Origin of the sequence: Terrimonas ferruginea DSM 30193 (genome assembly GCF_000425585.1) — a bacterium.
Classification (GTDB): Bacteria; Bacteroidota; Bacteroidia; order Chitinophagales; family Chitinophagaceae; genus Terrimonas; species Terrimonas ferruginea.
In genome coordinates this window covers 1-115,343 of sequence record NZ_KE384399.1, presented here as the reverse complement: position 1 = coordinate 115,343, position 115,343 = coordinate 1, and the positions used below count along the sequence as shown (strand labels likewise).

General features: G+C 48.8%; 97 protein-coding genes (1 of these 97 running past the window's edge). 48 read left to right on the top strand and 49 right to left on the bottom strand.

Annotated features, from left to right (window positions below):
• The 6 genes in view from tssO to H608_RS0114965 are tightly spaced (at most 35 nt apart) and all read right to left on the bottom strand, a layout consistent with a single transcriptional unit that may run on beyond the window.
• Positions 1–505: the 5' portion of a type VI secretion system TssO gene (tssO, locus tag H608_RS0114990; RefSeq protein ID WP_028788392.1), read on the bottom strand. Its footprint begins 20 nt before the window's first position; the window shows 505 of its 525 coding nt (coding positions 1–505); it begins with the start codon at positions 503–505; its stop codon lies beyond the left edge, outside the window.
• Between the two features lie 26 nt (positions 506–531).
• Entirely contained in the window at positions 532–1,704 is a 1,173-nt protein-coding gene (locus H608_RS0114985) for a hypothetical protein (protein ID WP_028788391.1), read from the bottom strand.
• A 17-nt stretch (positions 1,705–1,721) separates the two neighbouring features.
• The gene (locus tag H608_RS0114980) at positions 1,722–2,591 is read right to left on the bottom strand and encodes a TssN family type VI secretion system protein (protein WP_028788390.1); all 870 of its coding nucleotides are present in this window, start codon (positions 2,589–2,591) and stop codon (positions 1,722–1,724) included.
• Positions 2,592–2,626: 35 nt separating this feature from the next.
• Positions 2,627–3,550 (bottom strand): hypothetical protein, encoded by a 924-nt coding sequence (locus H608_RS0114975; RefSeq protein ID WP_038008651.1) that lies wholly within the window; start codon positions 3,548–3,550, stop codon positions 2,627–2,629.
• A 4-nt stretch (positions 3,551–3,554) separates the two neighbouring features.
• On the bottom strand, positions 3,555–5,414 hold the full coding sequence (locus H608_RS0114970) for a type VI secretion system baseplate subunit TssF (protein ID WP_028788388.1): 1,860 nt from the start codon (positions 5,412–5,414) through the stop codon (positions 3,555–3,557).
• Between the two features lie 5 nt (positions 5,415–5,419).
• Positions 5,420–5,857: a GPW/gp25 family protein gene (locus tag H608_RS0114965; protein WP_028788387.1), complete on the bottom strand. Its 438-nt coding sequence runs from the start codon at positions 5,855–5,857 to the stop codon at positions 5,420–5,422.
• A 225-nt stretch (positions 5,858–6,082) separates the two neighbouring features.
• Here H608_RS0114965 and H608_RS0114960 point away from each other — a divergent pair, with 225 nt between their 5' ends.
• Entirely contained in the window at positions 6,083–7,024 is a 942-nt protein-coding gene (locus H608_RS0114960; protein ID WP_155990193.1) for a hypothetical protein, read from the top strand.
• Between the two features lie 152 nt (positions 7,025–7,176).
• Here H608_RS0114960 and H608_RS0114955 read toward each other — a convergent pair whose 3' ends face one another.
• The 11 genes from H608_RS0114955 to surE form a co-directional block, all read right to left on the bottom strand.
• The gene (locus tag H608_RS0114955; protein ID WP_028788385.1) at positions 7,177–7,638 is read right to left on the bottom strand and encodes a hypothetical protein; all 462 of its coding nucleotides are present in this window, start codon (positions 7,636–7,638) and stop codon (positions 7,177–7,179) included.
• Positions 7,631–7,972: a phage holin family protein gene (locus H608_RS0114950; RefSeq protein ID WP_028788384.1), complete on the bottom strand. Its 342-nt coding sequence runs from the start codon at positions 7,970–7,972 to the stop codon at positions 7,631–7,633. Before H608_RS0114950 ends, H608_RS0114955 begins: the two co-directional genes overlap by 8 nt.
• Positions 7,973–8,111: 139 nt before the next feature.
• Positions 8,112–8,369, bottom strand: coding sequence for a YtxH domain-containing protein (locus H608_RS22540; protein WP_051268361.1), 258 nt, complete (start codon positions 8,367–8,369; stop codon positions 8,112–8,114).
• A gap of 154 nt (positions 8,370–8,523) precedes the next feature.
• Entirely contained in the window at positions 8,524–9,849 is a 1,326-nt protein-coding gene (locus H608_RS0114940; protein WP_028788383.1) for a citrate (Si)-synthase, eukaryotic, read from the bottom strand.
• Positions 9,850–10,080: 231 nt separating this feature from the next.
• On the bottom strand, positions 10,081–10,989 hold the full coding sequence (locus tag H608_RS0114935; protein WP_028788382.1) for a bestrophin family protein: 909 nt from the start codon (positions 10,987–10,989) through the stop codon (positions 10,081–10,083).
• Positions 10,990–11,101: 112 nt separating this feature from the next.
• Positions 11,102–11,590 carry a universal stress protein gene (locus H608_RS0114930; RefSeq protein ID WP_155990192.1) on the bottom strand — a complete coding sequence of 163 codons (489 nt, stop codon included), beginning with the start codon at positions 11,588–11,590 and terminating at the stop codon, positions 11,102–11,104.
• A 133-nt stretch (positions 11,591–11,723) separates the two neighbouring features.
• On the bottom strand, positions 11,724–13,100 hold the full coding sequence (locus H608_RS0114925; protein ID WP_028788380.1) for a HAMP domain-containing sensor histidine kinase: 1,377 nt from the start codon (positions 13,098–13,100) through the stop codon (positions 11,724–11,726).
• Entirely contained in the window at positions 13,097–13,777 is a 681-nt protein-coding gene (locus tag H608_RS0114920) for a response regulator transcription factor (protein ID WP_028788379.1), read from the bottom strand. Before H608_RS0114920 ends, H608_RS0114925 begins: the two co-directional genes overlap by 4 nt.
• Positions 13,778–14,350: 573 nt before the next feature.
• Positions 14,351–14,899 (bottom strand): AAA family ATPase, encoded by a 549-nt coding sequence (locus H608_RS0114915; RefSeq protein WP_038008648.1) that lies wholly within the window; start codon positions 14,897–14,899, stop codon positions 14,351–14,353.
• Between the two features lie 248 nt (positions 14,900–15,147).
• Positions 15,148–15,444: a hypothetical protein gene (locus H608_RS0114910; protein WP_028788377.1), complete on the bottom strand. Its 297-nt coding sequence runs from the start codon at positions 15,442–15,444 to the stop codon at positions 15,148–15,150.
• On the bottom strand, positions 15,441–16,259 hold the full coding sequence (gene surE, locus H608_RS22535) for a 5'/3'-nucleotidase SurE (protein WP_051268360.1): 819 nt from the start codon (positions 16,257–16,259) through the stop codon (positions 15,441–15,443). Before surE ends, H608_RS0114910 begins: the two co-directional genes overlap by 4 nt.
• A 297-nt stretch (positions 16,260–16,556) precedes the next feature.
• Here surE and H608_RS0114900 point away from each other — a divergent pair, with 297 nt between their 5' ends.
• The 6 genes from H608_RS0114900 (at position 16,557) to H608_RS0114875 (ending at position 21,371) form a co-directional block, all read left to right on the top strand.
• On the top strand, positions 16,557–17,312 hold the full coding sequence (locus tag H608_RS0114900; protein WP_028788376.1) for an XRE family transcriptional regulator: 756 nt from the start codon (positions 16,557–16,559) through the stop codon (positions 17,310–17,312).
• Between the two features lie 442 nt (positions 17,313–17,754).
• On the top strand, positions 17,755–18,507 hold the full coding sequence (locus H608_RS0114895; RefSeq protein WP_028788375.1) for a hypothetical protein: 753 nt from the start codon (positions 17,755–17,757) through the stop codon (positions 18,505–18,507).
• Positions 18,508–18,526: 19 nt separating this feature from the next.
• Positions 18,527–19,198: a response regulator transcription factor gene (locus tag H608_RS0114890; RefSeq protein ID WP_038008645.1), complete on the top strand. Its 672-nt coding sequence runs from the start codon at positions 18,527–18,529 to the stop codon at positions 19,196–19,198.
• Between the two features lie 104 nt (positions 19,199–19,302).
• Positions 19,303–20,103, top strand: coding sequence for a helix-turn-helix domain-containing protein (locus tag H608_RS0114885; protein WP_028788373.1), 801 nt, complete (start codon positions 19,303–19,305; stop codon positions 20,101–20,103).
• 101 nt (positions 20,104–20,204) lie between these two features.
• Positions 20,205–20,579 (top strand): VOC family protein, encoded by a 375-nt coding sequence (locus H608_RS0114880; RefSeq protein ID WP_028788372.1) that lies wholly within the window; start codon positions 20,205–20,207, stop codon positions 20,577–20,579.
• Between the two features lie 192 nt (positions 20,580–20,771).
• Positions 20,772–21,371: a hypothetical protein gene (locus tag H608_RS0114875; protein ID WP_028788371.1), complete on the top strand. Its 600-nt coding sequence runs from the start codon at positions 20,772–20,774 to the stop codon at positions 21,369–21,371.
• 55 nt (positions 21,372–21,426) lie between these two features.
• Here the strand turns inward: H608_RS0114875 and H608_RS0114870 are convergent, their stop codons facing one another.
• The gene (locus tag H608_RS0114870) at positions 21,427–22,605 is read right to left on the bottom strand and encodes an acetyl-CoA C-acyltransferase (protein WP_028788370.1); all 1,179 of its coding nucleotides are present in this window, start codon (positions 22,603–22,605) and stop codon (positions 21,427–21,429) included.
• Between the two features lie 150 nt (positions 22,606–22,755).
• Between H608_RS0114870 and H608_RS0114865 the strand changes: the two genes are divergently transcribed.
• The 5 genes from H608_RS0114865 to H608_RS0114845 all read left to right on the top strand — a co-directional run bounded on the left by H608_RS0114865 (position 22,756) and on the right by H608_RS0114845 (position 26,322).
• Positions 22,756–23,316, top strand: coding sequence for a hypothetical protein (locus H608_RS0114865; RefSeq protein ID WP_028788369.1), 561 nt, complete (start codon positions 22,756–22,758; stop codon positions 23,314–23,316).
• Positions 23,295–24,377, top strand: a complete 1,083-nt coding sequence (locus tag H608_RS0114860; RefSeq protein WP_342664852.1) for a quinone-dependent dihydroorotate dehydrogenase — start codon at positions 23,295–23,297, stop codon at positions 24,375–24,377. Before H608_RS0114865 ends, H608_RS0114860 begins: the two co-directional genes overlap by 22 nt.
• Before the next feature lie 36 nt (positions 24,378–24,413).
• Complete coding sequence (locus H608_RS0114855) at positions 24,414–25,226, top strand: TerC family protein (protein WP_028788367.1); 813 nt, start codon at positions 24,414–24,416, stop codon at positions 25,224–25,226.
• 2 nt (positions 25,227–25,228) lie between these two features.
• A complete protein-coding gene (locus H608_RS0114850) occupies positions 25,229–25,768 on the top strand; it encodes a prolyl-tRNA synthetase associated domain-containing protein (protein ID WP_028788366.1) in 540 nt (179 codons plus the stop codon).
• Between the two features lie 242 nt (positions 25,769–26,010).
• Positions 26,011–26,322, top strand: coding sequence for a hypothetical protein (locus H608_RS0114845; RefSeq protein ID WP_028788365.1), 312 nt, complete (start codon positions 26,011–26,013; stop codon positions 26,320–26,322).
• Here H608_RS0114845 and H608_RS23775 read toward each other — a convergent pair.
• Positions 26,319–27,857, bottom strand: a complete 1,539-nt coding sequence (locus H608_RS23775) for a patatin-like phospholipase family protein (RefSeq protein ID WP_051268359.1) — start codon at positions 27,855–27,857, stop codon at positions 26,319–26,321. The two genes, H608_RS0114845 and H608_RS23775, sit on opposite strands and share 4 nt — an antisense overlap.
• A 130-nt stretch (positions 27,858–27,987) precedes the next feature.
• Here H608_RS23775 and H608_RS0114835 point away from each other — a divergent pair, with 130 nt between their 5' ends.
• Positions 27,988–28,395 carry a hypothetical protein gene (locus H608_RS0114835; protein ID WP_155990191.1) on the top strand — a complete coding sequence of 136 codons (408 nt, stop codon included), beginning with the start codon at positions 27,988–27,990 and terminating at the stop codon, positions 28,393–28,395.
• 9 nt (positions 28,396–28,404) lie between these two features.
• On the opposite strand, the gene H608_RS0114830 is transcribed toward H608_RS0114835, so the two are convergent.
• A complete protein-coding gene (locus H608_RS0114830; protein ID WP_155990190.1) occupies positions 28,405–28,914 on the bottom strand; it encodes a hypothetical protein in 510 nt (169 codons plus the stop codon).
• 372 nt (positions 28,915–29,286) lie between these two features.
• On the opposite strand from H608_RS0114830, the gene dnaB reads away from it, so the two are divergent.
• The 4 genes from dnaB to H608_RS0114805 all read left to right on the top strand — a co-directional run bounded on the left by dnaB (position 29,287) and on the right by H608_RS0114805 (position 32,483).
• Entirely contained in the window at positions 29,287–30,855 is a 1,569-nt protein-coding gene (gene dnaB, locus H608_RS0114820; RefSeq protein ID WP_028788362.1) for a replicative DNA helicase, read from the top strand.
• Between the two features lie 150 nt (positions 30,856–31,005).
• A complete protein-coding gene (locus H608_RS0114815) occupies positions 31,006–31,707 on the top strand; it encodes an RsmE family RNA methyltransferase (protein WP_038008642.1) in 702 nt (233 codons plus the stop codon).
• Between the two features lie 115 nt (positions 31,708–31,822).
• Complete coding sequence (locus tag H608_RS0114810) at positions 31,823–32,029, top strand: hypothetical protein (RefSeq protein ID WP_028788360.1); 207 nt, start codon at positions 31,823–31,825, stop codon at positions 32,027–32,029.
• Positions 32,030–32,060: 31 nt separating this feature from the next.
• Positions 32,061–32,483, top strand: coding sequence for a VOC family protein (locus H608_RS0114805; protein WP_028788359.1), 423 nt, complete (start codon positions 32,061–32,063; stop codon positions 32,481–32,483).
• Between the two features lie 640 nt (positions 32,484–33,123).
• Here the strand turns inward: H608_RS0114805 and H608_RS24435 are convergent.
• Positions 33,124–33,327, bottom strand: coding sequence for a hypothetical protein (locus H608_RS24435; protein ID WP_155990189.1), 204 nt, complete (start codon positions 33,325–33,327; stop codon positions 33,124–33,126).
• Here H608_RS24435 and H608_RS0114795 point away from each other — a divergent pair.
• The 3 genes from H608_RS0114795 to H608_RS0114785 are packed head-to-tail and all read left to right on the top strand — an operon-like array spanning position 33,319 to position 35,411.
• Positions 33,319–33,846, top strand: coding sequence for a hypothetical protein (locus H608_RS0114795; RefSeq protein WP_028788358.1), 528 nt, complete (start codon positions 33,319–33,321; stop codon positions 33,844–33,846). The two genes, H608_RS24435 and H608_RS0114795, sit on opposite strands and share 9 nt — an antisense overlap.
• Before the next feature lie 24 nt (positions 33,847–33,870).
• A complete protein-coding gene (locus H608_RS0114790) occupies positions 33,871–34,701 on the top strand; it encodes a sensor histidine kinase (protein ID WP_028788357.1) in 831 nt (276 codons plus the stop codon).
• 59 nt (positions 34,702–34,760) lie between these two features.
• The gene (locus tag H608_RS0114785) at positions 34,761–35,411 is read left to right on the top strand and encodes a response regulator transcription factor (protein ID WP_028788356.1); all 651 of its coding nucleotides are present in this window, start codon (positions 34,761–34,763) and stop codon (positions 35,409–35,411) included.
• A 108-nt stretch (positions 35,412–35,519) separates the two neighbouring features.
• Here the strand turns inward: H608_RS0114785 and H608_RS0114780 are convergent, their stop codons facing one another.
• From H608_RS0114780 to H608_RS0114745, 8 genes are all read right to left on the bottom strand, one after another.
• Positions 35,520–36,176, bottom strand: coding sequence for a CoA transferase subunit B (locus tag H608_RS0114780; RefSeq protein ID WP_028788355.1), 657 nt, complete (start codon positions 36,174–36,176; stop codon positions 35,520–35,522).
• Between the two features lie 33 nt (positions 36,177–36,209).
• The gene (locus H608_RS0114775) at positions 36,210–36,908 is read right to left on the bottom strand and encodes a CoA transferase subunit A (RefSeq protein WP_028788354.1); all 699 of its coding nucleotides are present in this window, start codon (positions 36,906–36,908) and stop codon (positions 36,210–36,212) included.
• 10 nt (positions 36,909–36,918) lie between these two features.
• Complete coding sequence (locus tag H608_RS0114770; protein WP_028788353.1) at positions 36,919–37,386, bottom strand: DUF4296 domain-containing protein; 468 nt, start codon at positions 37,384–37,386, stop codon at positions 36,919–36,921.
• On the bottom strand, positions 37,383–38,306 hold the full coding sequence (gene porD / locus H608_RS0114765) for a type IX secretion system protein PorD (protein ID WP_028788352.1): 924 nt from the start codon (positions 38,304–38,306) through the stop codon (positions 37,383–37,385). The genes H608_RS0114770 and porD overlap by 4 nt, the downstream gene beginning before the upstream one ends.
• A 1-nt stretch (position 38,307) precedes the next feature.
• Complete coding sequence (gene coaBC, locus H608_RS0114760) at positions 38,308–39,504, bottom strand: bifunctional phosphopantothenoylcysteine decarboxylase/phosphopantothenate--cysteine ligase CoaBC (RefSeq protein WP_028788351.1); 1,197 nt, start codon at positions 39,502–39,504, stop codon at positions 38,308–38,310.
• Positions 39,505–39,626: 122 nt separating this feature from the next.
• Positions 39,627–39,968: a DNA-directed RNA polymerase subunit omega gene (locus H608_RS0114755; protein WP_028788350.1), complete on the bottom strand. Its 342-nt coding sequence runs from the start codon at positions 39,966–39,968 to the stop codon at positions 39,627–39,629.
• Complete coding sequence (locus H608_RS0114750) at positions 39,943–40,758, bottom strand: outer membrane protein assembly factor BamD (RefSeq protein WP_028788349.1); 816 nt, start codon at positions 40,756–40,758, stop codon at positions 39,943–39,945. The genes H608_RS0114755 and H608_RS0114750 overlap by 26 nt, the downstream gene beginning before the upstream one ends.
• Before the next feature lie 183 nt (positions 40,759–40,941).
• Entirely contained in the window at positions 40,942–42,567 is a 1,626-nt protein-coding gene (locus H608_RS0114745) for an OmpA family protein (protein ID WP_028788348.1), read from the bottom strand.
• A 197-nt stretch (positions 42,568–42,764) separates the two neighbouring features.
• Here H608_RS0114745 and H608_RS0114740 point away from each other — a divergent pair, with 197 nt between their 5' ends.
• The gene (locus tag H608_RS0114740; RefSeq protein ID WP_028788347.1) at positions 42,765–43,727 is read left to right on the top strand and encodes a polyprenyl synthetase family protein; all 963 of its coding nucleotides are present in this window, start codon (positions 42,765–42,767) and stop codon (positions 43,725–43,727) included.
• A 225-nt stretch (positions 43,728–43,952) separates the two neighbouring features.
• A complete protein-coding gene (gene recJ, locus H608_RS0114735; protein ID WP_051268391.1) occupies positions 43,953–45,614 on the top strand; it encodes a single-stranded-DNA-specific exonuclease RecJ in 1,662 nt (553 codons plus the stop codon).
• Between the two features lie 69 nt (positions 45,615–45,683).
• Here the strand turns inward: recJ and H608_RS0114730 are convergent, their stop codons facing one another.
• Complete coding sequence (locus H608_RS0114730; protein ID WP_155990188.1) at positions 45,684–47,804, bottom strand: DUF5689 domain-containing protein; 2,121 nt, start codon at positions 47,802–47,804, stop codon at positions 45,684–45,686.
• A gap of 37 nt (positions 47,805–47,841) precedes the next feature.
• Complete coding sequence (locus H608_RS0114725; protein WP_051268358.1) at positions 47,842–50,421, bottom strand: TonB-dependent receptor; 2,580 nt, start codon at positions 50,419–50,421, stop codon at positions 47,842–47,844.
• 160 nt (positions 50,422–50,581) lie between these two features.
• Between H608_RS0114725 and H608_RS0114720 the strand changes: the two genes are divergently transcribed.
• On the top strand, positions 50,582–51,652 hold the full coding sequence (locus tag H608_RS0114720; RefSeq protein ID WP_028788343.1) for an endonuclease/exonuclease/phosphatase family protein: 1,071 nt from the start codon (positions 50,582–50,584) through the stop codon (positions 51,650–51,652).
• A gap of 369 nt (positions 51,653–52,021) precedes the next feature.
• Here H608_RS0114720 and H608_RS0114715 read toward each other — a convergent pair whose 3' ends face one another.
• From H608_RS0114715 to H608_RS0114705, 3 genes are read right to left on the bottom strand one after another with little or no spacing between them, the layout of a single operon-like run.
• Positions 52,022–54,007: an OmpA family protein gene (locus H608_RS0114715; RefSeq protein ID WP_081658909.1), complete on the bottom strand. Its 1,986-nt coding sequence runs from the start codon at positions 54,005–54,007 to the stop codon at positions 52,022–52,024.
• Positions 54,008–54,028: 21 nt separating this feature from the next.
• The gene (locus tag H608_RS0114710) at positions 54,029–55,036 is read right to left on the bottom strand and encodes a PorP/SprF family type IX secretion system membrane protein (RefSeq protein WP_028788341.1); all 1,008 of its coding nucleotides are present in this window, start codon (positions 55,034–55,036) and stop codon (positions 54,029–54,031) included.
• Between the two features lie 3 nt (positions 55,037–55,039).
• The gene (locus tag H608_RS0114705; protein WP_028788340.1) at positions 55,040–57,076 is read right to left on the bottom strand and encodes a T9SS type B sorting domain-containing protein; all 2,037 of its coding nucleotides are present in this window, start codon (positions 57,074–57,076) and stop codon (positions 55,040–55,042) included.
• A gap of 323 nt (positions 57,077–57,399) precedes the next feature.
• Between H608_RS0114705 and H608_RS0114700 the strand changes: the two genes are divergently transcribed.
• The 7 genes from H608_RS0114700 to H608_RS0114665 all read left to right on the top strand — a co-directional run bounded on the left by H608_RS0114700 (position 57,400) and on the right by H608_RS0114665 (position 63,853).
• The gene (locus H608_RS0114700; RefSeq protein ID WP_028788339.1) at positions 57,400–59,127 is read left to right on the top strand and encodes a fibronectin type III domain-containing protein; all 1,728 of its coding nucleotides are present in this window, start codon (positions 57,400–57,402) and stop codon (positions 59,125–59,127) included.
• A 277-nt stretch (positions 59,128–59,404) separates the two neighbouring features.
• Complete coding sequence (rpsF, locus tag H608_RS0114690) at positions 59,405–59,761, top strand: 30S ribosomal protein S6 (protein ID WP_028788337.1); 357 nt, start codon at positions 59,405–59,407, stop codon at positions 59,759–59,761.
• A 4-nt stretch (positions 59,762–59,765) separates the two neighbouring features.
• Positions 59,766–60,029 carry a 30S ribosomal protein S18 gene (rpsR, locus tag H608_RS0114685; protein ID WP_028788336.1) on the top strand — a complete coding sequence of 88 codons (264 nt, stop codon included), beginning with the start codon at positions 59,766–59,768 and terminating at the stop codon, positions 60,027–60,029.
• A 110-nt stretch (positions 60,030–60,139) separates the two neighbouring features.
• On the top strand, positions 60,140–60,586 hold the full coding sequence (rplI, locus tag H608_RS0114680; protein ID WP_028788335.1) for a 50S ribosomal protein L9: 447 nt from the start codon (positions 60,140–60,142) through the stop codon (positions 60,584–60,586).
• A gap of 283 nt (positions 60,587–60,869) precedes the next feature.
• On the top strand, positions 60,870–61,259 hold the full coding sequence (locus H608_RS0114675) for an RNA recognition motif domain-containing protein (RefSeq protein ID WP_028788334.1): 390 nt from the start codon (positions 60,870–60,872) through the stop codon (positions 61,257–61,259).
• 361 nt (positions 61,260–61,620) lie between these two features.
• Positions 61,621–62,997 (top strand): glycosyltransferase, encoded by a 1,377-nt coding sequence (locus H608_RS22525; RefSeq protein WP_038008636.1) that lies wholly within the window; start codon positions 61,621–61,623, stop codon positions 62,995–62,997.
• Between the two features lie 40 nt (positions 62,998–63,037).
• Entirely contained in the window at positions 63,038–63,853 is an 816-nt protein-coding gene (locus H608_RS0114665; RefSeq protein WP_028788333.1) for a universal stress protein, read from the top strand.
• 193 nt (positions 63,854–64,046) lie between these two features.
• Here H608_RS0114665 and H608_RS0114660 read toward each other — a convergent pair whose 3' ends face one another.
• A complete protein-coding gene (locus tag H608_RS0114660; RefSeq protein WP_028788332.1) occupies positions 64,047–69,452 on the bottom strand; it encodes an alpha-2-macroglobulin family protein in 5,406 nt (1,801 codons plus the stop codon).
• A 189-nt stretch (positions 69,453–69,641) separates the two neighbouring features.
• On the opposite strand from H608_RS0114660, the gene pbpC reads away from it, so the two are divergent.
• The 4 genes from pbpC to H608_RS0114640 all read left to right on the top strand — a co-directional run bounded on the left by pbpC (position 69,642) and on the right by H608_RS0114640 (position 76,782).
• Complete coding sequence (pbpC, locus tag H608_RS22520; RefSeq protein ID WP_038008634.1) at positions 69,642–71,963, top strand: penicillin-binding protein 1C; 2,322 nt, start codon at positions 69,642–69,644, stop codon at positions 71,961–71,963.
• 72 nt (positions 71,964–72,035) lie between these two features.
• Complete coding sequence (locus H608_RS0114650) at positions 72,036–72,431, top strand: BlaI/MecI/CopY family transcriptional regulator (protein WP_028788331.1); 396 nt, start codon at positions 72,036–72,038, stop codon at positions 72,429–72,431.
• 11 nt (positions 72,432–72,442) lie between these two features.
• Complete coding sequence (locus H608_RS0114645; RefSeq protein ID WP_028788330.1) at positions 72,443–74,239, top strand: M56 family metallopeptidase; 1,797 nt, start codon at positions 72,443–72,445, stop codon at positions 74,237–74,239.
• Between the two features lie 110 nt (positions 74,240–74,349).
• On the top strand, positions 74,350–76,782 hold the full coding sequence (locus H608_RS0114640; protein ID WP_051268356.1) for a TonB dependent receptor: 2,433 nt from the start codon (positions 74,350–74,352) through the stop codon (positions 76,780–76,782).
• Between the two features lie 198 nt (positions 76,783–76,980).
• Here H608_RS0114640 and H608_RS0114635 read toward each other — a convergent pair whose 3' ends face one another.
• Positions 76,981–78,345 (bottom strand): flavin monoamine oxidase family protein, encoded by a 1,365-nt coding sequence (locus H608_RS0114635; protein WP_028788328.1) that lies wholly within the window; start codon positions 78,343–78,345, stop codon positions 76,981–76,983.
• Positions 78,346–78,389: 44 nt separating this feature from the next.
• Positions 78,390–79,109: a head GIN domain-containing protein gene (locus H608_RS0114630; protein ID WP_028788327.1), complete on the bottom strand. Its 720-nt coding sequence runs from the start codon at positions 79,107–79,109 to the stop codon at positions 78,390–78,392.
• 135 nt (positions 79,110–79,244) lie between these two features.
• Here H608_RS0114630 and guaA point away from each other — a divergent pair, with 135 nt between their 5' ends.
• From guaA to H608_RS0114595, 7 genes are all read left to right on the top strand, one after another.
• Positions 79,245–80,783 carry a glutamine-hydrolyzing GMP synthase gene (guaA, locus tag H608_RS0114625; RefSeq protein WP_028788326.1) on the top strand — a complete coding sequence of 513 codons (1,539 nt, stop codon included), beginning with the start codon at positions 79,245–79,247 and terminating at the stop codon, positions 80,781–80,783.
• 26 nt (positions 80,784–80,809) lie between these two features.
• The gene (locus H608_RS0114620; protein WP_028788325.1) at positions 80,810–81,982 is read left to right on the top strand and encodes an ABC transporter substrate-binding protein; all 1,173 of its coding nucleotides are present in this window, start codon (positions 80,810–80,812) and stop codon (positions 81,980–81,982) included.
• Between the two features lie 48 nt (positions 81,983–82,030).
• Positions 82,031–83,053 carry a ligase-associated DNA damage response exonuclease gene (locus H608_RS0114615; protein ID WP_028788324.1) on the top strand — a complete coding sequence of 341 codons (1,023 nt, stop codon included), beginning with the start codon at positions 82,031–82,033 and terminating at the stop codon, positions 83,051–83,053.
• Positions 83,050–84,645: an ATP-dependent DNA ligase gene (locus H608_RS0114610; protein WP_028788323.1), complete on the top strand. Its 1,596-nt coding sequence runs from the start codon at positions 83,050–83,052 to the stop codon at positions 84,643–84,645. The genes H608_RS0114615 and H608_RS0114610 overlap by 4 nt, the downstream gene beginning before the upstream one ends.
• Positions 84,642–87,134 carry a ligase-associated DNA damage response DEXH box helicase gene (locus H608_RS0114605; protein WP_028788322.1) on the top strand — a complete coding sequence of 831 codons (2,493 nt, stop codon included), beginning with the start codon at positions 84,642–84,644 and terminating at the stop codon, positions 87,132–87,134. Before H608_RS0114610 ends, H608_RS0114605 begins: the two co-directional genes overlap by 4 nt.
• 62 nt (positions 87,135–87,196) lie before the next feature.
• Entirely contained in the window at positions 87,197–89,623 is a 2,427-nt protein-coding gene (gene pheT / locus H608_RS0114600; RefSeq protein ID WP_028788321.1) for a phenylalanine--tRNA ligase subunit beta, read from the top strand.
• Positions 89,624–89,633: 10 nt separating this feature from the next.
• Positions 89,634–89,921: a hypothetical protein gene (locus H608_RS0114595; protein ID WP_028788320.1), complete on the top strand. Its 288-nt coding sequence runs from the start codon at positions 89,634–89,636 to the stop codon at positions 89,919–89,921.
• Positions 89,922–89,923: 2 nt separating this feature from the next.
• Here the strand turns inward: H608_RS0114595 and H608_RS0114590 are convergent, their stop codons facing one another.
• Positions 89,924–90,178, bottom strand: coding sequence for a hypothetical protein (locus H608_RS0114590; protein ID WP_028788319.1), 255 nt, complete (start codon positions 90,176–90,178; stop codon positions 89,924–89,926).
• Positions 90,179–90,346: 168 nt separating this feature from the next.
• Between H608_RS0114590 and H608_RS0114580 the strand changes: the two genes are divergently transcribed.
• Positions 90,347–90,640, top strand: coding sequence for a cell division protein ZapA (locus H608_RS0114580; RefSeq protein ID WP_028788318.1), 294 nt, complete (start codon positions 90,347–90,349; stop codon positions 90,638–90,640).
• Positions 90,641–90,799: 159 nt separating this feature from the next.
• On the opposite strand, the gene H608_RS0114575 is transcribed toward H608_RS0114580, so the two are convergent.
• Positions 90,800–92,131 (bottom strand): DUF2339 domain-containing protein, encoded by a 1,332-nt coding sequence (locus tag H608_RS0114575; protein ID WP_028788317.1) that lies wholly within the window; start codon positions 92,129–92,131, stop codon positions 90,800–90,802.
• 117 nt (positions 92,132–92,248) lie between these two features.
• Between H608_RS0114575 and lnt the strand changes: the two genes are divergently transcribed.
• From lnt to H608_RS0114550, 5 genes are all read left to right on the top strand, one after another.
• The gene (gene lnt, locus H608_RS0114570; protein WP_051268355.1) at positions 92,249–93,850 is read left to right on the top strand and encodes an apolipoprotein N-acyltransferase; all 1,602 of its coding nucleotides are present in this window, start codon (positions 92,249–92,251) and stop codon (positions 93,848–93,850) included.
• 10 nt (positions 93,851–93,860) lie between these two features.
• Positions 93,861–94,658: an alpha/beta fold hydrolase gene (locus H608_RS0114565; RefSeq protein ID WP_028788315.1), complete on the top strand. Its 798-nt coding sequence runs from the start codon at positions 93,861–93,863 to the stop codon at positions 94,656–94,658.
• A gap of 23 nt (positions 94,659–94,681) precedes the next feature.
• Positions 94,682–97,342, top strand: coding sequence for a PKD domain-containing protein (locus H608_RS0114560; RefSeq protein ID WP_155990187.1), 2,661 nt, complete (start codon positions 94,682–94,684; stop codon positions 97,340–97,342).
• Between the two features lie 100 nt (positions 97,343–97,442).
• Entirely contained in the window at positions 97,443–98,198 is a 756-nt protein-coding gene (locus H608_RS0114555; RefSeq protein WP_051268354.1) for an SDR family NAD(P)-dependent oxidoreductase, read from the top strand.
• 180 nt (positions 98,199–98,378) lie between these two features.
• Positions 98,379–98,882 carry a hypothetical protein gene (locus H608_RS0114550; protein ID WP_028788312.1) on the top strand — a complete coding sequence of 168 codons (504 nt, stop codon included), beginning with the start codon at positions 98,379–98,381 and terminating at the stop codon, positions 98,880–98,882.
• A 4-nt stretch (positions 98,883–98,886) separates the two neighbouring features.
• On the opposite strand, the gene H608_RS0114545 is transcribed toward H608_RS0114550, so the two are convergent.
• From H608_RS0114545 to ruvA, 9 genes are all read right to left on the bottom strand, one after another.
• Positions 98,887–100,020: a DegT/DnrJ/EryC1/StrS family aminotransferase gene (locus tag H608_RS0114545; RefSeq protein WP_028788311.1), complete on the bottom strand. Its 1,134-nt coding sequence runs from the start codon at positions 100,018–100,020 to the stop codon at positions 98,887–98,889.
• 163 nt (positions 100,021–100,183) lie between these two features.
• Complete coding sequence (locus H608_RS0114540) at positions 100,184–101,158, bottom strand: NAD-dependent epimerase/dehydratase family protein (RefSeq protein ID WP_211227069.1); 975 nt, start codon at positions 101,156–101,158, stop codon at positions 100,184–100,186.
• Between the two features lie 161 nt (positions 101,159–101,319).
• Positions 101,320–102,297, bottom strand: coding sequence for a glycosyltransferase family 2 protein (locus H608_RS0114535; RefSeq protein WP_028788309.1), 978 nt, complete (start codon positions 102,295–102,297; stop codon positions 101,320–101,322).
• Between the two features lies 1 nt (position 102,298).
• Positions 102,299–102,928: an acetyltransferase gene (locus H608_RS0114530; RefSeq protein ID WP_028788308.1), complete on the bottom strand. Its 630-nt coding sequence runs from the start codon at positions 102,926–102,928 to the stop codon at positions 102,299–102,301.
• The gene (locus H608_RS0114525) at positions 102,925–104,031 is read right to left on the bottom strand and encodes a DegT/DnrJ/EryC1/StrS family aminotransferase (protein WP_028788307.1); all 1,107 of its coding nucleotides are present in this window, start codon (positions 104,029–104,031) and stop codon (positions 102,925–102,927) included. Before H608_RS0114525 ends, H608_RS0114530 begins: the two co-directional genes overlap by 4 nt.
• A complete protein-coding gene (locus H608_RS0114520; RefSeq protein WP_028788306.1) occupies positions 104,031–104,528 on the bottom strand; it encodes an acyltransferase in 498 nt (165 codons plus the stop codon). Before H608_RS0114520 ends, H608_RS0114525 begins: the two co-directional genes overlap by 1 nt.
• Positions 104,529–104,541: 13 nt before the next feature.
• Complete coding sequence (locus H608_RS0114515) at positions 104,542–105,561, bottom strand: Gfo/Idh/MocA family protein (protein WP_038008626.1); 1,020 nt, start codon at positions 105,559–105,561, stop codon at positions 104,542–104,544.
• A 299-nt stretch (positions 105,562–105,860) separates the two neighbouring features.
• Positions 105,861–113,162, bottom strand: a complete 7,302-nt coding sequence (sov, locus tag H608_RS22515; protein WP_051268353.1) for a T9SS outer membrane translocon Sov/SprA — start codon at positions 113,160–113,162, stop codon at positions 105,861–105,863.
• 44 nt (positions 113,163–113,206) lie between these two features.
• The gene (ruvA, locus tag H608_RS0114505) at positions 113,207–113,788 is read right to left on the bottom strand and encodes a Holliday junction branch migration protein RuvA (RefSeq protein WP_028788304.1); all 582 of its coding nucleotides are present in this window, start codon (positions 113,786–113,788) and stop codon (positions 113,207–113,209) included.
• 156 nt (positions 113,789–113,944) lie between these two features.
• Here ruvA and H608_RS0114500 point away from each other — a divergent pair, with 156 nt between their 5' ends.
• Positions 113,945–114,937, top strand: coding sequence for a beta-ketoacyl-ACP synthase III (locus H608_RS0114500; RefSeq protein ID WP_028788303.1), 993 nt, complete (start codon positions 113,945–113,947; stop codon positions 114,935–114,937).
• A gap of 188 nt (positions 114,938–115,125) precedes the next feature.
• On the opposite strand, the gene H608_RS24670 is transcribed toward H608_RS0114500, so the two are convergent.
• The coding region (locus H608_RS24670; RefSeq protein WP_038008624.1) for a hypothetical protein at positions 115,126–115,343 on the bottom strand (218 nt) is incomplete at its 5' end.

Sequence of the window (115,343 nt, the reverse complement as noted above, 5' to 3'; positions counted from 1 at the left end):
TATTCGCTCTGCGGCACATATCCAGGTCTCTTAATGCATTCTGCAGGTCACGCTGCGTTTCGGCATACTTCGTTTTGTACTCGTTCAGCTCCTGCGGCACGTTGCCCATCGACACGGTTTGATTCACCGCCTCCTGGTAACGAAGAAATACATCGATCACATCTTTATTCAACCGGGCATACATACTGCTGTCTTTGTATTGAAGATCGGACAGCTCGCGTATTTTGGCCGCTATCTGCTGGTTGAGGTACACCAGGTTGGTGCCGGGCTTCTTCAACGAATCGATCATCACTTTGGCATCGTCCATGTTCTTGACAAATTTTTCCTGTGCCTGCGCCTGCGTACGGTAGCGGCCTACTTCTTCGCGAAGCATTTCATTATCCTTATGCGGAATGCGTGTATCAAAATATACCGCACCGACAATCATCAGCACAGCCAGTAAAAAGAAGGCGAGGAATTTCCAGAAGGCGTGATTTCTTTCTCGTGCATTCAGTACTTGAGCCATTGGTTCGTTGTTTAGGTTAAACAGATTTACTCAGCCAGGAAACTGTTGCGTCTTTTTTCCTGGAAATCGGCATCGGGCAGAATGGCCTGCTCTTTAACGAAGATGCCGGTTTCGCGTTTCTTACCGATATAATCAAGACCTGCCAGGCTGGAGAATACGAGCGACATGGTACGCGTAAAATCTTCGAGCCGGTCGATCGAGGTTTTGATATCGAGGTGATGATAATTATTGTTACACAGTTCGGTAATACTGCTTTCCACTTCTCCCTGCGACACACCACACCATTCGGTGAGGTAGTTGATGAGTTCCTCCTTGATCGTTCCCAGGAAAATGTCCAGTGAATTCTTGATCAGCCTCGCCAAACCGCTTACACTGCCGATGAGGTGAACCGGCGGCTGATGAAGAAATGCCGGGCGTAAGGAAGGTGTTTGTGCTGCGAGATATACCAGTACGTTTTCACAAATTTTCTGTACGGAAATAGCCAGGTCGTTGTCTTGTTTTTTCTGCAGGATTTTTTGAACGATCTGCAAGGACCAGCGTTCCATTTTTCCTAAAAACAGTTCCGTGGCAGCGTGTACTTCCAGCAGGCTCTGGTGTGCGTTAACGGCGGCCACCGGCGGAATGTATTCTTCGTCAAGACTCACGCGTTGTTCTTCCACGATCAAACGTCCTACAGGCACCTGGTATCCGCCGAGGCTGTGCGGGTTGGTTTCATCCACCGGCATCAGGTGCAGGGAGTATTGGGAAATGACATGCGGCAGACGCGGAGGCGTTTCGCGTGTAGCCTGCCCTACTGCTACGCGAGCGTAGGGATCAACGGCCAATACGATATAATAAAATATCTTCTGGCCGCCGGAAGCCTCGAGTCTTGTTTTCAGTCCCGGAATTTCAGCCTGCAGTTCTACGGAGGAAAGCGCGGTGTCCTGTTGCAGCACGATCACATGTCCGCCGCGGGTAACCATGCGGCAATCCATTACGCGCAACGTAACGTTATGCTGGTTATCGGCATTGAGCCAGAGTTTGATGCCCTCCGACAAGGCAGGCAAGGGAAGCAAACCATAGTTATGGTCGTTCAGGAGGATCGTATTACCCTGCGCTTCGCGGTAGACCGCAGCCTGCTGATCACCGATAAAATGCGTCTTGTTGATCTTCATGCCGTCAACCCAGTTGACGTAGAGAAATTCCTTCGGATCGGTCATGTGTCTTGATTTTCGGTTTATGATATGCGACTACAGATGATGATATCGTTTTCTTTTATCTTATTGACAAAAATGGTCCGGTCTGCATCGATGTATCGGGTGATGAGATGATACCATTTGGGTTTTTTATAAAAAATCCATCCCGATGGTGCGCCGCTTTCACTCACATAGCGGATGGTGTCGTTGGCGTGACGGTCGTTGTAGTCATTGATGAAATAATAAAACAACTGACCAAACTCCATGTCCACCGGTGCTTTCGCGCGGAAATTGGTAAAATATTTATCGGTAGGTTTTTTCTGAAATTCAAAACTGATCACCAGCAGGTTCCGTAGTTTGCCCAAGTCGGGTTCTGCCACCGATTCATGCACGGGATAATGCCACTGGCGCAAAATTTTCGGACGGATATCGAGGGCGGTAAGATAGGTCTGGTAAACAATACGCGGCAGCAGGAAACAAATGCCGGCCGTAGCCATGGCGAATTCCAGCCCTTCCCTGTTCACCACCCGGAAGGTCATGATGAAGAAGATACAGCCAAGCAAAGTGACGGCCAGTGACAACAACATCTCGGCCCAGAATGAATCTGCATCCACCCATTTCAGAAAGCGGCGCATACTCCATACGTTGATGATACCAAAAGCAAGAAACAATCCCTGCATCAATATAAAATATTGCAGGTAACTATTGAACCAGGAGAGAGCCATTACAAAACCGGTAAGCCCGATAATTGCAGCCGCAACTACTACATATATCAGCGTGTTGCGTGCAAAAGGTTTGAATGCGCCACGGATTTTGTTGACCACAAAACCCATGACCACAGCCAGGCTGATGAAGCCGATGCCCAGTATTGAAAACAAGCGTCCGATATCAGGTGTTAACCATTTTTCCATCATTGTTGCGCTATTCTTGGGTGGTGGTAATGATTTTATAAAACAGATGAATATCCCAACACTATTTCACTTTCTTCACTCAATGTCATATCCGCTTCGCTGCGGTTGATCTCTACGGTAAATATAATATCGGCTTCCACCGGTGCAAAGAATCTGTTGAATGTTTCCAGGATCAATGCATGGCTGCCTCCTTCGGTATATTGTGTCACCCTGCTGTTGCGCAAGGGACCTATCACATATTCCAGCACCGGGTAATCTTCGCGGAACGTGGTGCCGCAAATCATATCACGGCCCAACTCCAATCCTCCGAGTCCGGCGGGAACAGGTTCTTCTTCACTGTAACGGCGTACCACCTTTACTTCTTCCAGCAGCAGGAAGCGCAGGCAATCCTGCATCAGTTCCATATCGCCGGCAATTTTATGTGCGTAAGGAATCAGCACAAGCAAGGAAGCCACCGTCGCGGACGGCAAACCATCCGGTATATTCCAGAAGGTACGGAAAAACTCCTGCAACGCACCTTCCTGCCAGCCGCCTAATAAAGCAGCTTCATTTTTTTCCAACTGTACCTGCTGGTAAAAGAACTCATTTTCAAACGGACGAAAGAACTTGCGGATCTCTTTTTCACGAATGGCTCCATTGCGTGAAGATTGCGCCATGTTCAATACTTCTTCGCCGCTTTGTCCGGGTTGAAAAAACATCCCTTCGGGCAACATATCATAGAAACCCGGGCGGGATAATTCGAGTTGCAGATAAGAGCGGTAAGGCTGCGAACCTTCCAATGTTATATCCAGCAGATCCGGCGCATATTCGCGCAGGAAAAAACCGCTGTTGGAAGCCAGCACATCACGGAGCCGCAAACCTTGCTGCAGGGCCTGTGCCACCAGGGTTTCGGTACGGATATCCGCCCGTCCGTTGCGGCATTCTTCCATCCATTGTATCAATATTGCTTCGTTGTCCATATTGTTACGCTGCTTCTTCAATAAATATTCTGTAAGGCATCAAAGCGAGTGAGCGGTCGGCCAGGCGGAAAGCGAGGTCTTTTTCCCAGGCAACGATTTCATTGCGTTCTCTTGCTTCACGATAATCTTTGCGGTGCAGGCGGATCGTTACATCAATCGTTTTCACAAACCCTTCTGCTTCGTTGAGCGAAACCATTACGCCTTTTTGTACATCGACACTGCTTACGCGTTGTCCGAGTTCGCGCATGCAGAACAGGCGTACATCTTCGAGGCTCATCACGCGGTCGCGGGAAAGCACGGCACTTTTATAAGCCGTAATAGCATCGGCGGTCATCAGGCGGTCGCGGCCACCGCGCGTGGCGGTAAGTAATACGATGCGGTTGTGATCGAGCGCACCGGAACGATAAGGCATCAGCGGAGTACCGGCTTTTATATCATTGGCAGCCCTTCCATTGACGGACCAGTATTTTACAAATAAATGTCTTACTTCTTCCTGCTTGCGGCTGCGGATCAGCAGGTAAGGCGTACGTTCGGTGAGCCAGTTTTTTTGCCGCATCTGTTGTTCGAGCCGGTTCACGATCTGCTGCAATTGTTTTACTTCACCTGCAACAAAATCACGTCCCAGCCTGGAGAATGCCGCGCTTTCATCGCGGAGTAATTGCAGTACCTGTCCGATCATGGAAGCGGCGTCACGTTCATCAAAACGGCCAACGCCGCCGGAACGGAGTAAAATATGCAGGCCCGAAGGATTGTTGCCATCGAGTTCGCGCACATGCAGGGGATGTGCATCCTGGTCTGTTACTTCTTCCAGGTCAAAATAAAGATCGTCGGTAAGTAAAGGAATGATGTTGACCAGTTCCTGCATGCGGTAAGTGATCTCCTGCAGGCGGCGGTTGACCACCGGAAAACAATTCATATAACAACTGACATCTTCGAGCATTTCGGCTGTTACGTTTTCGGGAAATACAATACGGATCCAGCGTAAGCCGTCTGTTTCTATCAGGTTTTTGCTTTGAATGGAAAATGCCTGTTCGAGTTGCGTGGGTATGCCAGACAAGCCGGCTGTGTATTGTTGCTCATCACGGATGGTGACGAAAGAAGATTTATATAATTCGTTGATGTCGCGCAATACGCTGTGGCGGATGCTGCCGGGTTGCTGCAGCAGTTCTTCCACATTCAGTTTTGTATGGGCTGTACGCGGATCGTTGAATCCGGAATGGGTATGCAAAGATTGGGCATCGGCATACCAGGTAGCGGCAGGCAACTGTGCATAGAAATAATCACGCAACACTTCGTTGCGTATCTGGAAATAAAACTGTGCATTATCGAGTGAAACGCCGGCCTGATCGATACCCAGCCAGAACTCTGTAGCGCCCAGTCCCTCACCGGAATTATAGGCCAGTAATTCTTTGCCGGCACCGGGATGCAATTGAAAAAACTTACCCGCGGTAGCCACATAACGGATGTTGCTGCGGTTGACGGCGAAATGACCTGTTGGTGTAAAGAAGAGATCGCGTGTGCGGGGCTGGCCGCCATTTTCTGCAGGTAACTTTTGTGTCAATACAAATTGTTCCTGTGGTGATACGCTCACATTATCCTGCAAGGTGCCTGCGGCCAGTACGGCGTGCGAAGGCAAAGGACCGGTAAGTGTTTCGGGAGAAAGTAATTCCACCATGCGTTCGAGTACGCGTGCGCGGGACTGATGAATCTCTGCGGACACGCGTTCGAACTCGGCTGCCTGCACGGAAAGCAACAGGCCTACGAGCGGGTCGAAGCTGGTTTCGGCTTCCGTTTCAGGATAACCCCAGCTACGGGCTGCCATCTGCAGCATACGGTTGCGGATATGTTCTCTGCTTTCAGACATAAGGTTTATAAATCGTAAGATAATGGACTGACAAAAAAGTGATCGCGGTAAACGATCGGTTCGTTGGTCAGTTGTATATGTGCGGTAATAACAATGGAAAGTTTTTTCTTTACGCGTGTGCCGGCCTGGCGGGGCTCAGCTTCTTCCTGCTGCAATCTCAATTCGACGCGTGTTTGTGTAAGGCGGCGCTCGTAACGGGCGATCACCTGTTGTATGCTATGGATGATTTCTTCCTTCTGTTTATTCTGATTGCTGATGTTATCGAAATCGGCGTCCCATATGCGGCAACCGAACTGATCATCGGAGGAAAGACTATTAAAGGTAGACGTGAGAATCAGGTGCAGGTTATGTGCAATGGATTGCTTCAGCGAACACCGCGTAAGTGTTTTGCCTGAAGGCACAGAATGTAAGGCAATGGGTAAAGCGTAAAACTCAATATTCATGACCGTGGATTACAGGAAAAGAATGAGATCGCTAAACGCATCTGCCACGGTCAAAAGAGATTGTCTTGATTCGGCAATGCTGGGGCTTTGTCACCTGCTTCTATACAAATTCAACGCCAGTTTTTTTGAAATCGGTAAAAATTAATCCCGGAACCGCAGATTTTTTAATCTGAAACCTATGGCCATGGCTTGGTCTTTGCTGCTGTGCGGCTGAAATCGATGCTTATGAACCCTCCCGGCTCTCCTCACTTCATCGTGGTAGGAATAGATGGTACCGGTTCGTCTGAATGGCGCAAACCGGATGGTAGTAACAGCCATGTATTTCAATTCGTACGCGACTTTCAATTTGGCGCAATGGGCGTAGACCGCAAGTTCTACGATGGTCCGCGCAGTAAGGTTTGGGGTACCGATTCCGTTCCCATTCTCCAGGAAGCACTTGATTTTATCCGGCAGCGATTGCAGGTTTTATTTCCCCGGATGATGAATGGCCACAAGCCGCTGGATATGTTCGATGTAAACAGTTGCATGCAGCAACAACAACAGCAGGCATATAGTCACGGCTTTTATACCAGTACATATACGCAGGAATTTCGCGTACCTGTAAGAGTTACTCCTCAGATGTTGTCGAGCCAGCCGCTGAATAATCAACAGGTTCGCGTAATATTGGTAGGGCATAGCCGCGGTGGTCTCATCGCTACAGTGCTGGCACGCATGCTGAGCCCGCTGATCCAGGTTTATTTTTTAGGATTGTATGATTCGGTAGACCGGCAGCCTTGCCTTGACGGAGAGACAGTGGAAAATGTCAAATATGTTTTTCATGCCCGTCGTCATCCCGAGGTCGGATCGCGGACTTATTTCAGCAACACGTCCACGCAATACAAAGCGGAATATTATGAAGAGAAATACTTTTATACCTCACATGGAGGTGTAGGGGGATCTTTTGTGACCGATCGTACACAGGTAGGTATGTTTGACGATGGCGCGTGTGTGGTGCAGCCACCGCAACGGCCGGTTGCTACGCGCGGCGGCGTGGTGTGGGTAGACAATACCAATCCTGTTACAAAAAAATTAGGAAAGCCGATCGATGTGATTTGTGCGGATGGCAGTGCGGAGGCAGACCGCTTTATAAGAGAAGGAGCCCGTAAATTCGGGCTGCCCGTCCGGTGAAGTATTAAGTATTAAGTATTAAGTATTAAGTATTAAGTATTAAGTATTAAGTAGTAAGTAGTAAGTAGTAAGTAATAAGTTCAAGTTAAATACTCCTATTCACTTACTGCCTATCCAACAAGTCTTTTGACTTTTTATTTTTGAATTTTGACTTACAAAGTCGGTCGTGTATCTGAAGCAGCTTCGCCTTTTTCCAGATCGTCGATTTCCTCCTCATCCGTTTCCTCTTCGTGCTGCCCGTTTTTATCTTTCTTTTTGCTGAAAAGCGAAGTAACCCAACTGAACAATTTGCCTTTATTTTCTTCCACGAAGTGCGAAGAATAATTTTTCATGATAAAAGGAACAGCGAGTTTGGCAAACCACCCGGTTTTGGAGAGCAATACACGCTTCATTACAAAATCGATCACACGGTTGATTCCGAGATTCACCAAAGGATTACTGGCATCGCGTGAAAAGAATTTTCCTGCAACATTGATAGCGCTGCGGATGGGTTCCAGTTCAGCTTTGATATCCTGCACGTCCTGGTGGATGAGTTCCTTCTGTGCTTTGAGCAAATCTTTCAACCGTTGCTTTTCGGCTACGAGGTCGTCGTATGTTTGTATAGGTCTAGTCATACACTTTTCTTACGATAAAGTTTCTGATGAAGGGATAAATAATTGACTTGCGCATGGCAAGGATGATGAGCAGACCGAGCAGGTACACGCCCGCGGCCAATAAGAAGCCCAGGCTTCTGCTTTGTACAAGATCACCGAGCCAGACACCGAGTGCCACGCCGAGGAACATTAATACAAACATGGCCAGTCCGCATAACATTACAGCCACTACTACGGTGGAGGCAATATTCGTCGCTTTCTGGGTAACATTGATGATAGTTAGCCGATAGTAGGTATCGGCGATATCTTCTAGATGATCAACCAGGTCGGCGGTTTTTTCTTTCAGTTCTTCCATGAGAGAGGTTGTAAGTTTTAAGTTAAATAGTCATATTAACTATTCACCATTCACTTATTGACTTATTCACTATTTGCACATTTCAAATTAAAAAAAGGCGCCTGCATATTTACAGGCACCTTCTTTAGTATGATGTGCATTAACTAAGGCTTTCTTTGATGCGATTCACTTTGTCTTCAGCGGCGCTCTTTGCACTACGTGCTTTGTCTTTTACGTTTTCGAGCTCGCGTTCGCCGCGGTGAAACAGATGGCTTACGGTATCAGCCCAATCGCCGGCTGTTTGCTTGATTTTCTTACGGATGTCTTTTCCTTTTTCAGGAGCAATCAACAATCCTATAGCAACACCTGCTGCAGCAGCACCCAGGATGCCCAGCAATACTTTGTTTTTGTTAGTCATAACCTATTATTTTTAAAGTTAAGGAATCAGTGCGTTCTTCTCCTACTCCTCAAAAAACCGTACCAAAAAGGTTCTGCTGCCACACACGCTTATCTCCTCCTGCAAATAAAAAACCCTGTTAAGAAACAGGGTTTTATGCTTATCATAGTGGGGCTTAATCTCCCCATATCTGGTCTTCTCCTTTGATCCACTTCTTCACAAGGTCGGTTGTAATGGACTTCGGACGCTCGATTGCAAATCCTAATCCGCGATCCCAGCAAAGACTGGCCAATACACCGAGTGCACGGCTTACACCAAACATCACCGTGTAATAATCATATTCTTTCATACCGAAATGCACGAGCAGCGCACCGCTGTGTGCATCAACGTTGGGCCATGGATTTTTCACCTTGCCGAGTGACTGCAGGATCGGTGGAACTGTTTCATATACATTCCAAACGGTTTGTACGAGCTTGTCATCCGGCATGTGCTTTTTCCCGAACTCCATTTGTGCGGTAAAGCGCGGATCTGTTTTACGCAGTACGGCGTGGCCGTAACCAGGTACCACTTTTCCTTCGCTCAATGTTTTACGTACATACTCTTCGATCTGCTGGGGAGTGGGACTATCGGTTTTCAATTGTTCCTGCATCTCGAAGATCCACTTGATCACTTCCTGGTTGGCCAGTCCGTGCAAAGGACCAGCAAGACCGTTGAGACCGGCAGCAAAAGAGAGATAGGGATCGCTGAGTGCGGAACCTACCAGGTGGGTCGTATGTGCAGACACGTTGCCACCTTCGTGGTCGGCGTGAATGGTCATATACAAACGCATCAGTTCTTTAAACCCATCGTCTTCAAAGCCGAGCATATGGGCAAAGTTGCCGGCCCAGTCGAGCAGGCCATTCGGTTCGATGTGGCTGCCGAATTTGTATTTGCGGCGATAGATATAAGCGGCTACGCGGGGCAGGCGTGCAATGAGGTCCATCGAATCATCAAACACGGCTTCCCAATAATCTTTTTTGCTCATGCCCGCTGCATAGCGGCGTGCAAACTGGCTTTCGGTTTGCAGTGCCATTACTGCCACGGTCAGTTGTGTCATGGGATGGGCAGTAAGCGGCATTGCTTCGATCGCCTGGAACACATGCAAAGGCACCTGGCTGCGGCGTTGCAGCACAGCCGTAACATGTTGCACATCTTCTTCTGTCGGCAATTCGCCGATCAGCATCAGGTAGAAAAGACCTTCGGGTAAGGGCTCGGATCCTCCGGGAGCTTTTGGCAGCTTTTCACGGAGTTCGGGGATTGAATAACCGCGGAAACGGATACCATCCTGTGCATCCAGCAGAGAAGTTTCGGTTACCAGGCCGGTGATACCGCGCATGCCCTGGTAAACCTGGGCCAATTGCACCTCCCCGATCACCCTGGAACCATGTTCTTTCAAGATATCCTTGATCTCGGCCGACATCTGATCTGCCTTGGCCTTAAACCTGTCTTTGAGTATTCCCATGACAATGTATTTCGTAAAAAATGAATAATTCCTAAAGGGCTAAAGGTACTTAAAGCCCACTGGTACAACAAATAATGGGTTAGAAAGTTTGAGGTTTATCTGCCGAAAAACCGGCTTTCGCAAGTGTTATAAAAAAACCGGCAGAAGGGTCTCCTGCCGGCAGCTTTCCTGGACCCCGGAGTAGAGAACTACCCGGGGATGGGTCTTCATCAATGACCCGGGGATGAAGGGTCAAAGCACATAAAACTTATTGGTCTCTTTCACCTCGAGAATCTCCTGGTCCCTGAGCATCTGTGCCAGGTTCCGTTCGATATTCCGGGAAATAGTGGTCATTGGTGTGTCTGTCGGTTTGTTTTCAAAAGGCTCCTGCAGATGGATCGCCATTTTTTCGATCAGCAGGAACGAGGTAGCAATGGCTACCACTACCGGTACTTCCAGCAAACCGAAATACTGGATCACCGCAAAAGGCAACAGTGCGATGAACAGCAGCATGGAGAAATGGATATACATACTGTAGGTCACCGGGAATACAGTGTTTTTGATCCGTTCGCACTTACCCATGGCGTCACAAAGACGGCTGAGCGTGCGGTCAATCTCTACCTGCTGAAAGCGGTTGATCCAACCCTCGTTGAGGGCTGTACGCAAATCGCGTGCATGCAATTCCAGCAAAGCACCCGGCACGTGATCGTAATGACGGATAAAGTCCATTTCCTGGCGGGTCAGGTATTTATCCAGACCGCGGGTAGCATTCTGCCCGCGTAACATTTGCCCCAGCGCATAACACCAGGCCATCTGACGACGGATCATCTTATCACGGAAAGCATGTACCTCGTCACCCTCGTATATCACTTCGGTAAAAGACAACACCTGCCGGGCCAGTGTACGCGAGTCGTTTACGATGGCCCCCCAAATGTGCCGGGCTTCCCACCAGCGGTCGTAAGCCTGGTTGCTCCTGAAACCGAGCAGCAGGGAGATCACCGTACCCAGGATCGCCGGAATGGCAATGGGAATGGAAATACGGGTGAAATGAAAATTCTCGTACAGGATCGCAATGAGGATCGTATACAGGGTAATAAAAAGCAACTCATGCTTGATCTTACCCATGATATAAGAAAACGGTATGTTCTTTTTTAACAGCATAAAATTTACAGGTTCGTTCTACACGCATCAGTGGTCATCGGCCCCGGTCAGTCCGGAGCCGCTCCACCTTTGTTTCCATAAAGCAAAAAAATAGTTTGTCAATGCAACCTGATCAGTTGATCAGTACCGCTACGGCTTCTGCTAACGGCGCAGCGCTTTGAATAACGGTACGGCGTTTTGCCAGTGTGGTGAGTACGGGTATACCACTTTTACGGAATAACGATTCCGGATTCACACTCTGATCGGAAACCGCTCTGAACACAAACGGTTCCGGACAAATGATCATGTCGATATCATGCGCATCGATATAATTACGGAACACGGCAACGGTATTACCGTAAAAATGCCGGATATGAATATTCTGTACCGTGCGCGCATTGGCAGTTTTGATGCGGCGGCAGGCATTGCGGAATTCATCCGTCAGCAGATGCGCATAAGGCACACGACGGCTGGAACCCAGCATATCAGGCGCATGTGAAGGAATATCGAATGCATGAAACAAAATAATATTCATGGATTGATCGTCCAGTGCAGCAACGGCACGTTCTACCAATTGGAGAGATTCAATACTGAAATCTGTAGGGATTAAGACGTTTCTCATAACCTCTTTTTCTTTTTTAAATGACAACTAACTCAATCAGGTTAACAATACAAATTTGCGTTGCTGATCTTACAACCGATTAAAGGTTGCATTAGCTTACATTAAAAAAGAAATAAGAATTACCTAAGAACGATCACGCGTTTGTCATAACAGGCAACTGTACTGTCACAATCGTGCCTTTGCCTTCTTCAGAGGCAACATGTATCTGCCCGTTGTGCTGCCGTATAATATTAAGTGCAAGAGGAAGTCCTACTCCATAACCTTTGAACGAACCCGTGTTTGATGCCCGGAAAAAGGGTACGAACACATGTTGTAATTCCGCATCAGGAATGCCGATACCAATGTCGGTAACAACGAGCACCACGAAGCCACTTTGGTAGCTCAGCCGCACAACCACATCCTGGTTATTGGAATATTTGCAGGCGTTGAGAATGATATTGCTGATGGCAAGTTTTAATAATTGTGCATTGCCGGTTACCGTCATTTTTGACTCGTCCAATGGAATATCCTGCAGGTGAAGACGCACCTGGTTGTCGGGATCGATGCGACTGATGGTGGCATGGATATCGAATAACAATTCATCGAGACGTATGGGTGCCAGGTTTTCTTTTTTCTTATTGAAGCCGGATTGCGCAAGGCTCAATAAAGCCGTAGTAAGCGCCTCCAGTTTTTCCGCTTCTTTGAGAATGGCCTGCAAGGCGGCCTGATACGTTTCAGGCGTGCGTGCGCGGGACAGGGTGATCTCTGCTTCACCGATGATGGTGGTAAGCGGTGTACGCAGTTCATGCGAAGCATTGCTCACGAAATTGTTCTGAATATCGAAGGCGGTTTCCAGGCGATCGAGCATACCGTTAAACGTGCGGGTAAGTTCGGCGGTTTCGTCTTTTCCTTTTTTCTCCTGCAAACGCAGCGAAAGGTTTTCCACGCCGATACTTTTTACGCGTGCAATGATATCACGGAAAGGTTTAAACGCTTTGCGTGAAAAGAAGAAGCTGACCGTAAATACCAGTATTACTTTACCGATGAAAGCGATAAATAAAATCCGTTCGAGGTTGCGCAAAGCCTGCAGTCCGTACATGTTTACGGCTGACTTAACGACGATATTGGTAGCCTCGGGGCTTTTATGCTGAATGCCGGCATAATACACACCGTCGTGATCGTAATAAGCGGTAGAAGAACCGGCCAGTGCTTGTTTATAAAACGTTTCCGGCAACTTCAATCCCTGCGGAATCTGCAAGGCACCTGACCGCTGGTCTACTGTTATGACGTATTCTTTTTCGTTGGGTAACTTCTCCAGGTATTGTTCACGGAGTTCGTTGTAAGTGGCAGTGGAAGTGGTATCCTTTTCAAAATAAATTTTAGACGCGACTACGACGCGGAGTTCGAGACGTTTTTTAAAATCGTTGGAGCTGTCCCGGCTGGCGGCATAGTAGATCACGCCGTTGAGCAGCAGGATAACGGCGGCGGCGAGGAAGGTAAAAAGTAAGGCGGTCTGTGTTTGTATTTTCATGCGGCAGGCTCTTTCATCACATATCCCATCCCGATGACCGTCTGGATCAGTTTTACGGGACCTGGCTTATCAATTTTTTTCCGGAGGTAATTGACATACACGTCCACTACGTTAGTGCCCATGTTGAAGTCGATTCCCCACACGTTTTCCAGCATATCGAGTCGTGACACTACGCGCCCTTTATTCTTCAGCAGGTATTCCAGCAGACGGTATTCGGTGGAAGTAAGGCTGATTTCCGTTCCGCCGCGGACAACGGTGCGGGCGGTAAGGTCCATTTCCAGATCGGCAAGCCGCAACACTTCAGCGGGCTCGGCCGGTAATCCACGGCGTGATAATGACCGTATGCGGGCAGCGAGTTCGCGGAATTTGAAAGGTTTGGTAATATAATCATCCGCTCCTGCATCGAGTCCGGTTACCACATTTTCAGTTGTGGACAACGCGGTGAGCATGAGGATCGGTGTATGATTTTTTTGCTTGCGCAATTGTTTACATAATTCGATGCCGTTCATACCCGGCAACATCACATCGAGGATGATCATATTGAAGGTATGTTCGGTAGCCATTTGCAAACCGATCGGGCCGTCTGGTGCTACTGTAACGGTATGCCCTTCTTCTGTCAACCCTTTATTCAGCATTCCGGCTACTGCCGGCTCATCCTCAACTAATAAAATATGCATATCGACGGTTTGTTTTTAAATCTACCCCAATTAACAGCTTATTTGCCCGAAGGTTAGGCCGGTTGCGGCCTGCAAACTTACTAAATACGCCTTCCGGGAAGCGGTGAAGGTATAAGTAGTTGATTAACTGCCTTTAAAAGCAGCATTACAGACGTATTAGAATTAGATTAAAATTGAGTGAGCCCGGGAAGATGAATAGTGATGCTTGCTCATCAAGGTTCGTGTATGCACCATAAGTGTTCGGAACCTTTAGCCCTGAGAGTCGCTTTTCATTTTTAAACGTAATGGCAGCGTGGCGTATAAATCAGAAACCTTGTTGGTCTCCCGACCAACAAGCAAGCGTCAGGCAGCTTTGACAGGTTAAGGTCAACTTCGTACATAACTCAAGGCTGAGCAGGCCCGTTGGTCTGGAGACCAACGGTGGCGTGATGTCGGAATGACAGGTCTAAAATCTTCCGAACAGTTGTGGTGTATGCGCGAACGAGGGTGAAGATGTAAACCTTACACCTCACTCCCTATACCTTACTCCTTATACCTTATACCTTATACCTTATACCTTACTCCTTATGCCTTTTACAACCCCGCTCCCGCAAGAACGAACTTAACGCGGTCAGCAACAGAGCAACGGGGTACATCAACAGGATCGTAACCAAAGTGCCGGTACGTATCACGGATTACGCGTGCAGTTTTTACCGCTTCGTCCCAGGATTGTTTGCGTTCGTCATCGGTTGTATATATCTCCTGCCATGGCGGCAGCAGGAATACACGGCTATGATAACGATACTCCTCGGCGGCAGCATGAATGGCCGGACTCATTGTTTGACCGGTGAGACGCATATAGGCAAGCGTATCAGGCAGTCCCCTGTCGAAAAAAACCGGTTGGCCTTCATAACGTTTTATTGCATCCTTGTAGGCCTCGATAGTAGCCTGTAGCATTCGTTCGGTATAGGCAGTAATGTTGCCCCAGGGCAATGCATCGCCCCCCTTATTAATTTGTTCTCTTATGATGTCGCGCGCAACTTCCTCCATACAAACAAAACCACGCTCACGCAGTGCATTCAGTAAGGTGGTTTTACCGGCCCCGGGGCCACCGGTAATTATAAAAAAAAGTGTATTGTTCATTTCGTGCAGGGTTTGGGATATGTTTAGCAGGCAGGTGAGTACCTGTTTACAACAAACCGGCCGGAGGGATCAGGACAGCCAGGAAGGAGCCAACGTTGGCTGTAGCTGGGAGAAGAATGACATCGTAGTATATACGGCAATAAAAAGCAGACAGGCGTCTGAATCATGGGTCGGATTGGGTAACAGGATGAGCTGTCAAAGTTAAGCCTTTGCATCATCATACTTTACTTCCATCCATCAGAAAGACCTTAAACAACTTTCAAAAGCAGGATGGCAATACCGTAGATGACAGTTATGGTAAAGATGCCGGCAGCGGTCTTATCGCGATTCGTATTGACATATACCGTAAAGAGCGCAATATTGCCCAGCAGGGTAAGTGAGCCAACGGATGTCAGTAGTTGGTTTTCGCTGAAGAAATAAGTCAAAAATTCTCCAAACGACTGAAACGGAGAACGCACCAGGTAAATGATCAGCAGGCCCAGGAGCAAACCCAGCAGACCAATCAGCAGGCCGAAACGAAAATTGTTTGATTTCAACAGTTTCATGACCATTGCTTTTCCAGTTTTGCTTTCAGTTCGTAATGGGTAAGATCAAATTGCACCGGCACTACACTCACGTAACCGTGGTTGAGCGCCCATACATCGGTATCTTTTGCTTTATCGAAATTCACGAATTCGCCGGTAAGCCAATAATAATGACGACCGTGCGGATCCTGGCGCTCGATGAAATCTTCTTCGTATTTCGCATAGGCCTGCTTACAGATCCGGATTCCTTTAATATGATCAGGTGGCAGGTTGGGAATATTTACGTTGAGTACGGTATGTTTATCCAAACGCGTGTTCAGCATTTTCTGCACTACCTCACGCGCATACTTGCGTGCTCCGGTAAAATCAGCCTCAATGCTATGATCCAGCAGGGAGAATCCTGCAGAAGGAATGTTTTCAATAGCTGCTTCCACCGCAGCAGACATCGTACCGGAATAAATCACGTTGATGCTATGATTGGCGCCGTGGTTGATACCACTTATACACAAATCTGGTTTGCGATGCAATACTTTATCTACCGCCAATTTTACGCAATCAACAGGTGTGCCTGTGCAGGCATAGGCTTCAATTCCTTCAAAGCTGTCTACTTTCAGCAAGCGCAGCGGATGTCCGATGGTGATGGCATGTCCCATACCTGACTGCGGTTTATCGGGAGCCACTACCACGATCGTACCGAGATCTTTAACGGCTTCTACCAGGTTGCGTATACCAGGTGCTGTAACCCCATCGTCGTTCACTACGAGGATCACCGGCTTTTCCTTGGTCCGGGCTGTAGAACTTTTCTTCTTCGTTGCGGTCTTTTTCTTTGTAGCCATAGCTGTGCAAAAGTACCTTTTTTCCTCAAAGACCCAACAACTTGCTAAACAGCAGATAAGGACACGATCCGCCTACCGTGCAAAGCGTGTTTTTCAGGCTCCCGTTTATCACCTTCTGACAGCGCACCCTTGTCAGTAAGCAATATCCGGCTCTATGACCTTACAGTCAATTGGCAGCACTCTCTTTATTAATTAGTCAGTGCTGTTCTTCTTAAAAGGAATAATCGTGGTAAAAACAGGTAAAAAATTTGTTTTTGATAAAAAAGTTAGTATTTTGCACTAAAATCATTAGTTGATATGTCAATCGCCAGTAAAAACATGAAGTACCTGCGCAAGCTCAGGGGCTGGACGCAGGAGGAATTTGCCACCAAATTAGGTATCAAACGTTCCCTGGTCGGAGCCTATGAAGAAGAACGTGCAGAGCCGCGCATCGATGTGCTTGAAATACTGTGTGATATTTTTAAGCTTACACTCGATGATCTGTTGCGCAGCGATCTGAGCGAAAGTAAAGGCAGTAATTATCTGTCCAAACGCCGGGCGATGAAATTATCCGGCGGCCGCTCGGAAATTCCTTTCGTCCCGATGAAAGCTGCTGCAGGTTACCTCGCAGGTTATGGCGATCCCGAATTCATCGACGAACTTAATACCTTCACCTTACCCATGATGAGCGGTGGTAACTATCGCGCATTTGAAATCGTAGGTGATTCCATGTTACCCACACCCAGTGGCTCCGTGATCGTAGGTGAGAAAGTTGACGATCTCGAACACCTCAAAAACAATGCAGCCTGTATTGTGATCTCCCGCACCGAAGGAATCGTTTACAAACGCGTTGCTAAAAATACCCGTACAAAAAACAAGCTTACACTTGTGAGCGACAACCCCGTTTTCCAGCCATATACCATCAGCTCCGAAGATGTATTGGAAATGTGGGAAGCCCAGGTCGTTATTTCAAAGACCAACACATTGCAACGTTGGAATGTAAATCAACTTGCAAACATTGTGACAGACCTGCAACAACAGGTAAGCACATTGAAAAAGAAAGTGAGTAATTAATCATCGGCGGGATAATCATCCCGCTTTTTTTTACGCCTTATACTTCCACCGGTTCATCTACCTATAAAATGAGACCGGTATTCCGGCTTTACTCAGCCCCAGAACGATTCTGTCATTCCGTATAACCCGCTACATTTTCATTCAGCCAATTCCTTTCTCTGTACCTATTCGTTTACCCTTACTTCTCTTACTACCCGCCAACTCCCCTGTCCTATTACTAAGTATTTATTTCCCCCCCACAAACTTGACAAACACCCTGCAGATTATTATCTTGTAAAAACCGTATCATGGCACAAAGATATCCCAGCCACCGGGCCTTCACCAAAGGAAAAAACACAAACATCAAGCGTATTTTTCTTTGAGACTGTCTTGCCGAAAAAAACGATCAAATCGTATGGTTTTTCCCTTGGATTCCGGCATCGTCACAACGTAGCTTAGCCAAATGGAAAATTTATTTCAATACTGGTCTTATCAATACTACACCGCGCCGCTGCTGATTGCAGCCGTTGTCTATTGCCTTATTATACTTGTCAGAAGAAGCAACCCGATCGAACCACACCGGTTTCACTGGTTTGCCATTTCCATGCTTATACTATGGATAACTAACAGTGTACTATTTGTCGTATTCTATAAAACGCCTTACCAGCCTGCCATACAGCAGACATTCCGCTACATGGACCTCCTGTTTCTCACTGTCGAGACTTTAGTATTTTCTCATTTTTACTATCACCGGCTTTTCTCAAAAAGACTGAAACATTTCATTATAGTAACGAATATCATTTTCCTTACCGGGACGGCGACGATTATATTTATGTCTTCTGTGTCAGATCTTGAACAGATCGTCCGGCTGAGAGGATGGTTGCTTGCAACTGAATCCCTGTTTTTTCTGATACTTGGGGTTGCTTATTTCATTACGCTTTTCAGAGAATCCATATTAAGAAACCTGACCGATATTCCGGGATGCTGGATAGCAACAGCGATCACCCTGCTCATGCTGGTCTCCATTCCGGTTGCCATTGGAGAAATACTCTTCTTTAAAACATATCACCTGTGGTCTGGTTTCTATGCGATCTATTATTTATTGTATACAACATTTTTTCTCATGGTTGCGCGGGCATGCTATTGCAAGGAAACCACCTATGCAGTAAACAAGGAAAAGCAACAGCCAACAAAAGCTATTTCAACATTGAATTAACCTTCTAATCCGGCAGCTCATGTCAGAAACAAAAACGATACAACGAAGTAAGATCGTGCTCGTAGACGACCATGTTCTTGTAAGAAAAGCATTGGCGGCAATGTTGAACAATTATCCGGATTGTCAGGTTGTTCATGAAGCAGCATCCGGTCGCGAACTGCTCGATTTCCTTTCCGCCGGCAGCAGACCCGATGTGATAATACTCGATATCAACATGCCGGAAATGGATGGCTTTGAAACGGCAGGCCGCCTTTACCGGAAACTGCCCGATGTACCGGTATTGGTGCTGACAATGTTTGACTCAGAACTATCACTTATCCGTTTATTGCAAAATGGCGTACGGGGGTTTCTGAAGAAAGATGTTCAACCGGATGAATTGCGCACGGCTATTCATACCGTGCAGAAACAAGGGTACTACTATTCGCATCATGTGTCCGGAAAACTGGCAAATATGTTCCGGCCGGGAGACAACAAACAGTTTACACTCGACAACACCATGTTCAGTCAACAGGAACTCGACTTTCTTGAACTGGCCTGCACCGATCTGACCTATAAAGAAATCGCTTTACAAATGGGTATGAATCCCAGAACCATCGACAATATGCGTGATCAGCTTTTCACCAAGCTTGATGTCCGTAGCCGTGTAGGACTGGCCATCCTGACCATGCGAAACGGGCTTGTCCGGTTGTAAATATTCAGCTGCGAATAACAGTATTGCAGCTGTTCAGTTCTTTGACATTATGGAAACCTGACGCACAGAACATTCATTCAGGAATTGTTTTGTAATTTGACGCTATGCTCAGCTATTCGACCATGGCACCATCTCTGCAATTGGGTAATTTTGTAAAATCTTACTGGATACTGGAAAGTAATGAAGCCTACACACATTATTCCATGGCAGATGTGTGCACGGAAATGGTTTTTCATTATTCCGGCAGGTTTGATGAGTTGATGACAGGTAAGGAAGACAGTTCTTCTTTTTCAGCCGGCATCCAGGGACCGAGCAGCCGGCCGCGGCAATTCCGGACAGATCGGGGTTTTGGCATTTTCGGAGTCTACCTTTATCCGCACGCGATTACGTCGCTCTTCAATATTTCCGCAGAAGCCCTCACCAATGAAATGCCGGATCTCATTTCATTCCTGGGAACAGAAGGAACCGCTCTCGAAGAACAAATGCTATCGGCAAAAAATAATGGTGAACGCAGCGCACTGATGGACCGGTTTCTTTTAAAACGTTTACCACATACAAAACAGGAACCGTCCGTGTTCGCCGCCATGCAACAGATCATCCGCGAACAAGGCCTCGTACAAATAGGAGAATTAGGCGCAAAGTATTTTCTTTCCCAAAGGCAGTTTGAAAGGACGTTCCGCACCACAACCGGCTTCGCCCCCAAACTGTTCTCCCGCATTGTACGATTTCACTCGGCACTGCAGTTCTACGGTAAAAAGAACTGTCGCCTTACGGATATTGCGCATTATTGCGGCTACTATGATCAATCGCATTTTATCCATGACTTCCGGGCTTTCTCCGGTCAGCATCCACTGAAATATTTCTCCGGCCTTTCCGGTGCAACAGAATGGCGGGATGCTGAATAACGCCATTCCTCTGGCAGATTTCGGGAAATGTCGCTTTTTTCCAATTTTCCGGACTGATTGAGCGTGATTTTTGTCCGATACTTTAACACAAATCATCTGTTATGAACTTACCTTCCGGACATCAGACTGTCATGCCTTATTTTATTGCACACAGCCCTGAGGCATTGATCAATTTTGCACGCGATACCTTCAAAGCCACCGTGACACAACAACACCTGCGGCCTGATGGAGGCATTATGCATGCAGAAATTATCATCGGCAACAACACCCTCATGATCGGGGGAGCCAATAAAGACTGGCCCGCCCGTACCTGCGATCTTTTCATTTACGTGGATAACGCCGATGAATGCTTTCACAAAGCCGTGGAACAGGGTGCAGAAGTGGTGATGGAAGTCGCCGATAAGGACTATGGTCGCAGTGGCGGCGTAAAAGATACAAACGGCAATATCTGGTGGATTACTTCACTGCCCGAATAGAAAAAGGTCGATTGGGTATATTGAAAAAGCAAGTCCGGCAAAAACCGGACTTTAGCATTTACTTACGTGCAGCAACTTCAACAACTCTTTTAAAACACTATCTTCGTCTGGCAGGTTTTTTGCGCACATTTCGCCCGGCCCCGTTTCTTTAATCCCCTTTGAATCCATTTACTGAATTTTTAAGCTCCAAGTATGGATCCACGTAACCACACGGCACCCCCTTATTTACCTTTCGGCACCAAAGAAGCAGACCATGTCTACAATGAATTATTTGCTGACAATACTGAAAATTTCGGCGCACCGCAGGACGTAGTACAGTTGCATGGCATTGTCGATAATCCCGATTTGGCAACACCCCGTCGTCTGCTTGCTTATAAACAACTGGCGGCCGAAGGTGCCGCTGTAGGTGCCAGGGAATTATTGGGTGTTATTGTGGAAATTGGAATGGATGGCGCAGTAGAAATTGTAGCCGCACTGGAAGATGGAACAGCAACTGTGATTTCTCCAAAAGGCACCGTATTGCAATTAACCGATCCGGACGAAATTTCTGACGAATATGTTGATCCATTGTTAGACGCCGCTATTGTGGCAGTAAATAAATGGCCGGCTCAAAAAACGCCGCGTCAACGCCCCCCTTCAGAGGGAAGCGCACGAATCAGTCTGCTCGTGGCAGATAAAGTACATATCAAAGAAGGAGCTTTTATAGAACTCGAAGAAGATGCGACGGCAGGGCCTGTGTTGGAACATGCCGCGTCGCTGCTTCAATGGCTGACGAGTGATACTCATCAATAAGGTTACTCATCTAAAATAGTCGGATCGTTTTCAGACCGCAGTCCTTATAGTCTTGCTATTGCAGGTTCTCAATAATACCCGCAATACCCTGACCTCCCCCTACACACGCCGTGATCATACCATATTTCTTACCAAGCCGGTTCAGATCATGCAGGTTTTGTATGGTGAGTTTCGCGCCTGTGCAACCCAGTGGATGTCCGAGGGCAATCGCGCCGCCATTGATATTCACTTTTTCGGGATCAAGGCCGGCCTCGCGAATCACCGCCAGCGACTGAGAGGCAAATGCTTCATTCAATTCAATCAGGTCAATATCGGAGATTTTCATACCTACCTGCTTCAAGGCACGCGGAATCGCAGCAACAGGACCAATACCCATGATGCGCGGAGCTACCCCCGCAGAAGCACAGGCCACGAGACGCCCGAGCGGCTTCAGCCCCAATTCATTCATCATCTTCTCTCCCATGACGATCACAAATGCAGCGCCATCGGATGTTTGAGAAGAATTACCTGCCGTTACACTTCCTCCGGCGGCAAACACCGGTTTCAGTTTAGCCAACGCCTCGCGTGATGTATCTGCGCGCGGACCTTCATCGGTATCGACCGTATAATTTCGTTTTTGCTTTTTGCCGGCTTTGTCAACATACACCTCTTCAATTTCCACTGGCAGGATACCTGGTTTGAAATAGCCATTCTCAATCGCCTGCAGAGCTTTTCGATGCGATTCGTAGGCAAAAGTATCCTGGTCTTCGCGGCTTACATTGTATTCTTTGGCCACAGCTTCGGCCGTCAGACCCATGCTCAGGTAATAATCGGGGTCGTCTTTTGCAATCGCATAGGAAGGCACCGTTTTCCAACCTGCCGTGGGCACCAGGCTCATGCTTTCCGTACCACCAGCGATAATACATTCTGCCTGACCCGTACGGATCTTCGCCGTAGCAATGGCAATCGTTTCAAGACCGGAAGCACAATAACGGTTAACCGTCACGCCCGGTACGTCGAAGCCCAGGGCACGTGCCGAGATTATTCGTCCGAATTGAAGCCCCTGCTCGGCTTCGGGTACCGCGTTACCAACTATTACGTCATCTACACGGTTTGCCTCGAGCTGCGGCACACTGGCCATCAGCCCGCGGATAAGATCCACTGCCAGGTCATCAGGACGATAAAAACGGAATCCGCCTTTTTTGGCCTTACCAACCGCTGTGCGGTAACCGGCAACGATATAAGCTTCCTGCATGGTAGTAAAGTTTGAATTCTGAAGCAGTAGCCAGCAAACCACTGCAAATAGTTGTTTATGCAACTTATAGACCAAAGTTAATCAATCCCTACATCTGTAAAAATAATTTTTGTGGTCCCCGGCCTATGCAATTTCTTTGGGCAAAAATCCATGAAACGGCTCCTGCCAGCCCCTTTTCTGCTGCTGGTTTTCAGCGTGTCAGCACAGACAGACGCCGCGCTCCAAAGGAGGCTCGATGCTTACATGGATGCCAATAACCGGATGGATGTTGCGGCAATATTGGACCTTGCCTATCCGAAGATTTTCACAATCATTCCCCGCCCCACCCTGGAAGAAGAAACCCGCAAGGTTTTTGATTCACCGGAAGTATCGGCGCAGATGGATTCATGCCGGGCAGACTCCGTTCATCCTTCCTTCAACGTGGGAGCCGGCACTTACGCAGTGGTAGATTATTCCTTCGTCTTACGTATGAAATTTAAAGAAGAGGAAAATACCAACGCGGAAGAAATGACAACATTAATGTCTTCGGTGATGAACACAACTGTTACCTATGACTCGTCAACGAAAACGTTGATCGTACCAATAAAGGCAGATATGCTCGCCATCCGCAACGAACATTCACCCGACTGGACCTTTATCGATTACAAAAAACTAAAAAGTCTTTCGACCATGCTGCTGGATGCTGAAGTATGGGCGAAACTCGAAGATTAACTATTATGTTTTACCGTTTTATCCGCAGTGTTCTATTTCGTTTTCCGACAGAATCTGTTCACTATTTTTCCATGAACTGCCTGCGCGTGGCTTGCAGCATCGGGCCCTTGCGCAAATTGATCAGCAATCGTTTCACTCCGAAAGGGCCGGCTGTAGATTTCCTCAACCTCCAATTCCGCAATCCGGTTGGGCTCGGGGCCGGTTTTGATAAAAACGCACGTTACCTCCGCGAACTCAAAGCTCTTGGGTTTGGATTTGTAGAGATAGGAACGGTTACACCCCTTGCGCAGGAAGGTAATCCGAAGCCCAGGCTGTTCAGGTTACCGGAGGACCAGGCACTCATCAACCGGATGGGATTTAATAATGATGGCGCAACGGCTGTTGCAGCACGCCTCGAAAAATGGCGTGCCTATGAAACAGCGGCGGGAGAAACACCCCTGATCATCGGCGGCAACATCGGTAAAAATAAGGTAACACCGAATGAAGAAGCCTGGAAAGACTATGATAGCTGTTTCCGTGAACTGCACCCCTATGTCGACTATTTCGTAGTCAATGTCAGCAGTCCCAATACCCCCGGCCTGCGGGAATTGCAGGAAAAAGCATCCCTGGGAAAAATCCTGCGCCACCTGCAAATGATCAACAATGGTAAAGCCCAGGCCAAACCGATCTTGCTGAAAATTGCGCCGGACCTTACACCCGAACAGATCGATGACGTGGTAGATCTGGCACTGGAAATTAAGCTTGATGGGCTGGTTGCCACCAATACCACCATCAGCCGCGAAGGATTGAGTGAAGCATCAGCGGAAACAGCAAAAGAAGCCGGTGGCCTCAGCGGCCGGCCGGTAAAAGAAAGAAGCACTGCCGTTCTTCAACATATCTTCAATCGCACCAAAGGCGAGCTGCCGGTGATCGCTTCAGGTGGCATCTTCACCGCAGCCGATGCACGTGAAAAGCTGGCTACCGGCGCACAACTCGTGCAGGTATGGACGGGATTAATTTACGAAGGCCCGTCCATCGTTAAGAAAATATGCCGCGAACAATTGTTCACGACAGTATTGTAAACACAGAACCATTCCAACACGTAATTTTGTCTCACCATGGAGCATTTGTTCACCAGCGAAGCCATCATCAGCTTCCTCGTTCTCGTTATTCTAGAAGTAGTATTAGGTATTGACAATGTAATTTTTGTCAGCATCATCATGAACCGCCTGCGCGATAAAAAAGAGCAGAAAAGGGCGCGCATTACCTGGATGATCACCGGGATTCTTTCAAGAAGCCTTCTGCTGATGGGCCTGGGTTGGCTGCTGGAACAAAAAGGCAAATACATTATTCCGGAAGAATGGTTCGGCAAAGGATTCGACCTGGCGAGCCTGGTGATGCTCGTCGGCGGCCTCTTCCTGATATACAAGTCTGTAAAGGAAATACATCACAAACTTGAAGGTGAAGATCCCAATGCGAGTGCCGTTAACAAAAAACCACTCAGTTTCGGGCAGGCGGTAGGGCAAATTATGCTTATCGATGCGGTCTTTTCTTTCGACAGTATTATCACCGCAGGTGGCACGGCCAAGCATGTGGAGATCATGATCGCCGCAGTGATCATTGCCATGATTGTGATGTTTGTGTTCAGTCCCGCTATTTCGGCCTACATACACAAACACCCCACACTCAAAATGCTCGCGCTTTCATTCCTGGTGATGATCGGCCTCAGCCTGATCATTGAAGGATGGGACGCCGCCGCTGCGCATGAACTGCATCTCAAAAATTATATCTACTTCGGTATGGCTTTCTCGTTCATTGTGCAGATGCTGAACATGGCCATGATGAAAAAGCAGGCAACGCGCCGTGTGGTACAACTGAATGAGCCTACACTCGACAGCAACGAAGTGAACAAAGACGACATGGCCCACTGATCATGTTTTACATAAGCGAAATACAACATACCGCGCCGCCTGTTTTTAAAACGGCGCTGCAGGAAAAAGTTTACCAGACACTCAAACAGGCTGACGTAGCTTTTGAGCGTGTAGATACCGACGAGGCCATCACTATGGAAGATTGTGTGGACATTGGTCACAAGTTGAAGACACCGATTGTAAAAACACTTTTCCTGTGCAACAGGCAGGAAACAAACTTCTACCTGGTTGTAACTACTGCAGACAAGCCTTTCAAGACAAAAGACTTCAGCAGTGCGCTGAATATTTCACGTGTCTCCTTCGCATCGCCCGCTCTACTGCAGGAAATACTGGGCGTGACAGTGGGTGCGGCAACCGTGTTCGGTGTAATGCTTGATACCACCAATAAAGTGCGTGTGGTAATCGATAAAGATGTATTGGCAGAAGAATGGTATGGTTGCAGCGACGGAACGACTACGGGTTATATGAAAGTCAGCAGAGACTGGATCATGCATGATTTTCTCCCGCGGGCAAATCATACGCCGGAGTTTGTGCAGTTGTAAATGGTCAATCGTGAATCGTCAATAAACGGCTTGGGATACACATATTACTTACTACTTTTCACTTGAATCCGTCTCGCGATAAAAGTTATCCCCACAATCACCGGCTATCGCCTGTAACAGAGTGACCTACAAATAACCATTCATTGACTTTTGTCTCCCTCAGCGAATTTTAAGATACATCTCCCGGCATTCGCTGCATTAATGGGTAACTTTAAATGATTCGGTAACCAATTGTAATAATTATGACTGAATCAGTTTATTTCTTCAGCATCCCTTTCAAAGGTGAATGGGATATCAGGATGTTTCTTCGTGATGATCTTGTCACCCGTTTTGCCCGCTGTACCATGTTGCTTCCGCGCAAAGGGCAATCAGCAGCTTATTTAGTAATGGAGTCCGACGATCGCGCACAAACAATGCGTGAACGCGTTTCACAGTTACTGCCCGGAAGCGAAGAAATTACGCGGCAACAATTCCAGGAAGCAGGATACCAGGTTCCCTACAACTATGACACCGTAGAACCTGCTGTTGAACTCCGCTCCTACCTGTTCAACTAATTCACCGGTTGCGGGGATGTATTGACAGAAAACGGATACACTTCCAGGTTATTGGGATTGTCGTAGCGTTCGCGTGCCTGCTCGAAATTAGACAGTCGCTCTCCTTTGTATGCTTCCCAATCAAAAGCATCTAAAAAAGAAATAGCAGCTTCCGCACCTTTGCGGAACAACGCAATCTTGTCGTCGTCCGTCATGAAAAAATTCAACCAGCTATAGCCCCGCACATCGATCGACTTGATGGCACGGTTGTAAGCTTTGTTGCGCGTCATAAAGTCGCGGTCAAAGTTGAAGCGGATGGTAGAAAATAATGAGGCTATATAACTCCAGAATGTATTGTTGCTTCTTTCGGCGTGATCGAGTACGCCATCCTGTAAACGGATACCAAACGTGGGCATACGCGGCACCGGATAATTCGGATTATAAAACATGCTGATGGGGAAGTTTGATAATATCCCGCCATCGATGAACTGCGCCGTGTCCGGAATCGCTTTTCGTTCATTTTGCCAGTTGAGATGTTCATCCCATGCCGCAAAACTGCTGTTGGCACGAATGTTTTTCACCTGGAAAGATTCAAAGAAAACCGGGATTGACATGCTCGCCCGTACAAAGTCACCCGGCCGCACCTGTGACGGATGTGACCAATACAAATCCCACATACGTGGAAATTCAATCTTTCGCTCCGATACAATATCACAGGTAATGATGGTCAGCATCGGCATATAAGGCGGCTGATTATTCGTACGGCGTTCGTCGGGAATTACTTTCAATGGTGGTATACGCATGAAATGTTTAGAGAAATCTTCGAGCGTACAAATAGTGCCGTTACGCAGGTTGCCTTCTATCGGGCAGGTCTCCAGGATGCCATTGATCCATTGGTGAAATGCCTCACCACTGTTTAATCCATACCCGGTACGCGCAAATAATTTAAACCGTCGATAAAAGAATAGCGTGACGATTCCTCCTAATAAAAACAAAGCACCCGATACGATGCCCAGGCATTTTGCCACCGTAGGGTTAATAAAGCAGAACACAAAGCAAGCCAGCGTACACAGCAACCACAGCCCTGCCGCTGCCATAAACAATATACGTAAACGTTTAAAAACAGCTCCGCCCAGTAACATTTTCTGGATCCATTTTTTTACCCAGCGGGTAAAGCGCCAGTTGCCGGGTTTGCCATCTACAAAAGAGAACATTTCCAACCCGGCCAGTTGTTTCACCACCTTCGATGATTTCTCTTCTTCCTTATTTCCGCTGCAGGCCAGCAGCATCGCATTGATAGAACCCGCACTGGTACCGGCGAGACTGAAAAACCGAATGCCCATTTTTTCCAGCACATACGTGTAACCTACCAGCGCAATACCCAGCACACCACCTCCCTCCTGCACCAGGTCCACGTATTGATGGCCCTGCTCATCCAGGACATCTGAAACGGCGAGCGGCCGGTTCCCGGCTTCCAGCTTTTTACGGAAATCGCGGATCAGGTCGTCGGCTCCGCTTTTAGCAAGAAATTCTTCCTGCGTAATGGTAGAAGGCATTGGGAAATGGTTTAACGAAAGATACAAAGATGCCACCTCCCGTTAAAATTCTATTCCAAAAAGGGCGAAAAGACGGTCTTCAGCGACCGTGGAAAACACTAGTTTAGCCCTCACCTTTAACCTTTGAACAATGTCTGGACTAAAGTTGCTTAACAATGCGTTCCGCGACGCTACAAACATTTGCCTCCATCACGACACCTACCGTACCGATCAATCTGGCCGGCTGATCTACTTTCACCTCCGGCCGACCTGTGATACGTCTTCCGTTACCACCCATCTTTTTCTCGACAGTACGCCCTTACAGGAAGGTCTCAGCGGTGATGTTGAAAAGTATCCCCTGGGCAGTAACCTGTTGCTACAGGGTCGCACGTTGACGATCTGCACCATCGTTACCAGTATTACACCCTTTACCGCTCAATACTCTTTTGCTGTCAGGCTGGAAGGCGGACTCCATCCGCATATGTTCCGGATGGAAAAAAGAATGGTACTGCGCGAAGATCCGTTCCTGCACAAGATGACCATACGTTTCCTCCGCTGATGTAGTTCTTCAGACGCGAAACACCAGCTCATAGGCCAGGCTGAAGTAATGGTAGAAGTAACCCTGGCGGTTAGCCGCATCGGTCTTCCAGGCTGCCCCCGCCTCAAACGGATTGCGACTGTTGCCGGCAGCTTCACCCAATCCGATCATCGCATCGGCACTGTATACCTGGAACCCATATTCCTGTTTATGCGCAAGCCGGACGGGCGGCAGTGAAAAACTGATCCAGTTACGCACGTCTTCCGGTTGCACATCCACTTCCGCTTCTGCAACCGGTGCTCCCCATTTTTGTAATCCGTTATCAAATTGGTGAAAACTCATTCGCAACAATCCCGGTTGCGGAATGGCATCGGCGTAAAGACGGATGCTATGCAGTTCTCCATCCGACGGGCTTGTGAATACCTGGCCACCTGCCTGGTCATTGTCGTGTCCCGACAGATGACCTATCCATAACACTGTGTTAAAAACAGGCTGCACCATTGCGCAGCGACCAGATGAGTTTGCTGACGTTGTTTGCATAAGCTGACGTTTTTAAACAGCAGCCGGTCCTGGAAGAATAATAACGTTAGTAAGCAGGGTATTCGTATAAAAAACTTATCAACCGGTGTGCGGTTCTTTCGGCAACAAACCCCGTGTATTTGGTGTAATTTACAGGAAGGGATTGAAAGCCAGCAGGAAAGAAAATATGTGGATAACCGGCACCGGGGAATGTAGAAAATGTGCGAAAAGAAAAATTTTTTTTAAACCCCAAACGGGAGTTATTTCGCTACTGACTGCCGGGAACACGCCCCTTATCAAGAAGTATTTTTTCTTTAAACAAGGCTGACATTCACCCACAAGTCATTAGTGCTCGAAACTGATGGTTTAACGCTTTATCTATGTAACTCAACGATGGATTTATCGAACGTCAATAAAGACCGCAAGCAGCAAAAGAGACGGCCCTCGGTCGATCTCAGCACAATGGTATATGGCAAAATACCCCCGCAGGCCAAAGACCTCGAGGAGGCCGTGCTTGGTGCAGTAATGCTGGAAAAAAATGCCTTTGACGTTGTTATCGAAATCCTGAAAGCAGAGTGTTTTTACGTTGAAGCCCATCAGCGTATTTTCAAAGCCATGCAGAGCCTGGCCAACAAAAGCCAGCCTATCGATATCCTCACCGTGGCAGAAGAACTCCGCAGCCGCAGCGAACTTGACGTAGTGGGTGGCGCTTACTACGTCACCAAGCTGACCAACTCGGTTGTTTCTGCTGCCCACATTGAAGCGCATGCACGCATCATTCTTCAGAAGTTCATTCAACGCGAACTGATCCGCATCAGCGGTGAAATCATCGGAGACGCTTATGAAGATTCAACAGATGTTTTCGATCTGCTCGACGATGCAGAAAGCAAACTCTTCGAGATCACCAATAATCACCTTCGTAAAAACTTCGAGACCATCGACTCGGTGCTGGTTAAAACTATTCAGCGGATCGAAGATCTCCGGCATAAGAACGAAGACGTAACGGGCGTACCCAGCGGTTTCTCCGGTCTTGATAAAGTAACCTACGGCTGGCAGAATACCGACCTTATCATCCTGGCAGCACGTCCTGCGGTTGGTAAAACAGCCTTCGCGCTGAACCTGGCGCGTAATGCCGTGATGCATCCGACCAAGCCTTCACCGGTCGCTTTCTTCTCGCTGGAGATGAGCGCCAGTCAACTGGTGCAACGGGTGCTTTCTGCCGAAAGTGAAATATGGCTGGAAAAAATCGCCCGGGGTAAACTGGAAGAGCATGAAATGAAACAGCTCTATGCCCGCGGTATCCAACGCCTCGCACAAGCACCTCTTTTTATCGACGATACACCCGCTCTCAACATTTTTGAACTGCGCGCCAAATGCCGCCGTCTCAAAAACAAGAACAATATCGGCATGGTTATCATCGACTACCTGCAGTTGATGAGCGGCGCCAGCGAAGGAAAGAACACCAACCGTGAACAGGAGATCAGTAATATTTCCCGTAACCTGAAAGGCCTCGCGAAAGAATTGCAGATCCCTATTATCGCTCTTTCCCAGTTGAGCCGTGCTGTAGAACAACGTGGCTCAAAAGAAGGCAGCCGCGTACCACAATTGAGTGACCTCCGTGAATCAGGTGCCATCGAACAGGATGCGGACATGGTTATGTTCCTTTACCGCCCTGAATATTATGATATCAATCAAAGCGCCGACGGTGAAAACATCAAAGGTCTTACGGAAGTAAAAATCGCCAAACACCGTAACGGTTCGCTGGAAACAGTCAAACTCAAGGCGCTCCTGCATATCCAGAAGTTCACCATGTGGGACGACGATCCTTACAGCACAATGGGCTTGCCAGCCGGCGAATGGAAACCCGTAGATACCGGCGAAGGCGATGGAGCAAGACTTTCCATCCAGGTCAGCAGCAAGATGAACAAGATGCCCGACGATGAAGGCGAAGACTTTTTTTAGTTGAAGTAAAACAACCGTAATAAATCGCAAGTTTTTTCCATGGTTCGTGTATGCACGAACCATGGCTGTTTACGGACTATTCCCATTCTCTCAGTTTGCTATTGACTTTTTTTCCTTTTTTGAATTTTGAATTTTTACTTTTGAATTCAAATGTCCCAACTCCCCTTTTTCTATATTCCCGATGATGCTTCCGGTCAGGAGATCACGCTGGGAGAAGATACCAGCCGCCACGTCATCCAGGTATTGCGCATGAAGACGGGAGAGCAACTCAACCTCACCGATGGCCAAGGACAACTGATCACTGCTTCCATTACATTCGAACATAAAAAACATTGCAAGGTGGTGGTGGTAAACCGTAGCAACGAGCCGGAAGTACAGCCCCGCACATCAATCGCCATTTCCCTGTTGAAAAATCCCTCCCGCTTTGAATGGTTTCTTGAAAAAGCCACAGAAATCGGCGTAAGGGAAATTATTCCCCTGCTCACTTCACGTACCGAGAAAGAAAAGTTCCGGGCCGACCGTATGCAGACCATCTGTATCAGCGCCATGTTGCAATCGAGACAATGCTGGCTGCCGGTTTTGTATCAACCATTGTCCCTCGACCAGGTAATACACGAGGCCTCACAACCCTTGAAGTTTATTGCGCATTGCGAAGACCGGCCACGCGAGCGCTTATGGCAGCAGGACCGTTCGCAGGATATGCTGCTGCTGATTGGCCCCGAAGGTGATTTTACCACCGCAGAAATCGACCAGGCACTTGATGCAGGTTTTATACCCGTTACGTTGGGTAATACGCGGCTCAGAACAGAAACCGCAGGTATTTCCGGCGCATTGCAATTATCGTTGCGCTAATTGTCGCCCACGGCCCTCAGATTGTCGTAAACACACCCCTTCCGTCATTTGCCAGGCAAGTAAATTTGAATCATCAATCAACGGTTTGCCACTTAAGGTTGTCAGCCTTTCAGCCATGGTAGAGATTTTTAAAACAAATATTGAAAAGGAGCAGGTGCCCGTCGTTGTAACGCGCCTGCATCAGCAGTTCCCTCACTGGCGTGCCAATGTGGACCTTCATGATTGCGACAAGGTATTGCGGGTGGAAGGAGAAGGCGTATGTCCCCAACAGGTGATGCAATTGGTGCACGATGCGGGACACCTGTGCCAGGTGATCGAGTAAAAATCATTTTCAGTATAAAAAATCTCTTATTATGATCTCCCTTAACCCTTACCTGAATTTTCCGGGTACTTCTGAAGAAGCTTTTAATTTTTACAAATCTGTGTTTGGCGGTGAATTCCGTGCGATCATGCGTTTTAGCGATACGCCCGACGGCGAGAAAATGCCGGCTGAGCTGCGCCATAAGATCATGCACATTTCCCTTCCGGTTGGTAACAATGTAATCATGGCTACCGATGCCTTCGAATCACTGGGACACAAACTGGTAGAAGGTAATAATAGTTATATCTCCATCTCGCCGGACAGCCTGGAGGAAACCCGCCGTCTGTTTGAGGCGCTTTCTGAAGGAGGCCAGGTGGAAATGGCTTTGGAAAAAATGTTCTGGGGCTGGTTTGCGTCATTTAAAGATAAGTTCGGTACCCGGTGGATGCTGGACTTTAACGAACAGGAAGGATAAATAAGGGAAACCACTTTCTATTATACTACTGTTAATCAGTAATTTAGCATAAACCCCGCGTGATTTACGACCGTTTCCGTAAAATCCGCGGGGTTTAAAATACAGGGGTATTCCGCTTGTGTGCGCATTTCAAATCCCCTAGATTTGTAGTGGAATGAATGAAAAGGGGCTCATTTTCAAACACTCCGATCAGATATCTGCTCTATCCGGGTTGGCCCGCCCGGTGCCTGCACCTCTTTTTTAACGCAGGCTTTTCCACACATGTGCATAAGTATTTACCATTAATCGTAAAATTTACGAGTAGGATTACGTTTTTATCGACCGTATTTTTACTAATTTTACTTGGTATATTTACCACAATTTAAAAAGTAAGTTTACCAGGTAAATTCGCCGAAACCCTTTACTGTACTGGATTACATCGGATTATAAGAGTATTCTACCTGCAGAATGACCGTTGAAACACCCCTGTAATCAGGGCATTTTTGCATCAGAAAAGATTTTTGAACCGTCTAAACTCGTTAATTGGTATGAAAAAGATCGACACCATCAGCCGCAAAATCATCTGGGAAAATGCAGAAGACGGCCTTTTTGTTTGGGAAAACTAAGAATTACTTAGTCCGTCCAGCGAAAACGCTATAATTTATTTAAAAGCTGTTCTATACTTGGCCGTAAATCCAATAACATAGAACAGCTTTTTTTTAATATTCTGACTTTCTCCTACCTGGCTCCGCTCCTTGCCATTATATGGCTCTGGAATAAAGGCACCCGTTATTTCCTTGGCCTGGCCATCTATTGCTGCATTTTCTTTCTCTTCAATTTCTTCTTTGATTTCTTTGTGGACCACCTGGCGGAGAAACAGTATTATTTCGTTTACACCTTTCTTGAATATGTAACATTCACCTATCTCCTGTTCCAGAATATGAACAGCCGCACCGTGGCACGTGTGGTAGCAATCATTTCCATACCACTGCTGGTGTTCCAGATCCTTTACCTGGTGTATGCACAGCCTAAATTATTGGACTCCGTGCCGATCGGCGTTTATACCCTTTTCATGTTGGGTTATATATTTTATTATTTTTACCGTGTACTGATGTCCCAGGTATCTGTGCCGCTGTATAAGCAGTATACTTTCTGGATAGCCATCGGCATCCTGACGTATCTTTCGGGTACATTTTTCTTTTATATCCTGATAAACCACATGCCCAAGAGTCAAATCCGTCCCTATTGGTTTATTACTTATATTTTCGACATTATTAAAAATCTTCTTTTTGTGGTGGCAGTTGTTATTTTTACACGTTCGACGCAGAATGGCAGTAATAAACCTGTAACCAATCATAAAACACCATTCCTCGATTTTAACTAGAACCCATCAATTGCCGCACCCAACATGTTCTTACTGCAAGCTACACAACCTTCTACAGGCATTCCTTTCGTACTGATCATCGGTGCGTTGGGCATGGTGGTGCTTACGGCAAGTATCATCCTGCTGCTCGTTTTGCACCAGCGCAAAGTTTCGCGCTTCAATGCCCGCATGCAGGAAATGGAAAAGGAACAACAGCGAATGCTGCTCAACGCCTCCATCAAATTGCAGGAAGAAGAGCGCCAGCGCCTGGCCGCCGACCTGCACGATGATGCAGGCCCCCTGCTTGCCACTGCCCGTTTGTACCTCAACGAAAACCTGGTGAATCAGGACAAAGCTACACAGCTGCAGTCCGTATACCAGGCACGCCAGATCATAGATGATACTATCCAGCTGATTCGCAACATCAGTCATAGCCTGATGCCTCCCACGCTCAAGAATTTCGGTCTCGAATCTGCCATCAACGACCTGTTCCAGAAGATCAGCGGTTCGGGCAGCATGAACGCCAGCAGCCGTTTCCACGACTACCGTGAACGGCTGAAAACAGAAAAAGAGCTGGTGGTGTTCCGGATTGTACAGGAACTCGTGAGCAATATCCTGAAGCACAGCTCCTCCAGCTTTATTCACCTGACGCAGAATATCCACGAGAATAAATTTTTCCTCCGTATCCATCACGATGGCCGCGGCATCATCCAGTCCGATTTCGAGAAACTGACAAAAAGTAATATCGGCCTGGGGCTGAAGAACATCACCAGCCGTCTGCGCCTGATCAAAGGCAAAATCCTGTTTGAAAAAGACATTTCACAGACCTATTATAAAGTAACGATCGAGCTACCGAAGGACGAACCTTACCAGTAATGCCGGCACCGTGAAAACCCCGGATGGCTTTGGGTTTATTTTAATTAATTTTGCGCCTCATGGGAACCATTAAGGTAGCTATAGCTGACGACCACAAGATATTCCGGAAAGGAGTAATCCTGTCGCTGCGCCCCTTCAGCAATATCAAATTTGTATTGGAAGCCAACCACGGCGACGAACTGCTCGAAGGCATCGAGGAGGCTGACCCCGATGTGATCTTAATGGACCTGCGCATGCCGGGAAAAGACGGCATCGAAACCACCAAGATCGTCAGCAAAAAATATCCTTCGGTAAAAGTGCTGGTGCTCAGCATGTATGAAGATGAACGGTTCGTTTATCACCTGATGGAAAACGGCGCCAACGGCTACCTGCTGAAAAATGCAGAGCCCCAGGAAATCCGCCGCGCCATCATGGAGGTTTTTGAAAAAGGATACTACCTCAACAATTTCGTCAACCGCATACTGCTCAAAAAATCCCATTCACGCCAGAAAGTAGTTCCCTCTCTCAACAGCGAAATAACACTCACCGACAAGGAACGCGACGTACTACGCTTTATCTGTATGGAGTTTACCGCCCAGGAAATTGCCCAGAAGATGGACATCAGCCCACGCACCGTGGAAGCCATTAAAGACAGACTGATGGAAAGATTCGGCTGCAAGAATACCGCCGGACTGGTTTTCTTTGCAGTGAAGAATACGCTTATTGATTAATTGAGGTATAAGGTGAAAGGTATAAGGCGTAAGGTGAAAACAACCCATTGACGATTCACCATTGACGATTCACGATTGACGATTCACCATTCACGATTGACCATTCACTTACACCACCATCTCCGGTACTTCCCCCTTCACCACCAATCTTCCTGCCGTACGGCTGCGGATATCTTCAACCGATACGCCCGGCGCTCTTTCCAGCAACAAAAACCCCTCAGGTGTAATATCGAGCACGGCCAGTTCGGTTACGATCTTTTTCACGCAACGTATACCGGTGAGCGGCAATGTGCAGGCCGGTAATAATTTGGATTCGCCTTTGGGATTGGTATGCATCATGGCCACAATGATGTTGCGCGCACTGGCCACCAGGTCCATCGCTCCGCCCATTCCTTTTACCATTTTGCCCGGGATCTTCCAGTTGGCGATATCGCCCTGGTCGGAGACTTCCATTGCTCCGAGTACCGTGAGATCCACTTTGCCGGCCCGTATCATACCAAAACTCAGCGCCGAGTCAAAGAATACCGACCCGGGTAAGGTAGTAATGGTCTGTTTTCCCGCATTGATCAGGTCGGGGTCTTCTTCTCCTTCAAGCGGAAAAGGCCCCATGCCCAGCAAACCGTTTTCACTTTGTAAGACCACTTCGATTCCTTCGGGAATATAGTTGGCCACCAGTGTGGGTATGCCGATGCCGAGATTCACATAATATCCGTCCTGCAGTTCCCGCGCAATGCGGCGTGCTATCTGTTCTTTTGTCAATGCCATGGCTTAAGCAATAAATTGGAGTAAAAATGGGGATCAGGCTTTTGCGCGTACGGTGCGCTGCTCGATCCGTTTTTCGTAATTCACACCCTGGAAGATCCGGTGTACATAAATGCCCGGCGTATGGATCTCATCCGGATTCAATTGCCCCACAGGCACCAGTTCTTCCACTTCGGCGATGGTTACCTTGCCCGCCATGGCCATCAGCGGGTTGAAATTCCGGGCCGTGGCATGAAACACCAGGTTGCCCGCCGTATCGCCTTTCCAGGCCTTCACGAGCGCGAAATCGGCTTCAAAGGCGTATTCAAGCAGATAATCCTTGTCGCCGAACCGGCGAACCTCCTTGCCCTGCGCTACCTCCGTGCCCACCCCGGCGGGTGTAAACACGGCCGGCATGCCGTAACCTGCTGCCATACAACGCGTAGCAAGCGTTCCCTGCGGAATAAGCTCCACCTCGAGTTCGCCACTGAGCAATTGCCGTTCGAATTCGGCGTTTTCACCCACATAAGAGGCGATCATCTTGCGCACCTTCTTCTGCTGAAGCAACAGGCCGATGCCAAAATCATCCACACCGGCATTATTGGAAATACAGGTCAGTTCTTTTACGTCGGCCCTTGTGAGCGCCTCAATGGCATTTTCGGGAATACCGCAAAGGCCAAATCCACCCAGCATCAGGGTTGTTCCCGACCGGATGTCGGCAATGGCTTCGTCTGCATTCTTTACAACCTTTTTCATAACAATCGTTTTATTCGGCCGGCTTCTGCGGCACAGGCATTGCCCGCAATTCGGCACGTTTTCTTTTCAACAATGAATCGGTGCCCTTTAATGCCGGCAGCAGTGAATCCTTGCCGGCATCGGTACGTTTTACTCCCGTGGAGTCTCCGGTGTAAGGGCGTTTGGCCAAAGTATCCAGCAGCCTTTTCATCTGATCGGGATGGGCGCGGTACCAGGCAAAACTTTCATCGAATTGCCGGCGCGTAATCTTGTGCACCCGCAATACTTCTTCATATACCGCCACGGATTTGCTGCCACGCGCAGCACCGGTATCCGTCACCTGTACATAGCCGTTTATAAATTCTCCGGCACGCAACATGTCCCACAACACGGAATCCATTTTCTCGCGGGGCATTATGTCAGAAGGGATTTTATTTTTATTGCCACAACCGACCAGTATGGCCGCCAGCAGACAACAGGAAAGAAGCAATCGTTTCATCGGAGCTCTTTGTAGGCATTACTGTTGGTAATGTCGAGTTTTGATAGCAGGTCCAGCGCGCGTCTGCGGATATCCGGACTTGCTTTCTTGAATACGTTCACAATCTCTGCACTTTTCCCCTGGAAAAAGAACTGGATGATCATCGAGTTGGCGTTATCGTTATTGATCGTAGTGAGGTAGTTGAGGCAACTCAGAATACCGTTGCGACCTTCTTCCTCATTTTCCTGGAATACATCCATGCCTTTGCGGTAGTAGGAATACAAGGCATCATGTATAAGGGCAAAGCGGTTGTTGTTGAGGTTTTCGGCGAGCCAGTAACGGTTGCGGAGATTGTCGAAAGATTTCCAGCCGCTCACATCTCTTCCTTCAGGCGCATTGTTGACAATGTTCCAGGCTTTCTGAAAATAAAGATCGCCGCCTTTGAGGCTGTATGAATCATAATCGAGTCCCAATATAATATTGATGTAGTAGGCCAGTACGGCGGTAAGGTTGGCCGCAACGGGATCATTTCCCTGCACACGGTTCTCGTTGAATTCGACGGGTTGAAACTCCACATAACGGAACGTTACGTTGTCATCAATGAAGTTCATGATCGGCGAATCGTAAGAGGTATTGTACACAGGCCGCGCCGCCTGTATGGTCAGTTTGGCTTTGTAAACGTTGTTGCCCAGCTCCTGCTCTATGTTGAGCAGGAAGTTGCACTGAATTTTTTCATTCGCCTGAAACACATCGTTGGTCCATTTGCGGTTGTTGATGAAGTTGTTCAGCGCCCCCTGCAGCGTCTGAAAAATATTCTTATTGACCTGTGTGCTGATCTTGGCCGCTACGATCGAGAAGCGCGCCTGTATCTCCTGTCCCTGAACCAGCATAGGGCCGAGCAGGAATACCAGCAGCAACAGTTTACCATATATTCTTTTCATGTTATGCATAGAGCAGCTTCGTTATTTGGTCGGTGATGTCGCCGGCTACTTCTGTTTTTTGTTTCAGTGCGAAGGTTATTTCTTCACCGCCGGCAGTGAAAAAAGTCACTTTATTCGTATCTGTGCCAAACCCCGCACCCTCATCAGCCAATGTATTCATGACGATGAGATCGGCGTTTTTGGATGTCAATTTTCCCAGCGCGTAGTTACGGGCGTCCTTTGTTTCAAGCGCAAATCCAACCAGCACCTGTCCTTTGCGCTTGCGTTCTCCGAGACTCTTCAGTATATCGGTGGTGCGGCGGAGGTGCAGATCGAGCTGTTCGTCCGCCCCTTTTTTAATTTTTTCTTTTGCGGGCGTAACGGGTGTGTAGTCCGCTACTGCTGCTGCCATTACGGCTATATCCGTTTCATTGAAATGGCTGTCGCAGGCTTCGAACATCTGCTGTGCTGTCTGCACGCGGATGGTATTGATGCCTGCGGGCACGGACTGGTTTACCGGTCCGAGAACCAGGGTCACTTCTGCTCCGCGGCGCAGTAATTCCTCCGCGATGGCTATTCCCATTTTTCCGGAAGAATGATTGCCGATAAAACGTACGGGATCTATCGGTTCGTATGTGGGTCCGGCCGTTACCAGGGCTTTTCGTCCGGACAGTTCTTTGTTCCTGTTGAAATAGTGCTGCAGGTAGGCGACGATCTCTTCCGGCTCGGCCATCCGCCCTTCACCGAAAAGTCCGCTTGCCAGTTCTCCGGTGCCTACGGGTATCACTTCATGGCCATAGCTGCGGAGGCGATCCAGGTTATGACGTGTGGAGGGATGATGCCACATATCTTCATCCATTGCGGGGGCTACCAGCACGGGGCAGGTAGCGGAAAGGTAAACGGCGAGTAAAAGATTATCGCAGAGGCCATGCGCCATTTTAGCCATGGTATTGCAACTGAGCGGTGCCATGATCATTATATCGGCCCAGCGTCCCAGTTCCACATGATTGGTCCAGTTGTCGCCTTCGGCGAGCCCGGCCAGTACGGGATGTTTGCTGAGTGTGGCCAATGTCAGCGGAGACGCAAATTCACGTGCAGCGGGTGTCATTACAACGCGGACTTCGGCTCCCGCTTTGATCAGCAGCCGCACCAGGGAAATGGACTTATACGCTGCGATACTTCCGGTAATGCCAACAAGGATTTTCTTCTGCTGCAACATGGTAGGTCAAAAGTAGTAAATAGCCCTCATATCGCGGTATCTGTGTGTGGATCAGGCCCGCACATAAAAAAGCCACAGCCGCACATAACGGCGGCTGTGGTCTCAAAAAGATGGGAACAGGATCAGCTAAACAGTTCGTCTTCTCCCTTGCGGAAGTAAACTTTGTTTTCCAGGAATTCCTGCGTGGCAAGCAGTGCCGGGTTAGGCATGCGCTCGTAAGCACGGGAGATTTCGATCTGTTCTTTGTTTTCGTGGATCTCTTCCAGGCTGTCCGTATGGCTGGCAAATTCGTCCAGCTTATTGTGCAACTCCTCTTTCAGGGAGATGTTAATCTGGTTGGCACGTTTGGCTACGATGGAAATGGACTCATAGAGGTTTCCGGTTTTCGCCTTGATCTCACGCAGATTTTTAGTCTCAACGCTGTTTACGATACCTGCGCTAAGCTGACGTCTTAATTTGCTCATTATTTAACCGTTTAATATTGTTTTGAGATAACGTTTTATAGCTCTCCGCGTCCTTCCGCAATTTACTGTCGGGGAAGCGGTCTACAAATTCGTTGAATTCAGTAATCACTTTTTCGTAACGCTCTACTTTCTTGTCTTCGATACTCATTTCCGCGAAGCGGTACCATGCTTTAATGGCCATCAGCTTATACGTGTCTGCCAGTGCAGACTCCGGGAAAGATTCGAGCAATTCTGTAAATGCAACACCGGCCGCTCTGAACTGGCCCATATCATAATATAGTTGCGACTTTTTATAGTCTTTCACTTCCAGTTTATGGCGGCATTCGTCGATAATACGGTAAGCTTCTTCGTTGCGTGGCGAACCGGGGTGTGTATTGATAAAGGTCTGCATCATACCCATTGCCTTTACGGTGTTGGTCTGATCCAGTTCGGGCTTGGGTGATTGTTTGTAAAAGGAATACGCGCGCATATAGTCCACTTCTTCCGCCCGGGCATTTGTGGGGAAGATTTCCAGAAAGCTTTTGAAAAGATTTTCGGCGTTCAGGTAATCTTGCTGATTATAGGCGCAATAGGCGTACTTATAATAAATGTCGGAAAATTCGGGGCGGGTTTTGTAAAAAGGCATGATGTCTTCGTAAAGCACCTGCGCCTTATTATATTGCTTTTTAACGTAATACTTCTCGGCCATACGGAGTTTATACTCCGGATCCGGACTTTTAAGGATTTTATTGATCCCTTTGCTGCAACCGGTCAGCAGGACCACACTCAGAATAATGAAAATATTACGCATAAAGGTGTGCAAAGTTAATAGATATCGGCAAATCTTACGGAAAAAAGATCAAAGGCCAAACCCGGTTAGTTAAGATTTTGATAAAGAGACTTTAAGGCTGTCTTTACACCGATGAAGGGAATAAAAAAACCCTCCCTGTAAAGGGAGGGTCTGTTGTGTCTATCAGCAAAAAGTAATCACAGATTATTTTTTCCGCAGGTTGGGGTGCGGAGGATCTACTGTGTTAGGACCGTCTTCGCCGGCACCTGCAGCACGCAGATCTACAGTGTTACAATCTCCACCAGACTGGCCGTAGAAGAAGATAAAGCGATCTTGGCTCAGACCTTCTTTTTCAACCAGGTAAGAGATTACTTTGTTCACGTGGTCCCAGCTCAGTTGCTGTTCTTTCTTATCAGAAGAGCAATAGCCGGTAACTACTACTTTACACTCAGGAGCGTTGCGCAGTTTAGCTGCTACAGTTGCGAGAACTGCGGTAGCATCGCTGCTCAGGTTGTTGGAACCAGCTTTGAAAGAAATGCTGGGGAGAGCGCCGAGTTTAGCAGCACACTCGTTCTGGCCACCTGGTACCATGTTCTTGCAGCACTCAGGATCTGGGCATTTACCAACACCATCAGCGTCAACAGGCTGGCAGTAAGTAGGCGTAATTTTTTCTTTGTCTTTGTAGTCAGGAACGCCATCACCGTCAGTGTCAAGGCTTACACCATGTGTGTCAACAGGTACACCGGCAGGAGTTTGCTCCAGGTCAAACTGGTCAGTTACACCGTCGCCGTCGCTATCAGGCAGTACAGGCTTCGGCAGCTTCATGATTTTAGGATTGCGGATCTCCTGGTAAGCGTAATCCAATGGATTCAGCCAGTACAGGGGCTCAACAGCTTTGCCACCGAGGTTGATGTTCAGACCGATAGTAGCATAGTTATAAGAGTCGAAATCGCGGGTCAGCGCAGCATCACCGGTTGGGTTTTCCTGCCATTGCTGGCCGTCCAGCAGGTCATCTTTGATGAAGGTGTGACGGTCTTCAATTGCGAGGTTGATGCGGTTGCTGAGTTTGAAAGCGATACCGATACCAACAGTTGCAGAGGGTTTGAACGTGTCTCCGAACAGTTTGGGACGGTAAGCACCATGACTTTCAGCAGGAGTCTCGTAAGACTTGTCCATCATGTCTTTCAGGGCTTTACGAGTGTCTTTACGGTCTTTGTAAACACCGCTTCCTGCAAGAATGGGAGTAAAGTCATATTTTTCGCCGTTCTCGTTGAGGGCGTTGACTTTCGTCTCGTAAATAGAACCACCCACACCACCAAAACCGTAGATGTTCATACCGGTTTTAGACTTGTGGAAACGGATATTGTTCAGGGTAACTACACCTTGCAGAGAGAGATCCTGCACGCGGGTTTTGTAGTTGTAGAACACAGGTTCCTGGCCGGCTGAGTAAGAAGCCCAGGCAGGGTTTTTACCATAATTGTAAGCTGCTCCGTAGTGCAGACCCTTGCCGATACCATACATGTACTCAAGGCGGAGGGAGAACACATAACCGAAAGCTTTACGAACGTGCAGACCGAAACCAGGAGTCGGGAACAAAGCCGGAACGTCACCTGCAACGGTGAAAGCGCCGCCCTTGATACCAATTTCCCATTGGTTACGCGGTTTTGCGGGATAGTTGTACGTTCCGTTCAGGAACTCAGTGTGCTGCGGGAGCCTACTGGAGGGGATTACGGATGAGTCTTCATAGGACCTAACTCCAACTTGGGAGAAGGCTGAAAACCCCATCAGGCAGAATATGCCCAAGAGAAGTTTGTACTTTTTGCTTGCCATAACTAAGGATTAAGATTTGAATACAAATGTCTTAATAAAACGCAAAAATATAACTTGAACGTTAAAAACCAAATTTTTATATTAAAAATCGCCTGGTGTTCATATTATATTTCAATTACTTAGTCAGTAAATACCCCCATTATGTTGCATTGTGTTAAAATAATTTTTTACCCGTAAATTGCTGCTCTTTTACCAACATGGACCTACCAGTAGCATTAATTGAAGCCGAGTTGAAAGAATTTGAGACCCGTTTCCGAGAGGCGGTGAAGAGCCAGACCCCTATGTTGGACCGGATCATGCGGTATATTGTCAAACGGAAAGGCAAGCAATTACGCCCCATGTTTGTCCTGCTTTCCGCCCGGCTTTCCGGACCTGTCAACGATTCTACGTACCGGGCCGCCTCTATGGTGGAGGTATTGCATACCGCCACACTCGTGCACGACGATGTGGTGGACGATTCGGCAGAACGCCGCGGTTTTTTCTCCGTTTATGCGCTCTGGAAAAATAAAATTTCCGTACTCGTCGGCGACTATCTGCTGGCCAAAGGACTCATTCTTTCCCTGGAAAAAAATGATTACCGCATCCTGCATATCCTTACCGATGCCGTGCGGCAGATCAGTGAAGGCGAATTACTCCAAATGGAAAAAGCGCGTTCGCTTAACCTGCGTGAAGACATCTATTACGAAATCATCCGCAGCAAAACCGCTTCCCTCCTCGCCTCCGCCTGCAGCGCAGGCGCATGGTCGGTAAGCCAGGACGAAGAGGTGACGGAAAAAATGCGGTTGTTCGGCGAGTACACCGGTATGGCCTTCCAGATCAAAGATGACCTGTTTGATTATGCCAGTGAAAATGTGGGTAAGCCCACCGGTAATGATATCAAGGAAAAAAAACTCACCCTCCCACTGATCTATACGCTCAACCGGGCAGACAAAGAAACGAGACGGAAAATAATTTACATCGTAAAGAACAATAACCGCGACCGGCAGAAAGTGAATTGGGTAATAAACGAAGTGGAAAAAGCCGGGGGCATCGACTATGCGATTGCAAAAATGAATGAGTACAAACAGGCCGCCCTGGATATCCTGCACACATTCCCCGAATCACCTTACCGCCAGGGACTGGAAGACCTGGTGCGTTATGTAACGGAACGAAAGTATTAAGTTAAAATTCAAAAACGTGGGAGTTTAAAAAATTACCCGTTTATTTTACGACTGGGGCCCCGAGCTCCTGCTATCTTAGAGAACGACAATACGTGAATCGTCAATCGTGAATCGTGAATGAATTGTTTAGCCATTACTTAAAAGCTTACCACTTAAAACTTATTACTTTTTTGAATTTTGAATTTAAAACGCTGGACCATACGCCCCACTGATGAAGCCAAAACAATGGCTTTGCAACGATCGCTCGGCATACATCCTGTCATCTGTTCGATACTCGTACAACGTGGTATCAGCACTTTTGAAGAGGCACGCAGTTTCTTTCGTCCGCAACTGACAGACCTGCACGATCCATGGCTGATGAAAGACATGCAGAAAGCGGTCGAGCGCATCATCCTGGCAAAAGAAAAACAAGAAAAGATTCTTGTATTCGGCGACTATGATGTGGATGGCACCACCGCCGTGGCCTGCATGTACCGGTTCCTGAAAAAAATACACGACCCACTCGACTTTTATATTCCCCATCGCTACCGCGAAGGATATGGCGTCAGCAAAGCCGGTATCGACCATGCTCATGCCAATGGTTTCACCCTGATCATTTCCGTTGACTGTGGTATTAAATCCGCCGATCTCATCGCCTATGCCAAAGAGCTCGGCATTGATTTCATTGTTTGCGATCACCACCTGCCCGATGAACAACTTCCTCCCGCAGTAGCTATCCTGAATCCCAAACAAAAAGACTGCCCTTACCCTTTCAAAGAATTATGCGGATGCGGCGTTGGTTTTAAATTGATGTCCGCACTCACCAAAGCGCTCGGACTTCCGCCTGATTCCGCCATGGCCGACCTCGACCTGCTGGCCACCGCCATCGCAGCCGATATCGTGGACATGGCTGATGAGAACCGCATCCTTGCCTATTACGGGTTACAGAAAGCAAACCAGTCGCCGAACTTTGGCATCAAAGCCCTGACCGTGCTGAGTGCGCTACGGGGCACGTTAAATATCAGCAACCTTGTTTTCATGATCGCACCGCGCGTCAACGCCGCCGGAAGAATGGACGACGCCCGCAAAGCGGTACAACTTTTTATTTCCGACACCTACGAAGAAGCCCTGCGCTACGCAGAAATGCTTCACAGCGATAACAGCGACCGCAAAGAAGCAGACAGCAGCATCACTACAGAAGCGCTCGAACTTATCCGCAGCCGCACCGACTGGACCGGCCGCAGCTCCACACTTGTTTTTCAACCACACTGGCACAAAGGTGTCGTGGGCATCGTAGCGTCGCGCCTTATCGAACATTATCATCGCCCCACGATCGTGCTTACACAATCCGGCGACTATGCAGCCGGCAGTGCACGCAGCGTGCCCGGTTTCAATTTATACGAAGCCATCCACGCCTGCCGTGAACACCTGCTCGGTTACGGCGGACATTTCGCTGCCGCAGGTATGACGCTGGAACTGGATAAGGTGGAACTGTTCAGGGAAAAGTTTGAAGAAGTGGTTGCCGCTACTATCCATCCGGATATGCTCATCCCGGAAATAGTAATTGACCACGAAATCAGGCTGCGCGATATCACACCCACATTTTACAATATCATTTGCCAGATGGAACCTTTCGGTCCGCAAAATCTCCGGCCGGTGTTTGTTGTCCGCCATGTTGTTGATACCGGTGCTTCACGCATATTGAAAGAAACACATCTTCGCGTAGCCATTCGCCAGGAGCATGCAACGATCACCGGCATCGGTTTTGGCATGGCACATCTTTATCCACTACTGGAAAATGGCAAGCCCGTGGACATCGTTTTTACCATTGATGAAAATGAATGGAACGGCGAAAAGAATCTCCAGCTCCGCCTGATCGACGTGCGGGCAGCAGCGCAAGCTTCCTGATTTTTTTTCTTTATAAAAAAAACGGCTGCCTCTTTCGAGACAGCCGTTTTCTATACTAACATTCCTGAATTAGTTCCAGGTGATCTTGAAGTCGTCGATCGCTGTAGAAGGGCGGCTGCCGCTACCAGTGCTTGCAGGTGTAGCCCATACACGGATCCACACTTTACCGCTTTGGTTAGCCACAGCAGCAGGCAGGTTCACGTGAACCGCTGTGTTGGAGAATGTACCCAGTACAGTGCTCAATGCAGCAGGTGTAGTGGTTACCGGAGTAAACGTTGCGGGCGCATCACCGATACCGTAGTCAACGATAAAGGTTGTTGTACGACCTGACGCAGAGTTGTCCAGTTGCTGCAGCTGGAAGTCCAGTTGCAGGTTAGATTTACCGGTTGTATTGCTCAGTTGGAATACAAAAGCACCACCCGGATCGCCGAAGCTACCAGTCTGACGCAGACCGAATGCACGGTTGGTGGCTGCACCTTGTGCAGTTGCATCAGCCGCACCTGTCAATCCAGTTGCAGAAGCGAAGTTTTTAAATGCACCACTTGTGTTGTTCCACAAAGTAGCGGCAGTTGTTACGGTGGCTTCTGTACCTAATGCGGTGGCAGTAGCACCAGTATATCCTTTAACGCCTGCAGGCAGACCGCTTGCAATGTTATCGAAGTTGATCGTCAGCGGAGAAGTAGTCAGATCGATACCACTTCCTGTACCAGGACCTGGGCCAGGACCGCTACCCGCTGTAACGTCAGTTGTGTTACGGATAGAGAATTGTTTGGTGGTATTGAAGTTACTCGCATAACCAACCCAGTTTGAGCTGACAGTTGGCATGGTCGTGCTGGCAAATGTAGCGCCACTTGTACCGGTACGAGTGAACATGGTGATATTGCCGGATGCATCAGTCAGGGTTTTGTTACCGCCATAAGTGCCGGCAGGAGAAGCAACAGCATTCAGGATTTTCACCAGGGTGAATTCGAAGTTGTTGGCATCACCCAGCGGCAGACCGAGCGTAGTATTGATCTGCGCAGCTGTTTTTTCAACAGGAGTTACCACTTTACCAGTTGCTACACGTGTATGACCGGCAAAACCAAAGCGGGTTTTGATCTCCAGGGAGTTTGCATATTTAATCAGCGAATCGTCTTTGCTCAATGTTAATACAACGGAGTCGCCAACATTGTAAGTAAGTGTACCACCGATATAAACCAGTATGCCTTTGTTGCCGCTCTGCAGTACCAGGTTACCTGCACTGATGTTACCGTTCGCAATATCAGAGATTACAGTACCGCCTACTGTATAATCACCGAGTTCGATGTCTGTACCTGTGTACATGGCACGGATCTCAGCAATTGTTTTTGGTGTAGTAGGACCAACAGGACCTGCGCCGCAACGGGCACCGGTAAACTGCACATCGGAAGTATCACGGATAACCAGTTGTTTGGTAGAATTGAAACGTGTGTAGATAGACAACAGTGTACCATTACCGTTGGGAACATTCACACCGGCAAATTTGGCGAAGCCACTTGTGCGGATGATGATGTTGCTGCCGGTACAACCTTTTACGTTCAGGTTGGCGGCGGCCTGTGTAGCAGCATTTGCATATGTTTTGCTGGTATCCGCAGGAACAAACTCGAAATTGTTCAGTTGGATCAGCATGCTCTGATGCGAATCATTCAGTGCAGCAACAGAAGAAACAACCGTAGGTGTTACGGTGTTGTTCACGCTGCCTTTTACGATATAAGTATCGAACAGGTTAGAAGCAATCGGAGATACGTTCAGGAAAGAAGGATCGCTGTTATCGATGCTGCCACCCAACTGGATCAGACCAGCGTAGTCGCCCATGTACAGACCGTTTGTTTTGATGTAGATCTTACGGCCAACAGGATAGTTTGCATAAAGGTTCAGACCGTCGAGACGTACAGTGATACCACCTGAAGCATCCTGGATACAGATCTGCTTATAGAAGTTACCGCTTTTGTCGTCTGCAACAACGATACCTGCAATGATATCGTCGCCCAGTGTTTCCACCTGACCGGCAACGTGAGCAGCTTTCAGCTCAGCGATTGTCTTGGTCGGTGTCAGATTGGGGTCCACATAGTCCCCGGGGGCATCAAACTCCCGGTCGCAAGAGGATAGAATAACGCAAGTGGCGAGTATTGCCATTACATTACCAAGGAGAAAAAGGGATTTTGTTCGCATAGTGCTTATTTAAATAGTTGTGAGATGACGGATTCCATTAAAAACGAAGTGTTACGCTGGCGAAATAGTTAACACCATAGGCGTAGAACAATTTCGGCGGAAACTTATTAACGTCTTTGTTTACGAAATCAAAACGCAGTTGCTCAAAGCCACCGGTCAGGATATCACGGTTGTTAAGAATGTTGTTGACACCTACGTTGAATACGAGGAACGTGTTCTTGTTGGCAATAGCCATTTTGCGGGGCAGCTTCCAGGAATAACCACCGAAGAAGTCCAGGGTGAATTGTGCGTCGAACTTGGTCTGGTCGATGATATCGTGCCACAGTTCGCCTTTGTATTCAATGTTGTTGGTTGCGTTCACGGTACGACGGAGCGGGTTATAGCTCAACCATGATTGATCAAAGTAGTTACCGGTAAGGCTGATGAACCAGAACTTCGGTGAACGGTAAGACAAACCAACGCTGTATGCTTCCTGCGGCGTTGAAGGCACGCGGAAGTTTTTAGAATAGATAACCTGCTGACCTACGATAGCGGAGCTGTTGTCAATCGTGATGGTAGCCAACTGGCGGCTGTCATAGTAGTAACGGCCGATAGAAGCGGCAGCATTCAGGGTCAGACCCGGAGCGATGCGCGCTTCCAGACCAAACTCACCACCGAAGTGTACTTTATCGATACCACTGAGACCGTAGTTAACAAAGTTCTGGAGTGAATCGTGGTAGAAGCTCATCATGTCCAGTCCATCCTGGAAACGGCTGTAATAACCACCGATACGGATCTTGAGGCGTGGAGCGTTCAATACGTAACCACCTTCCACTGTCTGGATTTTCTCGCTCACGACGTTAGGCTGTTGGCTGTTACGTGTACGTGGAGAGTTGTATACGTTTTCAAAGTAAGGTGCTTTGGTCATGATCGCACCATTTACATATAAGTAGTTGCGGCCGTCGATCTTGTAAGTAACACCGCCTTTCACTGCGAAGTTGGTGAAGTTGTTCTTTTCACCTTTACCGAGTGAACTGGTGGGGAACAGACCGGTGCGTACATTACCCTCGCGGTAGAAGCTGGTAGAGCTCAGTTCAGCAGCAACAAAGAAGTCGACTTTGTTGAACTTGAACACACCCTGTGTCCAGGCACCTGTCTTGTTGATATTAATATTATAATCGTAACCGTATTTGTCTCCTTCTTTCAGGATACGGTTAGGGTGATCGAGGTCATGCTGGTTAGCGGCCTGGTCTCCGGCATAATCACGCTCGGCAAACTGGTTCAGGTTCACATAGAAATCACCACCCAGCAAATCTTCTACTTCTTTATAGTAGTGGTTTTGCTGAGACTGTGCGTAAGCTGCAAAAGTGAAATCGATATGATCGTTGATACGTTTGTTGAGAATGGCATTGCCATTGAAACGGTTGGTATTGATGATCCGGTTTTCAATGATATAAAGAGAGCGGCGGCCGCTTACGTTGTTACCCGGAATGCCGTTGGCATTCTGGATAGTAGCGTAGCTGGAACGGTTCACATCATACAGGCGGTCCCAGTTGATCTGGCGAGTGTTTACGTCGTTCTTCATCAGGTCCAGCAGTTGCTGGTACTGGTTAGGATCCTGGTTGGCTACACCATTATAGTAGCTGGGCAGGTAACGGTAATAGTCTGGACGTGGGTCCGGAGCATTGTACCAGTCGAGGGCAGTAACACTGCGCTCGCCGAAGGAATAACCCAGACCGAGGCTCAGTGTTGTATTGTTGTTGGGGCGGTACTCGTGGCTCAGCAGGATGACCGGCTGATGCGTTCTGCCGATGCTGGCATTTCTCTTTTTGCCATTCTGGTAGCCCCAGTTAGGGTTGTAATAATTGGTGCCGGCGAGGTCCATGATCTCCTGCACAGCGGCACCCTGACGGCCGTTTTCAGTAGGGGCACCAAATACGGTGAGGGAAAGCAGGTTTTTCTGCCCAAAACGTTTGTCGATGGCGGCAAAATAGCTCCATCCATCATAGTAAGTGCCCGGTACATAACCTTCGTTGGCCCAACGGCGGCTGCCGCTCAGGGTAAAGGCCCAACCTTTTTTGCTAAGGCCGGTAGAGTGACTGAACATTACACGGTTGGTGTAGTTACGGTTAGCGGAAGCGTAGCTGATGCTGGTCTGTGCGCGCTGTTTGCTTGCACGGGCATCAATATTGGTAACGCTGCCGATCTCACCGAAAGCGAAAGTATTGGCTCGGAGACCGAAAGATGCGTCGCGGTTGCGCATCACATCGTTCAGACCACCCCAGAGACCGTAAGGTGTAAACCCGTTGTCGAGGTTGTCCATCGGAATGCCATTCATGTAGGTTCCGAAGTAATCGTTGTCATAGCCACGGATGCGGAAACGTACTGCGCTGAAGTTGAAAGAAGCGGCAGATAAGAACGGATCACGGCCTGCGGCAAGGACGGAGGAAATGTTCTGTCCGCCACCATCACCAAGGTCATTTTCATCGAGCGAAACGGTGGGGATGTTATCCAGCACATTCTCCTTTAACTCTTCCAGGACGGTATCCCTTTTAGGGAGTGTATCGGTGGTACCGACCTGGGCATTCGCTACTAGTCCGGCACCAAGCGCCAGCAGCAGCAGTTTTGATTTAAGCATGCAGATCAATTTTTAGAACAAGTGGCAAATGTATAAAGGTTATTCTGTTTGCAGAATAAAAAATTTGACACATAACCATTTCATAACCTCACCCAATCTTTTTTATAAGTTGAGCCAACCATAGATTCTGTATGTTTGTCTTTCTTATTTAATCAAGCACATGAAAAGATTACTGACCACCTTGGTTTTCAGCCTTTCAGCGCTGTTGGCCTACTCACAGAAACAGGATTACAAGACCGTTGTTATCAGCTTCTACAACCTTGAAAATCTTTACGATACGGTTAACAATCCGAACGTAAATGATGAAGAGTTCCTCCCCTCCGGCCCGCGCAATTATACCGGCGCCATTTATAAAGACAAGCTCAATAAGTTGTCCACCGTTATTTCACAAATTGGTACGGAGATCAATCCCGATGGCCCGGCCATCCTTGGTGTAGCCGAAGTGGAAAATGACACCGTATTGAAAGATCTTACCAGGAACCCATTGATTGCCAAACGTAATTACCAGATCGTGCACTACGATTCCCGCGATATCCGCGGTGTGGATGTGGGTTTGCTGTACAACCCCCGCTACTTTACCGTGGAAGCCAGCAATAAACTTTTCGTTAAGCTGCCCGCCGGAGCCAAAGACGCCTATTACACCCGTGATATTTTGTGGGTAAAAGGCAAACTCAACGGAGAAACGATACATATATATGTTAACCACTGGCCCAGCCGCTCCGGCGGTGAAGAACGCAGCCGCCCCGGTCGTGAGGCCGCAGCGCGCGTTGCCCGCCAGCATATCGATTCCATTTTCGGCCAGGAACCTAACGCCAAGATTATCCTGATGGGTGACCTTAATGATGATCCGGTGAGCCCAAGCGTTGCCTCCGTGCTCAATGCCCGTGGCAAGGAAAAGGAAGTAAAGAACGGAGCGCTCTTCAATCCCTGGACCTCACTCTACAGAAAAGGTATCGGCACACTTGCTTACCAGGACGCATGGGGATTGTTTGACCAGATCATTATTTCCGAAGCATGGCTCAATAAAGACCAATCAGGCTTTTTTTATTACCAGCCGCATATCTTCCGCCGCGAATACATGGTGGAGAATAAAGGCCGTTATAAAGATTATCCGATGCGCACCTGGGATGGCAACTCTTACCGCGGAGGTTATAGTGACCACTTCCCCACTTATATTATTTTCCTGAAAAAAGTAGTGGCAAACGCAGATCCTGCGAAGAAAGCTTTCTGAGTTGTAAGTATTAAGTTATAAGTAAACAGCCTTCCGTTTGGGAGGCTGTTGTCGTTTGTGAATCGTGAATGGTCAATCGTGATTCGTCAATCGTGAATCGTCAATCGTGAATGAGTTTCTTTAAGCGGGTGATGGTTCGTGTCCTGACCAACCAGCCGCCTTGAACGAGTGAGTAGGCAATAAAAAGCAAGGAGCATTCTCTCTAAGATTCACACAACGAACCCGATAATGGTTCGTGAATACAGAACCACGGGTACAGAGGTAAGCAGGTGGATATCTCTTTTATACACCGATGCGGGTGTCTTCCGGGAAACGGCGGGAGCAAACCATGGCTGCTCAACTTATAACTTATTACTTAAAACTTATTACTTAGAACTTAATACTACTTATCACTACTCTCCTGTTGCGCTCCGCAGCCACTGGATTGTTACCTTCCTCCTCTGCCGGGCAACACTTACCCAACCCCTCCGTATGCAGACGCGACACATCAACGCCTTTCTTTTCCAGATAGGCTACACAAGCTTTTGCACGGCGCTCGCTCAAACGGATATTATATTTTTCCGTACCACGGCTGTCTGTATAACCTTTTACATCGATCATCAGCGAAGGTTCCTGCTGCAAACGATCCGCAAGGCTGTCCAGCGTCGCTTTCGCGTCAGCCGATAAGGTTGCTTTGTCAAAGGCAAAATAGATCACCGGCCATGCCACAGAAGTCTCCGTTCCCGGATCAACAACAGGCATAGGGATTTTTGTTAAACACACCGGCGTCAGCAACAACGTATCCATATCCGGACGGCCTTGCACATACGCAGTATGACCGGCCGGCTCATAACCTTCTTTCGAAGCTTTGAACTGCAGCCACGCAGCATTTTCAATACTTGTATAATACCTGCCATCTGTTGTAGTAACAGTATTGATTGCAGCTGTTTCTTTTACAGAATCTTTTATCTGTACCTGCACATCTGCTATTTCTTCACCTGTAACACAATCATTCACCCGGCCACTTGCCAGCCACGATTTTGCCAATTGATGTACGGCATATAATTCAAGGCAACAATCAACCGCCCTGTCAGAGCTCAGCAAGGCATTTTTTCCATCATTGCTTTCTACATAATAGAGATCATCACGCACCGAGTTCAGGGGATGCCCCATGTTTACCGCTGGCATTAATTGTTCAACCGTGCCAGCCGACTGATAGAGGTCGAAACCGCCCATGCCGGGCAATCCGTCACTACTAAACACCAGTTGCTTTGATGTGGTATTATAATAAGGCGCCTGCTCATCACCCGCCGTGTTCACCGCTTGCAGGTTCCAGGCTTTACCCGTTGTTTCGGGCAGCGCGATGCACCAGAGATCATAACCACCGGCGCCACCCACTCTGTCGGAAGAGAACAAAAGATATTTACCATCCGCTGTTGCAAACGGTTCACGTGCATTTGAACCGGCATGATTCACGTTGGTACCCATTACTACAGGCGCAGACCATTGACCATTAATAAGACGGCTGCTGGCTATGACCGAACGCGCCTTACCTTCAACAGTTTGCCATTGAGTAAAATACAATACCTGCCCATCCGGCGAAAGAGAACTCATTCCGTTGTGCCTGTCCTGCACTTTCAACGCTTCCATCTTTTCAACCCCGGCTATCTTACCATCAAGGTAAACGGCTTTGGACAACTGATTATAATAAGGACCTTTGCCGGTGGTATCGGCTGCTGTGTAGATCAATTGTTCTCCATTCAGTGATGCTGCATAACCATTGATATCACTGATTCGGCTCACTTCATACCCGGCAGATTTGCGGCGTAATTGCTGACGCGCAAATGCAATATTCGCCCACTCGCGGCGGGCCGCCGCGTTGAGTGCTGTTGTTGTTTTTCCCTGGAGAAACTTATTTAATGTTTTCTCTGCTTCATCCAGTTTGCCATTTGCACGCAGTGCGCAGGCATACCAGTAACCGGCCTCCGGGTATCGTTGCAGATGGTCTGCCTGCAGTTTCGCATACCACTGCTCCATCTTCTCATAGTTCCTGGTATGGCGATAACATTCAGCCAGCTTCCAAATGGCCTCCGCTTTGGAACGGGTGGTTGCTTTCAATGCCTGCTGTTTATGTTTGCGCTGGCTTACGGTAAAAGGACTTGCCTGTAAGCCATTCTTAATGCCAGCGCTCGCAGAATCGAGCCAGATCGCATAACACTGTGCCGCGCCAAAATAATCGGCCCGTTCATATAATTGATCCGCCTTCTGCAAATACGCTTCTCTCGACTGCGCAAGTACAGTGCCGGCATAGCAAATAAAGGCCATAAAAAAAACGGAAGCTTTCATCGGCAGCTTCATTCCTGTTATTCTTTTCATGTCAGGATCGTTTGGAGAAAATTATAAACGCGGACATTTAAAATAATCGGTGCGGACGGAGTTACGGCGCTTCCCTATATATGTGAGGGAAATCTCAAAGCTGTTGGAACCTTTCGCCATCTTTCCGAGTTCGGATGCATTCACATCATAACTCACCCCTACCGTGAAATTGTTATAAGTAAATCCTGCGAAGGGAGATACTGCATCGTTGATACGCCAGTTGGCTCCCAGCAGCAGATCGGTGTATTGTCCCGCATAGAATTGCATATAAGCGCCGGCCATTTTTTCCTGCGCATTTCCCTGGCGCATATAAAGCATGTTCGGCACCAGCGTCAGGGCGTCCGACAGCACAATTCTTGCACCGGCGTGCGCACTGAAACGCATCGGCAGTTTTTCCTTATCGCCTGCCAGGAACGGATCACCTGGCTGTGTAAGATGAAAAACAGATACGCCACCAAACGGACTGACCATTTGATCAGGTGTACCGTCATAATATGCAAGACCTGCACCGGCGTCAAACGCGCCAGCTTTTATTTTGGCAAAACCATCACCTGTAGGTACGGTAGGGCTATAACCGATACCGGGAAACCACTGATCCCCGAACTGCAGTTTGGATGGATCGAAACGACGGTTCACAAATCCGCCTTGTATACCGATAGCCAGGCGCTTGTATTTTTCACGGTCGAATGCAAGGCCATTGTAAGCAACTGTCAGATAACCGTTGGTAAAACGATAGCCGCCATCGCCCGCTGCCTGGTTGAAAATACTCAGGCCGATATTGATGTTTTTGTTAGTGGTAACATCAGCGGACAACCCGACAGTAGAGAATGCATTGGTTACATTCTGCCATTGATTGCGGTAAATAGCAGACACCCTGTAATCGCCCTCCATCGCGCCGGTGAGTCCGGGATTGAGACTGAGAGGATACACATAATACTGAGAGAAATGAGGATCAACCTGTGCCTTTGCAGCAGGCATCCAGGCCAACGCCACGTATACTGGCATCAGCCATTTGTACAAACGCTTCATGTATCAACGGATTAAGTTAACAGAACCCTTTTTGTTTATGATGGTGCCATCGGTCAGCTCTGCGCGCAACACATAGATATATACACCTACAGGTTGTGCAGTGCCTTTGAATCGTCCGTCCCAGCCGGTATTGAGGTCGCGGCTGCGGAAAATCAGTTCGCCCCATTGATTGAATACAGTAAGATCGACGCTGTTCAGACTGGAACCGAATACCCGGAATACATCGTTGCGTCCATCGCCATTCGGAGAAAACACATTCGGAACAAACACATCGTTGTTTATCTGCTCCACCTCGAGGTAAAGACGTGCCGTGTCGATACAACCATCTGTTGAACGTCCCACTACCATGATATTGGTGGAGGTATCGGCCCTGAATTGCTGACTGAGCACCTGCTGTTGGGGATACAATACCGCGGGTTGCCATTCTGTAACCGTATAAGAGATGGCAGATTGGGTAGATACCGTAACCGTTACTCCTGCCTGAACAGGATTGACGGCAGTGGTAAGGTTTAAGGAGAAATCTGTCACTACTACATTTATTCTTGCCGTGTCGGTACAGCCATTGGTACCGGTGGCTACTGCCGTATAAGTTGTGTTCACCTGCGGAGTAATCTGTACAGGATTGGTTGTGCCGATGCCCAACCATTCAACCGATGACCCCGCAGCCACCTGCGCCTGCAATTGCGCGGTCTTTCCTTTACACACAGCCGCTACAGGATTAATCGAAATAGCTGGTTTTGGCTTGATATCGATGTTCACTACGTTGAGCACACTGTCGCAGCCACTCACCACGCTGCGGATCGTATCGCGCACAACACTGCTGGATGTATACGTGGTGCCATTATATACTACCTGTCCGCAATCGCTGATCGTGCGCGTGTTGGTTGCAGCCACCACCAGATAAAGCCGTGCCGTACTATCGCACTGACCGGGGCGTGTAATCAAAGCGGAATAATTACCGCCGGTGGTATAAGTGTTCCCGTTGAAAGCATACGTATCACCGGATTTGATACAAGCGGTGTTGAAACTTACGGGGCCTTGTTGTACCTGGATCTGTATGATACGGAATATACTGTCGCAGGAAGTGACCACGCTCCGGATGGTATCGCGCACCACTGTATTGGCGGTGTAAGTAGTGCCATTGAATACCACAGCACCGCAACCGGAAAGTGTCTCATTACGATCCGCACCCACCACCAGGTAAAGTCTGACGGTGCTGTCACACTGACCCGGGCGCGGAATAACAGCAGAATAGTTGCCGCCCGCAGTGAGTGTATTACCATTGAAAGTATAGGAATCACCCGCCTTGATACAAGCGGTCATATTATTCACCGGACCGCTGCCGGGAGGTGTGATGCGCAGGCTGTTGATCCATGTTGCGTTGGCTGTTGCGTTCGGCGCGCCGGGCGATTCATTGGCGGGCACGTTACCGAGCGACCATGAGGTAGCCTGCGTATAATTTCCGTTAAGCAAAAAATAATTTCGTTGTGCCGCCATGTTGGCTTTGTATACAGTGGCGGTTGCCGCGCTACCGATACCGAAACCAAAAGAAAAATAAGCACGTGTAAGATCAGCCGGACTGGCTATTACCACACCATCACCACTGTTGGACAAACCCATCGGGCTCCAGGAGCCGCCGCTAACATAGCCTGATGAAGGATAAACAAATGTAGTGGACGAAGGAGAGGTGGGCAAAGAACTATTCCGCTCCATCATATTGGAAGAAGCAGGCACGATATATACATAGTCCTTGTTGGCATCCGTTACATCATCGGGTAAGGTGATGCTTCCGTTTTTATCTCCGTCGTTATACACAAGAATGATGGAGCCGTAAGGAACTTTAGACCAGTTGGCCACATTGGCAAAACGCATACAACCGGTAGCGATACCTGTACCACTTCCCGCCGCGATCCAGCCATTGTTGTCATCGATGATCCATCCGCGAAGATCTGCGGTACTATCCGTACATGTACGCGTACCGATCACTACAAATTCCATGTATTCTTTTGTACCACTTGCACCCTGAGATACTTCGTTCAAGACTAACTGAGCCTTTGCGGATAATGAAAAACTGCAGAGAATAAGAAAGGAAAATAATAGTCTCATAGCATTAATAATGGTCAGCAAAAGTATCTGCCTATTCTCCTAATATCCTGTTGAAGGTGTTATGAAATGATTATGGAAATGTTATCACGCATCAAATGGAAGTTGTTAATAGTTTCTTCATTATTACTTAATGGAATAAAACCAGTATTAGCCAACCAGCTGGATAGTTTTGTGTGCCCCGTTGTATCCACCTATCCTTTTGCAAGACCATTCTCACGTCCTCCCTGAAGCCATCCTTTAATTATTAAATTATTTGTATGAAAAAAAGTTTACTCTTTTTGTTGCTTGTTTGCGCGGCTGTGGTCAGTCATGCGCAAACAATTGTATCGTTTGACTTCGGTACCTGCGAGTGTACAGGCGTTTTCAACGCAACACCCGTTGCCAACGTGCAAAGCCCTGTTGCGTTTTCACGTGGCAGCGGTATCAGTTCAAATGCCGGCGGCGGTGTATTCAACAGTAAAGGTTTTTCTGCTTCATCGCAGGCAGCGGCTCAATCGGGTAACGAGTGGCATGGTTTCGCTGTAACACCTGCTACCGGTTACCAGATCACCTATACGTCTGTATCGTTTCCGCAACAGCGCAGCAATACGGGACCTTCAAGTTCTATCATTGGCTATTCTCTCAACAATGGTTCCTCATGGACATTCGCTACCGTGCAGAGTGTGCCGACTACCATTGGCGCTAATACCTGGGATTTCACCGATTTCACCGCGTCCGGCACAGTATTGTTTCGCATATTTACATGGGATGCTTCATCAGGCACCGGTACGTATCGCAACGACAACGTAGTGTTGAATGGAACAGCGTCACTCATTCCTGTAGTAACACCTGTTGTTACAACTACTGCAGCGGCCAACATCACCACCAACAGTATTTCTTTCCGTGGCACGGTGAATGCAGGTGGCGTATCTACTACTGTTACATTTAACTATGGCACCAGTTCTTCGCTTGGTAGCAATATCGCGGGCTCGCCTGCAACATTGAGTACAAGTGCCAATACAACAGTTTCAGGTAATGTATCCGGTTTAACGCCCAACACGCGCTATTACTATCGTGTAGCCGCGGCCAACAGCAGCCGCAGTGCCAATGGTAACATACTTGAAGTATATACATTGGCCAACACGCCGGCAGCACCAATCGTTAATGGCAGCACTTCAAATTCTTTGAATGTCAGCATACAGACCAACAGCAATCCTGCTATCACTGAATATGCGATCTACGAAAGCACAACCGGCCAGTATGTGCAGGCCGATGGCACATTGGGCACGGCACCCGTATGGCAATCTGCTGTTACATGGGCTTCTCCCGTTACCGTACAGGGTTTGAATGAATCAACTCCTTACAGTTTCCAGACGCAGGCAGTAAACGGAGATGGTGTGGAAACACCGTTGAGTGCCAGCGCTACCGGCACAACTTCTATCGGTGCTCCACTGCCTGTACGTTTTGCTGACGTATATGTTAAGTCTGTCAATAACTACCGCGAGATCGGCTGGACCAATCTGACGGAACTCGATGTGCAGCATTATATCGTTGAGCGTGCGGGCAGCAGCGGAACATTTGCACCGGTTGCCACCATCGCTGCACGTTCCAACCTGGGCGATAAAGTTGTTTACCGCTGGAATGATGAAACGACAAATGCGGATGTACGTTACTACCGCATCCGTGCGGTTGAATACAGCGGTGAGGAACTGTACAGCGACATCGTACGTGTGGAAAACAACGGTATGTCCGGCAAAGCGCTGCTGGTGCGTCCGAATCCGGTGCAGGGTGATGTGATCCGTTACCAGGCGGAAGTGAAAGCAGGCCGTTACCAGGTTGCGCTTTACACTGCGTCGGGCCTGCGTGTGATCAACCGCGAACAGGCACTCGGTGAAGGCGTAAACAGCCTGTCGCTGGAAATTGGCGGTCTGGCAGCCGGCATCTATTTCCTGGAACTGCGCCAGGCAGACGGTACGCTGTTAGGGCGTCAATCGGTGGTACGCTGATCACTTCCTTTTCCAATATAGCAAGAACGGACTGCCTGATGGCGGTCCGTTCTTCATTCCTGGAGATCTAAGAAGCTGGAAATGAAAAACTTGTCGTAATATTGCCAGATGAGGCCATGGCCCTGCCTTTTGGGCTTTTCCTTTTAGCCGGAAACTCCTATCTTTGCCGCCCCAAATCTGTATTCGCAGATTCATCCGGGTCTTCGTGAAACGGATGTCCAATGGAACAAACCGAATTTTTAACCTTCCCGTATTAGGCGGGATCAAACAAGAGGTAATGAACAATTACGAATTGATGGTGGTCTTTACCCCTGTATTGAGTGATGATGAGTTCAAAGCTGCGCAAAAGAAATTTGCCGGTCTGGTGACTGAAGCTGGTGGCTCTATCGTTCATGAAAATGCCTGGGGTCTGAAATCACTGGCGTATCCTATCCAGAAAAAAACTACCGGTCTTTACTGGGTTCTGGAGTACACTGCGCCATCCGACTTCAATGAGAAGCTGAAAATCCAGCTTCTGCGTGACGAGAGTGTTCTCCGTCACCTTTGCACTAAACTCGATAAATACGCCGTCGAGTACAATGCTAAAAAGAACAGTGGCGCTAAAACAGGAAACGAAAAAGCAGTGGAGGCTTAATACCATGGCAAGAAACGAAATCAAATACCTGACGGCGATCAAAACCGAGAAAAGGGTAAAAAAATTCTGCCGCTTCAAGAAGTACGGCATCCGCTACATCGATTATAAAGATGTGGAGTTCCTGAAAAAATTCCTGAACGAGCAAGGCAAACTGTTGCCCCGCCGTCTTACCGGAAACAGCCTGAAATATCAGCGCAAGGTTTCTGATGCGGTGAAAAAAGCACGTCAGATGGCATTACTGCCTTACGTAACTGATCTTTTAAAATAACCTCACCCTAACCCGGGTAATTCAAAAGTCAAAATTTAAAAGTAAAAATGCTGACTACCCGGAGACAGTAGTAACTAAACTCTACTGGGCTGGTGAACAAAAAGAAAACAATGGAAATCATTTTAATTCAAGACGTAGATAACCTGGGTGGCGCTAATGAAGTGGTGAATGTGAAGAGCGGGTATGCCCGTAACTTCCTTTTGCCCCGCAAACTTGCGATCGAAAGCACTCCCGGCAACAAGGCACAACTGGAAGAACGTCTGAAGCAGGTAGCGAAGAAAGAAGCCAAAATGCTGGCTGAAATCAACAACGTTATTGCTAAACTGAAAGAAGCTCCGCTGAAACTCGGCGCTAAAACAGGTACAAGCGGTAAGATCTTCGGTAGCGTAACATCTCTCCAGCTCAGCCGCGCCATCCGCGAGCAGAAAGGATATGAGATCGACCGCCGCAAGATCTCTATCACTGACGAAGTGAAAGAACTGGGTACACACAAAGCAAGCATCGATTTCGGCAACGGTCATTCGACTGAAGTTGAATTTGAAGTAATCGCTGAGTAAGATCCCCGTCTCAGATAATACGGCCCTCCAATCAAAAGTTGGAGGGCTTTTTTTATGGACAACTGAAAAAAACCGCCCTTTAAAATCAAGTGTTTATATAAAAAAATGCAGTCTGTTTCCGGGAATTAAAGATTTTTCGGGATATGTCAGAAAAAATAGCTTTATTTTGTATAGTACGGTGTTCTTTACAGTCTCACAAGTCCGGAACGTTCGAGGTTTTTTCGTTTAATGTTCACTGGTCGAGGGTTACTGTTAGCACTTTTATTTTTTAAAACCTCACACAATGAACATTTACGTAGGAAATCTCAGCTGGAACCTGAAAGACCAGGATCTCCAAAATCTTTTCGCTTCTCATGGCGAAGTAACATCTGCTAAAATCGTCCTGGACAAATTCACTAACCGCAGCAAAGGCTTTGGTTTTGTTGAAATGGCTAACGATGACGAAGCACAAAACGCTATCAATGCCCTGAACGGTACTGAAGTTGATGGTCGTAACATCGTAGTTAACGAAAGCCGTCCTAAGCCTGAAGGCGGTGGTGGCGGATTCAAGAAAAGACCCTTCGGCGGCGGCGGCGGCGGCTTCAAAGGCGGCGGCGGTGGCGGCGGCTTTAGAAAAGGCGGCAACGGCGGCGGTGGATTCCGCGACCGTGGTGGTTACAACAACGATTATTAATTTCGCGAGATAACCAGATTTTCAAAAAAGCCCCACGCCTCTGGCGGGGGCTTTTTTAATGTGATGATTTGACAATTTGAAAGTTTGAAAATGGTTTTAAGCTAAACACTTAACTGATTATTAGCTATTCATAAACCACACTAATTTTCAAATCGTCAAATTTTCAAATTAATTGCTTGTAGAATATTTTCCACTCCCAATATCTCATTTCAATTTAACGTCAGCAGCCAATCTATTCTTAAAGAATAGTGTTATCTTCCCACGCACCCGACCCAGATCGGATTGATTTTTGTAATTGCTTAACTGTCCCTGCGGCTTGTTTTTATCAGAACAGATTGCTTTAAACCAAAGGAGGAAATGAATGCTGACAGTAATTATCCCCGCTCTCAACGAAGCTGCAACGATTGCCAATGTAATCCGTTTTTGTTTCGCAGATAAAAACGTTACACAAGTAATCGTGGTCGATGATACTTCCGAAGACGATACCGTGGCTATTGCCCGTAAAGAAGGAGCACACGTTATTATCAGCAAAGCCCGCGGCAAAGGCATTTCCATGAAAGAAGGCATCGATGAAGCCACCAACGATATTATCCTGTTCCTCGACGCAGACATCGATCCCTATCCCGAAAAAACAATTTCCCTGCTCACCGCACCACTCATCAACGATGAAGCCGATTTTGTAAAAGGCGCCTTCGCACGCAATGCGGGACGCGTAACAGAATTAGTTGCCAAACCACTCTTACATATTCTGTTCCCCGGCCTCTCGCATTTCTCACAACCACTGAGCGGCATGATCGCCGGAAAAAAATCCTTTTTCCAAAAGATCGAATTCTTCAACGATTACGGTGTTGACATCGGTATCCTCATCGACATGTACCTGATGAAAGCACGCGTAGCTGAAGTAAACATCGGCTACATTGAAAACAAAAGCAAACCCTGGGACGCACTCGGCAAAATGAGCCGTGAGGTTTCACGCGCTATCATCACCCGCGCACAACCACAACTCAACGCCGAACTCGCCGGAGAAAGCGGCAGCAGTCTTGAACTCATACAACGTGAAATGTCGAACGTGATCCGCGAAAACCTGGCAGGCTATCGCAAGATGATCGTGCTCGACATGGACAATACCATTCTCAAAGACCGCTTCATCGACCGTTGTGCTGACGCATTTGGTTTTGTACCCAAACTGGAAGAGTTGCGCTTCAGTGAAAAAGATCCGATCATTCTTACCAAACGCATCGGACTGTTACTGAAAAACCGCACAATGGATGAACTCTTGCACGTCATCAGCAGCATGGACATGGCAGATAATATCCAGCAGGTGATTCAATCATACAGGGATAAGGGTTATCTCGTGGGCATCATCAGCCACAGTTATACACTTATTACCAATTACGTACGGCAACAAATCGGCGCTGATTTTTCCGTAGCCCACCAATTAGAGTTTTTTGAAGGCAAAGCCACGGGAGAAGTCGGCCTTCCTTCCTATTTCTTTGGGTCTCCCGACAGCATCTGCGGGCATTCTTTCTGCAAAACCAACGCTTTACAGCATATCTGCGATAAATATAATGTGAAGATGAAGAATTGCATAGCCGTAGGTGACAGCAAAGACGACCGCTGCATGATCGCTTACGCCGGCACCGGTGTGGCTTTCTGCAGCACAGACGAATTGCTGGATAAAATAGCAGACATGCAGATCAAGGAACGGAATTTCGATCCCTTGCTGGAATTGGCATAAAAATTTAATCTGTTAATTATCTATAACCCAAAAAACGATTATGGATAACAAATTGTACAATATCCTGGTACCGGTAGATTTTGCGGTACGCAACAAATGGGCTATCGCCAAGGCAGTTGAATTGGCAAACAGTTTTCAATGCAACATCCACCTGGTGCATGTAACCGGCAAGCGCAAGAATGAAGCCGGCAGACAACGATCGGTGGACACGGCGCTCCGCAAATTGGAGCAGATTAAAACCGCCTACCAGAATCATCTCAGCGGAGAAGGCCATATCGAGATCAGTGTGATCACCGGCAGTAAAATGCGCGCACTGTCCGATTATATCCGCCGTTATGAAATGGACCTGGTCGTTACCGGGCTTTCTCGTTTCAACCTCGTTCAACGATTGATATCCTCCGTTTCCATCAGCCGCCTTGCCAAAAAAACAAACATTCCTGTACTGGCCGTTCGTTCAAGCGGACTGATCTATCATTTCAAAAAAATTGTATTGCCCGTATCCGGAGAAATTCCGATGCGCCAGATACGTTTAGCTGCATTACTCGGACGCGCTTTCAAATCAACCGTTTATTTTGTATCGCTGCGCAAACACGCAGACGGTCATGATAACGTGGTAGACAAAGCCCTTGAGATTGTACAAAGTATTTCGACGATTCCTGTGCAATGTTTCCTGCTGGAAGGCCAGAACCTCGCCAAGAGTACACTGGATTTTTCCCGCAAGATCAATGCTGACCTGATTATGGTTAACCCTGTTAAAGACTTCCGCCTCCCTGGCCTGTGGAGTACATTGACCAACCGCCTGCTTTCTTACGCGTCGCGTATTCCGGTGGTTACGGTCAACAGTAATAAATCATGACCCGTTTTTAGAATCCTCTGAACGAAAAAAAAGCTGACCTGTATGGGTCAGCTTTTTTAATTTAAAAGTCAAACTGTTTGGTCGTGAATCGTCAATGGTGAATAGTGAATGTAGAGCCGTACTTATCACTTAAAACTTACTACTCAACAAAGGCTGTTTAACCTTACACCATACACCTTAAACCTTTCACCTATTACTGCTGCCTCACTTCAATATACCCTGCTCCATTATACGAATGATACTCGCCGTTATACATCGCATCGGCACTCACAGGTCCCATTTTATATTTACCCGGCGACACCGCACGTACCGCATAATAATATACCTGCTTCGCTGAATTGGCATCGACAAAGAAATGAATACGGTCATCCCGCACATCGAGCGCTGTCGGCGTGAAGGCATCTTTGATCCAATCCATACCGGGTATATCTTTCGTACGCGGATTCTCTATTTCAAAACCTGCCGGCAACAGATCGGTGATCACCACATTCTCCACCGGCGTAGAGAATGATTTCTCCAGCGTGATGCCGATAATGATCAGATCATTCTGACGGAAACTGCTTTCCGAAAGCGGATTACCTGAGCGATCATAGAAACGTTTGCGCACTTTCAGGTAACTGTCTTCCTCACGATAAGCCCCGCTGGCGCTGATGCCTTCCGCTTCCCAGAAGTAATACAGCTTACCGGAACCTTTTGCCACCAGCTCGATCTGTGTGCTCTTCAGTGCAGCCATATCACCGCTCCACTGGCCATTGTCGGCTTTCGCTACCACTTTACCTCCCGCACGTATTTCCACACCCGCCGTCGATTGATTGGCGCGGCGCGCATGTTTGCCCAATGCCAGGAATCCGAATGCACGTTCCTGTGTACTGAGGTAACGACGCGCTTTCAATTTTTCTGCTACATGTTTTACCATGATGCCGATCTGCGCATTACCCGGATCCACATCCAGCAATGCATTCAACGCAATCGCTTCGTCGCGGACATCGGAATAGAAGCTACCGCCTGTTTGCGGTACAGATACTTCACCGCTGAATGATCCCGGCAGCATTGCAGCAAACGAGCGGCGGTCACCGGCCGTTGCATAAGCGGCCGATAGCAGGTAACGGCTATCCAGCGCAAGAATCGCTGTATTGGCTTTGTAATAGTTCATTGCCGGTACATTGCTTCGGCCTGCCAATGCCAGTACATAAAGACCATACGCCACTTCCTTCGGCGCGATCTTGCGGTTCTGATCGCGGTTGTAATAATAGGTGATGAGCTCACGGTTCTTCAGCCGGTTGCTCACATAGTTGAGCAATGTTTCGATCAGGTTCGCCTCTACTTCAAAGCCTGCTTTCTTTGCTTCGAGTAAGAAGTGTGCCGCGTAGATGGTGGTCCACCAGTCTTCGGTGCCACCGCCGTCCCAGAGTGTAACGGCACCATTATATAACTGTCGCATTTTGATTTTGCGGATCGCTTCCATGATATTGGTATTAGCATTCGTTCTGCTGGCTTTACCCAGTTGCATCAGATCGGCCAGATCGCCGTAATACAATTGCGGGAATGCGGCAGAGATCGTTTGCTCCGTGCATCCATACGGATATTGAACAAGGTATCTTAATTGTTCTCCCAGTTCCAACGCAGGTGAACGGCTCACCACTAATTTATAATTCGTACTGCCGGGCAGGAAGTCGCTGAGACCGATAGTCAGTTTCTGCGTCGAACCGCCTTCAAGCGTGCCGGCGCCCGTTACTTTCTGCAGCGTGGAAGGAGGACGAACCGAGATCTCTGTTTCATCCGTAAACTTCTCGCCCAGCCCGTTTACCGTTACCGTGATTTTGCCTACACCGATTTTCGGATCAGCTACCAGGCTAAAGGCCGCGCGACCCTCCGATTTCGGATTAAGACTAATGGATTGATTATTGCCCGAGAGCACTTTTATCGCTCCGTTGTCTACACTGATTGAAGCGGATACATTCGTGGCTTTGTCGGTGGTATTGCTGATCGTTACCGGTACGTGCACCGTATCGCCCGGACTGAGGAAACGCGGCAATGCCGTACTGATTACAATGGGATCGGCTACCGTCATGGTATTGGAGGTGGCACCAAAGCGCTGACCTTTATAGGACACAGCCATTAGCCGCAGTTCACCGCTGAACTGCGGAATGTCCACTTCAAACGTCGCTTCACCGCTGCCGTTTGCCTTGGCAATACCGCTCCAGTAGCTAACCACTTTCACACGTTTGGCCGGCATCGGGTTCACACGTTTATCCATCGACAATTCTCCATCACCCCCAGTGCTGCTGAGGCGGGCACGCACTTCGGCAAACAGTAACGGATATAAGTCATAACCCGTTACCTGTAAGGCTTTTTTCTGGTAGAAATAATCGTACGGATCCGGTGTTTTGAAATCGGTGATCTGCAAAACACCATTATCAACGGCGGAGAGTGTTACAAAGCTGCCGGGTGCGGCTTTTACCTTTATCTTCTGCTTCGTTTTCGAACGCACCGTTTTAGCGGCGACAATCTCTACCGGAATTTTTCTTCCTTTTTCTTCCACGGATACATTCTGGAAGCCATGCGCCACCGTCAGCGGAATGTCCGATACCTCATGCGGTTTGATCAGCGTAGCGGTGATGTAAGCGTTCGGCACATGATCGGCAGACATTTTCAGGTCCACGCTGGCCGTACGGTTCTCAACATTTACGTATTGATAAGAAACCACATGATCTGTTTCCACCGTCACCAGCATCTTACCATTGAACGGTGTTTTGAAAAGCGCTTTCACACTTTCACCGGTGAGGTAAGATTTTTTATCCAACTGTATTTCGATATTGCCTTCGGTGTTTACTTCAAATGAATTGTTATTGCCACCGTAGCTGCCATAACTGTAGAATGATTTGCTTACATAGTTGTTGGCACCGGGACGAAAAATACGTATTTCATAATCACCGGGTGAACGCGGTACAAAAGAATAAGGTGTTTTATCACCAATGTTCATTTCTATTTCTGAAACCAATTTGTCTTCCTTCTGCGAATCATAACGGAAATAACTTCCGCTGCGCGTAAGTACCGTACGGTATTCGTGTTTGATCACTTCGATACGCGCCTTTGCGCTCATCGGTTCTCCCTGGCGGTTAACGGAAGCGAGTGTAAACTTCACCGGTTGATTCAGCGGGTAATAATAATACCAGTCGCGCTTGATGCCGAAGAAGGCGTCCTGCGTGAAGATGTCAACAGAGCTCATGCGGCTTACCGGACGCCCGGTTTCGTCGAACACCGTGCTGTAGAAGTTTGCCTGCAGTGCCCCCATGTTGGCATAGGTTGCCGGCACTTCGTATGCTTCATTCGCATTACCGGCCTCATCGGTCTTACCCTGCCGGACTACTTTATCAAAGAAACTGTTTTGATTGGCCAACGTGAAATCGAAGTCGCTGAATTTTTCCGCGGAGAAATATTTTTGTTTTACCTGGATCTCCGTCTCATAATTGCGGTTGGCAGCAGGAGGCCCGAAGAAGTTCATCGCGTTGATGGTGAGCGCGGCGGACTCACCGGGGCGCAGGAATTCCTTGTTCAGTTTGGTGTTTACGCGAATGCGATCGGGTACAAATTCTTCGACGGAAAAATTCTTGCTTGCCAGCAACAGGTCGTTGCTGCTGTACACTTCCAGTGTATAGCCACCCGTGATGGCTGAATACGAAAGATCGATATTGCCTTCGAGCGAACCTTCTTCGTTCAGGTTTTTGCGGAAGCTTTTCAATTCCTTCCCATTCGGCAGCAGGAATTTCATCTTCAAAGGAATATTCTCCGGCGTTTTCCATTGTTTGTCACGGATGATCACGGAGAAGTTGATCCGCTCACCCGGACGATAGATATCGCGCTCGGCATAGACAAAAGCATCCAGGCCGCTGGGATTGTTGCGCTTGCCACCCACTTCAAAGCGGGAGGTATTTACTCTTGTATTGTTGAAGGGGAGATAGTTGAAGTCATCGGCGGTTTTGGCGATCACCATGGCCGGCCTGAATCCTGCATAGTCTTTTTTAGTGCCCGTACTGATCTCGGCCACACCTTCTGCATTGGTGCTGCCGGTGCCGATCAGTTGGTTGTTGGCGGCATACACCGCTACGTTTACTTTATCGGCCGGTGAGGCGGATTTGATCGAGTTGACGAACACGTATAATTTATCCTGTCCTTCTTTCGCGATCAATCCGAGATCGGACATGGAAATAAAGCGGCTGTCGCGCACCCAGTAGTCTTCTGTTGAGCGGATCATCACATGATATACACCTTTGAATTCGGGCAGGCGGTCTTCGAACTGAGAAAAGTTCAGCAGGCGGCCGGCTCCGCTTTTGGGAAGTGAGCGTGTATCGATTTCTTTTTCGTAGATCACATCACCCAACGTCACATCACCGCTGCTGTAGTCATCGTAATAATCTCCTTCTTCTTCGTAACCACCGGATGTTTTTTCGCGGGGATAGTAACCATACCGCTGTGCGTTGATGAGGTTGTTCTCGTATATTTTCGAGATCACCAGTTTTACTTTCGGCACATTGGTAACGCGGATTTCCACATTGCGGTTGCCCTGGCGGGAAAGATAGACCGCTTTGCTATTGGTGAATTTGATATCCGCTTCCATTTCGCCGAAGGCAACGCTTCCTTCATAATCCTCTTTCAACACACCGCCGATCTTGCCGCGCAGGCCTTTCAGGATACGCACCATGTATGATTTCTCGGCATCGAACTTATCACTGCGCAGGATAAAACCGTTGTCGGTGATTTCTGTCGTGTATTCGAGGGACGGTTCAAACCTTACAAACTCTTTCAGGCTTTGCCCGGTCAATTGCTGGCTGGTATAAAAACGGATCATGCCTTCTGCGCCGTCGTGCTCCGATTCCATATCCTGGATAGATAACACATAGGGTGAAGGAATGGAGAGATTGGTGCTCAGGTCTTCCGACGTGCTGTTGCCGCCGCCCTCAGGTTTCAATCCTTTGCCGATGGTTACGCGCGTTTCATAATCCTTATCTTCCAGTTTGAGACCGGTGAGCCGGACCGTAATCCTTGTATCGGGTGAAACGGTCACCATCGTGAAGTCCTGTTTTTTGCCCTCGACCTCGATCCTGAGGCGGTCTTTTAACTCCGCCGGATTCACTTTATAATTAAACACGAGGTCCATCTGCGGAATGGCGGAGGTATTGCTTTCCCCCTGCCACATCACCTGCGAATTGGCCAGAGAAAGCGAAGGCGTATGGAAATTGATCTTGTCTGCATTCTTAACGTTGTTGAATTTGCTGTACTTCAGTACACCGCTTTTGACTTTTGCTTTGTAATTCGTAGCCGGAGAAAGCGGTTCGGACGGAGAAAACACCAATTCGTCCGGACTTTCCCAACGAAAGCGGCCTTTGATAGCCGGCTCGAAGGTTACATACTCTGTACTGTCCCACGCATTCAGCAGGGAGTCGGATACCAGCGACTGATCGAATCGGAAAACAAGATTGGTCAGCAGCGGCACTTCGCCTTTGGCGTTCGTATAATCCAGGCGGATGCCATTGCGTTTGCAGGAAATGGCCAGTACCGATAAAGTGATTACGGTAAGAAGCAGGCTTCTGATGCGCATGTTGGAAAGATTTAATATAATCAAAACCGGAAATGGTTTCAAGAGAGGCGTTTTGGAATACAAATGAAAGGTATCGAAAACCCGAAATATAACCATACCACTCTTCCGCAAATTTGTTCACTTATACCTCTTCGTGGTATTGAGATGATGCGAATGTGCAATTCCATAATTTCGTGCAAACAGTCCTGAATGAAATTGAAGCTACCCCGCATTAACTGGAAGCGCCTGCTGATCCGCACCGGCATCGGCATTGTGGGGTTGTTTTGCCTGTTTGTGCTGGCCAACTGGCTGTTCCCTTTACCTGATAAAGTAAATTATTCCCGCGTAATACTCGATGATCGCGGAGAAATCATGAACGCCTACCTCACGCCCGATGAGAAATGGCGCATGAAAACAGAATTGAACGAAATATCGCCGTTGCTCCGCAAGACCATCGTGGCAAAAGAAGATAAATATTTTTACTCACACCCCGGCATAAATGTAGTAGCGGTGGCACGCGCGGCTATCATGAATTTAATCCGCATGAAAAGAACCAGTGGCGCCAGCACCATCACGATGCAGGTGGCGCGTGCGCTGGAACCTCGTCCGCGTAACCTCTGGAGTAAAATGGTAGAAACCTTCCGCGCTTTTCAACTGGAATGGAAATACAGCAAGGATGAGATTCTGCAGATGTACCTCAATCTCGTTCCTTACGGCGGCAATATCGAAGGCGTGAAGGCGGCTTCTTATTTATATTTTGGAAAAAATCCGGATCACCTTTCGCTGGCAGAAATCACCGCGCTCAGCATCATTCCCAACCGCCCTTCTTCGCTCGTCATCGGCCGGTCGAACGGATTGATCGTGGAAGAACGCAACCGCTGGCTGAATAAATTTGCCCGTGATCATTTGTTTTCTGAAAAAGAGATCGCCGATGCTTTGGCGGAACCGCTCACGGCTACGCGGGGCGTTGTGCCACATCATGCCCCCCATCTGTCCTACAGACTTGCCCGCTCGGGTGATGTCAATACAAAAACGCATATCCGTCTCAATACACAATTAAAAACGGAGAAGCTGGTAGCAGATTATATCCGCTCACAGCGGCTGCAACAAATCCGCAACGCAGCAGTGGTCGTTATCGACAACCGAACCCACCAGGTGATCACGTATGTGGGTTCGGCAGACTTTGCGGATACAACGGACGGCGGACAGGTGGACGGCGTCCGGGCGATACGGCAGCCCGGCAGTACCTTGAAGCCGCTGCTTTATGCGATGTGTTTTGATGAAGGACTGCTCACACCCAAAACCATTCTCACCGACGTGCCGGTCAACTATGAAGGGTACGCACCCGAAAACTATGACAAGAAATTCAACGGTTACGTTACCGTAGAATATGCGCTGGAGCACTCCCTGAATATTCCGGCCGTTAAAAGTCTGAAGCTGCTGACGGCGGAAAAATTCATTCATAAACTGGTGCAATGCCGTTTCCGCCAGGTACAGAAAGACCAGCGCAAACTCGGACTGTCGCTGATCCTGGGTGGCTGCGGTACCACACTGGAAGAACTGACTGCTCTGTTCTCCGCATTTTCCAACGAAGGAAAATATTACGCGCCGTCGTTTACTTCGGGCGACTCCTCTACGCAGAGCTTTTCAATGATCAGTCCTGCGGCGGCCTATATGGTGAATGAAATTTTGTCCAAAGTAAACCGTCCCGATTTTCCGCTCAACTGGACCGCCACCGAGCGCATGCCGAAGATCGCCTGGAAGACCGGCACCAGTTATGGGCGTCGCGATGCCTGGAGCATCGGTTATAATAAAAACTATACAATAGGCGTATGGACCGGTAACTTTTCGGGCGTGGGTGTGGCAGCATTGAGTGGTGCGAACACGGCAACGCCGCTGTTGTTTAAAATATTCAACACGCTCGATTACGACAACGACCGCGAATGGTTCAATCAACCATCCGATCTCGACATCCGGCAGGTATGCAGCGAAACAGGACTGCCGCCATCCGATCATTGCACCAACCTGGTGACCGATTATTTTATTCCGCTGTTGTCTGCAACTCAGACCTGCAACAACCGCCAGGAAGTAATGGTAGACGCGGCAGAAAAAATATCCTACTGCCGGAGTTGCGCGCCGTTGGCAGGATACAAAAAGAAAATGTACAAGGTAATCGATCCCGATATGCAGGGCTGGCTGGCAGACAATCATCTTCCTTACGAAGCTATTCCGCCGCATAATCCTGACTGTCAGCTGATCTTTAAAGGCAATGCGCCTGTGATCCATTCGCCGGTCAACGGCACCGAATACCTGATCAGTAAGAAAAATCCCGAGCCGCTGCAACTGATGTGCAAAACTGCGAACGATGTGAGCAAGGTATATTGGTATATAGACAATAAATTCTTCAAAAGCGGTCACCCGTCTGAAAAACAATTCTTCATGCCACCCGACGGGCCGGTAAAAATCTCCTGTACCGACGACAAAGGCCGCAACCGGGACATTAAGATCATGGTTAAACACGTCGATCTCTAGTATTCAACAAAAAAAAATACGGTTTTGAGGGGTAGAAACTCATTCGTACGAAACTTTTCCTACCTTTAAATCATGAAGCAGAAGGAGCAGTCATCGGAGCCTACGCGTTCAGAGCTGGAAATATTGCAGGTGTTGTGGCAACATGGCCCGTCGACCGTACGTTTTGTAAACGATACGCTCAATGAAAAAACGCGGAGTGTGCAATATACCTCTACGTTGAAGCTGATGCAGATTATGGTAGAAAAAAAGTTATTGCTGCGCGATGAAAGCAGCATGAAACATATCTACCAGGCGGCGATGAAAGAAGACGAGACCAAAGGTTTATTGCTTGAAAAATTTGTGGATACGCTTTACGGCGGATCGGCCCGTCACCTGATGATGCAGTTGCTGGGTAACAAACAAACATCCAAAAAGGAATTACAGGAAATCAAAAAACTGCTGGACGATCTTGATAAGGATCCGGCCTAAAACCGCTGAGTATGTCACTATTGTTTTCGCTCCTGCCCTCCGGCGTGCTGCAAGCCATTTCGCGTGTGCTGCTGCATTCGATCTGGCAAGGTTTGTTGCTGGCAGTTGTTGCCGCTGTGGTGGTTTTGTGTACCCGTCATTCGCGGCCGGCCGTGCGATACAATCTTTTGCTCATCACCTGGGCACTGTTCCTGCTCTGCGTAACCGGCACCTCCATCCGCGAAGTAGCGCAGTTTAATAAACCTGCCACAACCCAGGCGATTACTTCTTCCACACCTGTTTATATCAGTTCACTCAGCAGTGCGGGTCAGCGTTTCCTGGCGACACTCGATAATTATTCAAATTATATTTTCTCTGCGTGGTTCATCTTTTTCCTTTGCAAACTGATTTACTTACTCGCAGGTATTGGTTATATCCGTCATCTGCGTCAGTCCAATATCACGGCACCGCCGCTGGAATGGCAGCAGCGCCTGCAGGAACTGGCCACCCAATTACAAATCCGCCGCCGCGTGGTTTTATTACAATCGGCGCTGGCCCGTGTTCCATTAGTCACAGGCATCGTCAAACCCGTGATCCTTTTACCGGCAGGATTGATCACACAATTACCACCCGATCAGATCGAAGCTATTCTTTTGCATGAACTGGCGCACGTGCGCCGCCAGGACTATCTCGTTAATCTTGTACAGCAATTAGCCGAAGCGATCTTCTTCTTCAATCCCGGTTTATTGTGGGTATCGCGGCTGATCAAAGATGAAAGGGAAAATTGTTGTGATGAACTTGCTTTGCAGCAACTACCCGACCGCCGGCAACTGATTCATGCGCTGGTAGCGTTCCAGGAATATCATCTTGCGGGGTATCCGCCGGCACCGGCTTTCCCGGGAAGGCCGCCTCATTTACTGACGCGTGTGCAACGCATGCTCAGCCGCCGCAATAGTTTATTGTCGAAATGGGAATTCCGCACGCTGACTGTTTGCCTCGTATTGTTGTTGCTTACACTCACAAGCCTGGTAGTACCTGATAATATAAGCAGCAGAGAGAACACAGCCGATACAGCTTTTCAGGCGAGAAGGGATACTATTCCAACCGCGGCCATCAACCTTTCTCCCTTGCTGCCGGTACCGGTGGTAATGCCCGCTGCACAACAATCCGGCATTCATCCTGCAGAAGTATGCGCGCCATCACCCGTTACTACTACTACCACTACCACAACGACAACAACTACCACCACAACCACCATAACCGGTGACGACGATCCTGTTCACGTAGTTAAAGTGAGCGACAATATCAATATCCCTTTGCACATTTCTATCAGTAAAAACGGAAATACTACCGTTACCGGAGATGGACAGGCCATTAAAAACAGTGCAAAGAAAACAGGCACAACAAGATACTACGACAACGGTATCAGTGTTGAACTAAAAGACGGAAAGCTGCATAAGCTGATGTACGAAGAGGATAAGCGCGCCAGAGAACAACTAAAAGAAGCAGAAGCCAATGCACAACGTATTGTTGATGAAGAAATGTATAAACACAGTGAAAACATTAAACGTAATCTGCCCATTTCCAGGATCACCAATGAACATGGCGACCCGCGGGTAAATGCGATCACACGTGCACTGGTTAATGAAAAGGTGTTGCCCGACCCTTATCCCGTTGCAGCGAGTGGCAACATTCCGCATATTTCCTATATGCTTTCCAATGATGAATTGATTGTAAACGGTATCAAACAACCCGATGCCATTCATTCCCGGCTGAAAAGCCGCTTTCTCAAACCGGGAATGACTGTCAAAGTCAACTGGCAATCCTGATTTAAAGTCATACTATTCTTAACCCGGCCGGTCGTCGTGCAACTTGTCCTGTACAACGATCAAGCCCCTTACGCGCCTGCCCGCAGGCATGAGGTATCATTTTGTCTTTTATGAAAAAAAAGCTGTTCACCCTTTTATGTCTTGTCGCGTTTGCGCAATTGTATGCCCAGTCCCAGGGCCGCATTGCCGGAACTGTCGTTAACCACGATCAGCAGCCCATTGCCGGAGCCACCATCTCCCTGCGCTCGCCTGGCGACTCTTCTTACAACCGCTCTTTCGCGGCAGACAATGCGGGTAAGTTCGACTTTAACCCTATCACACCCGGAAACTATACTTTCTCCATCACCGCCGCGGGTTATTTGCCACTGAAGGATACCTTGCTGATCGGCTCCGGTTTGCGCGACATGGGCGTGTTGGTTTTGTTACAACAACAAACCAATATGGAAAATGTAACCGTTACCAGCCGCCGTCCTTATGTAGAGCAAAAGATCGACCGTGTGGTGGTGAACGTGGATGCATTGATGTCCAACGCGGGTAAATCGGCGTTTGAAGTGCTGCAAAACAGTCCGGGTGTGCAAGTGGATGAAAACGGCGCGGTAACCTTGAAAGGAAAAGGTGGCGCGGTGGTGTTCATCGACGACAAACCCACCTACATGTCGGGATCAGATCTCGTAGCTTACCTGCGTTCTTTACCTGCGGGTGCACTCGACAAAATCGAACTGATGTCGAACCCGCCTGCGCGCTACGATGCGGCCGGTAATGCAGGCGTGATCAACATCCGCACGAAAAAAATAAAACGCAGTGGTTTCAACGGCACGCTCAATCTTGGTTACAGCCAGGGAATTTATCCCAAATCTTCCAATAGTTTTCTCTTCAACTACCGCACCGGCAATGTGAACTTCTTTGGCAATGTGAGTTATGAAAACAGCCAATACTACAATGATCTCACCATCGACCGTTTTTATTTCAATGATGATGGAAGTCCGGCTTCTTCTTTTACACAGCAAACGGATCTTCATACACACGGAAAAAGTATCAACTGGAAAGCCGGCCTCGATTATAACATCAGCAAACGTTCGGTACTTGGCGTAGTGATAACCAACCTGAACCGTCAGAATCTCCGCGGTGTATACAGCACCAACAAACTATTTAATGCCGCCGATCAACTGGACTCGTTTATCACAGCGGACAACAAAGCGCCGATGCGCATGAACAATACCAGCAGCAATATCAATTACCGTTATCAATTCAAAAAGCCCGGTCGTGAATTGTCGATGGATGTTGACTATATCCGTTTCAATACACGCTCGCGTCAATATTCACTCAATTCCAGCTATGAAGCTGACGGCACAGAAAAAGGAAATGACTTCCTCCGTGGATACCTGCCTTCTTCCATTGATATTTATTCCTATAAAGCCGACTATGTACATCCGCTGACCGCTTCATTGCGGATGGATGCGGGTTTCAAAACAAGCCATACACGTACCGACAACAAAGCAGATTATTATCGTACGATAGGCGGTAACACCTCAGCAGATTATGACATCAGCAACCATTTTCTTTACACCGAAAACATTCATGCCGCTTACCTGAATTTCAGCCAGGAGTGGTCGAAGTTCTCGATACAGGGAGGCCTTCGTTATGAGAACACCACCCTGAAAGGAAACCAGCTCGGTAATCCGGCGAAACCCGATTCCCAATTCCGCCGCAGCTATGCGCAGTTGTTCCCAACGTTTTATGCCTCTTACCGCTTTGACAGTTTGTCAAGAAATCAACTGACGCTTTCTTATGGCAAACGCATCAACCGTCCGTACTACCGCGATCTGAACCCATTCGTCAGCCCGCTCGATAAGTTCACCCTGTATGTCGGCAACCCATTTCTCAATCCGACTATTTCACACACCGTTGAGTTGACGCATGTGTTCAAAAACATGATCACTACTTCTTTCTCGTGGAACAATACCATTGATGAAATAGGAGAAACGATACAATTGGAAGAGAACCGTTTTTACAGCCGGCCGGGCAACATCAGCAAAAGTGGTTATTTGTCGTTGTCCGTCAATGCCTCACTGAATCCGGTAAAAGCATGGACCCTGAATATGTATGCGGAACTGACGCGCGTGCAGACCAAATCCGCTTTGTATACCGAACAGGTTGACACGGCCGCCTACTTTGGTTATGGCAACATCAGCAACCAGGTACAATTGGGCAAAGGCTGGACCGCAGAGTTGGGTGGATTTTATTTAGGCCAACGCATCACCGGGCAATTTGTATTAGCCGGATTCTGGGTAATGAATGCCGGTATCCAGAAAAAAATACTGAATAACAAAGGCACGGTGAAACTTACAGGCAGTGATATTTTCCATACACGTATCAACCAGGGAAAAATCAACAACCTGCGGAATGGCCAGGGCCGTTACCGGAATATTCTCGACTCGCAGATCATCACGCTGAATTTTGTGTACAGCTTTGGTAAATCCGCCAACAACCAGCGAAGAAAAACAGGTGGCGCGGATGACGAGCGCCAGCGCGCAGGAAACTAATAAATGTGAAGATGTGCCGGGACGAATGTCCCCGGATGTATAAATTGAACAGCCATTCACTTATTGCCGATTGACTGATCTAATTATGAAACAACACCCGGGTGGTGGTTCGTGTATACACGAACCACGGGAGGAGGCTGCTTATTGACGATTGACCATTCACCATTCACTATTCACCATTCACGATTCACCATTCACTCACCCAAGTATCGCGCTCGCCGCTTCTTCTCCCGTAACAATCGCTCCTTCCATAAACCCCTGCCAATCGGCCAGATGCTCGCCCGCAAAATGTGTATGCAGATGTGGTTTTTGTAATGCTTCTCTTACCTTAAACCACTGTCCTCTTCCATAAACGGCATACGCCCCTTTGGTAAACGGATCATTGCCCCAATAATAATTCACCTGCTTTTCCAGCAAGGGACGTACGGGACCGAAAAAAGGATCAAGGGTTTGTGCCACCATATCCGCACGCCATGCATCAGTCTGACCGGCGGCAACAGCGGCTTTGTCACCGATGGTATAGGAAAGCAAAGCGCCTTTCTTTTTGCCCTGTTCTTTTGTTGCGTAATAAAAATAATGCGGGCTTTGATCACTGATAAGATCGAAGCGATCGTCTTTCCAGAATTTTTCTTTGAAGAGCAAAGGATTTTTGTTGATGCGCGCATATTGCAGTTCCGCCAATGCGGTTTGCTGTACCGCAGGCAATTCCGGTAACCAGCGGATTTGCTGAACGGCAAATGTCGGTGCAGTACAGATGAGTTTATCTGCCGTGAATTCGCGCCCATTGTCGCAGGTTACTTTTACACCGCGTTCGTTTTGTTCAACGCTGAGTACACGGTGTTCGAGATTGATTTTGCCGCGGCCAATCTTATCGGCTAATTTTTCTGCCAGCCTGCCATTACCGCCGCGGATCTTGCAGTCCATTTCATTTTTCTCACTGCTCTCCGCATATTCGGCGAGTGCGGCAAAAGCCGAAACATGGCGGATGCTTTCCCCAAAATCTGTACTATCCAGTAACTCACGTATATCGAGATCGCGGCCATCGCAACCCTGGTTCACCAGGTAGCGCCACCAGTCGATACGGTCCAGCTCTTCCTGCTGCGGGCGCTCCAGGGTTTTATAGTTCTCAATAATTTCCCGGAATTTTTGTTCCCAGGCATCGCTGTAGTTCCATTGTCCGCTTGGCGTATGTTTTCCCTGGTAAATAAGATGGGTATCGAATTGGTTGTTGTGCAACAATAGCCCGAGTTCGTTGCAAAGTTCCTGCACACGGATATGCGAAAGCCCCACCCATTCGGCGCCAAGTTCCACTACCAGGTCTTCATCTTTATCAATCTGGTGCGAGAACACCCGGCCGCCGATGCGGTTGCGTCCTTCCAGTATTACGCAGTCAATATTCCGTTGATGGAGATAATAGGCTGCCGCAAGGCCGGAAAAGCCTGCGCCGATGATAATTACACGGGGTTTGACAGGGGTGATCAGCCTGCCCCAGGTAGACGAGGTCAGTAATAATCCTCCGGTAGCCAATGTGGCTTCCTTCAGGAATTGTCTGCGCGAACTCATATGATCAGGTTGGTTTAATGGCAATAGCCCGGCAAAGCTGTTGGTTAGTCAGCTTTGTCGATCGAACTGGCTCCGCTCGAATTGCTCGTGGCGGCCCCATTTCCTTTGTACCGGATACCCGAAGCGCCACTCGCATCGAGATCCAGTTTTACGCTGCCGAATACCGATGCTTTGGAAGCGCCGGATGCGTTCACTTTCACTTCTTCTGCCAGGAGATCGGGCGCTTTCACGCTGCTGGCTCCGGTCGATTCCACATCTGCTTTTTTTGTTTCGCCGGAAATGATCAGTTCAGATGCACCACTTGCCTCAAGGCTCACTTCAGGAGCGCGCAGGTTCACAATGGCTTTGGACGCGCCACTCGCTTCAATGCTTATCTTTTCTTCACAGAGCAAACGGCCGGTTACTTCCAGGCTCGACGCCCCCGACACATCAATGTCTTTTACTTTGGGCATACTTACATACACCACGATATCTTCCGTGGGACTGATACTGGTATTATCCTGCTGGCGGATATGCAGGGTGCCGCCACTTACTTCTATCTCTATCAGGCGCTGCAGGTTTTCATCCGCTTTTACTTTCACCTTGAAGGTATTTTCCTGCGTGAGTACCACGTTCACGGCATTGCTGACTTGCACATTGTGAAAATCACTGGCCTGGCGCTCCTGGGTGGTGACGTTGCCGTTCCCTTTTACACGTTCGTTGATCAGGTTGCAGGAGCAGGTAAGCAGTACGGAAAAAAGCAGGATGGGAATGATTTGTTTCATGCAGGAATGAGCTTTTGAAAAGTTAAGGTATTACTAATAGCCGATATGACGTAAAAAGGCATCGGCAGGTTACCGTTTAAATCATTAATAATTGTCTTTGCGGCGGCTCCGCTGTTTTCTTACCTTCGCGTCACTATGACGGAAAAAATCCTTATTCTCGATTTCGGCTCTCAATACACACAACTGATTGCCCGGGCCGTACGCGAAGCCAACGTTTATTGCGAGATCATCCCTTTCCATAAATCGTTTTCTTTTGAGCCGGGGCTCAAAGGGATTATTCTCTCCGGTTCGCCGTTTTCCGTCAATGACACCAACGCTCCGGATGTTGACGTACAATCGTTTATAGAAAAAGTACCCGTACTGGGTGTTTGTTATGGTGCCCAGCTCACCGCCCGCCGCTTTGGCGGGGTGGTAGCCAAAAGCAACAAACGCGAATATGGCCGCGCCATTCTCCAATCCAAACAACAGGATGTACTGCTCAACGGGATTTCCCCCGACAGCCAGGTGTGGATGAGCCACAGCGATTCCATTAAGGAACTGCCGGCAGGTTTTGAATTGCTGGCCGATACCGAAAGCATTCCCGTTGCCGCCTTCCGCAAGGCAGCGGATCAACCCGGATGCCCCTTGTACGGCGTACAGTTTCACCCCGAAGTATACCATTCCACCGAAGGAAAAAAACTCATCTATAACTTTTTAGTGGATATCTGCGGATGCGCACAGGACTGGACACCTGCGCATTTCATCACCGATACGGTTGAAGCGCTCAAAAAGCAGATCGGCGACCGCAAAGTGATCATGGCGCTCAGCGGCGGTGTAGATTCTACTGTTGCCGCCACCCTGATCAGCCGCGCCATCGGCGAAAATCTTTACGGCATTTTCGTTGACAACGGCGTGCTGCGCAAAAATGAATTTCAACAGGTGCTCGACACCTATGCTCAATTGGGCCTGAACGTAAAAGGTATCGATGCCAAAGACCGTTTCTATACAGAGCTGGCCGGCAAAACTGATCCGGAAGACAAACGCAAAGTGATCGGCCGCCTGTTCATCGACGTTTTCCAGGAAGAAGCCAAACATATCGACGGCATCGGCCTGCTGGGACAAGGCACCATTTACCCCGACGTGATCGAGAGCGTTTCGGTTCACGGACCCTCCGTGACCATCAAATCGCACCACAACGTGGGTGGCCTGCCGGAAAAAATGCACCTGGAACTGGTGGAGCCGCTGCGCAATCTTTTTAAAGACGAAGTACGCAAGGTTGGCCGCGAACTCGGCATTCCCGCCGACATGATCGACCGCCATCCTTTCCCGGGTCCGGGTCTCGCAATCCGCATATTGGGCGAGATCACCGAAGAAAAGGTACAATTATTGCAGGAAGCGGATCACCTCTACGTGAAAGGCCTGAAAGATAACAATCTGTATGCAACCGTATGGCAGGCAGGTGCTATCTTGTTACCGGTAAAAAGTGTGGGGGTCATGGGTGACGAACGCACTTATGAATATACCGTGGCATTACGGGCCGTGACAAGTGTGGATGGTATGACGGCTGACTGGGCACATCTGCCCTACGAATTCCTGGCCAATATCTCTAACGAGATTATCAACCAGGTAAGAGGTATTAACCGCGTAGTGTATGATATCAGCAGCAAGCCGCCGGCTACCATCGAGTGGGAGTAATCACCGGTGCCATTAAATCTGCATACATGAAAAAATTCCTAGCCGCCTTTTTCCTTCTTGCATTGGTGCAATTCAAAGCCGGTGCACAAAACGGCGTGTCGCACCGTATTGCGGTTTTCGTACCGCTGTACCTCGATTCCGCTTTCGATGGCATGGATGAATACCGCTATGCCGGTAATAACATGCCCAAATTCATCGGTCCCGGCCTCGAATTTTACGAAGGTGTACAACTCGCACTCGACTCGCTGGAAAAAGAACAGGCACACCTGGAAGTTTTCATCTACGATACACGTTCTACTAAGCAAACACTCGAACAGCAGCTTGACAAAGCCGCCCGCGACAAAGTAGAACTTATCCTCGCCCATTGCACCACCAGTGAAGTAAAAACTTTTGCCGATAAAGCACTGGAAGCAAATATTCCCGTTATCAATACCACCATGCCCAACGAAGGCGGTGCTTCGGGTAATCCTTTTTTCGTAGTGCTCAATCCCACACTGCGTACGCAATGCGAAGGCATTTATAGTTATGTAAAAAAATATTATACCGGTAAACGCATCGTGGTATTCCGCAAAAAAGGACGGTTGGAAGACGGCATTAAATCCTATTGGGAAGATGCCGCCAAATTGCAGGCAGGCAGCGCGCTGAAAGTAAAATATGTAGACCTGCCCGACAGTTTTACCATCAATCATCTGCGTCCGCACCTCGATACCACACAGCAAACGATTTGCCTGGCCGGCTCACTCGATATCAATTTCGGCAGCCGCCTGATCAAACAACTGGCATCGATCAATAAAAAATACCGTTCCGTAGTGATCGGCATGCCGACCTGGGAGTCATTGCGCGGCGACCTGAACAAAACCGAATACAAAGGCCTGGAAATCATTTACAGTACCCCTTTTTATAACGCAAGGCAGGACAAAGCCAGCCGCAGCATCATCCACTATTTCACCACCCGCATGTTTTCGCGGCCGAGTGATATGGTGTTCCGCGGATACGAGACCACCTGGAATTTTGGCCGCCTGCTGATCAAATACGGCAAAGACCTGGCCTCCAATCTGGGGAATAAACAGTACTCTTTGTTTACCGATTTTGACCTGCAACCGGTGCTCGACCGCAACTCGCTCACCCTCGACTACTTCGAAAACAAAAAGCTTTACTTCATTAAATACTTCGACGGAGCTATCAAATCCGTTAACTGATCCCTTTCCCCTTGTGCAGCTCCGGCATGTTATTTTCATAATAACCGTATGCCGCTGATTGAATTTACCGAAGCAGGATTGTACTGCCGTGCCGGAGGATTTTATATAGATCCCTGGAAACCCGTAGACCGGGCCGTCATTACGCACGCCCACAGCGACCATGCCCGCTATGGCAGCCGCTGGTACCTCTGCCATCACCTTACATTGCCTTTACTGCGTCTCCGCCTCGGCGATATTGTAGCCGAATCGATCGGATGGAACGAGCCGCTGAAAATCGGAGATGTGACTATCCGCCTCCATCCCGCCGGGCACATCATCGGTTCTTCGCAAATTCGGATCGAACACAAAGACGAAGTATGGGTGTTCAGCGGCGATTACAAAACGGAAGACGACGGCATTAGTGGTGCCTTTGAACCGGTAAAATGTCATACGTTCATTACCGAATCAACTTTTGGGCTGCCACTCTATCGCTGGCAGCCGCAGGCAGCACTTTATCAATCGATCGTCGACTGGACCGTCGCCACTGTTGCCGACGGACTCACGCCGGTGATCACCGGTTATAGTTTAGGCAAAGCCCAACGCATACTGGATTGTTTAAGCAAAACCGGCTTGCCGGTATTTGTGCATGGCGCCATCTGGAACATACAACAGGCATTGCTCAGCGCAGGTCTTCCGCAACCCGAAGTAAAACGCGTACAGCCCGATCTTCCTGCATCCACCTACAAAGGAGCCGTGATCGTGGCGCCACCGGGCGCAGATGGCAGTACCTGGATGCGAAGATTTTCTCCCTACCGCACCGCCAATTGCAGCGGATGGATGCAGGTCCGTGGCAATGTCCGGCGCCGCAATGCCGACGCAGGATTCGCACTCAGCGATCATGCCGACTGGCAGGGATTGTTAAGCGCCGTAAAAGCAACGGGGGCAGAGCAGGTATATGTGACACATGGTTTTCAATCTGCCTTCAGCCGCTACCTCACCGAATTGGGCATAGCAGCAGCAGAAGTAAAAACGGCCTACGGCACCGAAGAAGAGGAAGAAGCCGCTGCCACCTCGGAGGGTGATGCCGCATGAAAGCGTTTGCACAACTCATCACCGTATTGGGCACCAGCACCAAGACCAATGATAAACTGGATACATTGGTCCGCTATTTTGCCACTGCACCCGACCGCGATAAAGTCTGGGTAATCGCCCTCTTCAGCGGACGGCGCCCCAAACGGCTCGTAAATGCCGCCCTGTTAAAGAAGTGGTGCATGGAAGAAACCGAGCTACCCGAATGGTTATTCGAAGAAGCCTATCATACGGCAGGTGACCTGGCCGAAACAATCGCCCTGCTGTTACCACCGCCCGTAGTTGCTTTGGAAGAAATGCGCACGCTCGCTTCGCTAATGGACGAGATCATCGCGCAGGACCAGCAGCCGGAAGAAAACAAAAGAGCATTCGTAACGAAGCACTGGAAAGAAATGACACAGGGCGAACGTTTTGTGTTCAATAAATTACTAACCGGCAATTTCAGGATCGGTGTGTCGCAAAAAACAATCGTAAACGCGCTGGCAAAAGCCACAGGCGTTACAGCCAACCTCATCGCGCACCGCATCACCGGCAACTGGGACCCTGTGACCATTCCGTTTGAAGAGCTGATGAGCGAGACGGCTACAGCCGCCGATAATTCCAAACCTTATCCTTTTTGTCTTTCCTACGCCGTCGATGACGTGCATGCACTCGGCAACGCCAACGATTGGCAGGCCGAATGGAAATGGGACGGCATCCGCGGGCAGGTGATCCGCCGCGAAGGAGAATTGTTTGTATGGAGCCGCGGCGAAGAACTGGTGACGGAAAAATTCCCCGAATACACCAATCTGCTTCAGGCATTGCCCGATGGCATCGTGCTCGATGGCGAGATCATTCCGAGCGTGGAAGGAAAACCTTTACCCTTTGCTTTGTTACAAACACGCATCGGCCGCAAGAATGTAACGAAGAAACATTTGCAGGAAGTACCCGTTACGTTTTTCGCCTACGATATATTGGAATACGAAGGAAAAGACATCCGCGACTGGCCGCTGCTGCAACGCAGGGAACTATTGGAATCAATTACACAACAAGCGAATCATCCGCTGCTGTTGTTGTCACCGGTCGTCGGTTTTTCGTCCTGGGATGAACTAACCACACTCCGCGAAAGTTCACGCGACAACGGAGCAGAAGGTCTGATGTTGAAAAATAAAAATTCCATCTACCATGCCGGCCGCAAAACCGGCGACTGGTGGAAATGGAAAGTAGATCCGCTGACGATCGACGGTGTGTTGATCTACGCACAGAAAGGCCATGGGCGCCGGAGCAACCTGTATACCGACTATACATTTGCTGTCCGCGACGGCGATCAACTCGTAAGTTTTGCCAAAGCCTACTCCGGCCTCACCGATAAGGAATTTGCACAGGTGGATGCTTTTATCAAAAGAAATTCGATCGAGAAATTTGGTCCCGTGCGCACGGTAAAACCTGAACTGGTATTTGAAATTGCTTTTGAAGGCATTGCCGCCTCCAATCGTCACAAATCCGGCGTAGCTTTGCGTTTCCCCCGCATGCATCGCTGGAGAACAGATAAAAAGCCGGAAGAGATCAATACCCTCGACGATCTGAAAAAAATGCTGGAGGCTTATGGCAAATGAAGTTGCAGGAAACAAAAGGATATCGACTGATCAGTGAGTGGCTGGCTTCCGGTGATCGCCGCGCATTTGCTTTCCAGGAAGAAACCTGGCAACATATTCTCAAAGGAGAAAGCGGTCTGGTAAATGCGCCCACAGGTTTTGGCAAAACGTTTTCCGTTTTCCTCGGCGTGCTCATCCGCTACATTAATCAACATCCCGACGATTATCAGCAGAAAAAAAATAACGGTCTGCAGCTCTTGTGGTTGACACCGCTTCGTGCATTGGCCAAAGATATCGGGCGCGCCATGGAAGAAGTAATTGCGGCGCTGGATATGAATTGGCAGGTGGGCATACGCAATGGCGACACATCGCAGGCGGAGCGCGCCCGGCAGAAAAGACATTTACCCGAAATCCTGATCACCACACCGGAGAGCCTGCACCTGATGATCGCGCAGAAAGGTTATCCCACCGTGTTTCAATCCCTGTCGGTGATCGCCGTGGATGAATGGCACGAACTGATGGGCAGCAAACGCGGCGTGCAGGTGGAACTCGCCGTATGCCGGTTGATCGGTTTGAGAAAACAACAGTCGCTGCCGCCTCCTTCGGTATGGGGCATTTCAGCTACCATCGGCAACCTGGAAGAAGCCAAAGATGTGTTGCTGAGTCCGCTGGGCGAAGAAGGTTTTATTGTAAGAGCCCGGCTCAAAAAAAATATCGAGATCGCTTCGATCTTCCCGGACGAAATTGAAAAGTATCCGTGGGCCGGCCATCTTGGTCTCAAGCTGGCACACAAGATCATTCCCATACTCGAGGAAAGCCGCTCCACACTCATTTTTATCAATACCCGTGGCATGAGTGAGCGATGGTACCAGGCTTTGCTTGATATTCATCCCGACCTGGCAGGTTCTATTGCGCTGCATCACGGTTCCATTGACATGGAACTCCGTACCTGGATCGAAGAGAACCTGCATTTAGGCAGGTTGAAAGCAGTGGTGTGTACGGCCAGCCTCGACCTTGGTGTGGATTTCCGCCCGGTCGATACAGTGATACAGGTAGGTTCACCCAAAGGTGTGGCGCGTTTCCTGCAACGTGCCGGCCGCAGTGGACATAGTCCTGACGCTGTCAGCCGCATTTATTTTTTACCCACTCATTCACTCGAACTCGCAGAAGCCGCCGCGCTTAAGCAGGCTATCCGCGAAAACATCATCGAGAGCCGCCCCCCGTTTTTATTGTGCTATGATGTATTGATCCAATACCTGCATACACTCGCGATATCGGAAGGGTTCAAACCGGAAGAAGTTTACCAGGAAGTGCTTACGACCTATTGCTACCGCGATTTACCACGCAATGAATGGGAACAGTTGTTACATTTCGTAACATCCGGTGGAGACGCCTTGCAGCAATACGACGATTATAAAAAAATAACCATTGAAGACGGTGTTTATAAATTGCTCAACCGCCGCATGGCGATGCGGCATCGCCTGCATATCGGTACGATCGTAAGCGAGGCGATGATGAAAGTGAAATTTGTAAGCGGCGGTTTTATTGGCATGATCGAAGAGTATTTTATTTCACGGCTGTCGCCGGGTGATGTGTTTACGCTTTCCGGCCGCAACCTGGAGTTTGTGATGACGAAAGACATGACGGCTATGGTGCGGAAAAGCAATTCAAAGAAGTCGATCGTGCCCAGTTGGAACGGCGGACGCATGCCTTTGTCTGCCAATCTCGGCCGCAAACTCCGCGAAACATTCGACAGAAAATCGCACACACGCCGGCAGAAAACAAAAGCCGAACCCGAACTCGAAATACTCGAACCCCTGTTTGAGCGGCAGGAAGAATTATCGCACGTGCCTTCGCAAAATGAATTGCTGATCGAGCACATCGAAACGCGCGACGGCTTTCACTTGTTTGTTTATCCGTTCGAAGGCCGGCTGGTGCACGAAGCCATGGCGGCGATACTGGCTTATCGCATCAGCCGCATAGCCCCCATTACTTTTTCACTGGCAATGAATGACTATGGTTTCGAATTGCTCAGCGACCAACCGATTCCGCTGGACGATACGAATGTGTATGAACTTTTTTCCCCCGACAACCTGCTGGCCGATATTCAGCGCAGTGTGAACAGCACGGAAATGGCCCGCCGCAAGTTCCGCGACATAGCAGTAATCGGCGGCCTGGTGTTCCAGGGATTGCCGGGTGAAAAAAAGAAAGCCCGGCACCTGCAGGCATCCGCCTCTCTCCTCTTCAATGTATTCAGCGAATACGATTCGCAAAATGTGTTGCTGCGGCAGGCCTACCAGGAAGTATTTGCGCAGCAAATGGAAGAATGGCGGCTCCGCGACATGCTCGAACGGATACAGCAGGCCCGGATCGTGATCACCTTCCCGGAACGGCTGACCCCCTTCTGTTTTCCCATCAAAGTGGACAGCATGCGGGAGGACCTTTCCTCCGAAAAACTGGAAGACCGCGTCCGCCGGATGCAGGAACAGCTCAACGCCGGAAATGACTGATCCCAAGGGCTTTTACGCCCAGTTCCATTATCTTTGCTGCATTCTGAAATCAATCCCCATTCATGACGATCTCATATAAATGGCTTAGTGAATATTTGCCTGTAACCGTTGAACCTGAACGCCTGAGCCGCATTCTGACCGCTATAGGACTCGAGGTGGAAAACATGAAGAACTACGAGGAAGTAACCGGCGGTCTCAAAGGACTCGTGATCGGCGAAGTAGTAAGCACGGAAAAACATCCCAACGCTGACAAACTTACCCTGACCAAAGTAAATACCGGCGGTGCCGAATTGCTCTCTATTGTTTGCGGTGCGCCCAATGTGGCTGCCGGACAAAAAGTAGTGGTGGCTCCTGTTGGCACCACCATCCATCCTTCAACCGGCGAGCCGCTGACCATGAAGCTGGCCAAGATCCGCGGAGAGGAAAGCCAGGGTATGATCTGCGCAGAGGATGAGATCGGACTGGGCACCTCGCACGCAGGCATCCTCGTATTGCCCGCCGATGTGAAACCCGGCACACCTGCCGCCGAATACTTTAAGCCATATTCGGATACGTTGTATGAAATAGGCCTTACACCCAATCGCATGGATGCCATGAGCCATTGGGGTGTAGCCCGCGACGTATGCGCGTATCTTACGCATCATGATAAAAAAGAACTGCGCCCCAAACTGCCGAATGCCAATGGTTTTAAAGCCGACACACATTCACTGCGCATTGACGTGCAGGTGGAAAATACACAGGCTTGTCCCCGCTATAGCGGTGTAAGCATTACCGGCGTAAAGATCGCCGAGTCTCCGTTGTGGCTGCAGCAAAAACTAAAAGCGATCGGTGTCCGTCCTATCAACAATGTGGTGGACATCACCAACTATATCCAGCATGAAACGGGGCAACCGCTGCATGCCTTTGATGCTGATAAGATCCGCGGTCACAAAGTGATCGTGAAAAATCTGCCGGCGGGAACAACCTTCGTAACGCTCGACGAAAAAGAACGCAAGCTCGATGCAGATGACCTGATGATCTGCGATGAAGAAGGCGGCATGTGTATCGCCGGTGTATTCGGTGGCCTCAATAGCGGCGTTACCGATAGCACTACCAGCCTCTTTCTCGAAAGCGCGTTCTTCGAAGGGATCGGTATCCGCAAAACTTCTTTCCGTCACGGGCTGCGCACCGACGCGGCCACACGTTTTGAAAAAGGAACCGATATTTCTGCCACGGTAAATGTGCTGAAACGTGCCGCCCTGCTGATCCGCGAAATCTGCGGTGGCGAAATCGCGTCTGACATCACAGACATTTATCCGGAGCCGCGCGAGAAAAAAGAAGTGGCACTCAAATATCACTACCTGAAAAAACTGAGTGGTAAAAATTATCACCCCGATTCCGTTAAAGATATCCTGGGCAGCCTCGGTTTTGATATACTGAAGGAAGGCATCGATGAAATGCGACTGGCCGTTCCGCATCATAAACCGGACATCTCCCTGCCTGCCGACCTGGTGGAAGAAATCCTGCGCATCGATGGTCTCGACAACGTGGCCATTCCCGACAGCATTACCATTACGCCATCGGTAGAAGAAAATTATCTCATCGACACCTACCGTGAAAAAACGGCGAACTATCTCGCCGGTGCAGGTTTCTTTGAAATCATGACCAACTCCATCACCAACGCTGCCTATTTCTCCGAAGAAGAATTGCAGACGGCTGTGAAGATGCTGAACAGTTTGAGCGCTGAACTGAACATTATGCGTCCTTCGATGCTGGAAACAGGGCTGGAAGTAGTGGCACATAATCTCAACCGCCGCAACAACGAGCTGCGTTTGTTTGAATTTGGTAAAACCTACAGCACGGAAGGCAGTGGCAAATACGAAGAGCCCGAGCATCTGTGTGTTTATCTTACAGGGAAAAATGGGGAAGACAGCTGGAGAAACAAACCCGGCGCTACCGATTTCTTTGTATTGAAAGGCATCGTTAAACGCGTATTGCAGCAGCTCGGCCTTGAAAGCGAAGAATACCAGCCGCTGCAACATCCGAAATTCAGCAATGGCCTGCAGGTGCTGGTGCAACGCAAACCCGTGGCACAGTTAGGCACAGTAAGCAAAGCAACGCTCGACCGGTTCGATGTACGTCAGCCCGTATACTTTGCCGATTTCAACTGGACCTTGCTGGCATCAATGGCGGCGGGCACGAAGCAGGCATTCCGCGAAATACCGCGCTTCCCGGCCGTACAACGCGACCTGGCAATGATCGTATCAAGCCAGTTGGCATATGAAGAAGTGGAAAAAACAATCCGCAAAATTAAATTGTCCAAACTACAGGACCTGCAACTGTTCGACATCTTTGAAAGCGATAAAATCGGTGCCGGTAAAAAATCGATTGCACTGAGCTTTACGTTCCAGGATGAAGAAAAAACGCTCACCGACAAAGAAATTGACAACTGGATGAGCAAGATCATGACTACTTTGGAAAAAGATTTGCAGGCAGAATTGCGGAAATAACCGTGTATACATGCTTACCGCAGAAGAACATATCAAACAGATACAGGACAAGGTTCAGCTATTGCTGAAGCAGCAGGTGGCGTTGGCCAAAGAAAACCGGCAGTTGCGTGAGCAATTGCAGGAAAAACAACAGCAGGCTGAAGAAGCGATCCAACAGGCAGAAGCCCTGCGTCAGCAGGTGGAAATAGGGAAATATACCAATGGTACGATGGATGAAAAAGAAAGGAAGGAATTTGAGAAAAAGATCAGCCGTTATGTGAAGGAGATCGACCAGTGCATCGCCCTGTTACGGCAGTGATGTCAGACGCGTTTAACAAGATCCATGGTCAGTTCTTCCTCTCCCTGCGACAGCTCGAGTGTATAACGGCCATAAGGCAGATCATTCAGACCTGACCATACCAATTGTTCTTTGTCGGCGGTGAGTTTTTTCTCCATTACACTGCAGATACTACCTTTATCATCGCGCAGTATTGCCTTGAGGAAATGGCCGCGGGCGGCACTGAATTCCAACTGCAGGGCATCAATAAAAGTTGATGATCTGATTTTGGCGAACATGGGGCTACTAAGTTTTGGTTGAGCGCTTACAGGGTTTCGGATGTATGTTGATCACCGGAGATAAACTTTGCAAAAAAGCTGTTTTTATAACCGGTGCCGGTTCTGTTGTTCGTATATTGCTGAGCCACAGCGTAACAAAATATTGATCTTTTTTGAAACTTGCAAGCTATGGACAATTTAATTGCTGCTACCGTTACCATCGGCGACCGGAGTTACCGCCTGAAACTGGATCCTGCGGACGAGGAGATCGTACGCAGTACGGTGAAGGTGATCAACGATAAGGTGGTGGAATACAAGACGGAGTTTGCCGGCAAAGACATGCAGGATTATATTGCCATGGTACTCTTATGGCTTGCTACTGAACGCCGTACATCTGCCGCCGACCATGCCCGCCTCGACTCTCTTAATTCAAGATTGGACGCGTTGGAACGATTGCTGGATCAGGCGCTGGAAACAACATGAGGGAGTGAATCGTGAATCGTCAATGGTCAATGGTGAATGGTGAATGGAACTCGACTCAGCCAACCACCGCTGTTTATCAAATCTTACCCCTTATACCTTACACCTTACACCTTACCCCTTACGCCTTATACCTTAAGCCTTAAACCTTACGCCTTGCCCTCACTTCGTTCCTCCAAAAAACCGGCTTCCATACTTCTGATACAAAAACGACAGCACCAGCAGGAAACTGCCGATCAGCAGGTAGCAGATCACTTTCTCTGCCGCATTGAAATGAAGACTATCGAGCGCTACCAACTTCAGTAATGTAGCGGCCATCAGCAACAAGGCAGCCCTCCGCGGCCAGGCCAGTTGAAGGAAAAATCCAGCCGTGAAAAGCGCCGCCGCAATCGCCACCCAGGTGAGTGTTACCGTCATACCACTCCATTGCAGCCACACAAATATCACTGCCAGTACGATCGCCTGCATATACAACACATAAGATAGTATCAATTCGCTGGTAAGCGTACGCGCCAATATGGCCTGTACGGTCAGTAACAACGCCATTGCTCCAACAATTCCTGCCGCGCCTCCTTCGGTTGTATCAACCAGTAAAGCCAGCAATAATGCGGCATTGTTGATGAGCAGCACGGCCTGCAAATGCCAGGAAACTATTTTCTCCCCGCTAATTTTTTCCGCCAGTCCTGCCAGCAGGAATAACAGGTAAAAGCCAGCCAGAAAAAAGAATTGTCCTTGTTGAAAGAAAGAGAAATCAGTAAAGAGGGTTGCCAGCAACACCATTATCCAGCTACAACAAAGCGCGAGCATCGTCATCACACGCCAGCGCCGCCGGAATGCGAGGTATAAAACACCAGCGTTGATCACCAGCATGTAAGTAAACAACAACGCTAGGCGTTCGTTGTGTGTACTGATAAAAAACGGAATGCCATAAGCGCCGATCATTCCTAATAGGGCGATCTGTTGTTTTTCATAACGGATGGCCTGGTAAGTTGTAAACGCCGTGATGAGGATCATCACCGCAAAAGCAACCGGCGCCGCTAATAACTGGTAATAACCAAATGCCGCATAGGTAGTAAAATAAGCTGAAGCCATGGCACCGCTGAATAAGATAGCGCTAAGCGTGGTATAACCGTCACGCAACCGGTGCGAAAGAAAAAACAAAATAACGCCGGCCAGATAAGCCAGCCCTATTCGTGCCGTTTCGGAGATCAGCTCCTTGTCGATGGCATATTTAACGCCAATCGCCAGGCCCGCCACCAGCACAACAATTCCGGCCACCTGGATCAATTTCAGCCCGACAAAATTTTCTAACCCTTCGCGTGCCGGCGCTGCAGCCACTGGCTGCGGAACAGGTTTTGGAGGAGTGGCCCCATCGCCCTGTTGCATGAGGGAATCGAGCGTTGCGCGCAGGTCCTGTAGTTGCCGCTGCTGCTGCCCGATCTGGCCTTCAAGCCGGTCTATTTCGCTGCGCAGATTGTCCAGTTGCTGGTTCATAACAGTATGCTTTCATTTGCACAAAAAACAGTCCATGATCCATCACTGCTTACAAGGCAAGTGCCCGGATGTGGTGGAAAAATAAGTAAATCAGTTATTTTTACACAAACATAGTACGTGAACGAACGGACCACCCCGGGATTCGCTTCCCGTTTTCTTTACCTTGGCATTGCCCTGATCAGTCCGCTGCTGCTCTGGGCCGCCTGGCCGGTTTCCTCCCTGAATTTCCTGGTCTTTATTGCCTGGTGTCCGTTATTATGGGTTGAAGACCGCATCGGCAACTGGAAAAAATGGCTGGCTATTTCTTACCTGAGCATGCTTGCCTGGAACCTGCTTGTGACCTGGTGGGTGGCCAAAGCCTCGCTCGAAGGTTCATTGGGCGCTTTTTTTGCCAACAGCCTGATCATGTGCATTCCGCTGCTGTTGTTTTTCTGGACCAAAAGAACAGCCGGCCGCATGTGGGGCTATATCTCTTTCATTGCATACTGGCTCACCTACGAATACATCCATTTCAATTGGGACCTGAGCTGGCCCTGGCTGGCCCTCGGCAATGCCTTTGCCGATAAACCCGGATGGATACAATGGTATGAATACACCGGCATTGCAGGCGGTGGCTTGTGGATACTGCTCAGCAACGTACTCGCCTATCAGCTTTTTTATACCTATCGCCAGAGTGGACGCTCGCGTGCTTATTTTATTGTATTGGCCGTTTGGCTGGGGGCGCTTTTTGTACCGTTGCTGTTGTCGCGCACGGTATCGATTCCCTCACTTCCTGCGGCTTCTCACAATATTGTGGTAGTACAACCCAACATCGATCCGTGGGATGAAAAATTTGAAGCCGGCAAGGAAGCGGCTCAATTGGAAAAACTGATCCGTTTGTCTGAATCGCAGATCGACGCCAATACACGACTGGTGGTATGGCCTGAAACGGCCGTTCCGGTTGGGATAAACGAAGACCGTTTGCGGGAAAACTTTTTCCTCGCGCCGATATGGGGCTTCCTGCAACGTCATCCGCAGATCAACCTGCTCACGGGCATCGAAGGATACCGCGAGTTCAGCTCGAAGCAGAGCCGCCTCTCCCGCCGGAAGCCGGATGGCAGTGGTTATTATGAAGCCTACAACAGTGCAGCGTTACTCGATACTTCGCGGTCACAGTTCTATCACAAGTCGCGCCTGGTACCCGGAGCCGAGGTATTGCCGGCATTTCTGCAATTCATGGCACCGGCTTTTGAAAAATTTGGCGGCACGGATGGTGGTTACGCGCGCGACACGGCCGCAGTGGTATTGAATACTGACGACCATGAATACCGCATAGCACCTGCTATATGTTATGAAAGCGTGTATGGTGAATACCTGACGGAATTCATCCGCAAAGGAGCGAATATCATCTGCGTGATCACGAATGACGGTTGGTGGGGTAATACGCCCGGCTACCGGCAGCACATGAACTACGCAAGATTGAGGGCAATAGAAACCCGTCGCTGGGTAGTGCGCAGCGCCAACACCGGCATCAGCTGCTTCATCGATCCTGCCGGCCAGGTGTACGCAGCGCTGCCGTGGGACCAGGAGGGCGCGATCAAACTGGATATTCCGGTATCGGACCGCCAGACTTTTTTTGTACGGCATGGCGACTGGCTATCGAAGGGCATGTTGTTTGCCACGGTGCTGTTGATCATTCTCACGGTGGTCAGTTTTGCCCGCCGGCGTAAAAAAGCATAATACCACAAGCATGGCATTGAAACAGTTCAGCTACGAAGGAAGCCCCGTTTATTACCGGGTGGAAGGAAAAGGCAACACCGCATTCCTTGTACACGGGTTCGGGGAAAAAGGCACGGTCTGGGAAGAGCAGATCGCTGCATTGAAAGATGAATTCCGCCTCATCATTCCCGATTTGCCGGGCACCGGTAATTCGGGGAAAGTAGACGACATGAGCATGGAGGGACTGGCTGCCGTATTGCGCGCGCTCGCCGAAGAAGAAGCGCCGGGCGATAAAATTGTGTTGATCGGCCACAGCATGGGCGGCTATATAACCCTGGCCTTTGCTGAAGCTTATCCGGAAATACTGCGCGGTTTCGGACTTTTTCATTCGTCCGCATTGCCCGATAGTGAGGAAAAAAAAGCGACCCGCCGCAAAGCCATCGGTTTCATACGCGAGCATGGCGCGGCCGCATTTTTCCGCCAATCGACGCCTAATCTCTTTGCACCGGCTACAAGGGAACAGAAACCCGGTTTAATCGACGAATTTATCGACGAACTGGGCAACTTTTCTCCGGAAATACTCGTTTCTTATTATGAGGCCATGATGGAGCGCCCCGACAGGATGGATGTACTAAAAAACGCAGCTTGTCCGGTGCTTTTTATACTGGGCCAACATGATACGGCGGTGCCCTTTGAGGACGGCCTGAAACAGGTAAACCTCCCGGAAAAATCGTATATTCACGTGTTACGGCAATCCGGACATATGGGTATGCTCGAGGAGCCTGAAAAAAGCAACCATATTTTAAAAGACTTCCTGCGTGCGACCTGAACTTAAAGTTGCCGGAAATATTGATGAAGAAGATTTTTGTTTTACTGCTTATTTGTTTTGCCTTTACTGCCCCTGCCATTGCAGCGCACATTAAGGGAGGATTTTTTACATACCAATACCTCGGCCCGGGTTCATCTGCCAACTCCAGCCGTTACCGTATTACGCTCACCGTTTACATGCAATGTCCGCCGCTGAGCAGTGCGCAGGTCAGCAATCCCATCAAATTCACTTTTTTCAATGGCGGCAATAATGCCTTCATACAAACCTCTCCTGATGTTTTTATCGCCAACCGTTATGAATTGCGCAAGGATTCCGATAACCCTTGTATTACCGGTGATCAGCGGGAGTGTTATTATACGGTAGTAGTATATGATCTGGCCAGCATCGAGCTGCCCAACCTGCCGAACGGTTATACGATCTCTTACCAGCGTTGCTGCCGGATTGCCGGTGTAATGAACGTAAGCAACTCCGACAACGTAGGCAACACCTGGGCCATCGGCATCCCGGGCACTACTACTATTCCCAATGGTTTTATCAATAACAGCCCGCAGTTTGATGTGAATGATACTGTGGTGGTTTGTGCGGGCAACTATTTTGAATATTCCTTCCAGGCTACCGATCCCGATGCGGCCACGCTGGGTGATCAGCTTACCTATGAATTTTGTGATGCATGGTCGGGAGGAGGACCGGGAAATGGTACAGGCCCCACCAGCGCCGAACCCAATCCTGCCGCCGCACCGCCTTACAACATTGTCCCCTACGCCAATGGTTACAACGGATCCCAACCGTTGGGATTGCAGGTAACCATCGATGCCAATACCGGGTTGATCAGTGGCATCGCGCCGCCGTTCAACCAGCAGGGAGAATTTGTGGTAACGGTATGCGTAAACGAAAGCCGCAACGGCGTGATCTTCGCGCGGTCACGAAAAGAACTGCACATAAAAGTAAAAAGTTGCGAAAGCACGAAGCCGGCTATCGACCTCAATACCGTTACCTGCGATGGATTCAGCCGCACATTTGTGATCAACAATCCCAATCCCGAAATCCGCACGCTCTACTGGGAATTCGGTGACGGTGCCACCTCCACTGCAATGAGTCCTACACATACTTATGCGGCGGCCGGTGATTATACCATCAAAGTAGTTTCCAACCGCGGCGACCTTTGCGCAGATTCAACAACAGGCATCGTAAAAATTTATCCCGGCTTCTTCCCCGAATTTGATATCAACGGGGTTTGCCTCACCAACCCCGTACAATTCGTCGACCGCACCACCACCAACTATGGCGTTGTTGACACCTGGCGTTGGGATTTCGGCGACCTTACCACGATTGCAGATACTTCGCGTGCGCAAAACTCGCAATGGACCTATGCCGGTATCGGTACCAAGTCTGTACGCCTCATCGTCACCAACAGCAAGGGATGTGTAGACACATTGATCAAACAAGTGGACATCATCGATAAGCCACCTATCACACTGGCATTTAAAGACACATTGATCTGTGTGCCCGACAATGTACAACTGCAGGCATCGGGCAGTGGCAATTTCAGCTGGACACCAAACACCTTTATCACAAATGCCAATACAGCCACGCCCACGGTTAATCCGCCTGTTACCACTACCTACCATGTACAACTCGACCAGGCAGGATGCATCAATACCGATTCTGTACGCGTGCGCGTGGTAAACTTCGTTACGTTGTCCGTAATGCCGGACACCACGATTTGTCTGACCGATACCGTGCAGATACAAACCAACTCCGACGGTCTGCGTTACACATGGACGCCAGCCGCCACGATCCTCGATCCCACCGTGCAGGATCCTTTTGTAGTGCCGGTAAATCCGGTGACCAATTACCAGGTTACTGCCCGCATCGGCAGTTGCGCAGCTACGGATAACATTACAGTGCGTGCCGTTCCTTACCCGGTTGTCAATGCCGGTCCGGATACCACGATCTGTTATGCTACGCCGGCGTTCCTGCATGGTTCACATGACGGCACACGCTTTACCTGGTCGCCCACCTCCACATTGTTGAATGCGGGTACGCTCAATCCAACCGCTTATCCTGCAGGATCGGGTCCGCGGCCCTATGTACTGACTTCCTACAATGATGTATCGGGATGTCCGAAGCCAGGCCGCGATACGGTAGTGATCACGGTGAAACCTAAAATAATTCCATTTGCCGGCAATGACACTGCGGTAGTAGTGGGACAACCCTTACAATTCAACGCCACGGGCGGTGTTACCTATAGCTGGAGTCCGGCAACAGGATTGAACAATACCACCATCGGTAATCCGATCGGGGTGTATCCGGCCAATATCGACAGCATTCGTTATCGCGTATTAGTATTCAACGATATTGGCTGTGTTGATTCATCGTTTGTAAAAGTGACCGTCTTCAAAACCAATCCGTATGTATTTGTGCCAACGGGTTTCACACCAAATGGTGATGGCCTCAATGATGTGGTGCGTCCGATTGCGGTAGGCGTAAAAGAAATTAAATATTTCCGTGTATATAATCGTTGGGGACAGATGGTTTTCTCCACTACTACCAATGGCCATGGCTGGGATGGACGCATCAATGGCGCGCTGCAGGGCAGCAACGTCTTTGTGTGGATGGTTGGCGCCGTGGATTATACCGGAAAGAATATTACATTGAAAGGAACGGTGACGCTGATACGATAGGTGAATGGTGAATGGTCAATCGTGAATCGTGAATCGTCAATAAACACCCTGTTATCCATAACTTATTACTTATAACTTAATACTTACTACTTACAACGCTATGATAGTAATGATCACCGGAGCTACGTCCGGTTTTGGTAAAGCCTGTGCAGAAAAATTTGCCGCTACCGGGCATCATCTCATTCTTACCGGGCGCAGGAAAGACCGCCTGAAAGAAGTATGCAATTCACTCGAAGACCGTTTTGGCATCACGGCATTACCCCTTCTCTTTGATGTACGCGATCAGCAGGCGGTATTTGAAGCCGTGGAAAGCTTAAGCGCGGAATGGCGGGCAATAGATGTGCTGGTGAACAATGCCGGCCTTGCGTTGGGAAGGGATTATTTTGATGAAGCGCAGGTAGAAGACTGGAACACCATGATCGATACCAATGTGAAAGGTTTTCTGTATGTAGCAAAAGCGGTTTCCGCATTGATGATCCCGCGGGGTAAAGGCCATATCATTAACCTGGGTTCCATTTCAGGTAAGGAAGTATATGAAAAAGGGAATGTATACTGTGCCACAAAATTTGCGGTCGACGCGCTGAACCAGGGCATGCGCATCGATCTGTTGCGGCACGGCATCAAAGTAACGGCCGTCAACCCGGGCGCGGCAGATACAGAATTTTCATCCGTGCGTTTTAAAGGCGATGAGTCGGCAGCGCGTAAAGTGTATGAAGGCATCGAACCGCTGACGGCGGAGGACGTGGCAAATACGGTTCACTATTGCACCACCCTGCCGCCACACGTTTGTATCAATGATATTACCATGACCTGTCTCCGGCAGGCCAATAGTTTTTATGTAGACAGAAAACTTTAACCGCTAAATAAAAACACTTAAAAAGGCCGGAAATCCGGCCTTTTTGGCTTAAATATTGCCTAAATGGAGCAAAAAGGAGCCAGAATCTCAGTGCACCACCACAATGCCGTTTATAAAGATTCGTTTTTTGTATTATCTTTATAGCAGATTCCAAATCCTATTAAAGCCGTCTAGAAACTAATGAAAAGCTACCTCGTAACCGTCCTGATATTGCTCAGTATTTCCTCCTTTGCACAGGAACGCATCCGTATTCAGTCCTGCGAAGATTCTAACATGAATCGCCAGGTCGACAGCATCAAATCCTTCTATACAAACGATGGTTTCATTCTGCTCAAAGAAGCTTCTATTACCATGGAAAGCGACTATGAGATGCCCGTGGTGGTGCCCCTGACACAAGGCAGCTGGTACCAGTTTGTTTTTGTAGGCGACCAAACATCACGCTTGTACGAAGTGCGCATGTTCGACTGGCGCGAACGCCAGGTGGTTTTCAAACAAAACAAATGGGCTGATATCGATGGCAACATCATCTCCTACTCTTATATCCCGCAATTCTCGGAATTTCATATGATGAAACCCGTGCAGGTTAACAAAAAGAAAAAGAAGGGACTTTGCGGCTACGTAATGTTGTTCCGCAAAAACATTCCTCCCGGTGCGCAGATAAAAAACGGTAATGTAAATCCCTGAATGATCAGGCGGGCAGCAACAGCCTTCTGAATACGGCAATCACCTTTTCAATATCTTCTTCTTTCATCGGCACATACAGCGGCAGTATAATGCTATTATCCGAAGCGACTTCCGATACCGGTAATGAGACATCCGCGTACGCAGGAAGATAAGCGCGCTCACGATGCGATGTCATGATCCCGCGTCTCGAAGAAATTCCTTCATCCAGCAACTGCTGCATCAATTCATTTCTTGGTATTGCACAATCATCCAGCAAGCGAACACTGTAAGACTGATAATTGGAGAAATACCCTTCCGGTTCCAGGGGCAAACGGATGCCAGGAATATCCGCAAGTGCTTCATGATAGCGGTAAGCGATCTTGCGGCGTTCTTCCACAATGGCATCCAGGCGTTGAAGCTGGCAAATACCTACCGCCGCCTGGATATCCGTCATCCGGTAATTATAGCCCAACTCCAGGTGTTCTTCAAAAATGATTTTAGCAGACTCATGCCTTACGCGATCGTTGACCGACATGCCATGCTGCCGCAATAATTTCAAACGTTGTGCATACGCCGGGTTATCGGTAGTGATCATGCCGCCATCACCTGTAGAGATCACTTTTCTCGGATGAAAAGAAAAACAAACGAGTGAAGAATGACTGCCGATGCGTCCGCCTTTATAAGCAGAACCAGCGGCACAGGCCGCATCTTCGATCAACACCAGTCCGTGTTTTTGTGCCAGTTGCTGAAAAGCATCGATGTCTGCCGGCAACCCTATCTGATGCACCAGCAGGATCGCCCTGGTGCGTGAAGTAATTCTTTTTTCCGTGTCCTTTACATCAAGATTATAAGTAACCGGATCAATCTCGGCAAACACCGGATGCGCCCCTACATACCGTATTGCATTTGCAGTAGCGATATAACTCATCGAAGGGCAGATCACTTCGTCTCCTTCGCTCACTCCGGCAACGATCATGGCAAGGTGCAGCGCTGTTGTACAATTGGATACCGCTACTGCATGCTTTGCACCCGTATAAGCTGCAAAAGCTTCTTCAAATGCAGCCACCTTCGGTCCCTGCGTAATCCATCCCGTGAGGATGGTATCATAAGCAGCCTGTGCTTCCGCTTCAGTGAGATATGGCTTGGCGATGGGAATCATGTGAGTTATAGGTTTTAGGTAATAAGTTATAGGTGTAAAGGCAAATGGTTTAAGCCGTAGTATCTGCGTGATGTGAAAATGTGCCCGCCTTCAGCGGGGCCATGTGTAAATGTGTCTTTTGTCTCTCATTTTCACATCTGCCAAAGGCAGCACATTTACACATCTACACATTAATGGCTGTTTTACCAAAATACCATTCACTCAACTCCTTCATGCCTTCTTCCAAATCAACCTGTGGTTCGAAGTTGAGCAATTGACGTGCTTTGGTAATATCGGCAAGGCGGCGGCGGACCGGGTTCACCGTACTCTCTTCGCGGAATTCGGGTTGGAGATCGGCGTTATTTACTTTCAGCAAAATATCCAGCAACCCGGCGAGGCTTGTTTCCACACTGTTGCCGATATTGAAGGCTTCGTCTGTTACCTCCGCTTCGAGGGCCGCTATGTTGGCGCGTGCAATATCTTTTACATAAACAAAATCCATGGTAGTGCCACCATCGCCGTAGATCAATGGAGCACGTTTGTCGCGAATGCAATCCAGCCACTTGATCATTACTTCCGTATATTTTCCATCCGTATCCATGCGCGGGCCGTAGGCATTGAAGTAACGAAGCGCTACATAATCGAGACCGTACATGAATTTATAACTTCTCCATAGTTGCTCTCCCCACATTTTCGCTCCGCCATAAAAGGTCTGGTTATGGTAAGGAGGATCCGTTTCGGGTGTGGGAAAATGAGTAGCCAATCCGTATACAGAGGCACTCGAGCTATAAATGACTTTTTTAATCTTATGTTTTACACACAGTTCCGCCAGTTCAAACGTTGCCTGGATCATTACTTCAAACCCATCGCGCGGATTAGCAGCGCAGGCATTGATACGCAGTGCCGCCATGTGAAATACATAGTCACAACCTGTAAGACATTTATCCAATAATGCCGTATCGCGGATATCGCCCAGGTGAAACTCCACCGCCGGATGAGTGGCAAATTTTTCCATATTGGCTTTACTGCCCCGGATAAAATTATCGATGATGATCACTTTGGCCGGACCACGTTGCAGCAATTCTTCCACCACATACGAGCCGATAAAACCGGCACCGCCGGTTACAAGAATTACTTTATTTTTTATTGTCTGACTCATTTTTATGTTTTGATAACGGAACGGCCGTTATAAGTTTTAAGTGATAAGTTGTAAGTTATAAGTAAAACAGCCATGGCTTTTTATGGACGATCGAGAGACTCAGTCACCGACTCATTCATTCACCTATTACCTCATTGACTTATTGCCTTCCTGACGATTCATTATTGGCTCATTCGTTCCGGTTTTGAATTTTGACTTTTGACTTCCCCCAGGTCTTCCACCGCATCGATCAGGAACACGGGACGGCGGCGGCTGGCATCGAGCGTGCGCCATAAATACTCGGCAATAATGCCCAGGGAAATATTGGTAATGCCAAATCCTACCAGCAGTATCGACATCAGCATCGGCCAGCCGCTGGCAAGGTCATCCGCCACTATCTTTCTCGTTACCAGGTAAAGCGTCCATAACACACCTACAATAAAAAAGAGGATGCCCATATAGGACACCAGGCGAATCGGTGCATAGGAAAACGACACGAATGAATCCACCAGCAGTTTGATCTTTTTTGCCAATGTCCATTTAGACTTACCCGCCTTGCGGCTCAGCTTCTGGTATTCGATATGATCCTGCCGGAAACCGGCATTGAGGATTTGTAAAAAAACAGAGGAATGCGCTTCTGCATGTTTATTGACTGCTTCACCCACCTTCCGGTTGAACAACACGATATCAAATCCTTTCAAGGGGTACCGTTTATTGACATAGCGCTGCATCAATCCTGCATACCAGCGCGAGAAACGTTGTTCAAACCATCCGTTTTGTGTGCCCGCACGGTGCGCCCAAACTATATCTGTGCCATTGATTGCCTTGTCATACATCGTGAGAATATTCTCCGGCGGATCCTGCAGGTCGGCGTATAAGAAGGTAATATAATCGCCGGTTGCATGTAAGATGCCTGCACGCAGAGCAGCATGCGAACCATAATTCTGTGAAAGGCTGATGAGCCGGGTACGCAGGGGAAATGCCGTACTACGGATCATTTCTACCGAATGATCGGCAGAACCGTCGTTGACCAGTAATATTTCAAAACGCAGTTGCGGCTGCGCATCCGCAAACCGGTTGAGTTCACCGGCAAGCCGCGCGATATTTTCCTCTTCATTCAGAAAAGGAATAATAATGGTGATATCCGGTTGTGTAGGCATATTACTGCTTTTTAAAAATTCTGGCGGGATTGCCGGCTACGGTATCGCCTGGTGCCACATCACGCACCACCACACTGCCTAATCCTACCAATGCACCTGCTCCTATCGTTAAACCATTTCTTACCCCTGTGCCGCTGCCGATATAACAGTTGCGGCCAATGGTTACTCCGCCAGCTATCGTAACATTACTGCCGATCAGGCTGTAGTCACCGACAACAGCGTCGTGATGAACAACGGTATTGGGAAGCATACAAACATGATCACCGATCACCGCGTTGCTGGTCAATACCACACCCGCCATGATCAGGCAATTGGTACCGATCCTTACAGCCCTTCCAATCTTTGCAGATGGATGAATGATGGAAACAAAACGTTCCGCTGGTATGCCCAGGGAAGCGATTGCCTCCGCACGGTGTTTATACGTAAGCGGGCTTCCGGGAACGGCCAGCACGCGCGCAGCCGGATATTGCTGCAATACATCGCGTTCACAGATTTTTACACCGGTGGCCTTGTTACGCTTTTGCGGATCGTCGTCGATAAAGCCCAGCAATTCATAACGGCTTTCATCGATGCAATCCAGTGCTTCGAGCGCATTGCCGTTGTAAGGAAATATGATCAACTGTTCTTTCATGCACGATAGGCATTCATTACATGGATAACACGGTCTACTTCTTCGTCTGTCATCTCCGGATACATCGGAAGCGACAGGCAATGCGCCGCGAGATATTCTGCGTGCGGGCAATCGCCCGGCCGGTAATTCAGGTGTGCATAGGCCTGCTGCAAATGACAGGATACGGGATAATGCAAACCGGGATGAATATGTTCCGTCTTCAGGTAATTCATCAACCCGTCACGATCGGCGGTGGTGACTACGAACAAATGATACACCGACACATGTCCTTCCGGTTGTTGCTGCATTTGCACCGCTTCATTTTTTATTTCCTGCTGATAGCGTTTCGCAATGGCCTGACGACGCTGATTCCAGGACGGCAGGTAGCGTAATTTAATCCGGAGCGATGCCGCTTCCAAGCCGCCCATGCGCATGTTGAATCCTAATTCTTCATGGTAATAACGCACCACCGACCCGTGGTTGCGCAGGCTGAGCAAACGTTGATAGTATTCCTCTTTGTTGGTGGTAATGCCGCCGGCTTCGCCGGTTGCGCCGAGATTTTTACCGGGGTAAAAACTAAAGCAGGCCATTTCCCCGAAACCTCCTACAGGCTGCCCTTTGTACACGGCGCCTTGTGCCTGTGCCGCATCTTCGAGCAAAAACAAATCGTGTTTGTCGCAGATGTTGCGGATCGCGTCCACATCAAATGGCTGACCATACAGATGCACGCCCACAATCGCTTTGGTACGCGGTGTTATTTTCTCTTCCACTTTTGCCGGGTCTATTTCCCAGGTAAACGGATCGCAGTCGATGAATACAGGCGTTGCGCCGGTATACGATACGCCCCAGGCCGTAGCAATAAAAGTATTGGCAGGAATGATCACTTCATCACCGGCACCGATCTTGAGCGCCAGCATCGCCAGATGCAAAGCCGAGGTTCCGTTGTTGACCGCCACTGCATGCGCGGTATGACAAAAAGCAGCAAAATCTTTTTCAAAGGCTTCGGCGAATTGTCCGCCGGAAAAAGCCGTTTGTTCATATACTTCTTCAAATGCCGCAAAAATCTCCTGCTTCAGTTGCTGATGCTGGCGTTTGAGATCGAGGCATGGAATAACAGCTTGCATTACTCTGGGTTTATGGTTTTGATGACGCGCGCCGGATTGCCGATCGCTACGCCATAGGGCGGAATGTCTTTCGTTACAACGGCACCGGCTCCGATCATGGCATGTGCGCCGATGGTGATGCCACAAATGATCGTGGCATTGCTGCCGATCGAAACCCCTTCTTCGATATGCGTTTCAACCAACTGCCAATCGTCTGCTGTCTGCGGTTGCCCGTCGGGACGTGTGGCTCGCGGAAACAGATCATTGGTAAACATCACGCCATGTCCCACGAATACGCGGTCGGCGATATGTACTCCTTCACAGATAAACGTGTGGGAGGATATTTTGCAATTGCTTCCGATGGTGACGCCTTTTTGTATTTCAACAAATGCGCCGACCTTGCTTCCGTCGCCGATGGTGCATCCGTATGCGTTCACAAAGTCGAAGATCTTTACGCCTTCCCCTATCGTCACGTTGTTCAGGCTTTGCCTGGGTGTATTGATGGTTACCGTTTCCATATTCAGCTTATGCTCAGCAATGAGCGAGTTTAATTTCTTTTCCGTTTTGCCGGATCGATTCCTGCGATGCTTCCAGTATCTGTACTACCTGCAGTCCCAATCTTGCGTTGGCCAGCGGTTCCACCTGTCCGAGGATGGATTGTATAAAATCATTGGCCACGCCGGCGAGTGCTTCCTGGCCCGACAGCTTTGGAATGTATACGTCGCCGGTGCGGTAGTCGACCATGATATGTTTGCGGTCTTCTTCCGTTTTCATGTTATAACCGGTATCGTACACGCGCACTTTCTCAGACGGTTCGAGGTCATTGTACACGATCATTTTTTTATCCCCACCGATCAGTGTGGAGCGCACTTTCACGGGTGATGTCCATGAACAGTTGAAGTGCGCAATAAAATCGGATTGATAGTTGACCGTCATGTAAGCGATGTTCTCAATGTTGTTGCCGGTATGCGAGATACCGGTGGCATTGATGCTGCAGGGCTTATCAGTAACAAGATACGTAAGAATAGAGAGGTCGTGCGGGGCAAGGTCCCACAGCACATTGATATCGGGCTGGAACAATCCCAGGTTGATACGTGTAGAGTCGAAGTACCGTGGTAAGCCGATCACCTGCGAGTCGATCAGTTCTTTCATTTTCTGCACGGCCCCGGTATAGAGAAAAGTATGATCCACCATCAGTGTCAGCCCTTTCTGTGCCGCGAGATTAATGAGATCCTGTGCTTCAGCAACAGAAGCGGTCATCGGTTTTTCCACCAGCACGTGTTTGCCTTCGAGCAGCGCTTTTTTTGCCAGCTCATAATGCGTGAACACGGGTGTTGCGATCACAACAGCATCGATATCCGGGCTGGAAAACACATCGTCGACACGGGTGGTACGTTCGATTGATGGAAAGTTACGGGCCAGTAAATCCAGGCGTTGCGGCCGTGGGTCTGCTACCAGTTTTACTTCACAGTTGGAAGCAGCGAAAAAATTGCGGACAATGTTAGGGCCCCAATAGCCATAACCGATCACGCCGAGTTTGATGGTCTGCATGGTATGTTCGTTTCCGGAGTTCCGGGTTATGAATCAATACAGCACAGCTTTGTCAGCCAAAGCGTTGCTTGACAGTTCATCAGTGGATATGCATTAGTGATTTTTGGAGTAGGATAATACCGGATACCTGCAAGAACAGGCTTTTACCAGCTAATCGGAACAAGGCAACAGACGGGACCTGTCAGTTCTTTTTGCTTAACCTGGTCAGCCATTGCAAAACGCTAACCGGGAAGCAAAGTACAAAATAAATGGTTACCCATAGATAAAACCCCGGAAATATTTCACTTCCGGGGCTTCTGTTACTGCGCAAGAGATACCCTGATCTGTAGTCCTCCCCTGGTATTCGTGATCGGGAAGGCATTACTGATTTTCGGAATATTGCGGTTTTGTTCGTAATACAGTTTAAGGCTGATGCGGTTATTCAACACATAATCAATAGACGGCGCAATACGGATCACTTTCTGTCCGGCTGTACCAAAAGCCTGATCCTGATCCAGTTTGCTGTTAGCCGTGGCATCATCGCGCAGGCTGAAATCGAAACGGAACGTCACGTCATTGTCCAGCTTCATTCCATTCTTGCCGATCTTGATATTTTTGATCAGCGGCATGCCTTTTTTCCGCCAGTTGAATCCGAAGGTTACTTCCGTTGAACGGTTTTCCGCCAACTGGTAGTCGATCAGGCTAAGGCTCAAGGTCCGGGTTTTGCGGTATTCGAATCTTGTACCAAGTTGGTTGGTAAACGTTACATCGATTTCGATCAGCGGATCGAATGATTCCTGGATGGTAATATTCGGTACCAGGAAGTAAGGGATATAGTTGCCATTCTGATCTCTGAATTCAGGGAAGCCAATGCGGAACCTGTCGGCAAACAACAGCGCCGTGTTGAAGCTGTTCATGCCAAGCGTGCTGTGATATCCGTGACGCAGCGTTACGTTGCTGAACAATTTATCCAGTCCCGGCATGCGCGATAAGCCATTGTAAGTGATTGTCCAGTTGGGGCGCGGCAATATGCCTCTGAACGGATTCGAGCGCATGTTGGGGTTGTCGTTCTTAATGAGGCTGATGGAATTCGGATCTTTTTTGGTGTATGCCGCGAGGAACGCCGGTATTACCACATCCTGCGCATATCGTCCATAACCTTCCCAGTAGCCATCTGCATCCTGACCAGCTCCCGAAGCATAAGGGTTCAGCCCTTTCAGGCGGTTCGACAGTATCAACCTGTTGTCCTCGAATTGCCGGAAAGTTTCCGATACTTTGTTCGGATCAAACTTCTGGAACATCGTCTGGTACGATATATAACTTACGCTGAAGCTACCCGCCGCATAAGGATTCAACCGGGTGAGTCCCACGTTGTCTACTTTGCTCGTGTCTTTGTAAAGCTCAGAGTATTGTTTGCTGAATGTTTTATCGAGGTTCAGGTCGATGGTCAGATCGCGGATCGGACTTATCTGCGCTTTCAGGCTCATCCGCTGGTTGTACCGCTGCTGGATCATGGCCGACATCATGGTATCGGTCGACAGCAATCCTTTATTACCGAACCGGTTGATCCAGCTCGTGTCGGGTTGCCCGCCGAATATGAAACCAAGACCCGGATTACCGTTTCGCAAATTGGTACCGAGCACCTGTGTACTGTCCATGTAACCCGGCAGTGTAGTACCCATGTCTTCCGTGTATTGCAGGCTCACGGTTTTCAGGGCAGTGAGCACGCGGCCACCGGTACGGGCGAAGCCGCTGATCTCCATCGGCTGATTACGTCTTGCTTCGCGGTCGCGGCGGCGTTGTTCTCTCGCTTTGCGGCGGAGATCACGTTTGTATTTTTTGCGCTCCTTGCGTGTCATTTTTGCCACAACAGAATCGGGCAATGCGCCATTGTCGACCTGCGGCACGGCAGGCTGGTTGGCATTATTATTCCGTCCCTGATTATTATTGTTGTTGGTATTATTCTTCGGACGTGGCTGTGCATCCATGGCTACTGCACGCAGGAACCTTGATTTGCTATACAGTTGTTCGAAGTTCAGTTCGGCATTCAGGTTTTTGGTCTGGGTATTGGAAATGGTATTACCCAGGTCATTGCCATACTGTGTTGCCAGCAGCGATCCTGCCAGCCAGTTGTAGCTCGCCGTATAACTCGCACGTATTTGTGTCCAGTCGAGGAACGGCAGCTTCTGCGTAGGCAATGTATAACTTAAGGTAGCCTGTTGTGTAAAGTTGGTATTACGTCCGCCTTTGTAGAGGTTCGATCTTACGGAATCTTTTTTGGGACCGGTGTCGATACGTCCGAATGGTTCATCCACGCGCGCGAAGTTGGTAGCCGTATAATCGAATACCAGTGATCGTGTGAAGCTCCATTGCAGGATATAATAACGGTCGAATGTAAAATACTTGTCGTAGGTCTCCGGTATCTTATAAGGACCACCGCCGATATTGCGCGGTCTTACTGCACCGAACTGACGGAACACATCTGCACGAAAACTCAACTGCGAAGGCACATAGTTGATGTTAAAGTCTTTGATAAATGCCAGCCATCTTGAAGTAGACTTCACCAATTTCTTAAACGGTTCTATAAACCGCGGTTGCGGTGCATAGTTGTAGCCCAATGCCGCACGTGTTCTGCGCATTTCTTCCTGCTCGATCAGCGGGCTATGGTGCTGCATGCTGATATAAGAATACGTGACATCGAAGTTGGAAGCGCTCCAGATTTTCGGACGTTTGCCATCGATCTTCAATTTTTTGACATTGGTAAAATTCAATGTCTTTATTGTCACAACATCCTGTGCCTGGTTGCGCAGCGAATCCTTGGTGTTATCGGGCGCGGCGTTCAGCTTGTCTTTGTATTTAATATCGAGATCAAACGGATCGTATTCCGGTGTGCTGACGGTGCGGCTTAAAGCTGCGTATACTGGGATCTGCATGCCGAATTTTTTCGGAATCAGTTTTCCTGCATCAATATTGGCAGCGAGGTCGAAATTATAAACGTCTTCGCGGCTTCGTTCATTTACTCTTTGCTCTAGGGTTCCCCATCCTTTACTGCGCGCGGCGCCGGACAGGCTGATATTACCGAGGTCGGCCAGCCTCAGATCAACACGGCCTAATGCGGCCCATCCTCCTTTTTCATCAAGATTGGAGAAGCGTAGTTCATTGAACCATACTTCACCACATGCCACTTCCTGGTTGGTGTTTTCAACGGACAGCAGCATCGATCTTACTTCGCCCAGGTTGGGGTTACCGATGATGGCGTATGAACGGCCATTGTCTGTATTCGTTTCGCGGTAGTAAACAGATGAGCTGGCTCCCTGCGCGTTGCGTCGCATTTTCAACTGCGTCAGTTCATCCAGGTCGAAGTCGAGGTTATTGGCTTCCGGCCAGATAGCAAGGCTGTCTGTGGCACCGAAAGGTGTTTTCTTGAGCGGAACGCGTATTTCGTAGTAGTTGCCTTGCAGGTCGTTACCGAGACGAACCACGGCAGTAAGGTCATTGTCACGCAGTGGATCAGAGCCTGTGCCACCACCGGGGTTACGGCCTTCCGCGTGAATGAACATGCGTAGTTTACCGTACTGGCGCATATCGAGGTTCATGTTTTTAAATACACCACGTGTTTCGCCCTGCAACAGGTTGCAAAGCTGAAGGCTCAGCGCCTGTTCGTTGAGGAACAATTGTACGTTGTTATTGGACAGTTGCTGCTGACGGTCGATGCCGGGAGGCATTACGTAGCGGATCGGCTGACGCTGATCGTTCTCTTCGAGGTTAACTGCCAATGTATTTACCTGAGCCGGGTCGTTGGTCGGCAGGTTAACGAAGTTGCCCGATTGATCAATCTGGTATTGGAACTTACGCCATTGGTTGCGCACCAATTCCAGCTTACCAAAACGCATCACTACCTGGTCGTCGTTAAAGCCGGTAGCGAACATGCGGATGAAACGGATCGATTTGAAGTCGGGAATATTACCGACTTTACTTTCGAAAGAAGAAACCGGGATACGGAAGAGGTACCATGTTTCCTGGCGGTTGGTACCGTTGGCCAGTGGCACGGTCACGCTGCGTACGTCGGTGATGAAGTTGGTGCCCGCTGTCATGAAAGGCTTGATATCTACTTTATACTGGAAATATTCTTCCACTTCATTGAGCGTGTTGTCGCGGTTCAGTTCTTCCGCATCGGGATATTGTGTAAAGGCGTTGATGAACTGGCTGTTGCCGGTAGCGATCGGCGAGTTGCCATGCGGGTTGTTGATGCTGCGGTAACGCTCGAGGATACCTGCACCTGCCGCATCGTAAGAGGCATCACGATAAGGTTTGAAATTATCTCCGGAAGGATCTTCCTGTGCAGCAGCAGCGGCACCGGCCGGAAGACTGCTCAGGTAAGCCGCAAATTTTGCACGCTCTTCATCATCGGTAAGGCCGTCGAAACCTACGTCCTGGAAAGCACGGTCTTCAGGGTTGATGTTGAAGGCATTGGTTACCTGCATCGGGTTGGCCGGCACTTTACCCCAAACGGTGTTGTCGTCAACGCGCACATCAGGATTGGTTGGCGTGGGCAAACCATTTTCATACTGACGTTTTCCATCCTTCAATACGTCTTCTGAAATATTACCGAGGTTAAAATAAAGCTGGCCTCCGGCGCTGGAAGGATTGGAAATAAACGGATCCTGCATCCAGAACTCGATGTATTCAATATTGTTGGTCTCAAAGTCGATCTGGTCGATGTTGCGCATCAAACCTCCCCATGCCTGTGTACGGTTGATCAGGCGGTTGTTACCGTCGATACGGCCGGGGCGTGTTTCAAAGTTGTAAGGCCCTTTCTGACCGGGATAGAATGCCACGTCGAATGTATTCAGCAATCCCTGTCCGAAGTCAACGCTGCGGTTCGGAAATATTTCGCGCTGCAATACCTGCCGTGTTTCCGGTTTGGAAAGTTCATCGAGGTTATTGGCCAGCGGGTTGTTTGGATTATTTTTTTCCTGCAATACCGGTTCAATATTGTACCAGGCAATTTTTGCGCGGTTGTACCCGGAAGCGAGGTCGTTGTTCAGTGAAGACTCGGGGAACATCTGCGGTACGGAAGCCATCGTCCAGTTGATGATGGGGAAACGCAGATCAATATTGGAACGGGTACCTTCAAAGTCGTCGATATAGATCACGCCTTCATTGCCTTTGCCGATTTGTTTGGCATGACCGGGTTTCAGCACGGCCGCTTCTGCGTACGCTGTGAGCGAAGAAGTAGCATTACTATTATAGAAAGGTAGCTTGTTCAGGAATTTTGTTACACGCGGCACGTCTTTCCGGTAATCCAGGTCAACGCCATACATGGTGTTGCGTACCGGGTCATCACCATAACCTTGTTTGATGAAGAACGGACGTTCACTCAATCTTACAATCGTACCACCGATCGAAAGATTTTTATTGGCGATATAATCCAGTCGCAATCCAAGGAAGTTCTTTTGTTGCAGGCCGAAGGTTGCCTGGTTTTCATATTGTATATCAACCGGCACACCGGAAGTAAGGATCGACTGGTTGATCACCCGCAGGGTGCCGAGATCGTAGTTGATCTCATAGTCCACATTTTCCTGCAATATTTGTCCGCCGGCAGTTACGGTTACCGACCCACGCGGAATGTTGAAACCAAGCTGGTATTCGCCGGCTCCGCCACCTGCCGAGGTTGTTTTGGAGCGGCCGTTTATTTTAAAACGGTTGAGGTTGGCATAGGTTTGTGCAATAGCCTTGATGGTATCGTAAAGCGGATAATAAATGTATTTGTCGCGCAGGGTCTGCGTGCCGTATACGTATTCGAGGTCGCGCCCGAATGGTTCGAGTACGGGGAATACGATCCGGCTCATGGTCGGAATAACGGTGAATCCTTCGATATAGTCAAACTTACCATCCGGTTGCGGGTCGTTCTGGTTGTTCAGCCGGTCGAGGTTCAATAAGGAAATAATCGGTTGCCCCTCGTATTGAGGCAATACATCTGTGGGCGGCAGGTAACGCTTTTCTCCGAGGCTCGGCTCTTCATATAATACATCGAGCGTAAAGTCCTGGCGTTCGAGCTGGCCATACCCAACGGAATAAACGTTTTTCATCATCAGGTCCCAGATAGGAAGATTAGTCCTTTGAGAAGTTGCTTTCAGCAATTTCAGGAAAAGTACTTTCTGGGAATTGGCCGTGGAATCCGGCGGCACGTCCTGCGAGAATTCACCTACCTGGTATACTTTACCATTATAAGTGTATTGGTAAGCGATACCCAATACTTCGTCGGCCTGTAAGGGCTGATTCAGTGAAAGGAAACCTATTTGCGGGTTGAAGTAGTATTCGGTGGACTGCAGTTTGCGGGCGAATGTTTTTTCGAAGTCCTGAACCGGTGTAAGTCCGAAGGTACCGGTGAGCACGCTTTGGATCTGGGTGGAGTTGCGGTAGTTGGGGTTGCTTGTGATATTGGCGTAAAGCTGGTTGGCGTTGTTGTTGGGCAATGCGTTCGGGTTGCCCGGAGGGCCGGTAAACGGATTGCCTTCGCCAAGGTCCATGAATGCCACAATATCACGGGTATCGGTTGGTATGCCGGTGCGGTTGGTTACCCACACTTCCACCCGAAGAATCTGTATGTTGGAGGTTACTACCGGCAGGCGGCTCATGGCCGTATTATAATTATTACGGAAATAATGCGCCATCAGGAAGTGGCGGTTCTCTTCGTAATCATCTGCCTTGAGGGAGAAAAGTTGGGAAGCGGTACCGCCCTGTAACTGCATCGACTGACGTTGCGCACGTTGATTGGCGAGCACACCGGTCACGAATAATTTACCGAACTGGGCCTGCGTCTTCACACCAAAAAGGGATTGCACACTTGGAATAAGTGTTCCTTTCGACGTAAAGTTCACGTTACCCAACTGGAATTGTTTGATGATCTCGTCGTCCTTGCCCTGGTAGTTGAGGTTGAGCTGGTTCTCAAACTCAAAGTTGGCCATGGTGTTGTAGCTGATCGGCAAACGGAGTTTATCGCCGATATTGGCGTCTACCTGCAGTTGGGCGTTCATGTTGAAATCAAAACCTCCGTTGCGGCGCGCACGTTCGGGCAGTGTGGGGTTTTTGATATTTTGTCCCATATAGCCCGCGAGGATATCCACGTATCCCGAAGGGCGGATATCGATTTTCCCGGTACCGATGATGCGGTTGAACCAGTCGTTCTTTACATTGAATTTGGGCTTGAACCGGCGGCGGTTCATGTCGGTGAGGAGTTCGGAGCGTTTACGGAAATAATCACGTTCGTCCTGTTGCCCCTGCAGGCGTAAAAATTCTTCCTGGGAAAAAGTGGTGGGTGTGCGGTAATACTGGCTGCCGATCTTTTCGGTCATGTAGTATTGCTTCGTCACCGGATCGTATTCGATGCGGCGTTTGATAAAAGCCGTATCGCTGAGGTCGAAATAGTTGTTGTTGCGGTTGGTATAGGGATCACCGTAGCGGTCCTGCAGCGGGTAGCGCAAGGTATCGGGACGTGTGGTATCGGCAAGGGGGATGAAGCCGCGATGTTCATAACGCGCGGCAGCCTGGTGGGTACAGGCAAGCAGAAATACGGCAAAAACCACCGTGCGGAAAATATGAGCAGTGTTCAGGTTCAATGTTTTTTCTCCACAATCAATTAGTTTCCAGGAATAGGTTGGCTTCAGAGGATACGAAGGACTTTCTTGATCAGGTCTTCCAGCGGCAATTCCGGCTCTCCCGCCATCACTTTCTGCAGCGCCTGTTCGGCCGCCGGACGGTTAATACCAAGCGCAGCCAGAGCATTTAACGCATCGTGGCGCAAACTATTGTTTTTCACCGGAGAAATATTTGTTTCCAGCGGATGTTTGCTCAGTTTGTCCCGGAGTTCCAGCACTACCCGTTCGGCTGTTTTTTTCCCGATGCCCTTAATGCCTTCCAGGGTCTTGCTGTCACCGGAAGCAATGGCGCCGGCCAGTTCCTCAGGTTTCATATACGACAACATAACCCGGGCAGTAGATGCACCGATGCCGGAAACAGCTATCAGCATCTGGAACATTTCCTTTTCCCGAAGCTCGGCAAAACCGAACAAAATATGCGCATCTTCCCTGATTAACAGATGAGTATGCAGCAAACCCTTGTCTTTTCCCTGGATCTGGGAATAGGTATGCAGGCTGATCAGCACTTCATAACCGACACCCTGGATGTCAACCACGAGCGAAGCCGGGGTCAGGTGCACAAAATCTCCTTTCAGGTAAGCGATCATGGGTGCGAAAATAAGGGAAAAGCACCGCCAAAAATGCGGACCGCTGTCCGGAACGGCAACCTGTTTGCCCCGGCCGGTTTTCCGAACACCTGTTGTTCCTGTTGTAACAGGTTCTTCCTTACCTTTGACTGCTTTTATTGAAAATCAAGTACTACGATGAGCAAAAAAATCACGGCCGCTATCACTGCAGTAAGCGGTTATGTTCCGGAAGACAAACTCACCAATTTCGACCTGGAGAAAATAGTGGACACGACCGATGAATGGATCCGTAGCCGTACGGGTATCGAAGAGCGGCGCATCCTGAAAGGAGAAGGAAAAGGTATTTCGGAAATGATCGTTCCGGCTGTAAAGCAGCTTTGTGAAAAACGTGGTATCGATCCGATGGAGATCGATTGCCTGATCGTAGGCACGGTAACGCCGGACATGGTGTTTCCCGCCACTGCCAACATCGTATGTGATAAAATAGGTGCACGCAATGCCTGGGGCTTCGACGTATCGGCCGCCTGCTCGGGCTTTCTTTATACATTAACAGTAGGCACTTCACTTATCGAGAGTGGCCGTTATAAAAAAGTAGTGGTGGTGGGCGCCGATAAAATGAGCGCGATCATCGACTACACCGACCGCACCACCTGCATCATTTTTGGCGACGGTGCCGGTGCCGTACTGCTCGAACCCAATGAAGAAGGACTTGGTATACAGGACAGCCTGCTCCGCAGCGACGGCAGCGGTTGCCAGTACCTGCGCATGAAAGCCGGTGGTTCCGCTTATCCCGCTTCTGCAGAAACAGTCGCCAACCGCGAACACTACGTATACCAGGAAGGCCAGGCTGTATTCAAATTCGCCGTAAAAGGCATGGCCGATATCAGCGCCGAACTGCTCGAACGTAATAATCTAACCGGCGATGACATTTCCTGGCTGGTGCCGCACCAGGCCAACCTGCGCATCATCGATGCCACGGCCAACCGCATCGGTCTGCCCAAGGAAAAAGTCATGATCAACATCCAGAAATATGGCAATACCACAGCCGCCACTATCCCGCTTTGCCTGTGGGAATGGGAAAAACAACTGAAGAAAGGCGACAATATCGTGCTCGCTGCTTTCGGAGGCGGATTTACCTGGGGTGCCACCCTGGTGAAGTGGGCGTATTGAGGGAGGTTATAATTTTTAAGTAATAAGTTATAAGTATTAAGTTTTTTAAGGATCTGCGGAAGCGGGTCCTTTCTTTTTAAGGCAGAAGGCTTAAGGGGTAAGGCGTAAGGTGTAAGGTGTAGGGTATAAGGTTATACAGCCATATTCACTATTCACCATTGACCATTCAATGTCGTTTCCTTAAGGCTTTAGAGGTGTTTATAGTTTGAGTTTGGCGGTTTTTTTTTGAGGTGTTTCCGGGGGAAGCGTCTTGCTGGCCGGATAATTTCCTTTGTTTTCAGCAGTATACTGTCGATCGCTTTCAGACATGGAACAACCATTCCTTTGACCACCATTACATGCAAGTGATATTTGACGATGGCTAATGTATTAGTACGATTGACCTTGTATTTGTGCTTATTGCTGG

Bases quoted from the DNA above. Each gene is read 5' to 3' on its own strand.
- H608_RS0114810 (WP_028788360.1), top strand. From the start codon at position 31,823: ATGGTAGAGATTTTTAAAACAAATATTGAAAAGGAGCAGGTGCCCGTC.
- H608_RS0114845 (WP_028788365.1), top strand. From the start codon at position 26,011: ATGACTGAATCAGTTTATTTCTTCAGCATCCCTTTCAAAGGTGAATGG.
- rplI (WP_028788335.1), top strand. From the start codon at position 60,140: ATGGAAATCATTTTAATTCAAGACGTAGATAACCTGGGTGGCGCTAAT.
- H608_RS0114900 (WP_028788376.1), top strand. From the start codon at position 16,557: ATGTCAATCGCCAGTAAAAACATGAAGTACCTGCGCAAGCTCAGGGGC.
- H608_RS0114855 (WP_028788367.1), top strand. From the start codon at position 24,414: ATGGAGCATTTGTTCACCAGCGAAGCCATCATCAGCTTCCTCGTTCTC.
- H608_RS0114740 (WP_028788347.1), top strand. From the start codon at position 42,765: ATGGACCTACCAGTAGCATTAATTGAAGCCGAGTTGAAAGAATTTGAG.
- H608_RS0114915 (WP_038008648.1), bottom strand. From the start codon at position 14,899: ATGAACAATACACTTTTTTTTATAATTACCGGTGGCCCCGGGGCCGGT.
- H608_RS0114925 (WP_028788380.1), bottom strand. From the start codon at position 13,100: ATGAAAATACAAACACAGACCGCCTTACTTTTTACCTTCCTCGCCGCC.
- rpsR (WP_028788336.1), top strand. From the start codon at position 59,766: ATGGCAAGAAACGAAATCAAATACCTGACGGCGATCAAAACCGAGAAA.
- pheT (WP_028788321.1), top strand. From the start codon at position 87,197: ATGACGATCTCATATAAATGGCTTAGTGAATATTTGCCTGTAACCGTT.
- H608_RS0114610 (WP_028788323.1), top strand. From the start codon at position 83,050: ATGAAAGCGTTTGCACAACTCATCACCGTATTGGGCACCAGCACCAAG.
- H608_RS0114725 (WP_051268358.1), bottom strand. From the start codon at position 50,421: ATGCTTAAATCAAAACTGCTGCTGCTGGCGCTTGGTGCCGGACTAGTA.
- H608_RS0114640 (WP_051268356.1), top strand. From the start codon at position 74,350: ATGAAAAAAAAGCTGTTCACCCTTTTATGTCTTGTCGCGTTTGCGCAA.
- H608_RS0114920 (WP_028788379.1), bottom strand. From the start codon at position 13,777: ATGCATATTTTATTAGTTGAGGATGAGCCGGCAGTAGCCGGAATGCTG.
- H608_RS0114560 (WP_155990187.1), top strand. From the start codon at position 94,682: ATGAAGAAGATTTTTGTTTTACTGCTTATTTGTTTTGCCTTTACTGCC.
- recJ (WP_051268391.1), top strand. From the start codon at position 43,953: ATGGCTTTGCAACGATCGCTCGGCATACATCCTGTCATCTGTTCGATA.
- H608_RS0114835 (WP_155990191.1), top strand. From the start codon at position 27,988: ATGTCTGGACTAAAGTTGCTTAACAATGCGTTCCGCGACGCTACAAAC.
- H608_RS0114850 (WP_028788366.1), top strand. From the start codon at position 25,229: ATGTTTTACATAAGCGAAATACAACATACCGCGCCGCCTGTTTTTAAA.
- H608_RS0114535 (WP_028788309.1), bottom strand. From the start codon at position 102,297: ATGCCTACACAACCGGATATCACCATTATTATTCCTTTTCTGAATGAA.
- H608_RS0114500 (WP_028788303.1), top strand. From the start codon at position 113,945: ATGAGCAAAAAAATCACGGCCGCTATCACTGCAGTAAGCGGTTATGTT.
- pbpC (WP_038008634.1), top strand. From the start codon at position 69,642: ATGAAATTGAAGCTACCCCGCATTAACTGGAAGCGCCTGCTGATCCGC.
- H608_RS0114620 (WP_028788325.1), top strand. From the start codon at position 80,810: ATGAAAAAATTCCTAGCCGCCTTTTTCCTTCTTGCATTGGTGCAATTC.
- H608_RS0114930 (WP_155990192.1), bottom strand. From the start codon at position 11,590: ATGAGAAACGTCTTAATCCCTACAGATTTCAGTATTGAATCTCTCCAA.
- H608_RS0114780 (WP_028788355.1), bottom strand. From the start codon at position 36,176: ATGGCATTGACAAAAGAACAGATAGCACGCCGCATTGCGCGGGAACTG.
- H608_RS0114750 (WP_028788349.1), bottom strand. From the start codon at position 40,758: ATGCGTAATATTTTCATTATTCTGAGTGTGGTCCTGCTGACCGGTTGC.
- H608_RS0114580 (WP_028788318.1), top strand. From the start codon at position 90,347: ATGGACAATTTAATTGCTGCTACCGTTACCATCGGCGACCGGAGTTAC.
- H608_RS0114605 (WP_028788322.1), top strand. From the start codon at position 84,642: ATGAAGTTGCAGGAAACAAAAGGATATCGACTGATCAGTGAGTGGCTG.
- H608_RS0114815 (WP_038008642.1), top strand. From the start codon at position 31,006: ATGTCCCAACTCCCCTTTTTCTATATTCCCGATGATGCTTCCGGTCAG.
- H608_RS0114955 (WP_028788385.1), bottom strand. From the start codon at position 7,638: ATGACTAGACCTATACAAACATACGACGACCTCGTAGCCGAAAAGCAA.
- H608_RS0114960 (WP_155990193.1), top strand. From the start codon at position 6,083: ATGAACCCTCCCGGCTCTCCTCACTTCATCGTGGTAGGAATAGATGGT.
- H608_RS0114520 (WP_028788306.1), bottom strand. From the start codon at position 104,528: ATGGAAACGGTAACCATCAATACACCCAGGCAAAGCCTGAACAACGTG.
- H608_RS0114645 (WP_028788330.1), top strand. From the start codon at position 72,443: ATGTCACTATTGTTTTCGCTCCTGCCCTCCGGCGTGCTGCAAGCCATT.
- H608_RS0114550 (WP_028788312.1), top strand. From the start codon at position 98,379: ATGAAAAGCTACCTCGTAACCGTCCTGATATTGCTCAGTATTTCCTCC.
- H608_RS0114965 (WP_028788387.1), bottom strand. From the start codon at position 5,857: ATGAATATTGAGTTTTACGCTTTACCCATTGCCTTACATTCTGTGCCT.
- H608_RS0114895 (WP_028788375.1), top strand. From the start codon at position 17,755: ATGGAAAATTTATTTCAATACTGGTCTTATCAATACTACACCGCGCCG.
- H608_RS0114940 (WP_028788383.1), bottom strand. From the start codon at position 9,849: ATGGGAATACTCAAAGACAGGTTTAAGGCCAAGGCAGATCAGATGTCG.
- ruvA (WP_028788304.1), bottom strand. From the start codon at position 113,788: ATGATCGCTTACCTGAAAGGAGATTTTGTGCACCTGACCCCGGCTTCG.
- H608_RS0114665 (WP_028788333.1), top strand. From the start codon at position 63,038: ATGGATAACAAATTGTACAATATCCTGGTACCGGTAGATTTTGCGGTA.
- H608_RS0114975 (WP_038008651.1), bottom strand. From the start codon at position 3,550: ATGGACAACGAAGCAATATTGATACAATGGATGGAAGAATGCCGCAAC.
- H608_RS0114775 (WP_028788354.1), bottom strand. From the start codon at position 36,908: ATGAAAAAGGTTGTAAAGAATGCAGACGAAGCCATTGCCGACATCCGG.
- H608_RS0114530 (WP_028788308.1), bottom strand. From the start codon at position 102,928: ATGAAAGAACAGTTGATCATATTTCCTTACAACGGCAATGCGCTCGAA.
- dnaB (WP_028788362.1), top strand. From the start codon at position 29,287: ATGGATTTATCGAACGTCAATAAAGACCGCAAGCAGCAAAAGAGACGG.
- surE (WP_051268360.1), bottom strand. From the start codon at position 16,259: ATGGCTACAAAGAAAAAGACCGCAACGAAGAAGAAAAGTTCTACAGCC.
- H608_RS0114515 (WP_038008626.1), bottom strand. From the start codon at position 105,561: ATGCAGACCATCAAACTCGGCGTGATCGGTTATGGCTATTGGGGCCCT.
- H608_RS0114865 (WP_028788369.1), top strand. From the start codon at position 22,756: ATGAAACGGCTCCTGCCAGCCCCTTTTCTGCTGCTGGTTTTCAGCGTG.
- H608_RS0114745 (WP_028788348.1), bottom strand. From the start codon at position 42,567: ATGGCAAGCAAAAAGTACAAACTTCTCTTGGGCATATTCTGCCTGATG.
- H608_RS0114950 (WP_028788384.1), bottom strand. From the start codon at position 7,972: ATGGAAGAACTGAAAGAAAAAACCGCCGACCTGGTTGATCATCTAGAA.
- H608_RS0114660 (WP_028788332.1), bottom strand. From the start codon at position 69,452: ATGCGCATCAGAAGCCTGCTTCTTACCGTAATCACTTTATCGGTACTG.
- H608_RS0114860 (WP_342664852.1), top strand. From the start codon at position 23,295: ATGGGCGAAACTCGAAGATTAACTATTATGTTTTACCGTTTTATCCGC.
- H608_RS0114885 (WP_028788373.1), top strand. From the start codon at position 19,303: ATGCTCAGCTATTCGACCATGGCACCATCTCTGCAATTGGGTAATTTT.
- H608_RS0114575 (WP_028788317.1), bottom strand. From the start codon at position 92,131: ATGAACCAGCAACTGGACAATCTGCGCAGCGAAATAGACCGGCTTGAA.
- H608_RS0114880 (WP_028788372.1), top strand. From the start codon at position 20,205: ATGAACTTACCTTCCGGACATCAGACTGTCATGCCTTATTTTATTGCA.
- H608_RS0114785 (WP_028788356.1), top strand. From the start codon at position 34,761: ATGGGAACCATTAAGGTAGCTATAGCTGACGACCACAAGATATTCCGG.
- H608_RS0114635 (WP_028788328.1), bottom strand. From the start codon at position 78,345: ATGAGTTCGCGCAGACAATTCCTGAAGGAAGCCACATTGGCTACCGGA.
- H608_RS0114870 (WP_028788370.1), bottom strand. From the start codon at position 22,605: ATGCAGGAAGCTTATATCGTTGCCGGTTACCGCACAGCGGTTGGTAAG.
- H608_RS0114630 (WP_028788327.1), bottom strand. From the start codon at position 79,109: ATGAAACAAATCATTCCCATCCTGCTTTTTTCCGTACTGCTTACCTGC.
- H608_RS22540 (WP_051268361.1), bottom strand. From the start codon at position 8,369: ATGACTAACAAAAACAAAGTATTGCTGGGCATCCTGGGTGCTGCTGCA.
- H608_RS0114980 (WP_028788390.1), bottom strand. From the start codon at position 2,591: ATGGAAAAATGGTTAACACCTGATATCGGACGCTTGTTTTCAATACTG.
- porD (WP_028788352.1), bottom strand. From the start codon at position 38,306: ATGAAAAGAATATATGGTAAACTGTTGCTGCTGGTATTCCTGCTCGGC.
- H608_RS0114805 (WP_028788359.1), top strand. From the start codon at position 32,061: ATGATCTCCCTTAACCCTTACCTGAATTTTCCGGGTACTTCTGAAGAA.
- H608_RS0114875 (WP_028788371.1), top strand. From the start codon at position 20,772: ATGGATCCACGTAACCACACGGCACCCCCTTATTTACCTTTCGGCACC.
- H608_RS23775 (WP_051268359.1), bottom strand. From the start codon at position 27,857: ATGCCTTCTACCATTACGCAGGAAGAATTTCTTGCTAAAAGCGGAGCC.
- H608_RS0114675 (WP_028788334.1), top strand. From the start codon at position 60,870: ATGAACATTTACGTAGGAAATCTCAGCTGGAACCTGAAAGACCAGGAT.
- H608_RS0114615 (WP_028788324.1), top strand. From the start codon at position 82,031: ATGCCGCTGATTGAATTTACCGAAGCAGGATTGTACTGCCGTGCCGGA.
- H608_RS0114910 (WP_028788377.1), bottom strand. From the start codon at position 15,444: ATGAAACTGTTGAAATCAAACAATTTTCGTTTCGGCCTGCTGATTGGT.
- H608_RS0114650 (WP_028788331.1), top strand. From the start codon at position 72,036: ATGAAGCAGAAGGAGCAGTCATCGGAGCCTACGCGTTCAGAGCTGGAA.
- H608_RS0114545 (WP_028788311.1), bottom strand. From the start codon at position 100,020: ATGATTCCCATCGCCAAGCCATATCTCACTGAAGCGGAAGCACAGGCT.
- H608_RS0114755 (WP_028788350.1), bottom strand. From the start codon at position 39,968: ATGAGCAAATTAAGACGTCAGCTTAGCGCAGGTATCGTAAACAGCGTT.
- H608_RS0114890 (WP_038008645.1), top strand. From the start codon at position 18,527: ATGTCAGAAACAAAAACGATACAACGAAGTAAGATCGTGCTCGTAGAC.
- H608_RS0114770 (WP_028788353.1), bottom strand. From the start codon at position 37,386: ATGAAACGATTGCTTCTTTCCTGTTGTCTGCTGGCGGCCATACTGGTC.
- H608_RS0114525 (WP_028788307.1), bottom strand. From the start codon at position 104,031: ATGCAAGCTGTTATTCCATGCCTCGATCTCAAACGCCAGCATCAGCAA.
- H608_RS0114970 (WP_028788388.1), bottom strand. From the start codon at position 5,414: ATGTCTGAAAGCAGAGAACATATCCGCAACCGTATGCTGCAGATGGCA.
- H608_RS0114710 (WP_028788341.1), bottom strand. From the start codon at position 55,036: ATGAAGCGTTTGTACAAATGGCTGATGCCAGTATACGTGGCGTTGGCC.
- H608_RS0114730 (WP_155990188.1), bottom strand. From the start codon at position 47,804: ATGCGAACAAAATCCCTTTTTCTCCTTGGTAATGTAATGGCAATACTC.
- H608_RS0114565 (WP_028788315.1), top strand. From the start codon at position 93,861: ATGGCATTGAAACAGTTCAGCTACGAAGGAAGCCCCGTTTATTACCGG.
- guaA (WP_028788326.1), top strand. From the start codon at position 79,245: ATGACGGAAAAAATCCTTATTCTCGATTTCGGCTCTCAATACACACAA.
- H608_RS0114590 (WP_028788319.1), bottom strand. From the start codon at position 90,178: ATGTTCGCCAAAATCAGATCATCAACTTTTATTGATGCCCTGCAGTTG.
- H608_RS0114555 (WP_051268354.1), top strand. From the start codon at position 97,443: ATGATAGTAATGATCACCGGAGCTACGTCCGGTTTTGGTAAAGCCTGT.
- H608_RS0114540 (WP_211227069.1), bottom strand. From the start codon at position 101,158: ATGAGTCAGACAATAAAAAATAAAGTAATTCTTGTAACCGGCGGTGCC.
- coaBC (WP_028788351.1), bottom strand. From the start codon at position 39,504: ATGTTGCAGCAGAAGAAAATCCTTGTTGGCATTACCGGAAGTATCGCA.
- H608_RS0114715 (WP_081658909.1), bottom strand. From the start codon at position 54,007: ATGAAAAGAATAACAGGAATGAAGCTGCCGATGAAAGCTTCCGTTTTT.
- H608_RS0114595 (WP_028788320.1), top strand. From the start codon at position 89,634: ATGCTTACCGCAGAAGAACATATCAAACAGATACAGGACAAGGTTCAG.
- H608_RS22525 (WP_038008636.1), top strand. From the start codon at position 61,621: ATGCTGACAGTAATTATCCCCGCTCTCAACGAAGCTGCAACGATTGCC.
- rpsF (WP_028788337.1), top strand. From the start codon at position 59,405: ATGAACAATTACGAATTGATGGTGGTCTTTACCCCTGTATTGAGTGAT.
- H608_RS0114830 (WP_155990190.1), bottom strand. From the start codon at position 28,914: ATGCAAACAACGTCAGCAAACTCATCTGGTCGCTGCGCAATGGTGCAG.
- H608_RS0114720 (WP_028788343.1), top strand. From the start codon at position 50,582: ATGAAAAGATTACTGACCACCTTGGTTTTCAGCCTTTCAGCGCTGTTG.
- H608_RS0114790 (WP_028788357.1), top strand. From the start codon at position 33,871: ATGTTCTTACTGCAAGCTACACAACCTTCTACAGGCATTCCTTTCGTA.
- H608_RS0114985 (WP_028788391.1), bottom strand. From the start codon at position 1,704: ATGACCGATCCGAAGGAATTTCTCTACGTCAACTGGGTTGACGGCATG.
- H608_RS0114700 (WP_028788339.1), top strand. From the start codon at position 57,400: ATGAAAAAAAGTTTACTCTTTTTGTTGCTTGTTTGCGCGGCTGTGGTC.
- H608_RS0114935 (WP_028788382.1), bottom strand. From the start codon at position 10,989: ATGCTGTTAAAAAAGAACATACCGTTTTCTTATATCATGGGTAAGATC.